The sequence below is a fragment of the uncultured Henriciella sp. genome (assembly GCF_964005855.1).
Classification (GTDB): domain Bacteria; phylum Pseudomonadota; class Alphaproteobacteria; order Caulobacterales; family Hyphomonadaceae; genus Henriciella.
Genome location: NZ_CAXFSW010000002.1, coordinates 1 through 108189, shown reverse-complemented (window position 1 = coordinate 108189; position 108189 = coordinate 1). Strand labels below are relative to the sequence as shown.

Genomic DNA, 108189 nt, shown 5'->3' with positions numbered 1-108189 from the left:
CGTCGAGCGCCTTCGATGTGAGACTGATCTGCCAGTGGGCGGCCATGCCGCCGAGAATGGCGCGCGGATTGGCGCGCGTGTCCTCATAATGGACGCGGTATATCCGGTCGCCAGCCTTTTCCAGGAGGTCGCCCCAACGGTTCCAGAAACGTGCGAGCCAGTAAACATCGCAGCGATAGGCTGAGCCGGAAGGATCGCCGCGCAGATAGTCCAGCCAGTCGACATTCAGCTCATGATTCCACTTGGCGTGGTGGCTGGCGAGGATGCTCATCGGGTGGCGCACGAAGAGGACATAGGGCGGCAGGCCGGCAAGGCCGCGCGCAAAGCTCCAGTCCGCAAGCTTGTGCGGAATGGTGTGGCTGAAGGCGAGGCGCGGCAGTTCCGGAAAGGTTGGCTTGTCCTTCGGCCAGCCGATATAGGGGCGCACCGCATCCTCTGAGAAATACTGCGGGCGCGGCACGCCATAGGTCTCCGCCAGCGCGACGGCAAACATGTACTTGACCCAGTGGGTGCCGGAATTCTTCGAGGTGACCAGAACCCCGTCAAAGGCCCGGTGACGCAGGATGGAGAAGTTTCCCCAATTATCCTTGCGGACCCGTTTTTCGTAAGCGTCGCTCATGATGTCGTTTCTATCTTGCCGGGGCAGGGGCTGCCAAGCGGTTCAGTTCAGACCGGCGCGATTGCGCCAGATCTGGATGAGGTCGCGTTCGGCGCTGGACACTTTTCCATCTGCCACGGCGACGTTTTCAAGCATGCTGGACAGGTCGTCATAATCCTTCATCGTCATATCCGGCGCCGCCAGGACGACGCGGCTCATCTGCTCGACGATTTTCCTTGAGGCGGGGGCCTGACGGGTCAGCCAGGCGGCATGTGCCAGGAGCTGCTCGGCCTGATCGGGCGTGAAGCCGAAATGATCGATCATCTCGGCGCGGATGGCGGCGTCGCGCTTGTCGCTGATGGTCCCGCCCGGCGTGCGGGCGACTTCGAGCATCATGATTGCTGCAGCCTCGCGTGGATCGTGGACCGCGGCGAGGCCGGTGCGGCGTCCATGGCTCGGCGCGGGGAGGCGGCGGCGCCCGGCCGCCTTTCTTGCGGCATTGTAGCCATGGCGGGCCGCGCCGGTAATCATCCGCAGGCGCCAGTACCAGACGGCAATGAAGGTGAGGACGCCGACAAGCGCGAGCAGGATATGCATGAAAAAACTCCCCGGCGGGTCCTGCCGGGGAGTTTAGGTTTTTCAGATCAGGAAATGAAGCGCGTAAACGCTGCGGCTATTGAGCCGGGTCAGGTGTTTCCATTTCCGGCTGGGCCTCCTGTCCGGGCTCGACCTCATCCATGCCGGGACCGATAGGTTCATCGGACGGCGCGGGCGGCTCGTCGCTGGCCCGGTTGAGGTGGGCCTGCGTGACGACATAGGCCCGGATCGCCTCAGCGTCCTCCGGTGTGATGACATCTTCGAAAGACACCATGCCATTTTCGGAAAGGGCGCCGCCGATCACCACATTATTCCACGCGTCGGCGTCTGCTGTGTAGGTGGACCAGCGAAGATCCGGCAGGACGCCGGAGCTGATGCCCAGCGTCCCGTGGCAGACCGCGCAGTTGCGCGAGAAGTGGATAAGGCCGGCCTGCAGCATCTCCTCGTCACCGAAGGGCTCTGCCTTGGGCGCCGGCTCGACGAGAAGGTCGGTGTTCAGAGGCGGGATTTCGGCGTCTCCGCCCAGTTTGAACGTGACGACCTTGCCGAGGGCCGGGGGCACAGCTTCACTGAACAGAAGGCCGGCCGCCAGGCCATAGGCATGGCCCCAGCCGGTCGTGATCGTGACATATTGCTCCCCGTCGACCTCATAGGTCATCGGACCGGAAAGCGCACCGGAATTGAGCTGATCGCTCCAGAGCTCCTCGCCGGTAGCTGCATCATAGGCGATGAGGTTGCCGTCGAGCTTGCCCTGGAAGACAAGTCCGCTGGCTGTCGACAGGATGCCACCATTCCAGCCGGCTTCATGCTCCACTTTCCACCGGGCTTCCTGCTTGACCGGATCCCAGGCCACGAGGGTGCCGCGGGCGGCCGCCCGCATGGCTTCAACTGTGCCTTCGGGATAGCGAAGCGGGATGCCGGCAGCGAAGTCCATGCCGGTATTCCACTTGGCAGGCTTGGACTTGAAGCGTGCGTCAGTGACGTAGGCCTGCCCAAGCTCCATTGCCGGGATATAGACCAGGCCAAGATCCGGATTCATCGCCATGGGGTGCCAGTTGTGCGCGCCATACGGGGCAGGCACCTGCACGAAGCCATTATAGGTCGCCGGGTCATTGTTGCGCGCTTCGGGATTCTCGATCGGACGGCCGTCCTCATCGAGGCCTTCAGCCCAGTTGATATTGGCGTAGGGATCACCGGAGATGAGCTCACCAGTCTTTGCGTCCACCACATAGAAGAAGCCGTTCTTGGGCGCCTGCATGGCTACATGGCGGGTCTCGCCATTCTCGCCAAGCGGGAGGTCGGCCAGCATGATGTGCTGGGTGGCGGTATAATCCCAATTGTCGCGCGGCGTGGTCTGGTAGTGCCAGTTATATTCACCCGTGTCGGCATCGACCGCGACGATGGAGGACACAAAGAGGTTGTCGCCATCGCTATTGGGGTCGCGGATGTCGGCATTCCAGGGCGAGCCATTGCCGACGCCGAAGATAACCTGGTCATTTTCGCGGTCATAGAGGATGGAGTCCCAGACCGTGCCGCCGCCGCCGTCGGTGACCCAGGCGCCATCATCGCCCCAGGTGTCGTTCGCAAGCTCTGCGAAGATGGCGTCGGAAGCGGCGCCGTCGGGCTCCTTGTTCGGGTTGGGAACAGTGTAGAAACGCCAGGCAAGGTCGCCGGTCTCTGCATCATAGGCCGAGAGATAGCCGCGCACGCCAAGTTCCGCGCCGCCATTGCCGATCAGGACATTGCCTTTGACGATGCGGGGCGCGCCGGTGATCGTATAGGGTTTGGACTGGTCGACCGTCGTTTCTTCCCAGACAAGGTCGCCCGTTTCGGCGTCGAGGGCCTGCAGGCGGCCATCAATGACGCCGACATAGACCTTGCCATCATAGACGGCGACGCCGCGATTGACGACGTCGCAGCAGGCTTTGACGCCGACGGATTTGTCTACTTCCGGGTCGTGCACCCAAAGCTCCTCGCCCGTTACGGGATCGAGCGCATAGACCACCGACCAGGAGGAGGTGAGGTACATGACCCCATCGACGACGATCGGTGTCGATTCAATGCCCCGGCCGGTCTTGAGGTCATAGGTCCAGGCTGGGGAAAGCTCGCTGATATTCTCCGGCGAGATGCCGGTGAGCGCCGAATGGCGCTGCTCGTCATAGGTGCCGTTATAGGTCAGCCACTCGGCAGGTGTCTCGCCGGCCTTGAGAAGGCGCTCCCCATCGACTGCTGCCGCGCCCATATCGGTCGCGCCGGTCGTATCGCTATCGGTTTCAGGTGGTTTGGGGGCTTCGACACGGGCGCCGTCGTCTGACGGTCCGCCACATGCCGCAAGCCAGAGTGCAGACAGCGCAGCTGCCCCGACAAGACGCACAGGTTTCATGATCCCTCCAGTGTTTCCTCAGAACTGGCCGATTATGTTTTTCTGGCCAGGATAGCCGCATGCTACGGCTTTCGACTGCCTTGTCGAGGCGGACGCAACGTCAGGTCAGACGCGTCAGGTCAGCTTCGTGGCGGCCGCCATGAGATCGGTCTGGGCCGCGTTGGTGGCGGCAATAATGGCCTGGCGCCAGTCCGCAAGGGAGCGGGCCTGTTGAGCCTCTGGCGGGAAGCTTACCGACCGCGAGGCGCTGACGACACCGCCGGCCAGTCTGCCGCCGCGAGGCACAAAGCCCGACAGGGCGTCGGCGGCGCTGGCGCCCTGCGCGCCATAGCCGGGGACGAGGAAAAGCGCATCGGGTGCAAGCGCGCGCAGGCGGCGGGCCTCGTCAGGACCGGTGGCGCCGGTCACCAGCATCAGACCGGACCAGCCGCTCTCGCCCTTCAGCCGTTCGATCATGGGGGCGAGAGCCTCGACCACACGCTCGAAGAGCGGGGCGCCTTCCAGTGATCTCGACTGGAAATCGGCTGAGCCGGGATTGGAGGTGCGGGCAAGCACGATGACGCCCTTGGCGTGCTCTTCAGCCGCGCGGACATGGGGCTCAAGCGTATCGAGACCCATATAGGGGTTCACGGTCAGGGCATCGCAGGGGAACGGCGCGTCGCTGGCGAGAAAGGCAGAGACATAGCCTTCTGCCGTTGAGCCGATATCGCCGCGTTTTGCGTCCATGAGCACGGTGAGCCCCGCCTCACGTGCGGCCTCGAGAATGGTGGCAAGCGCGCGCATGCCTTGCCAGCCATGACGCTCATAGAAGGCGGACTGGGGCTTGATGACACCGGCGCGGCCCTTGACCGCCTCAATCATGGCGAGGCCCCAGGCTTCAAGCCCTTCGGGGGTGTCGCCGCCGAAAAGGTCCGGTATGCGGCCCGCATGCGGGTCCAGACCGACACAGAGGGGACCGAATTCGTCGGTCGCGGCGATCAGACGGTCAGCAAAACTCATGACGCGCTTTCATTCCTTGCGGTGTCGTCCACCTGGCAAGCGACCTTCACAACTTGCAGGCTCTGGCGGACGCGGTCTGCCGAGCCGCCATAGGAATGAGGCTCGAAGGGAACGGGTCGTTCGCCCAGGGGAACCACATCCTGTTCGGCGAGGAAGGTGCGGATCGTTTCCGGCGAGGCGCTGTAGATGCGGCCGCGGCGGGGGCTTTCGGCAATGATGACGCCGCGCACCTTGCCGTCGGAATCATAAACCGGGCCGCCGCTAAGACCGCCCAGCGTGCCTTCAAGGTCAGATGTCCGGCCGGTTTCTGCCCAGGCCAGGACCGACTCCTCACCGGAATGCCGCCCGCGGGAAATGAGCCGTGAGCGCGAGATAAGCCGGCTGGCCGCTTCGCCGGGCCGCCCCTGCGGATAGCCGACATGATAGCCATAGGTGCCGACGCGCAGATCGTTGGAGATATCCAGCGCCACAGGAGTCATGCTGGGCGGCGCGTAGAGCAGGGCGAGATCATTGGTGTCCGAAATCGACACATCGCGAACGGGGAGATAGCGGTTAGGCGCTACAAGCAGGGAGACGTCGCTGCAGCCGTCCACGACATGGCGCGCCGTCATCCAGTAGCCATCTGCATTAATTGAAAAAGCTGTGCCGATGCCGTCGCGCGGCGCCTCCACGCGTACAAGCACCGCCTCATCGAAAGCCGATGGCGGCGGAAGGGTCGCACCTTCGCGTTCAACCGAGTCCGGGGTCGCGGGCGGCGCGTTCTGTTCGGGTGATATCGAGAACACACCGATGACGAGCGCTGCAAGCGCAAGCAGGTAAACCAGCCAGTCGGGGGTGTGTCTCAGCACGCGGTCAGGGCCTTCCTGTCGATCAGAAGCGTTGCAGGGCCGGGTCCCAGAGGCCGGCAGCGAGGAGCATGGCACTGGCGAGCTTTGTCCCGATGAGGACGATGGCCGCGCCAGCTTCGTCGGCCTGGATGCGCTTCGGCAGGTCCTTCAGCAGAAGATCGGTGAAGCGGTAGGCCAGCAATTGCAGGATCAGCGAGACGATACCCCAGAGCAGGAGGTCCGGCAATGAAACGCTGGAGGCCAGACAGGAGGCGAGCGGTATGGCGAGGCCGACGATTGCGCCCGAAAGCGCCAGGCCGGCTGTCCCGTTTCCGCCCCGGACGAGGGCCAGTTCCTTCCACGGGGTGAGGAGGATATATATCGCGACAGCGAGAATGAGCATGAGACCGGCGGTGCCGGTCCAGATCAGGAATGTCGGAAATCCTTCCTGGAAGGACTGAAAGACGGAACCCATGCGGGACCTCTACTATTTTGTTTCGACGGTCTGTCCTAAACAAGCGGGACAGGTCACTCAAGCAGAACGGATGCCACATGTTGCACACTGGAAAAACGGCCCTGGTCACTGGTTCAACCAGCGGTATCGGAAAGGCGGTCGCGCGGGGCTTTGCGCGCGAAGGCGCCAACGTCATCCTGAACGGGCTGGTCAAGCCCGGCGAAGATGAAAAGCTGATCGAGGAGTTCAGGTCCGAGTTCGATGTCGAGATCGGTTTTTCCGAGGCCGACCTCACCGATCCGCAGGCGATTGAAGGCCTGATCGGCTATGCGGTGCGCGATTTTGGCGGTGTCGACATCCTCGTCAACAATGCCGGCGTCCAGCATGTGGCGCCCATTGAGGCGTTTCCCGTCGATAAATGGGACCTCATCATCGGGCTCAATCTCAGTGCGGCCTTTCACACCACGCGCATGGTCATGGGGCCGATGAAAGAAAAGGGCTGGGGCCGGATCATCAATACGGCCAGCGCGCATGCACTTGTCGCATCTCCGTACAAGGCAGCCTATGTGGCGGCCAAGCATGGTATTGCGGGTCTTACCAAGGTAGTCGCCCTTGAGGGCGCCGAGCATGGGGTCCGCTGCAATGCGATCTGCCCGGGCTATGTCCATACCCCGCTGGTTGACGCGCAGATTGCTGATACGGCAAAGGCGCGCGGGATCAGTGAGGAGGAGGTCAAGCAGAACGTCCTGCTGGCGGCTCAGCCCACCAAGGAATTCGTGACGGTGGAACAGGTCGCCGACATGGCGGTCTTCCTGACCAGCCCGTCAGCCAATCAGATCAATGGCGCGCTGATGCAGATGGATGGTGGCTGGGTCGCGCAGTAGGCAGGCGAGCCGTCTCAGGGCAGCTATTCTTCGGCCGGCTCATCCGGGATCGGTGCGACGCGCAGGCCAGTGATCTGGTTACGGGTCTTGCGGATGATGTCGAAGCGGTGGCCGTGAAAGGCGAAGCGCTGGCCGGGTTCCGGAATGGTCTGGGCCTCGTGAATGACGAGGCCCGCGACGGTGACGGCTTCTTCGTCCGGCAGCTGCCAGCCCGTTGCGCGATTGAGGTCGCGGATGGTGACCCAGCCCTCGGTAATGACTGAGCCATCGGACTGCGGGCGGACGCCCTGAACCGGCACGTCATGCTCATCGCGGATGTCGCCCACAATCTCTTCAAGGATGTCTTCCAGCGTCAGCAGGCCCTGAAGCTCGCCATATTCATCGATGACGAGGGCGAAGTGATTGCGCTCTTTCAGAAAGAGGTCGAGCTGGTCCTGCAGCGGTGTCGTCTCCGGCACGAACCACGGCTCACGCAGGAGCTCCGTCATGTCGATGCCATCAATGTCGCCCTTCTGGGCAACGACGGCGCGCAGAAGATCCTTCACATGCAGGATGCCGGTAATCTCGTCATCGTCAGCATTGTAGAGGGGGATGCGCGTATGCGGGCTGTTCAGCGCCTGGCGGATGATCTCACCGGAGGGTGAATTGCTGTCGAGCATGGTGATGTTCTTGCGGTGGATCATCACCTCTTCGACCGTCATGTCCTTGAGATCGAGCGCGCCAACGAGGCGGTGGCGGTCGGTTTCGTCCATGCCGCCTTCTGAATGGTGATAGTCGATGGCGCCGCGAATTTCCTCTTCGGCGGTGAAGTCGGCGTCCGGGGCGCTCGCGCCCACCATGCGGAGGGTGAAGTTCACGATCGCCTGAATGATGATCACAATCCACGCAGCCGCGGCGACCAGCCAGGTGATCGGCTTGCTGACGGACATCGCCATACGATCGGCCCGCGTGATGGCATAGGTCTTCGGCAGGACCTCGGCAAAGACGAGGACGAGTATGGTCATCACCGCCGTCGCGACGGCAACGCCGGTCGCGCCAGGCAGGAGAGAGGCGAAAAGCGTCGTTGCCAGCGCCGAGGCGAGGATATTGACGAGATTGTTGCCAAGCAGGATCGCGCCGATCAGCCGCTCGCGGTCCGAAATAAGCGAATTCACAGCGGCCGCGCGCTTGTTTCCCTCACGCTCCAGCTGGTGCATGCGTGTGCGCGAGGCGGCGGTGAGGGCTGTTTCCGAGCCTGAAAAGAAAGCCGACATCCCGAGCAGGCAGAGGATGGCGATAAAGGTTCCGATGATCATGGCTTAGCTCCGCTGGAGCTCCTCTTCTAGAAACGCGCCTACATCGGCGAGATCGGCATCAGGCTGGATGAATGCCTTGCCGAGACCCCGGGCAAGGATGAGCGGCACGCGTCCGGCCCGGACTTTCTTGTCCTGCTTCATGGCTTCGGTCAGCGCGTGCGATGTGTAAGGTCCACCCGGCAAGCGGTTCAATTGTGTCACCAGACCTGACTTTTCAAGCAGGGCGGCGGCGCGCGCGGCATCGTCTGCGCTCATCAGGCCTTGCCGGGCCGAATAGCCAAGCGCAAGGGCCATGCCCGCGGCAACCGCCTCGCCATGGAGCAGTGAGGATCTGAAGCCGTTCACCGCCTCAAGCGCATGACCGAAGGTGTGACCGAGATTGAGAAGGGCACGCACGCCCGATTCGCGCTCATCCTCTGATACGATACGTGCCTTGGCGCGGCAGGAAATGGCGACCGCCTCTGCGAGGGCGGCTTTTTCGAGGCCGACCACATCGGATCCGTGGCTCTCCAGCCAGTCGAAAAACGCAGGATCGTCAATCAGGGCGTATTTCACCACCTCGGCATAGCCGGCGAGGCGTTCGCGCTCTGGCAGGGTGGAGAGGACGTCAGTATCTGCCAGCACCAGCGCGGGCTGGTAGAAGGCGCCGATCAGATTCTTTCCCTGTTCGGCATTCACGGCTGTCTTGCCGCCAACCGAACTGTCGACCTGGGCCAGCAGTGTGGTGGGAATCTGGACGAAGGTCATGCCGCGCTTCATCAGCGAGGCGGCCAGACCTGTGAGGTCCCCCACAATGCCACCGCCGAGAGCGACGAGCACATCGTCGCGGCCCGCCCCTTCGGATAGCAGCCAGTCCAGCACTTCACCGAGGACCGCCCAGCTCTTCGAGCCCTCGCCGCCGGAGACCGCCTTCAGCCGCATTTGCAGGCCTGCCTTGCTCAGGCTTTCCTCGAGTGGGCCGGCATAAATGCCTCCCACCGTGCCATCGGTCAGCACAAAGACCCGTGGCTGGCGCGTGAGCGGAGCGAGATAGCTGCCCGCTTGGCCAAGCAGGCCTGCGCCGATCTCGATATCATAGCTGCGCGTGCCGAGTTCGACGCGGACCTTGTGATGGGCTGCGATGGTTTCAGTCATGATGGGTCCTGCTCCACTCATCGAGCGCCTTGAGAATACTGTTCACCGTCGCGCGGTGCGGGCCTTCACGGCTCGTGACGACGATGTCGGCCTTCTCATAGATTGGGGCACGCTCATCGAGGAGACGGCTGAGAACGCCTTTTGGGTTGTCGGCTTTCAGCAGCGGCCTGTGCCCGCGCTTGGATACACGCCGCCACAGCGTTTCAAGGTCTGCATTCAGCCAGATCGTGATGGCGTGCTCACGCAGAAGGGTGCGCGTGTCGGGATTGAGATAGGCGCCGCCGCCTGTTGCCAGGACATGGGGCGGCTCGCTGAGAAGGCGCTCGAGCACACGTTGCTCGCCGCGGCGGAATTCGGCCTCGCCGTGCAGGGCGAAGATATCGGAGATGGAGAGACCTGCAGCTTTCTCGATCTCATCGTCGCTGTCATAGAACTGACGGCCAAGCGCATAGGCAAGCCGCCGGCCGACCGTCGACTTGCCCGCGCCCATCAGTCCAACGAGCGCAACAGTGCGGTTCGAAATGGTCTGCCCTATTCGTGCTGCGTTTGCGGTGTAACTACTCTTTGCGGTCATGGGCTTTTAAGCTCGCTCCTGACTGTCCTATACAGACTCAACGTCGACGAGCAACAAGTGCGGTGAAGCAGCCGCAAAAGAGGTCCTCCAAGAATGCGCAAATGGTTCATCCTGTTCGCTGTCCTGATCATCGGTGTCGTGGCTGCCCTCTGGTGGCTGGGAACCGAGGTCGATAATGCGCGCCCGGACGAGGGCGAAGTGCGGATGGAGATCGACAATGTCTTCTAGGCTCATCGCGCCGGTGCTGCTGGCAGGGGCGTTGAGCCTCACCGCGGGCGCGCAGATCCGTTCCAGCGGCATGGAGGATGTCAGCGGCTGGACCAGCAACCTGCTGGAGCGCGGCGAGACCGCGATCAGCGATCGGGTGTGGGCCTCGTCGGAAGCGGATTTCCTCCTTTCCCTCATGGAGGGTCTGAATATCGAGGAGATGACTGAGGCAGAACGTGAGCTTCTGAGCCGCCTGCTTCGTTCTCCATCGGCAAAACCGTCCGGCGAGGATGCAGATGCGCTTCAGGCAGAGCGTCTGCGGCTGCTGGAGGCGCTCGGCGAGCGCCGGGCCGTCGCCATGCTGGGCCGGCAGGTCGATGAGGTACCGGACGGCGTCGATGCCGATGCGATCATCGCGGATAACCGGCTCGCCGCCGGAGAGCTCGGCCTTGTCTGTGACCAGATGAACCCGGAAGCGGCGGAGAGGTTCTGGCTGGAGCTGCGCATTATCTGCGGGGTGGAGAGCGGCAATCTCGCCGAAGCAGAACTCGCGCTGGAGCTCGCGGCCGGTGAAGAAGGCGCGGACCCCTGGGTGACCGAGACGGCCATTGCGATCATTGCCGAGGCGGATGAGCGGCCCGAGGCCCGCTTCGGGTCCGGCCTGCAGGTCGCGCTTTCCCAGCTTGCCGAGCTGGAGGGAACAGCCGACGCGCTAGAGGCTGCGCGCCCTGACCTGGCCGCTGACTATGCCAATGACACGCGCAACCCGTTGGCGCTGCGCCTGGTGGCCGCGCGCAATGCGACCGGTGCTGGGCTGCTGGATTCGCCGCAATACCGTTCGCTCTATCTCGACTATGTAAATGTGCCGGCTTTTGAGCCCGAAACGCCAGCTGATGAAGCGCTCTACCTGCTGACGCAGGAGCCGCGCCCGATGAGCCAGCCGGCGCGTGACCTGCGCAATGAAGGCACGCTGGATATTGAGGACGAGGCTTTTGAACTCGGCCTGGATAGTCCGCAGGCATCGCTTGAGACGCGCCAGGCCGATGCGCTTGTCGCCGCGCTTGAGGCGGCGAGCGATAATGCAGTGGACTATCGCACCATGGCCGGGCTCTTCCAGGAGGACCTGAAATCATTCCCCGTGGATGCGGTCACGGCCTCGCAGGCGCTTGAATTTGCGAATGCCGCGCTGGCGCTGCAAAACGCGTCGCTGACAAATTTCTGGCTGGATGCCGCTGAAGACGCCGCGGGCGGCGCGAGCCGGCAGACGGCGCGTATGCGCGGGTACAGCATGGTGCTTTCGCGCGAACGCGACCGCGGCGCCGTAGAGGCTGTCGTTTCGCAGCTTGTCGGCGACGATGCCTCGCCGGAGGCTGAGGCAGACGCCCTCAAGCTGTTCTCGATCTGGGCGGGGTTCGATATCTCGCTGCCCGTGGCGGCGCGCAAGGCGCTGGTCGATGCCTCGGCTGATGAAGCCGGTACACCGGGCGGTGCGCTGGTCGCCATGGAGGCGGCTGCGCGCGGCGGCGCCCATGGCGAAGCGATCCTGCTTCTGCTGAATGCAACAGACGGCGCGCCGGGCGAGCTTTCGCCCATGACGCTGCAGGCGGTCATCTCGACCCTGAGGCGGTTCGGGGCAGAGGCCGACGCGCAGGCGCTCGCCCTGGAGGTTGCCGGCTTCCAGCCCTGAGCCTACCGGCCCTTGAAGTTCGCCTCGCGCTTTTCGAGGAAGGCGATCATGCCTTCGCGCGCATCCTCTGACCGCATCAACGGCAGAAGCTGCAGGAAGACATGATGGACATGCTCTGTGAACGGCTCTGACAGCCCCATCCGCATCAGGCGTTTGGAGGCCTGAACGGCCAGCGGGGCGTTCGAGGCGATCTCGGTGGCAAGCTCGCGGGCCTCATCCATCAGGCTGTCATGCGCGACCACCTTTGAACAGAGCCCCTCTTCAAGACACGTATCGGCCTTGAGGGTGCGGCCCGTGAAGATGAGCTCGCAGGCTTTCTCCCAGCCGAGCATGCGCGGCAGGAACCAGGTGCCGCCGCTTTCCGGCAGGATGCCGCGCTTGGTGAAGGCGGCGGCCATCTTGGCCTTGTCCGACATGATGCGGATATCGCAGCCAAGGGCAGTGTCCATGCCATAACCGGCCGCGCCGCCATTGATGGCGCAGATGGTCGGCGTGTCCATGTTGAAGAGGATGGTGGGCGGGGTATTACGCAGATCAAGATTGGCCGATGAGATGGCACCCGAGCCCATCTCCTCGCCCTTGGTGGCGCTTTCCAGGTTGAGCCCGGCACAGAACGCACGGCCCGCCCCCGTCAGGATCACGCAACGCACGTTCGGGTCGGCATCGGCTTTCAGAAGGGCATTTGAGAGCCCGTCCAGCATGGGGCCGGAAATGGTGTTCATCCGGTCCGGTGCATTCAGCGTGATGGTCGCGATATTGTCGGCGACCTCATAGAGGATTTCCTCGAACGTGGTGGCGGTGTCGGCCATGGCGTATCTCCCTTATTGATCCGGAGCCTACCATCCAGCGGCTCAAAGCCCAGCGGTGACGTTGCGGAGGGCTAGAGGCGTGCGGTCTCGAGCAGGGTCTCAAGCTCAATGACCCGTTCGGCCGTCATCTGAAGCATACAGTCCGCGCCCGTGATCCGCCCGAGCGTGCCACCGCGAAATTCGTCATAGGCGAACTTGCATTTAACATCGCGCCACTCGATCCAGCCGCGCTGGACCTCACTAAGGCGCGCGGTGAGGTCGTAGCCGTCTGCAAAGTCCTCATCCTGCTGGCGGTAAGCGGCCATGAGGTCCCGGTAGACGGCATTCAGGCGCGTATCCCAGAAGCCGGTTTCCTCGCTGACGCACGACACCATGGACAGAGTTGAGCCGGCATTGCCGGGGCAGGCGTCGACCATCGTGCCGATACAATCGTGGCGAGCACCGCTATCTGCCCCGGCTGCTGCGAGGCATGCTTTGAGGGCAGCCTCACCGGCGGCCCCCGCTAGCTCGCCATCCCCGTCCGGCGATTGCGCCGTGCCTGCAGGGGCGCTGATCGCAAAAACGGAAAGCGCGAGACATGCGCCAATGGCCTGTTTCATGGAAGTCCTCTTCACCTGATGACTTATATAGATCCTGCGCTTGGAGGCCAAGCTAGCTCGAGGCCGGTTCACGCCTCTTCCATCGTCGGGAAATCCGTATAGCCGCGGGCGCCGCCGCCATAATAGGCTTTCAGCGGGGCTTCATGCAGCTCGGCATTGGCTTTCAGGCGTTCGACCAGATCCGGGTTGCCGATGAATGGACGGCCGAAGGCGATAATGTCGCCGCTGTCTTTCTCGCGCGCCTCGATTGCCATCTCGCGTGTGTAGAGATTGTTGAGGATTGTGAGGCCCTTGAAGCGCTTGCGCAGTTTCAGGACGTCAAAATAGGGCTCCGGTGTGCGGGTGACACCAGTATCGCCTTCGACAAGGTCGAGCCAGCCAATGCCAAGATCATTCATCATGTCGACGACATGGTTGAAGAGCGGTTCGGGGTCGGTATCCCAGGTCCCGTAGGCGTGGCCGAGCGGAGCAAGGCGGATCATGATACGTTTGCCGTCCCACACCTTGAGGCCGGCTTCGAGAATCTCCTTCAGGAAGCGCGCGCGGTTCTCGATGGAGCCGCCATATTCATCATCGCGCCGGTTCGTCATGTCATTGAGAAAGGCGGAAATGAGATAGGAGTGGGCCGCATGCAGCTCGATCCCGTCAAAGCCGGCTTTCTTCGCGCGGGTTGCGGCGGCCTCATAGGCGCCGACCATGCCTTTGATCTCTGCCTTTGTCATGACATGGACCGGCTCATAGGGCTGGGGGCCCGTCTCGGTGAAGATCTCGCCGGGCTGGCTGTATTCCGACGGGGAGACCGGCGGGCTCTTGCCGTCGGCGCTGAGCGAGGAATGGCTGAGCCGGCCGGCGTGCCAGAGCTGGCTGAAGATCAGGCCGTCTTTCGCGTGGACGGCGTCTGTCACCTCTTTCCAGCCCTCGACCTGCGCGTCTTCCCAAAGGCCCGGCAGCATCGGGCCGCCGCGCCCGCCGGGAACGACTGCGGTGGCTTCGGTGATGAGGAGACCGGCGCTCGCGCGCTGCGAATAGTAATCCGCCTGAAGCTTGCCGGCCTTGCCGTCTGGCGTGGCGCGGGCGCGGGTCAGTGGGGACAGGGCGATGCGGTTCTTGAGCGTCAGGCCGTTAAAGGTCACGGGCTCGAAAAGATCGGTCTTGGTCATGGTGCGGGCCTCCCGGTTTTATCTTTTCCGGTAGCGTATCAGCGAAAACCTGCCTGCCTATCGGTGACGTGGGGGACAGGACAGTCGATTAATTCCCTGGCATACCTGTCGTTTTGGCCAGTTCGATCCGCATTACTTTATCTATGCAGTCGACAAGCCAGGTGCCGCTTTCGGCTCGAATGAGTTTGCCGCCGGATAGGGGGCCGGGCACGCCGAAGCTTTCTGGCACCTCAAGCGTCAGCCCTTTTATCGGAGTTGGGCAGTTCAGCCTTACCGATCTGACACCGCCAGCGTCGTCTAAATCAACGCCAATCGCATCGCGGGCCGCCCACCAGTCACCAAAATCGGATACGGTGCCGATCCATGAATAGGGTTTGACGTGATCGATGAAGCCCTCCGCAAACTCAAACTTGTGTCCAAGGATATCGGGATGGCTGAGGACAACCATGGTGGCGCCATAGGCCGCGAGTTTGTCAGCAATCGTCTTTGCTTCCTCCAGGCGTTCGCCCAAGAGCGGCGGCAATTCGTCCTCAATGGTGATCGGAAACTCAAAAATATCCGTATTGGTGTCGAATTGACGGCCGGCCGTCAGCCGAAAAGGGAAATGCGTGAGTGACTTGTTGGCTGTGACAGACGAGCTGTAGGAATAACCGGCCCATTGCAGAGCTTCGGGAAGCTGGGTCGGAATCCTCAGATAGCCAGGCCGGAACGAGGTAACCGGTTCGCTGATCAGGGATTCGAGGATGAATTTGCTGATCCGCAATTCGCCCATAATGCTGGCCTCGGTCGTTGCCTCCAGATCGCGGACGAACGGACGATAGGAGGGCAGCACCTCTCTGCCAGTGCCGAGGGCAAATGCGTTGAACTGGAGCGAGTGCGAGACGCTATGGCTGGCGATTTCGGCACCGAGTTCTTCCAGTTTGAGTATGTATCCGACCCCTTCTTCATCCAGAAAGCTCTGATCGTTGAAATCCTCAATGTATTTTGTCTGCACAAAATAGGTCGAGCGGACGCCGTTGAGTGCCTCCATTTCGGCGTACTTGACCGCATTGCGGACCGATTTCCTGTAATCGATATCATGGGTCATCATGACCGATAGTTTTTTGCCGTCAGGGACAGTCCCAAGGGTCACGCCGTCGGGCTCGCCTTCGCGATAGATGGCGGCGACCAGGCGCAGAAGCGTATCTAGTGTCGGCTGGTAGCGGTTGGCATAGGTCTCCGCCACGTCTGCTTCCTTGAAGTTATATCCCTTCAGGAGCAGCTGGCCGAGGTCGATCCCGAGCGCGTAGGCTGTGCCCTCTTCATAGTCGCGGCGCACGATGGCCGCCGAGCCGTCCTCATAGACAGCAACCGGGCGCTGGCGCGGCGAGAGGTATGCATTTGTTCCAGGATTCGTCGCCAGCTGCGTCTCGCTGCCAATCTTGATGGTCTTTTGCCCAAGCGCCTGAAAATCGGCGGTTATGGCATAGTCGTCATCGAAGGTGAGATGGGTGTGCGATCTGGATTCGGTGACGCCCTCAAACCCGAAAACAGGGGCGAGGCCGCCGCCAAGGACATTTGTCGCGATCAATGTTCCGCCATTCTGCGGGAATCTCGCAAGCGTACGAAGGGTTTCCTGATCCGTGTTGCGGCCTGAGATCACCGGGTAGACCAGGACGACATCGTGGCGCAGCGCCCGATCAGTCTCGCGCGTGATGACAAAGGGCACACCAATCGTCTTCAGGCCATGTGCGAGCCCAAGCCAGTTTGAGCCCTCATCCGTGAGGAGGACCGCCAGTCGCGACTCACTGCCCCGCTCATAGTCTGCCACGTCTGCGGCATGGGTTTCGCCAATATGGCTCGCCTCCAGCGGGCCTTCCAAGAGTGTCCACAACTCCACCGGGTCGGGCTGCGTAATCACGGCGAGTCCGAAGACGGCCCCTATGAGGGCGAGCAGAAAGAGTATGGCATAGACGAGGCGCATCCCCTGATCGTGTCATCAGAGGTTTAATGGACAATCAATCCAAAGCGCTGGTGTAAGCGTCACCGGCGCCGACGCCCGTCTAGTCGTCATCCATCCGCAGCGCCGCGACGAAGGCTTCCTGCGGGATTTCGACCTTGCCGAACTGGCGCATGCGCTTCTTGCCGGCGGCCTGCTTGTCGAGAAGCTTGCGTTTGCGGGTCGCGTCGCCGCCATAACATTTGGACGTCACGTCCTTGCGCAGGGCCGAGATCGTCTCGCGGGCGATGACCTTGGCGCCGATGGCGGCCTGGATCGGAATCTTGAACATCTGGCGGGGGATAAGGTCCTTCAGGCGCTCACACATCTGTCGGCCCCGGCCCTCGGCGCGGTCACGGTGAACCAGCATGGAGAGGGCGTCGACAGGCTCGTCATTCACGAGGATCGACATTTTTACCAGATTACCGGCGCGGTGGCCGATGATCTCGTAATCGAAGCTCGCATAGCCCTTCGAGATGGACTTCAGGCGGTCATAGAAGTCGAAGACGATTTCATTAAGCGGCAGCTCATACTTCACCATCGCCCGGCCCCCGACATAGGAGAGCTCTTTCTGGATGCCGCGGCGGTCCTGGCAGAGCTGAAGGATCGAACCGAGATAGTCGTCCGGCGTATAGATGGTCGCTGAGATCCAGGGCTCGCGGATTTCCTCGATCCTGACCACGTCGGGCATGTCTGCGGGGTTGTGCAGCTCCAGCTCCGTGCCGTCAGTCATGGTCATTTCATAGACCACCGAGGGGGCGGTCGCGATGAGGTCGAGGTCGAACTCACGGCTGAGGCGTTCCTGGATGATTTCGAGATGGAGAAGGCCGAGGAAGCCGCAGCGGAAACCCATGCCGAGCGCGGCAGAGGTTTCCATTTCCCAGGTAAAAGACGCATCGTTGAGGCGCAGCTTCGACATGGCGGCGCGCAGATCATCGAAGTCGCCTGCGTCGACCGGGAAGAGGCCGCAGAACACCATCGGCACGACTTCCTTATAGCCGGGGAGGGGCGTGTCCGTGGGGTTTTTCTCGTCCGTGATCGTGTCGCCAACAGCCGTGTCGGCAACTTCCTTGATCGAGGCGACGAAGAAGCCGACCTCGCCCGGGCCGAGCTCTTCGACATCGGTCGGCTTGGGGCCGAAGATGCCGACCTTGTCAACCTCATAGGTCGATTTGGCCCGCATCATGCGGATCTTCTGCTTCTTCTTCATCACCCCGTCGACAATGCGGACAATGACCACAACGCCGAGATAGGGGTCGTAATAGGCATCGATCAGGGAAGCCTTGAGCGGCTTGTCGGCGTCACCTTCGGGCGGGGCGGGCAGGCGGGTGACGATGGCTTCGAGGACATCCTCAATACCGATATTATTCTTGGCCGAGGTCATGATCGCGTCGGACGCGTCGAGGCCGATAATATCCTCGATCTGCTCTTTCACGCGCTCCGGCTCGGCCGCAGGCAGGTCGATCTTGTTGAGGACCGGGACGATCTCATGGTCCTGGTCGATGGCCTGATAGACATTGGCGAGGGTCTGCGCCTCGACGCCCTGCGAGGCGTCCACGACCAGGAGCGAGCCTTCACAGGCCGCGAGGCAGCGGCTGACCTCATAGGAGAAGTCGACGTGGCCCGGCGTGTCCATGAGGTTCAGGACATAGGTCTCGCCATCCTTGGCCGTGTAGTTCAACCGGACGGTCTGGGCCTTGATCGTGATGCCGCGCTCCTGCTCGATATCCATGGAATCGAGCACCTGTTCGCGCATCTCGCGGTCGGTAAGGCCGCCGGTGACCTGGATCAACCTGTCAGCGAGGGTGGACTTGCCGTGGTCGATATGCGCCACGATGGAAAAATTGCGGATCTTGTCGCGGGGTGTCATGGGCCGCCATATAGCGGGGCTGGGCCGCTGCGACTAGCGGCATTGTGTGTTGGGACTGATGGCTTGAAGCACTTTTTGATCTTCAGATTCGCGGGCCTGGCCCTGATTGGCTGCGCTTTAGGAATACTCTCTGGCTGTGGTGGTTCGACAGTTGATGAAACGCCTTCGCCAAACGGGAGTAGCGAATTGGAAACACGCAACCCGGCTGAGGCACCAGATCTGGACCACCAGTTGTCAGAGTTTTCAGAGCTCGGGATCGCGCTTAACGCGGGGATCACAAAAGACGATCTGCTATACTCGTTTGAAGCCGACGCTTATCGTGACGATCCATATTTCCTGCTTCTCTTCATGATGGGGACGGAAGTCGAGCGCGAACCCTGGGGCCGTCGTGTCAGTGACCGTGTATGGAACTTCGATCTCGAGGCCATCGAAGGTGACGGCGACTATGTCCGGATCATCGAGAATTTTGAGCGACTAACGGGGCGGAGAGATCTCTTCGAGGATGTTTCTGACAAACTCGACTATGGCGCGCGGATTGCCAGAGTGAGCTATGTCCTCGGTGGACGTGAGGTCCACAAGGAGCTGCGGTTTGAAGACGACTGGGCAGACCCTTTCTTCGTCGCGGAGTTAGCGGAAGACATTGAGAGTACTATCGGGGACGGGCGCCGGTTCTGGGCCGCCGACAACGGTCAGGCAAGCGTGCTGATCTTCTGCAATGAAGAGACAGCCAAAGCCTTGAACGCTCTGCGCCCCCGACTCGTTTTGCCCTATACGTAAAGCCGGCTGGCGATTGAGGGTTTCTGTTAGGAATGGAGGTGTATAAAAACCTCCCATGGCCGACACACAGACGCTTATCGACAAGACGACGGAGACCCAGCCCGGCATTACGCCGGAGGGCTGGCTGACCGACAGCTGGTATCTGGCGTGCCCGTCCAAGGCGCTGAAACCCGGCGGCCTGAAACATGTCATCATGCTCGATCAACCCATCGTGGTGGGGCGGACAGAATCTGGAGAGGCGTTCGCGCTGCGCGATATCTGTCCGCACAGGCTGGTGCCACTGTCGGCGGGCAAGATGAAGGATACGGACGGCGAGCCGACGGTGGAGTGTCCCTATCATGGCTGGCGCTTCGGGACCGATGGGGTCTGCCGGCACATGCCGAGCGTTCTGGAAGACCAGCCCTATGAGGCGGGCCGGTTCCGCGTGCGCCGCTATCCGGTGCATGAGAAGAACGGGATGATCTTCGTCTTCATCGCGGATGACCCGAAGTTTGAGGGGGAGCCCGATGTGCCGCCGCCGGATTTCGGTGAGCTGCCGGACACGCCGAAATTCGTCATCGAGGAAACATTCAACGCGCATATGGACGATGCCGTGGTCGGCCTGATGGACCCGGCCCATGTCGCCTTCGTGCATTCGCAATGGTGGTGGCGCCCGCCCAGTGCGGGGCTGAAACTAAAGGAAAAGCCATTTGTGCCGCGCGACCGCGGCTGGGCCATCGACCGCCATCAGCCATCATCGAACTCGCTTGCCTACAAGGCTGTGTTCGGCGGCAAGGTCACGACAGAGATCATCTTCCAGCTGCCCGGCTATCGCTGGGAAATCGTGGAGAATGACACCGCACGCCTGCTGACGCTGACCTGCCTGACGCCTGTCTACAAAAAGCAGACGCGGATCACGCAGGTGACATGGTTCTTCGGGGCGCCGCTGCTCAACCTCGCCATCCCGATCTTCAAGCCGGCGGCGCGCAAATTCCTGCGTCAGGACGGTGATATCGTCGATCTTCAGAATGAAGGCATGAAATATCAGAAGGCGATGATCTGGATCGACGATATCGATGTGCAGGCCAAATGGTACCGGACGCTGAAAAAGGAATGGACGGCGTCGAGGACCGAGAGCCGCCCGTTCGAAAACCCGATCAAACCGGTCACGCTGCGCTGGCGCAGCTAGTCAAACGGTGAGACCTGAAGACCTGCTCTCGCGGGCCTGAGTGCAACACATGGGCGTGAATGCGGGCGCAGTGCTTGTATTTGGCCGCGTCAGCGCGATCTGAAGCTCCATCAGGCATCCTGCCTGGCCCATTCCAGTTTGGCGAGGAAGATGACGCATAGTTTGCTTGAACAGTTCGTGCTGCTCTGGGTGGTCATCGACCCGATTGGTACGATCCCGGTCTTTATCGCGGTCGTCGCCGGCGTGGCGGCGGCGGATCGATGGAAGATCGCGGTGAAGGCAATCATCGCCGCCACCTTTGTACTGCTGCTCTTTCTGGTTGGCGGCCAGTTTCTCATCAATGCGCTGGGCATCAGCCTGCCGGCCTTTCAGATCGCCGGCGGTATCGTGCTTCTGCTTTTCGCGCTGACCATGATCTTTGGCGACTCGAAGCCTGAAAGCGAGGCAGAGAGCTGGTCGGCCGAAAGGGATGGCCACTCCTCCGTCGCAATCTTTCCGCTGGCCATGCCATCGCTGGCCTCGCCCGGCGCGATCCTCGCGGTCGTTGTCCTGACCGACAATAACCGCTTCTCCATTCAGGAGCAGGCGATGACGGCGGGGGTCATGCTGCTCGTCATGGCCTGCGCCCTCATCCTGATGCTGGCTGCGACGCCCATCCTTCGCGTCATCAGAATGGCCGGCGCGGCGCTGGTCAGCCGCATTATGGGGATGATCCTTGCCGCCGTGGCGGTCAATACAGTGATCCTCGCCGTGATCGAGCTGATTCGGACGGTCGAAATCTGAGGAGCCTTAAACGGCGCGCCGGTCTTATCTGGTGGGGACCGGGGCGTCGCCGCGATAGTCGTAGAAGCCGCGGCCGGCCTTGCGGCCAACCCAGCCGGCTTCGACATATTTCACCAGAAGCGGGCAGGGCCGGTATTTCGTGTCGGCGAGGCCATCATGCAGGACCTGCATGATGGAGAGGCAGGTATCGAGGCCGATAAAGTCTGCAAGCTGGAGCGGGCCCATGGGATGGTTCGCGCCAAGCTTCATGGCGGTGTCGATACTGTCGACCGTGCCCACACCTTCATAGAGCGCGTAGACCGCTTCATTGATCATCGGGACCAGGACACGGTTCACGATGAAAGCCGGGTAGTCTTCGGCGTTGGTCGTGGTCTTGTTCAGGCGCTCTGCAAAGCCAAGCGCCATCTCATAGGTTTCCTGATCTGTCGCGAGGCCGCGGATGACCTCCATCAGCTTCATCAGCGGGACCGGATTCATGAAGTGCAGGCCGATGAATTTTTCCGGCCGGTCCGTCGTCGCGGCGAGGCGTGTGATCGAGATGGAGGAGGTGTTCGTCGCGAGGTAGGTGCTAGCGGGAACGGCGTCGCAGAGCGTCTTGAAAATTGCTTCCTTGACTTCGCGCTTTTCAGTGGCCGCTTCGATGGCGAGGTCGACACTGTCAAAGCCGTCGAGTTTTGTGCTCGTCTTTATCCGGGAAAGCGCCTTGCTCATCTCGTCATGGGAAATCATGTCCCGCGAGACCTGCCGGGTCATATTGGCCTCGATGGTCTCCATGCCCTTGGCGAGGGCTTCGTCGGAGATGTCGTTGAGGTGCACATCATAGCCCGCCAGCGCACAGACATGGGCGATACCATTGCCCATCTGGCCTGCACCTACGACACCGACACGCCTGATCTCACTCATTTCCGCCCTCCAAAATGGCGAAGAAAATACAAACTCCTGCTTCTAGTCAGATTGTGCAGCGCGTCAAATATCAAGCCCTGTGCGCAGAAGGCTAAGGACGCCCGGCGGGGGAGCGGGGACTGGACGTGAGGCGTGCGCGTTACAATCTATTGAGTATGGACACGACAACACATCAAGAGGCGGAAGCTTCTCAACGATCTGCTCAGCAGCAAGGCCCCGCAGAGCGCAGCGGCCCCAACAAGGCTGTGCTCTACCGCATGGTCATGGACAAGCATATCTGTCCCTTCGGCCTGAAATCGCGCGACCTTCTGAAGCGCGAAGGCTTCGAGATTGAGGACAATTACCTCAAGACACGTGAAGAGACGGACGCCTTCAAGGAGACTTATGGCGTCGAGACGACGCCGCAGACCTGGATCAATGGCCAGCGGATTGGCGGGCATGACGATCTGCGCCGCTATTTTGGCAAGTCCACAGCAGCCGACAAGGAGGGCAAGACCAGCTATACGCCGGTGATTGCCATCTTTGCGACGGCCTTCCTCATGGCGCTGGGGGCGAGCTTTGCCGCCTTCGGGACGATCTTTACCGTCCGGGCGCTCGAGTGGTTCATTGCGATCTCCATGTGTATTCTGGCGATCCAGAAGCTTCAGGATCTCACCGCCTTCCAGAACCAGTTCCTTGGCTATGACCTCCTCGCCCAGCGGGATGTCCGGTACGCCTTTGTCTATCCCTTCGCGGAGGCGTTCGCCGGCATATTGATGATCGCCGGGGCGCTGATATGGCTCGCCTCTCCGGTCGCCATCTTTATCGGCACCGTGGGCGCGGTGTCTGTCTTCAAGGCGGTCTATATCGACAAGCGAGAGCTCAAATGCGCGTGCGTCGGAGGCAATTCCAACGTCCCGCTCGGCTTTGTGTCGCTGACAGAGAATCTCATGATGATCGCCATGGGCCTCTGGATGCTGTTCTAGCGCTGGGGTAAGGTTTCCACATGACAACAGCGACAGCGAAAACCCTGGCGGACATGATCCGCGCCGCCGACCGCGTTCTTGTGTTCACAGGCGCGGGCATCTCTACCGAAAGCGGTATTCCTGACTTCAGAAGCCCTGGCGGGGTCTGGTCCAAGATGAAGCCGATCTATTATCAGGATTTCGTCTCTGACCGCGACGCGCGCCGTGAGGGCTGGAAGCGGGTGTTCAACGGCACGGCCGGATGGGTCGGGGCCAGCCCCAATTCGGGCCATTTGGCGATTGCCGAACTGGTCAGGCAGGGCAAGGTCAGCGCGGTGGTGACGCAGAATGTCGATAATCTCCACCAGGATGCCGGCGTGCCCGATGAGAAGGTCATCGAGATCCATGGCAACGCGTCCTACGCCAAATGCCTTGAATGTGGCATGCGCCACGAATTCGAAGAGCTGCGGGCCCCGTGGGAAAATGACGAAGAGCTTGTCTGCGCCGCCTGTGCCGGCCTGTTGAAGACCGCCACAATTTCGTTCGGGCAGGCCATGCCGGAAGAGAAGATGGCGCGTGCCTCCGCTGAGGCGGAGTCGTGCGATCTCTGTATCGTGCTTGGCTCGTCGCTGGTGGTCTATCCGGCAGCCGGTATACCGGTCCTCGCGGCCCGCGCAGGGGCGCGCCTCGTGATCGTCAACCGCGAGCCGACCGACCTCGACCCCTATGCCAGCCTGGTGCTCAATACCGAGATCGGGGCTCTCATGGACGAGGTCATGCAGGAACTTGAAACGGTCTAAAAAAAGCCCCGGACGCCAAACGTCCGGGGCTTTTCCTTATGGATCGGGCTCAAAGCCTACAGCGCGTCGGTCAGTTCCGGCACGGCGTTGAAAAGGTCTGCCACGAGGCCGTAATCGGCAACCTGGAAGATCGGGGCTTCTTCGTCCTTGTTGATCGCAACGATGATCTTGGAGTCCTTCATGCCAGCAAGGTGCTGGATGGCGCCCGAGATGCCGATAGCGATGTAAAGCTCCGGCGCGACAATCTTGCCTGTCTGGCCGACCTGATAGTCGTTCGGGGCATAGCCAGCATCGACAGCGGCGCGCGATGCACCGATACCCGCACCGAGCTTGTCAGCAAGCGGCGTGATATATTTCTCGAAATCCTCTTTCGAGCCGAGCGCACGGCCACCGGAAACGATCCGCTTGGCGGAGGTGAGTTCCGGACGGTCGGACTGAACGATACGCTCCTCAACGAAGGCCGACTTGAACGGGCCTGCCGGGGCGTCGATCGTTTCGACAGAGGCAGAGCCGCCTTCGCCAGCCGCATCGAAGGAGGCGCCGCGTACGGTCACGACCTTCTTGGCGTCGGAAGATTTCACCGTCATCATGGCGTTACCGGCATAGATCGGACGCTCGAACGTGTCGGCATCAATCACATCGGAGATGTCGGAAAGCTGCATGACGTCCAGCTTGGCCGCGATGCGGGGCGCGCAGTTCTTGCCCATGGTGGTGGCTGGCGCGAAGACCGCGTCATAGCCATCCATCAGCGGAACGACGAGCGCTTCCATCGCCTCGGCGAGCTGCTTTTCATAAGGCTCGCCATCGGCGTGAAGCACCTTGCGGACACCGTCGATCTTGGCGGCAGCTTCAGCGACGCCAGATGCGTCCTTGCCAGCAACCAGCACGTCGATGTCGCCGCCGAAAGCCGCAGCGGCCGTGACGGTCTTGTGGGTCGCATCGAAGAGCGACTCATTGTCGTGATCAGCAATAACCAGAACAGCCATTAGATCGCTCCTTTCGTCTTGAGCTTGGAGACCAGTTCAGCGACGTCTTCAACCTTCTCGCCGGCTTCACGCTCTGGCGGCTCGGTGACCTTGACGACGCTGAGACGGGCGGCGGTGTCGACACCGTAGTCGCCCGGGGCCTTCTCATCGATCGGCTTCTTCTTCGCCTTCATGATGTTCGGAAGCGAGGCATAACGCGGCTCGTTCAGACGAAGGTCGGTCGTGATGATGGCCGGGGTTTCCAGCGCGAGCGTCTGGAGACCACCATCGATTTCGCGTGTGACGGTGATCTTGCCGTCCTCGACAACCACTTCCGAGGCAAAGGTGCCTTGCGGCCAGTCGAGCAGCGCGCCAAGCATCTGGCCGGTCTGGTTGGAGTCGTCATCGATGGCCTGCTTGCCAAGGATCACAAGGTCGGGGTTTTCTTCGCCGACAACCTTCTGGAGGATCTTGGCGACGGCGAGCGGTTCGACCGTCTCATCGGTCTTCACCAGGATGCCGCGATCGGCGCCCATGGCGAGAGCCGTGCGCAGCGTTTCCTGTGCCTGTTGCGGCCCGATGGAGACGACGACGACTTCCTCGACAACGCCTTTTTCCTTCAGCCGAACCGCTTCCTCGACCGAAATCTCGTCGAAGGGGTTCATGGACATTTTCACGTTGGCAAGGTCAACGCCGCTCTCGTCGGACTTCACGCGGACCTTAACATTGTAATCGATGACCCGTTTTACGGGTACGAGCACCTTCATCGGCGAGCTCCTGTCTTATCCCTGTTTAACTGGAGATGACCTAGAGAAGGCGGTTGCAACAATCAAGCGTGCTGCTCGCGTCAAGGTCATTTCGCCGCTATAATCAGCGGCTGTGCGGCGGGTGGCGGATCAGTCCTGCGGCTTCTCCACATCCTCAAACCAGACCTCGACCGGGCCCTTCAGCGTAAGGGTCAGCGGGTTGCCCTTGCGGTCCACCGATTTGCCTGCGGCCACTTTGATCCAGCCTTCGGAGAGGCAATATTCGACGACGTTGGTGCGCTCCTCTCCCTTGAAACGGACGCCGACGCCGCGCTGGATCAGCTCCGGGTCGTAGTAGCGGCTGCGAGGATTGAGGCTCAGGCGGTCTGGAGGTGTGTCTGTCATGGCTGTTTCAATGCCTTCGAAGTGGCTGAAGCTCAACCCGGAAAGTGCGATCTGGCGGCCTGCTTCTGTTTCAGCATCCATGGGCGCGACGGCAGTGACTGCTTTGAATCGGCCTCATTTTTCAAAACTTAATCCTCCAAAGGCCGCGGATGGCATTACCCGTTTCCAACTGGGAGAGGGAACGCAAAAAATGCCCGCAGACGATGATCACCTGGCCGGCGCCCACCTGGCTGCAAAACAGGCGGCAAATGCACTAAGCGAGGTCGCCAGGCTGGCGCATCTTGCCGACTGCGCCGTGGCAGCGCACCTGCCAAAACCCATGACGGTTGCCCAGTATTCGGTGCTGAAGCTGCTGGATGACGGCCCCGGCCCACAGACAATCACCAGGCTGGCCCGGATGCTGAACGTGTCCCAGCCGACCATGTCCTCGACCGTGAGCAGGCTGATGAAACGGGATCTGGTCTCCATGGCCACGCTGGCGCACGACAGGCGTGCGAAGCAGGTCGAGCTGACGGCGGCAGGGCAGGCGATGAAAAAACAGTGCGACCGGCACGCCGCGCCGGTTCTGGAAACCGTCGCGGCCCAGCTGCCGGCGCATTACTGGGACTCACTGAAGACGCTTACAGCCGATATTGCCGACCAATTTGTCACGGTGCTGGACAAGGACGGCCAGGAACCGGTGGGTGGGCCAAGCGGCCGCTAGCGGTTGGCGCCGGGCTTCCACTTGACGTCCGATTGCCCATTGTCATTGGCCACGCGTGAGGCCACGAACAGCCAGTCGGAGAGCCGGTTGATGAAGGCAAGGGCTTCCTTGCTGACGATTTCGCGCTCTTCGGAAGCCAGTCTCGCAATATCGCGCTCGGCGCGCCGGCAGATTGTGCGGCAGACATGCAGATGGGCCGCAAGGCCGCTGCCGCCGGGGAGAACAAAACTGTCCAGCGGTGCGATCGCCTTGTTCATATCGTCGATCTCTCGCTCCAGACGCTCTGTCTGGGCCGCGGCGATGCGAAGGGGCTCAAAGCCCAGCTTCTTGTCCCGCTCCGGCGTGGCAAGGTCGGCGCCAAGGTCGAACAGGTCGTTCTGAATCCGCCTGAGCCGGGCTGCCATGTCATCGGCGGCGTGCAGGACGGCAACGCCCAGCGCGGCATTGACTTCATCGACACTGCCATAGGCGATCACGCGCGGATTCCACTTCTCGACCGGCTCGCCGGTGGAGAGGCGCGTTTTTCCGGCATCGCCAGTACGGGTGTAGATCTTGTCCAGTTTTACCATTGGGCGCTCTCTTCCAGTTTGGGGCGCCCTAGTTGAAGGCGCCAACCGCGAGCGCTAGCGCGCAGAGAAGGGCGATGGCAATAGCCTGGACGAGAACGCGCAGGCGCATCAGCTTGTTGGAGCGGCTCGCCTGACCATCATCGCTGCGCGTCATATTGGCGATGCCCAGCACGAGAACCACGACGAGCACGGCGATGGCGATGTAAAAGCCAATTGTCAGTATGGTCGTCATCGGAAATTTCCTCTTCTTTACCCCATTTAGGATGGGCGCGCCGGAAAGTCATGCAGGCAGGGATGCGCTGCCTCGACGCAGGGCCTGCGTTTACTATGAATACTTGGTTTTGAGCCGTTTTGCCCTTCAACCGCCACGTTTGTATCCCATTTATGCAAGGGCGTGATAATGCAAATGCGCTTCAGGGGGAAAGACGCCGCCGCGAGTCGGGGCTACAAGCTTTCTCCAGAACCGATACGGAACTGATGCCGCCTGAATGGGTCAGTACCTGTAGACACGGAGAAAAGGCCGATGGCTTTGAAAACATCGATTGCGCTTAGCCCAGAGCAGGGCCTGAGCCGTTATCTGACCGAGATTCGCAAATTCCCGATGCTCGAGAAGCAGCAGGAGTTCATGCTCGCCAAACGCTGGCAGGAGCATGAGGACACCGACGCTGCCGAGCAGATGGTGACCTCCCACCTGCGCCTCGTGGCCAAGATTGCCATGGGGTATCGCGGCTATGGACTGCCCATGGCGGAGGTTATTTCCGAAGGCAATGTCGGCCTGATGCAGGCCGTCAAGAAGTTTGACCCCGACAAGGGGTTCCGTCTTGCGACCTATGCGATGTGGTGGATCCGCGCCGCGATCCAGGAATATATCCTGCGCAGCTGGAGCCTTGTGAAACTCGGCACCACGGCCGCCCAGAAAAAGCTCTTCTTCAATCTTCGCCGCATCAAGGGTGAGATCAATGCGCTGGAAAGCGGCGATCTCAACCCCGAACAGGTCAACGAGATTGCAACCCGCCTCAACGTCTCCGAAAAGGACGTTCTGAGCATGAATGGCCGCATGAGTGGCTCTGATGCCTCTCTGAATGCGCCCATGGGCCAGGAAGGCGACATGGAGTGGCAGGACTGGCTCACCGATGATGAGCCGGGCCAGGCCGACACCTATGCCAACCGTCAGGAATTCGACAGCCGGATGGAGCTGCTTCAGGAAGCCATGGCGGACCTTTCAGAGCGCGAACAGCACATCCTTCAGGAGCGCCGCCTGACCGACGAGCCAAAGACGCTGGAGCAGCTGTCAGAGGTATATAATGTCTCGCGTGAGCGCATCCGGCAGATTGAGGTGCGCGCCTTCGAGAAGATCCAGAAGGCCATGAAGCGTATGGCCAAGGAGCAGGGCCTGCCCGTCGGCGCCTGATCTGCAGTCAAATGAGAACAGATGGACACCCGGCCGGGAAGACTGGCCGGGTGTCCTGCTTTGTGCCACCAAGCCAGAGTTATGGCGCCCATTCCAATCACCGACCCTGCCGATCCGCGCATCGCGCCCTATGTCTCGATCCGTGAGCGGGACCTGACGGGCGGGTCCGATGGCCGGTTTATTGTGGAGGGGAAGGTCACACTCGGCATTCTCCTGTCGAAGTCGCGTTTTGCCGTCGATAGTGTCTTCCTTGCTGAGTCCCGGCTTGAGCCGCTGGCAGGCATGCTCGCGCAGGTGCCGGACGGTGTGCCGGTCTATGCCGCGCCGCAGGAGGTGTTGGATGCAGTGGCCGGCTTTCCCATGCATCGCGGCATACTGGCCTGCGCAAGGAAGGGGGCGCCCGTCTCTCGCGAGGCGTTGTTGGGGGCCCCAACGCTTCTGGTCCTGAACGGGCTCTCCAATCATGACAATGTGGGCGCGGCCTTCCGCAATGCGGCCGCCTTCGGGGCAGGCGGCGTGCTTCTGGATGAGCGTAGTTGTGATCCGCTCTATCGAAAATCGATCCGGGTCTCCGCGGGCGCTGCCCTCTGGCTGCCCTTTCTCCATGGCGGGTCCAGTGAAGACCATCTCTCCTGGCTTGAAGAGGCAGGATATGAGGTCTGGGCCATGACACCCCGCGCGGGCAGTGAATTACTTCACGAAAAGCGGCCGGCGCGGAAGACAGCGGTTCTGCTCGGCCCGGAGGGGCCGGGACTCGCGGACGGGCTGATCGCCCGGAGCACGCCGGTGCGGATCGCGATGGCAGGCGACTTCGACAGTATCAATGTATCGACCGCAGGGGCTGTTGCGCTGGCTCATATCCACGCAAGCCGGCAGAGCCGCTGAGCGGAGGGGGGGCGCCTCGCCCGCAGGACTTCTGTCCGCGCCCGGGAACCGCAGGATCGTGAGGGCCGTTCCTATTTTGAAACGGAGTAACCGATGTTAAAGATGACCCTGCTCGCAGCCGCCGCGCTCTTGCTGGCCCTAGAAGGCCAGGCGGGGCCACCTGCATCCTATGACAATCCTGACGCGGCCGAGGATTCCTCCGATGAGGGCGCCGTCAGCTTCGAACGTGGCGATTACCTTCCCGTGCAGTATCGCGGGGAAATCATAGACGACTGGAAGGGCGCCGGGCTGAAAAAGCCGAAGAAGGGCTATGAATGGGTCCGCGTCGGCGCAAGCGCCTATCTGATCAATCTGACGGGCGGTTTCATAAAGGATGCATCAAATCCGGAGGACTAGGCGTGCCTAGCCTCGTTCGAACGGGTCCCTCATCAGGATAACGTCTTCCCGTTCTGGCGATGTCGAGACCAGGGCGCAGGGTTTGCCGACGAGTTCTTCCAGCCTTCGAACATATTTCACCGCTTCGGCGGGAAGGTCTGCCCAGCTGCGCGCGCCTTTCGTGGAGTCTTTCCACCCTTCCATCGTTTCATAAATCGGCTCGACAGCGGCCTGATGTGTGAGGCCGGCGGGAAAGTAATCGATTTCCTTGCCATTCAGCCTGTAGCCGACGCAGACCTTGATCTCTTCAAAGCCATCGAGGACGTCCAGCTTGGTGAGAGCGAGCCCACTGACGCCGGACGTGGCGCAGGCCTGGCGGACCATGACGCTGTCGAACCAGCCACAGCGGCGGGCACGGCCGGTAACGGTCCCGAACTCATGACCAACTGTGCCGAGGCGCTGGCCGATTTCATTGTCCTGCTCTGTCGGGAAGGGGCCCGACCCGACGCGGGTCGTGTACGCCTTGGCAAGCCCCAGCACATAGGAAATCGCGCTCGGCCCGACCCCGGCGCCAGCTGCCGCATTGCCGGCGACGACGTTGGAGGAGGTCACAAAGGGGTAGGTGCCGTGATCGACATCCAGCATGACGCCCTGGGCGCCTTCAAACAGGATGCGGCGGTCAAGCTTGACCTGTTCGTCGAGCAGTTTCCAGACAGGCCGCGCGAATGGAAGGACCTTGGGCGCCAGCTCAAGAAGCTCGGCCTTCAGCGCGTCAGCATCGGGTTCAGGAAGATCCAGACCGGCGCGCAGCGGTCTATGGTGGGCCAGCAGCCGTTCCAGTTTGAGATCCAGCGCGGCAGGATCTTCGAGATCGGCAACACGGATGGCGCGCCGGCCGACACGGTCTTCATAGGCCGGGCCGATACCGCGTTTCGTCGTGCCGATCTTCGACTCGCCGAGGGCGGCTTCGCGGGCCGCATCGATATCCTTGTGCCATGGCAGGATGAGGCAGGCATTGTCGGCCAGGATCAGATCGTCGGGCCCCAGCTTGACGCCCTCCTTTCCCATGCCTTCGATTTCAGACAGCAGCTGCCAGGGATCGACCACGACACCATTGCCAATGACGGACAGCTTGCCACCGCGCACGACGCCGGACGGCAGAAGGTTCAGCTTGAAGGTCTTGTTGCCGATGACGAGCGTGTGGCCGGCATTGTGGCCGCCCTGGAAACGCACCACCGTATCGGCCCGGCTCGACAGCCAGTCGACGATCTTGCCTTTGCCTTCATCGCCCCATTGGGCCCCGACGACGACCACACCTGCCATGGATAGCTGCTCCTTGAAATCCAGTGCGCCACTGAAAGGGTTTAGGGGCGGATTTCAAGAGCGCAGATGCGGCTTTCGCGCCGATCAGGCGAGTTCGTAGTCCTCGACCTTCACCTCCTCGACTTCGCTGGCATAGTCCCGGGTATGCGATGACCAGTTCTGCGTAATGAGGCCGTCCTCGGTCTTGTACCAGGAATTGCAGGCCGGGTCGGCCCAGACGGTCTTCTTCAGGTCCGCCTATATCCGCTTGTTCCAGGCGTCCTGTGCCGACTTCTTTGGCATCATCGACTTCGCGGATTGCGCGTCCATCGCCTCGATTGCCTTCATCATATACTCGACCTGACGCTCCAGCATGAAGGTGATGGAGTTGTGCCCGAGATTGGTATTGGGGCCATAGAGGACGAAAAGGTTCGGAAAGCCCGAAACGGTAATGCCGGCATAAGCCGATGGGTGATCGGCCCAGACATCGTTCAAATGTCCACCGTCCACGCCTTTCACATTGACCGACCATTTCCACTCTGTCGTCTCGAAGCCGGTCGCGAAGACCAGAATGTCGAATTCGCGATGCGTGCCGTCCGGCGCAGTGATACCGGTCTCGTCGATCTTTTCCGGGCCGGACGTCACCAGCTCGACATTGTCGCGCTGGAGGGCCGGGAAATAATCGTCCGAGATCAGGATGCGGCGGCAGCCGACAGGATAGTCCGGGGTGAGCTTCTTGCGCAGCTCCGGATCGCGGACCTGATCGTTCAGATGGTTCGTGGCAATGGCGGTGTAGGCCTCGCGTCCGGCCTGCGTCCATTGAAAGACCTGCCAGAAGAAATGGTCGGCATTGTCGTACATGAGCTGGCGCGAACGCGCACCGATATCCATTGCCGTCTCAGGTTCTGTGAACATGAGCGCCTGTTCCTGCGGCGAGACCGGCACGTCCCGGCGCGGCACGACCCAGTTCGGTGTGCGCTGAAAGACAGTTAGCTGCGCGGCGGTCTTTGCGACTTCAGGGATGATCTGCACGGCGCTCGCGGCAGAGCCGATAACGGCGACGCGCTTTCCTTCCCATGAGACCGAATGATCCCAGCGGGCCGAATGCATTTTCGCGCCCTTGAACGTGTCCAGACCGTCAATTTTCGGCCAGTTCGGGCGGTTCAGCTGGCCGAGGGCCCCGACAAGGATGTCGCCTGTGAAGGTCTTGCCGCTTGCCGTCTGCACCGTCCACGACTTGGCGCTGTCATCCCATTCGGCGCTGATCGCCTCATCGCCAAGATGCATGTTGGGGGCAAGCTGATAGCGTTCGGCGATTTCTTCGGCATAGGCCTGAATCTCCGGGCCCTGCGGGTAGGTCCGCGTCCAGTTGATGCTTTGAGCGAAGGAGAGCTGATAAAGCGCGACCGGCACATCGCAGGCGCAGCCAGGGTAGGAGTTCTCATACCATGTGCCGCCGACCTTGGGATTGCGGTCGATGAGATCGAAACTGTGTCCGTCTTCCTGCAGCTTGATAGCGGCGGTCAGGCCGCCAAGGCCTGACCCGATAATGATGGCATGTTTCTTCGCCATGCAAACCTCCCTGGAATGTCTGCTTTCCAGGGAGGATTCGCCTTATCGGGACGGGTTGCAAGGCTGACGAAGCGTAAGGCGCGCGGGCCTTACTGCCCGAGCCGCCAGTAGGCGCGCACACCAACACTGTCGACGCCCTGATTGCGGCCATTGCCAAGAATCTGACCGTGGGACAGGTGCTCGTAAAGAACCTGCATGCCCCAATTGGGGCCGAAGTCGCGGTTCAGGGCGAGACCCGTGCGGAAGAGGTCCTTTGAGCCGAAATAGATGTTTTCCTGGGCAAAGGCATCACTGCGCGGATCGCCCTGCGGGAAGGGGCTTTCCAGCGCGCCATCATGGATGACATAGCCAAGGCTGGGCTCCAGCGACCATTTTGTTGCAAAGTCCCAGTTCCAGAGAAGGCCAAAGCCGCCGAAGCTGGTATCACCCGCTGTGTTCAGCGATCCCATGACATAGGGGCGCGGACTGGCGATGTAGCGGAAGATGTCCGGGCCAGCGAAGACCAGTTCGGCCTGCACGTTGGGGCCGTCTTCCTTGTCGGCATTCTTGCAGTCGATGACACAGATATTGTGCTGCATCACCCCGAGGCGTGCCTCCTCAACAAATTGGGCACTGGCCGGCGCCGCGAGCGCGGTTGTGCCAAGGGCAAGCGCGATCAGACGTTTCATGGGAAACCCCCTCTTGAATAATGGACGGTTCCAGAGAGTGCCGCGCGAGCCCGAGGTCAAGGATATAAACGCTGAAGGGCGCCGATCGGCCGGGCGCTATGACTTCCCTGCAACCCAGCGGCGCGTGATTTCGCCGATCCGCTTGCCGAAATCCTCAGAGGTTTCGAGATCTGCCTGGTCCGGGGTCTGGTCTGCTGGAAGATCCGTCAGGGCCTGCGTGCCAAGGCCGACCATGTGTCCGGCGCGGTTCCAGGCGCCCTCAAAGTCGCTCGTGCTGGTATTATAGCCGGGAAAGGCGCCGTAATTGGCCCAGATCATCCCGTGCTGGCCGGCCAGGATCATCAGTTCCTGCAGCGTGTTGAGCTTGTCGCCCGCCAGCGACCCGGAATTGGTGAAGCCTGCGGCGATCTTGTCGCGCCAGCCGCCATTCATCCAGATCTTCGAGGAGGCTTCCGAGAAGGCTTTAAAGACCGATGAGCTGGAGCCCATATAGGTGGGCGAGCCGAAGATGATACCGTCGGCGGCGGCCAGCGTGTCCCAGGGGCCTTCCTCGGCGCTGGCAAGATCATCGGCTTTCAGCACATCGACCTCGACACCGCTGACACTGCGGGCGCCCGTGGCGACGTGTTCGGCCACTTTTGCGGTGTGGCCATAGCCGGAATGGTAGACGATTGCGAGTTTGGTCATGTCTGTCGCTCCGTAAATTCGTTGACGTTGCGACAGATAGGAAACCTGCCCCGGAATCCACCTCCGGGGCAGGCATAGGACTTATGGCAATCGCGCAGGCCTAGAAGTGCAGGACTTTTGCGTAGCGCACGTGTGGCAGCGCATCGAGCTTCTCGGTCATCTCCTGCGGAGGCTCACTGTCGATGCCGATGAGGGCGATGGCCTCGCCGCCGCTTTCCTGACGTCCAAGGTGGAAGGTCGCGATATTGACGCCGGCAGAGCCAAGCATTTCGCCCAGGGCCCCGATGAAGCCCGGCTTGTCGAGATTGTTGACGTAGAGGGTGATCGGCGAGAAGGCGCCCTCCAGTGGCATTTCCTTCACCTCGACGACGCGCGGACGGCCCGCTGAGACCGTACCCGCAATCGAGCGCCATCCGGTCTCCTCGGAATTGGCCGTACGCGGCACCTTCACCCGGATGCGGATCAGGCTGTCATAGACGGGGCTGTCCTCGGTGGTGGACTCAGAATGATGGATGCCCGACTCGGCAAGGATGGCCGGAGCCGAGACCATGTTCACATCGCCGCGTGAGGCCCGGAGCAGGCCCGCAAGCGCAGCGGCCGTGATCGGCTTGCGGTTAAGTTCGCAAACCTCGCCTTCATATTCGATTTCGACATCGTCAAAGCCATGGTCGGAAATCTGGCCTGCAAACTGTCCGAGCTTTTCTGCCAGTTCGATGAAGGGTTTGAGGCGCGGGGCCTCATCGGCCGTCACCGAGGGCATGTTGAGTGCGTTCGTCACTGCGCCGGAGAGGAGATAGTCGCTCATCTGCTCGGCTACCTGCAGGGCTACATTTTCCTGGGCCTCGTTGGTCGCGGCGCCAAGATGAGGTGTGGCAATGAAGTTGGGCGCACCGAAGAGAACGTTTTCCTTGGCCGGTTCCTCGACGAAGACGTCAAAGGCGGCGGCGCCAAGGTGCCCGTTGTCCAGAAGCTCGCGCACCGCGTCTTCGTCCACCAGTCCGCCACGGGCGCAGTTGACGAGGATGAGACCTTTCTTCGTTTTCTCAAGCGCCTCCTTAGACAGGATGTTACGCGTCTGGTCGGTCAGGGGGGTGTGAAGCGTGATGACGTCTGCGCGGGTCAGAAGCGTATCTAGATCGACCTTTTCGACGCCGAGTTCGATGGCACGGTCTTCGGTCAGGAAGGGATCATAGGCGACGACCTTCATGGTCAGGCCCTTGGCCCGTTCCGCCACGCGGGCGCCGATATTGCCACAGCCGATCAGGCCGAGCGTCTTGTAGGAGAGCTCGACGCCCACGAAGTTCTTTTTCGGCCACTTGCCGGCCTGCGTGCCTTGATCTGCCGCCGGGATCTGGCGGGCGGCGGCGAACATCATGGCGATGGCATGCTCGGCAGTGGTGACGGCATTGCCGAAGGGCGTATTCATGACCACGACGCCTTTGGCGGTCGCGGCCTTGATATCGATATTGTCGACACCGATCCCGGCGCGGCCGATGACCTTAAGCCTGGTCGCCGCCGCAATTACGTCGGCGTCGGGCTTGCAGGCCGACCGCACGGCAAGGCCGTCATAGTCGGGGATGATCTTGATCAGCTCGTCTTTCGAGAGGCCAACCTTGATGTCTGTGTCGATGCCGCGATTGGTGAAGATATCGACGGCTGCCTGGCTGAGATCGTCAGCGATAAGGACTTTAGGCATGGGTTTGGTTTCCTGTGAAATACAGCCGATCGTCCCGGACTTGATCCGGGACCTCGTGCCGCAAGTGTCATCCTTTGCGGACCGAGATCCCGGCTTTCGCCGGGATGATCGGAAACTTTGAGATTATCAGGCGTCCTGAAGCTCTTCCGCGACGGTCGCGAAGGCCCAGTCTAGCCATGGCAGGAGCTTTTCGACATCGGAGGGCTCGACCGTGGAGCCGACCCATATGCGCAGGCCCGGAGGCGCCTTGTTGTAGGCGTTGAAGTCGAAGGCGACGCCTTCCTTCTCCAGAAGCGCAACGAGCTTCTTGACGAAGGCTTCCTGGCCTGCCGTGTCGAGCTTTGCGACGCGTGGATCGGCAATGCGGAAGGTCACGCCTGTATTGGAGCGCACTTTCGGGTCCGCGCAGAGGAACTCGATCCAGTCGGTCTTTTCGACCCAGTCTTCAAGGATTTTGAGACTCTTGTCGGAGCGTGCCTTGAGGCCGGGTAGCCCGCCCTCGTTCTCGGCCCAGTCAAGCGCTTTCAGATAGTCCTCAACCGCCAGCATGGAGGGGGTGTTGATCGTCGCGCCTTCGAAAAGCGCTTCGTTCAGCTTGCCGCCGCTGGTCATGCGGAAAACCTTCGGCAGGGGGCGATCCGGCGTGTAGGTCTCGAGGCGTTTGACCGCATTCGGGGACAGGATCAGCATGCCATGGGCCGCTTCGCCGCCGAGCACTTTCTGCCAGCTATAGGTGATGACATCGAGTTTCTCGAAGGGGATGTCCTGCGCGAACACGGCTGAGGTCGCATCGCAGATCACGACCCGGTCCGGATTCGGCTTGATCCAGCTATGGTCATCGACGCGGACGCCCGAGGTCGTGCCATTCCAGGTAAAGACGATGTCGGCATCGTCGCGCGCTTTTTTGAAGTCGGGCAGGACGCCATAATCGCCGACGTATATCTCGCAGTCATCCAGCTTCAGCTGTTTCTGCGCATCGGTTACCCAGTCCTTGCCGAAGCTCTCCCAGGCAAAGATGTCGACCGGGCGGGCGCCCAGCATGGACCACATACACATCTCGACGGCGCCAGTATCAGAGGCGGGCACGATCGCGACACGGTAATCCTCAGGCAGCTTCAGGATCGCCTTGGTACGATCAATCGCTTCCTTGAGCTTCGCCTTGGCATCCTTGGAGCGGTGTGAGCGTCCAAAGGCGGCCGTTTCAAGTTGTGAGAGGGAAAATCCGGGGCGTTTGGCAGTTGGCCCTGAAGAAAAGTGCGGGCATGCCGGACGCATCTCCGGCTTGGGGGTATTGGTCATCTGTTTTACTCCTATCCTTACAGATAGGCTGGCCCTCGTTGGGGAGGGCTGGCCCGCAGACCTTATGGCAGACTTGGGCGCCGCCGCATAGGGGAACAATTGTGACATTCCTATGAGAAGCGCCTTGCCCGGCCCGGCGAGGGATGCAAAGCCGCTTGTCACCACGTCAGACAGGAAACCCATTCAATATGTCCACTGAGCGGTCCGCCGCCGACTGGGGGCTTTTCCTCCTGCTTTCGGCCTGCTGGGCAAGCGCCTTCGCGATGACGAAAGTTGCCGTTGACGGGCTCCCGGCGAGCCTGATCATACCTGGGCGGCTGATCTCTGCGGCGGTCATCCTCTGGGTGGTGATGCTGGTGCGCGGGGAGCGCCTGCCGCCCTTCTCGGACCGGGCCTCGTGGCTGGCCATTCTCGGGATGGGCACGGTGGGCACGGCGGTGCCTTTCTATGTGATCACGCTGGGCCAGAAGTCCATCGACTCCTCGCTCGCGGCGCTTTTGATCTCTGCGGCGCCCCTCTTCACCGCTGTGCTCGCGCACCTTCGCTTTGAGGATGAGCGGATCACGCAGACCAAGGTGGTGGGTCTTGTGGTCGGCTTCGCCGGTGTTGCGCTTCTTCTGGGGCCGGATGCGTTGAGCGGCTTCGACGTTCAGCTTGGCGCCCAGCTTTTCGTTCTGGTGGGCGCGTTCTGCTATGCGGTGAACAGCATCATCGCGCGCGGCGCCCCGCGCTTGCCCCCCATTGTCCTGCCGGTCGGTTTTCTGAGCGTTGCGGCCATCTCCTCCTTGCCGATGATCGCAATCACCGACTGGAACGAGGTATCCGCCGGCACGCCGCAGCTTCTCTGTGTCCTGGGGCTTGGCGCGATATCGACGGCTTTTGCGGGCATCTTGCTGATGCATCTGGTCGCCCGCACCAGCGCCACCTTCATTGCGCTTACAGGCTATGTCATTCCGGTGATGTCGGCCGTGCTTGGCTATTTCCTCTTCAGGGAAACCCAGAGCTGGAATGCGCTGGCCGCCTTTCTCCTCATCCTTGCCGGGGTCTGGCTCTCGCAGCGGCGGGCAAGACGCGCACGCTAGTCCCGGTTGGCGAGCCGCGCGCTGTGGAAGCCGATGAGCCAGAGGACGAGACTGACGGCGGCGAACCGTTCCACGAGGCCTATAATCTGGTTGGAAACACCGAAGGTCGCTGCGCCCGCCGCAAGGAAGATGGCGGCAGCGATGCCAGTGCCCCACCGAAAAACCGGATGCGCATCGCCACGCGCCCATGCAAGCAGGCCGAGCGCAATGGAAATGGAAAGTCCAATGGCGCCGACAGCCCAGTAATGGATGACGGGGCTTTGCGGGCTGGTTTTCGAATAGGCTTCATAAAGCGAGATCAGGACAATCAAGGGCCCGGCAATCGCGAACAAGGCCGCCGCCATACCATCTGGCCAGTCGCCTGATCCGGAGCGCCAGATCGCCAATCCCGTGAGCGTAACGCCGATGGCGACCAGGATCAGGCCGAAATCCTGTGCGCTGGCATAGTCGCCTGCGGCAAGGTCGCTGATCGTTGTGGTCAAGAGGCTTTGCCGGTCCATTGAGAGTGCCATGGCAAGATCGATCGCCACCGCGACAAGGCAGACAGCGATGACATAGATATGGATATGGCGACTCTTGATCGGCATTGCTCCCCGCCCGGCGTGTCCTTCAGATCCAACGCCTGAGCGAGAGGTTATGTTGCGCCCGGCTTCTGGTTCAGAGCGAGAAACTGCCCTCAATGACGGTCACGGCGTCCCCTGTGAGTTTTGCGCGGTCGCCGACCAGATGGACACCAATCCTTGCGCCGCGCCCGGGATAGGCCTGGTAGCATTCGAAGGCCCGATTGAGGCGCGGCCCCATGATGGCGGCGACCATACAGTGCCAGCTGCCCGTGGCGGGGTCCTCCGGAATGCCGCTGCCAGGTGCAAAGAAGCGGCTGGTAACATCGACGCCGTCGCCGCCAGGCGCGAGACAGCCGAAACAGCCGGTATGCCCCTCCTGACCAATGGTCAGAGGTTTCAGGGCGGCCAGATCCGGATCAAGCGAGATAATCTGATCAGGTGTTTCAAAGATCGCCCCATAATAGATACCTGCCCAGGCTGCGACGGGGCGCGCGCCGAGAGCATTCACAACCTCTTCGGTGACCTCGATCTGGTGCACGGGCGGGACTGGAAAGTCCATTTCATAACCGCCAGTGCTTGCGCGCTTTACGCTCAGCCGGCCTGACTTGACGGTGTCGAAGGCGACCTCGTCACCGGTAAAGCCTTGATGGCTGAACAGGACATGTGCCGCCGCGAGCGTCGCATGTCCGCAAAGGGGGACTTCGATTTCAGGCGTGAACCAGCGCAGCGCCCAGACGCCGTCACCTTTCCCAACGATGAAGGCGGTTTCAGCGACGTTATTCTCGGCCGCGATGGCCTGAAGCGTTTCGTCCGGCAGGAAGTCGTCGAGTGGCATGACGCAGGCCTGATTGCCCTTGAAGGCTTCGCTGGCAAATGCGTCGATCTGGAAAAACGGTGTGGTCGGCATGCCCGGCTCCTCATAGAAAGCTGTCTTCTGCAATAGAGGCGGCATGCGGCCGCCGCAAACCAGACTTTCTAAGGTATCGTTGAGGATCGCTCTGGGGTTCGCTGGGGCCGTCCAGAAACCGATTGACGCATCATATGGGTGGTCACCCTGCGGGCATCGGACCATGTCGGGCGTGAAGACCAATCGGAAGGAGAGGATATGGGCTGGGGACAGATACTTGTCGGACTTGGGGTCGTCTGCGGCGCTCTGATGGCAGCCCAGGGCGCAATCAATGGACGTCTGGCATCTGGCATTGGCGGGCCCGTGCAGGCCGCGCTGATCTCGTTTTCGGTGGGCACGGCGGTTCTCCTCGCAGCCAATGTGGCAATGGGGAACAGGTTCGAGCTGCCGCAGGCGACCAGCAACATGCCCTGGTGGGTGTGGATCGGTGGGGTGCTGGGGGCCGTCGTTGTCGGAACGGCGGCGCTGGCTGTGCCGAGGATCGGCGTTGCCGCCTGGATTGCGGCCTTCATTGCCGGTCAGCTTGGCGCCGCTGTGCTCTATGACCAGTTCGGGGCCTTCGGTCAGGCGGTCAGACCTGCGACGCCTCTTCGTCTGCTCGGCGTCGGGTTCCTTTTACTGGGCGTCTATATGGTCCGCCGCTTCTAGCTTCTGGGCGGCAGTCCCAGCAGCGGCCGCGGGTCGGGGCAGAGCGTCAGCCAGAGATCGGCCTCGCTCTTGCGGCAGACACCGGGAAAGTCGCCGCTATGGCCCAGAAGGTCCAGCATTACCTGAAAGTGAAGATGCGGTGCCCAGCCGCCATTTACGTGGCTATCACCAAGTTCGCCCAGTTTCTGGCCTGCGTCGACCGCGTCACCCGGCGCCAGGGATGAGAGGACATCGGCGGCCAGATGCCCATAGAGGGTGAAGAGGTCGAAACCGGTCCCGGTCTCATGCTGCAGGATCAGGGTCGGGCCATAATCCTTCTCATTGTCATTGCGCTGCAGGCTGTGAACGCAGCCATCCAGCGGCGCGAAGACCTCTGTCCCGGCGCTCGCAAAGATGTCGAGACCGAGATGGAGGGTGCGCGGCTCGCCGGCGCCCCGGAAGGCTGGCGCATCATAGATGGCCCGGTCCTCTCCATAACCGCCATGCAGCACCTTGCCGTTTTCAGGCGTCCAGTGGAGGGGCAGGTCGTCCCAGCCGCGTTCGGCAAGGCCTGCCACATCGAGCGAGAGCGTGGCGTCAGGCTCAAGGCCCAGGACCGGCGGGGCAACAGCAGGCCCCGTTTCTTTCAGCCAGAGGTCATATCTGGCGCGCCGGGTGCGAAGGTCAGCTGGGAATGCGGCGCTAGCGCTCATCGGCCATGTCCAGCTTCCAGCCATGATGGACAGGGCCGTGTCCCTGCCCGAAGCCTTTGGCGGTCTCTATTGCCCTGAAAAGATAGTCACGGCCGGCTTCGACGGCCTCCTGCATGGCGTCGGCCTGCGCAATCCGCGCGGCGATGGCGCTTGCCAGTGTGCAGCCCGTGCCGTGGGTGGAACTGGTGTCGATCCGGCGGTTCTCGAAAAGCCATTCGCCATGTTCGGTCTGCAGCACATCCGTGATCGGACTTCCGGGCACGTGGCCGCCCTTGACCAGCGCCCCTTTCGCGCCCCGTTCCAGCAAGGCTTCTGCCGCCCGTCTCTGACCGTTGACGCCATCGACGGACTTGCCTGTCAGGATCTCCGCTTCCGGCGCATTGGGTGTGACCAGGGCGGCGTTGGGGATGAGGAGCGACGAGATACTCTCGACGGCGCGCCGGTCAATCAGCCGGTCCCCCGACGAGGCCACCATGACCGGGTCGATGATGCGCGGGACGGCCGGCGCCAGCGCGTCCAGCGTCTCGGCGGCCTCTTCGACAAGATCCGCGCGCCCCAGCATGCCGGTCTTGACGGCATCGGCGCCGATATCGCGCAGGCAGACCCTCATCTGGGCGATGACCGTCTCGACGGGGACGGCATGCACCGCGTGGACACCGGTCGTGTCCTGGACCGTGATGGCGGTTATGGCGGTCATGGCATAACCGCCCATCGCCATGATGGCCTTGATGTCGGCCTGTATACCGGCGCCGCCGCCTGAATCGGACCCGGCGATGACGAGGACACGGCCCCGGGACTCTGTCTGGTTTGAGGTCATGTCGAAGACATAAGGCGCGAACGAGGTTTGAAAAAGCGCGAAATATGCAGTCGGCTGCGCCGCAGACGCCCGCACCCGAAAGCACCGGCAGGGCCTGACCAAAAAAAGGGGCGCAGTCTAAACAGACTGCGCCCCATCACATCTGGATTCTATTTAGCGGTCAGGCCGGTTCCGGCTCTCCGCCCGTTTCGCCGCCGCCAAAGCCCTTGCGGCGTTTGCCGGTGACGGGAACGGCAGAGGTCGGCCCCTGCGGTTCGTCCGGCTCATCCGGGCGCGTCGGTGGCTTGCCGTTGAGGAGGTCCTTGATCTCCTCGCCGCTCAGCGTTTCGTATTCGAGCAGCCCTTCGGCCAGCGTGCTCCACTGGTCGCGGCATTCAGTCATGATGTGACGTGCGTCATCCATGCCCTTCTGGACCAGTTTGCGGACTTCCTCCTCGATCTTCTTGGAGGTGTCCTCGGAGACGTGCGACTTGTTCATCAGCTGCTGTCCGAGGAAGACGTCGCCCTGATCGTCGGCATAGTCGACCGGGCCAATCTCATCGGAAAGGCCCCAGCGGGTCACCATGGCGCGCGCGAGTTTCGTGGCCTGCTGGATGTCAGAGGCGGCGCCCGCCGTGACATTCTCCATGCCGAACTTCTCTTCCTCTGCCACGCGGCCACCCATCATGATGGCAAGGCGCGATGTCATCTCGATCTTGGACATCGACATCTTGTCGTCTTCGGGCAGCTGCATGACCATGCCAAGGGCGCGGCCACGTGGAATGATGGTCGCCTTGTGCACCGGGTCGGCTGCCGGCACCTTGAGGGCCACAATGGCGTGACCGGCTTCGTGCCAGGCTGTCAGCTCACGTTCCTTGTCGGACATGACCATGGAGCGCTTTTCAGGCCCCATGAGGACCTTGTCCTTGGCGTCCTCGAACTCGGCCATCGCCACAACGCGTTTACCGCGGCGGGCGGCGAGCAGGGCAGCCTCATTAACGAGGTTTGCAAGATCAGCGCCCGAAAAGCCCGGTGTGCCGCGTGCGATGACTTTCGGATTGACGTCCTTGGCCAGCGGCACATTGCGCATATGGACCTTGAGGATACGTTCGCGGCCCATGATGTCGGGGTTGTTCACCGTGACCTGGCGGTCGAAACGGCCAGGACGTAGCAGGGCCGGGTCCAGCACGTCGGGACGGTTGGTAGCCGCGATGATGATGATGCCATCATTGGCTTCAAAACCATCCATTTCGACCAGAAGCTGGTTCAGCGTCTGCTCGCGTTCGTCATTGCCGCCGCCAAGACCGGCACCGCGTGAGCGGCCGACCGCGTCGATCTCATCGATGAAGATGATGCAGGGGGCGTTGCGCTTGGCCTGCTCGAACATGTCGCGCACACGGCTTGCGCCGACGCCAACGAACATCTCGACGAAGTCCGAACCTGAAATCGTGAAGAAGGGCACGCCGGCCTCACCCGCGACAGCGCGCGCCAGGAGCGTCTTACCGGTACCTGGCGGGCCCACGAGAAGCGCGCCTTTCGGGATCTTGCCGCCAAGACGCTGGAAGCGGGCGGGATCACGCAGGAATTCAACGACTTCCTGAAGCTCTTCCTTGGCTTCGTCCACGCCGGCAACGTCATCGAACGTCACGCGGCCTGATTTCTCTGTCAGCATGCGGGCGCGCGACTTGCCAAAGCTCATCGCACCGCGGCCACCGCCGCCGCCCTGCATCTGGCGCATCAGGAAGAGGAAGAGGCCAAGGATCAGAACCAGCGGCAGAAGGTTCAGCAGAAGGCCGCCGAAGCTGAAGCCGCTTTCGGCGTCTTCATTCACCGTGATGCCCTGATCGGCAAACCATGTCGAAATCTCGATATTGGTCGGCAGTTTCTCTGCATAATAGGTGGTGCCGCCAGATGTCTGGGCGGTCACGCGGTCATTGGTGACTGTGACTTCGTCAAGCTGGCCGTCCGTGGCCATCTGACGAAGCTGGGAAATCGGTACTTTCTCTGCATTCGCAGCCACGGATGAGCCTTGCATGGCGATCATCATGGCCACGACCAGCGCAGCGATCAGTCCCCAGACAGCGAGATTACGCATGTTCATAGTTCGGTTCCGTCGGTTCTCTTCAGGTCTTTGGACACTAACATAGGCACGCTATCGACGGAAAACGACTCAATTAGGCGTGAGCCGTGTGCAATTTGTCGCCTCCGCCTGTGCCGCGGTCATGCCTGTCCCGCTTCAGTTTCGTCCGCTCTCGACCGCATTGGGGGACCGGTCTAGGGTCTGGCCGGATGTGGGGCTCAAATGGACAAGAGAATGAAAGACATCGCCAAGGTCTACGGCCCGGTTGCATTACTGGTCCTGCTCAGCATCTGGGTGGCGTTCGCGCTGATCGATCCGGCGCCGCCGTCCCGTGTCACATTCGCTTCGGGAAGTCAGGGCGGGGCGTATTACGATCTCGCCCGTCAATATGCCGACCACCTCGCCGAGAGCGATGTTGAGGTGGAGGTTCTGGAGACCAACGGCTCTCTGGAGAACCTGGCGCTTCTACGCGCGGAAAAGGCCGATATCGCCTTTGTGCAAGGCGGCCTGGCAACTGAGGCGGACCGCGCCGCCCTCCATTCCCTGGCCGGCATGTTCCATGAACCTTTCTGGGTTTTCGTTCGCGAAGAGACAGGGGCGGAGGCTTTTGGCGACCTGCGAAAGCTGCGCTTTGCCATCGGCCCGGAAGGGTCCGGCACGCGGGCTCTGGCCTTGCAGATGCAGGAGGTCTGGGGCGGTGACTGGCCGGCAGAGGCCCGGCGCGGGGAGAGCGGGCTCGCGGCGGCCAGCGCACTTGAGGCCGGTGAGCTCGATGCGGTCGCCTATTCCGCCTCGATGAGTGCGCCTTACGTCCAGCGGCTGCTCGACAGGCCGGGTATCAGGCTGATGCCGTTTGACCGGGCGCCGGCACTTGCCCGGCGGACACGCGCGCTTGACCCCGTTACGCTGTATCGCGGTATTGTTGACCTTGAGGCCGATCAGCCGGAGATGGACACACCCCTGATTGCCTCCGTAGCCCAGCTCGCCATAGCCGGTGACCTTCACCCGGCAATCCAGTCGCTTCTGCTGGAGGCGTCCGAAGACATACATTCTGGCAATAGCGCCTTTGCAAATGCCGGGGCGTTTCCCGCGCCGGAGCTTGTCGACATGCCGCTCTCGAACGAGGCAGAGCGTTACTGGAAGAACGGGCCATCCTTCCTGCGCAACTATTTCTCCTTTCAGGTCGCCAATTTTCTTGAGCGGGCCTGGGTTTTCCTGATCCCGCTCATCACGCTCCTCATACCGCTTATCCGTGTGGCGCCGCCCATCTATCGCTGGCGGGTCAGGCGCAAGATCTATGTCTGGTATTCGGATCTGCGCCATCTCGAAGCCCGCGGCCGCGAAGCGCACAGCGATGAAGTCCGCAACAAGGTGCTGAACGAGCTTTCGGACCTTCAACGCGAGGTGGGCGAGCTGGACGTGCCGCTCTCCTATACCGAGGAGGTCTTCCACCTTCGCAGCCATATCGCCTTCGTGCGCAATCTGGTCAAAGGTCTTTATGCCCGTGACGCCGGAGAGCACCCAGCCGATACGGCCTGATCAGCCGGCAAGCTGTACGCCCAGTTTGCCGGCCGCCGCCGCCATGCCGGACAGGAGGGTCCCCCAGGCGATATCCACCACTGTCAGCAAGGGCAGCCAGCCGCGCGTCGTCGCGAGATTGGTCAGCTCGTAGGTCATGTAAAAGAAGAAGCCAAAAGCGGCGCCCTTCTGGCGGTTTCCGGCCTAGTCCTGGGCGGCCATCGCTTCGCGGCGCTTTTCGGCGGCCGATTTTTTCACGCTTTCCGAGCGCAGCTGGCCGCAAGCGGCAAAGATGTCCCGGCCGCGCGGGGTGCGGATCGGGGAGGCATAACCTGCCCGGTTCACAATCTCTGCAAAGGTCTCAATCGTTTCCCAGTCGGAACACTCATAGGGAGAGCCCGGCCAAGGGTTGAACGGGATGAGATTGATCTTTGCTGGCACGCCCTTGAGCAGTTTGACGAGGTCGCGGGCTTCGGCAGGTGAGTCGTTGACCCCCTTCAGCATGACGTATTCGAAGGTCACGCGCTTGGAATTGCCAAGGTCTGGATAGGCGCGGATCGCCTCGAACAGCGTCTGGAGGTCATACTTCTTGTTGATGGGCACGATCTCATTGCGAAGATCGTCGCGCACCGCGTGGAGCGAAATCGCAAGCATCGCGCCGGTCCGCTCGCCAAGTTCGGGGATTTTCGGTGCCACGCCAGCTGTCGAGACGGTGATCCGGCGGCGCCCGAGGGCAATGCCGTCGCCATCTGAAATCGTGTCGATGGCCTCCGCCACATTGTCGAGATTATAGAGCGGCTCACCCATGCCCATGAACACGATATTGGTGAGCTTGCGGTTCTCGTTGGATGAGGGCCACTCTTCCAGTTCATCGCGCGCGATGAGGACCTGATTGACGATTTCCTGCGCAGTGAGATTGCGCACCAGCTTCTGGGTGCCGGTATGGCAGAAGGTGCAGTTCAGCGTGCAGCCGACCTGGCTGGAGACGCAGAGGGCGCCGGACCGGCCGACATCGGGAATATAGACGCTTTCGCCCTCAACGCCTTCCTGAAACTTCGTCAGCCATTTCTGGGTGCCGTCCACGGAGACCTTGTGCTCTGTAATCTCAGGCCGGGTCAGGACATATTTTTCGGCAAGGTCTGCGCGCAGCTCCTTGGCGATATCGGTCATGCCGCCGAAATCCTGTACGCCGAAATGATGAATCCAGCGGCGCAGCTGCTTGGCGCGCATACCAGCTTTCTTCGGGTCGAGTCCCAGTGTTTCCATCTCCGCCTTGAGGGCAGGAATGGACAGGCCAGCCAGCGACTTCACCGAAGAAGCGCTTGCATTGACGCCGCGTGAAAGGTCCAGAACATGTTTCATCGACGCCGCACATAGCACGTCCTGTCCAATAATCTAAGAATATGAGGACAGGTTTGCTGCGGCGCATCACAACAGAGGGCCACAAAGGCTCCGTGGGAGGAAAATATGGCTGACGGGACACCGGGAATCGATTTCGACCCCGATAAACTTCGCGAGCGTTATCGGGCTGAGCGCGACAAACGCCTGCGCGAGGATGCGAATGACCAGTATGTCGAAATCGCCGGCGAATATGCGGGCTATATCGAAGACCCCTATATCGATGAAAAGATAGACCGCGCGCCTGTGAACGATGAGGTGGATATTGTTGTGGTCGGCGGTGGTTTTGGCGGGCTGCTGGCTGGTGCGCGCCTTCGTGAAGCCGGGCTGAAGAATATCCGCATGATCGAGAAAGGCGGCGACTTTGGCGGCACCTGGTACTGGAACCGCTATCCCGGCGCGGCTTGCGACATCGAAAGCTATATCTACCTGCCGCTGCTGGAAGAAACCGGCTTCATGCCGAAGCAGAAATACACACCGGCGCGCGAAATCCTGGAGCACAGCGCGCGGATTGCCGAGCACTACAACCTCTATGAGGACGTGCTCTTCCAGACCGAAGTCACGGCCATGCACTGGGACGAAGACGCCAAACGCTGGACGGTAGAGACCAATCGCGGAGACGCCATGAAGGCGCGTTTCGTTATCATGTCGAACGGGCCACTGCACCGGCCGAAACTGCCCGGCATTCCCGGGATCGAGGATTTCAAGGGACATACCTTCCACACCAGCCGCTGGGACTATGACTATACGGGCGGCGGCCCGGAAGGCGGACTGGATGGCCTGAAGGACAAGCGGGTGGGTATCATCGGCACCGGCGCAACCGCCGTCCAGTGCGTGCCTCATCTTGGCGCGGGCGCGAAGGAACTCTTCGTCTTCCAGCGCACCCCAAGTTCAATCGATGTGCGCGATAACAAGCCGACCGATGAAGACTGGGCAAAGTCTCTGAAGCCGGGCTGGCAGAAAAAGCGGATGGACAATTTCAACATCCTCGTCTCTGGCGGCTATCAGGATGAGGACCTTGTTCAGGATGGCTGGACCGACATTATCCGCAACCTTCTCTTCCTCGCCAGTAACCAGGGCGGCAAGCAGCTTTCGGCCAGTGAGCTTGAGGAGATCGGTGAGCTCGCCGATTTCAAGAAAATGGAATCGATCCGCGCCCGGGTGGATGAGGTCATTGCCGACAGCAAAACGGCCGACGCACTGAAACCCTGGTATCGCCAGTTCTGCAAGCGCCCCTGTTTCCATGACGACTACCTGGCGACCTTCAACCGCGAGAGCGTCCATCTCATCGATACCGATGGCAAAGGCGTCGAGAAGATCACCGAGAAAGGCGTTGTCGTGGGCGGCGTCGAATATGAGCTCGATTGCCTCATCTATGCGACAGGCTTTGAGGTCGGGACCAGCTATACCCGCCGGTCAGGCTATGAGCTCCATGGCCGGGACGGGGTCTCCCTGTCGGATAGGTGGGCCGATGGCGTGGAAAGCCTGCATGGTATGTTCGTGCGCGATTTCCCGAACGTCTTCGTCATGGGCGGGGCGCAGGCGGCCTTCACCGCCAACTACCCGCACCAGCTCGATGAGCAGGCCACCCATTTTGGCTACATTCTCTCTCGCGCTTTCGATGAGGGAATCGTGCAGATCGAGCCGAGCGCCGAGGCGCAGGACAGATGGGTGAAGACCATCGTCTCGAAGGCGCAGATGCGGGAAAAATTCCTCGCCGAATGCACCCCTGGTTATTATAACAATGAAGGCCAGATCGCCGCGCGGGCCCGCCAGAATTCCTTCTATGGCGGCGGTTCCATGGAGTATTTCTCGATCCTGAAGGACTGGCGCGAGGCCGGCGGTCTTGAAGGGCTGGAGATCGAGCGCGATCCTCAGCCAGCCTGACCGGGCCCCGTCAGATCGCTATCGGCAAAGCGAGGCGGCCTTGTCGATGGCATCGGCCGAGCCGGATAGAGAGAAATGGTAGGAGACCTGCGTATTGCGCGACGAGACCGCTTCGACATGAAGCTCGCTCCCGCGCCGCAGGGCATCCACGATGTCCGAATCGTCACGGTCCTGCGCAAAGGCTTCGCGGCCGACGCCGTACATGGTCCACCCCGACCGCCCGACAGTCGCGCGGGCGGGCAGGTCGGCGCGCAGCTCATAGCCGACCTTCAGGCTGGGCTGGCTACGGGCCTGGCCTGAGCCCCAGTTCGATACAAAGAACCAGACATCGCCATGATTGGCCGCTTTCGGCGCCATGTCTGTCGCCTCGGTAGCCGCATAGCAGAGGGTTTCGCCCTCCACGGTTTCGGTGAAGACGGTCCAGTCGTCATAGCGCCCGATGGCAGAAGGCGCGCCAAAGGCGGCCGGAGCAACAAGGGCGGTGGCGAGGGTGGCAAATGTGGCAGAACGGATCATGGGTCGGGTCTGTCTGAATCTGTGAGGGTTGGCAGCCATGCTAGTTAATCGACACTGCTCAAACGTTAAGGCCAAATTTTGGCGAAACGCTGATCACAGAATCGCGAGCATCGCGATCAAAGGTTGCATGGAGCCCTGTAAACACAGACAATAGGTGTGCTGCCATATATGGATTGTCCATTGTCTGTTGCTCGCCTTGATCACATTGACGACCCGCGCTTGCTGCATGTGGACTGCATGCGCCGCATTTCGGAAAGTGGTGACCGCAGGGCGTTCGGCACGCTGTTTGAATTTTTTGGCCCGCGCCTGAAGACCTATCTGATGCGGATGGGCGCCAGCGATGCCCAGGCCGAAGAGATCGTTCAGGATGTCATGCTGACCGTCTGGCGCAAGGCTGGGCAGTTCGATTCCCGCCAGGCCTCCGTCTCCACATGGATTTTCCGGATTGCCCGCAACCGCCAGATTGACCTCTTCCGCCGTCATGCCAAGCCGGAGCTGTCGCCGGATGAGCCCATGCTGCAGCCGGCCCCGGAGCCGGCGCCGTTCGAGACGCTGTCGCAAAGCCAGCTTGAAGCGCAGGTGCGCGAGCAGCTCAACATTTTGCCGGCCGAACAGCTCGACCTGCTGAAAGCAGCCTTTTATGAGGGCCTTTCGCATTCTGAAATCGCAGAAGCGTTCGGTTTGCCGCTTGGGACGGTCAAGTCGCGTATCCGTCTTGCCTTCGACAAGCTTCGCGGCGTTATCAAGCGCGACTGACCCGCGTAACGCACCTCTCATGCCAGCAATTTCTTGACCTTGTCGATGCCTGCTCAATATCGAGTTCGGTAACACGAACGCGTTATGGAAATGCGAGAGAGAGGCGCAAGCGCTTTGCCGGAAATGTCGTCCCAGCTTTCAGAACTCTATTCGGCCTATGCAGCCGGCACACTCAGCCCGTCCTTTGCGCTGCTGGTCGAAACGCAGGCCGCGATCCGTCCTGACATCCGCGCGCACCTGACACAGGCAGAGACACTGTCGGGCATCTTTTTCGAGCGCGAGGCGCAGACGCGTCTTGCCCCGAATGCCTATGAAAAGACCCTGCATGCGATTGATGAGCTTGAGGAGGAGGCTGACAGCCGGCAGGCCGCCCAAATGGCAAGCGAGCGTCTGGACGAGATCATGACTCTTCCCGAACCGCTTCGCGAAAAGGCACTGGAATCCTGTGTACGCGGCGGCTGGAAGCGCCTTACAGGCGGGGTCAGCCGCCTGGATATTTCAAGGACGTCTGCCGGAAGCGCCCATCTGTACCGCATCAAACCCGGCGCATCGGTACCCAGCCATTCGCATTTCGGAAACGAGTTGACCCTGGTCGTTCGGGGCGGCTTCAGCGATGAGACCGGCAGCTACGGGCCCGGCGACCTCGCCTTCAACACACCCGACGACACGCACACGCCTGTGGGCGATGATGACGGGGTCTGTATGGCGCTCGCTGTCAGCGATGGCGGCATGCAGTTCAAGGGGATGCTGGGCATCCTTCAGAAGGTGTTTGGCGGGCGTCCGCTTTAGCCCTGGACCAGCCTAGCTGCGGCTGCTGCTGATGACTTCGAAGCGTCGGGTTTCGAAGACCTTGAGAACGGTCCGGATGTCGTGCCCGCGCTTTAGCACCTGATCCTGACTGCCATAGACAATGAAGGCGCCCTGCTGGTTTCGCAGGGCCGGCACTTTCTCGATCCGCCAGGTCGGCGCTTCTGCATGACGGCGAAAGATGGCGAAGACGGCGTGATCCTCAAACATGCCAATGGCATAATCCTTGGCCTCTCCTGCCATGACCATCTTTCCGTATACGTCGAGAATGGCCGACATTTCGGTGCGGTGAAACGCGGTTTTTGGCGACTTGGCTGCCTGGAGTCGTGTTACGCTACCCATGAAAGCTTGAACGTCTCCCTTCCTGTAGATGTTCATTCTGTCTCATTTGTAATGAGAAAGACAGGTTTTAGCCTCAATCTGGCCTTGCCGCAGACATCGATAGACGACAGTTTGCAATTGTCGGATGACGGTGTCCAGCAGGTTTCCCGGACCCATCAGCCCCCCCAGCCCCCCGGGGCACCTGTAACCGTTATCCGACACCTTCCCTTCACAATTCATCCGTAAGCGGCAAATTTTCGAGATTTGTCTGGGACCGTTGCTGCCTGCTCTGGTCAGAGCCTGCGGTGCCCGCTAGTCAGGCACGTAGCGAGTCGCTACGGATCCCGACATGCTCGAACTGAAGCAGCTTTCGAAATCCTTTGACGGCCGGTTTGCGGTCGATTCCGTCAGTTTCAGCCTGGAAAAGGGCGAGGTGCTTGGCTTTCTCGGCCAGAACGGTGCGGGCAAGTCGACGACAATGCGTATCGTCGCGGGCGTCATAGAGCCGGACTCAGGCGACGTCATGATTGCGGGCCACTCGATTGTGGCCGATCGCCGTGAGGCCCAGCGCCGGCTTGGTTTCCTGCCTGAAGGCGCGCCGCTCTATCCCGATATGACACCGCGCGATTTCCTGAACTTCCTCTGCGCCGCCCACCGCATCACGCGGCGGGACTGCCGCGCCGCAATTGAACGTGTGGTGGCCGATGCCCGCATCGGATCGGTTCTCAACAAACAGATATCCACCCTGTCGAAAGGCTATCGCCGCCGCGTCGGTCTTGCGGGTGCCCTGCTTCACGATCCCGACGTGCTCATCCTGGATGAGCCGACAGATGGCCTCGACCCGATCCAGAAACGCGCGGTCCGCGCCCTGATCTCGCGCATGGCAAAAGAGAAGGCCATCCTCATCTCGACCCACACGCTGGAGGAAGTGTCTGTCATGTGCACGCGCGCGGTGATCATCGATCATGGGCGGCTCGTCGCAGATGGCACGCCTGAGGAACTTGCCCAGCGGTCCAGTGGCGGACTTGAAGAAACCTTCATAGAGCTTGTGTCGCGCAAGGAGACCGAAACCGTATGAAGGTCTGGATTGCCGACATGCTGACAAGCCTCCGGGCGAGCTATATCCGCGAGGTGCGGGCATATTTTGCAACGCCGCTTGCCTATGTCTTCGTCGCGATTTTCCTGATGCTGCTTGGCGTTTTCACCTGGGAAGCCTCCCGCTTCTTCGATACCGGGCTCGCCGACCTGCAGCCTTTCTTCTACTGGCACCCCTGGCTCTACATGATCTTTCTGCCGGCCCTCTCCATGCGCCTATGGGCCGATGAGGCAGCCCTTGGCACAACCGAAATCCTGTTTTCCCTCCCCGTCAGCCTGTTCGGTCTGGCCGCAGGCAAATTGCTGGCGGCCTGGACTGTTGCGGCGCTCTCGCTTGTGCTGACCTTCCCGATGTGGATCACGGTGAACTATCTCGGCGCACCCGATAATGGCGCGATTGCCATCACCTATCTGACAAGCCTGCTGATGGCGGGTGCTTTCCTGTCCATCGGGGCGGCCATGTCATCGCTCTTTTCCAGCCAGGTCCTGGCTTATATCGCCGGGATCGTGGTGGCTTTCATGTTTACGGCGGCTGGCTGGCCCATGCTGCTCGGGGCGATTTCGGGCCTCATCGGGCCCGGCGCCGGTGAGCTTGTCGCCCAGTTCTCCTTCCTGACCTATTTCGAGACCGCCCAGCGCGGCGTGCTGGAGCTGCGGGCCCTCCTCTATTTCTGCGGGGTGATCGCTCTCTGGCTGTCGCTCAACACGGTCTGGGTTGCGCACAAGCGGGCGGTGGCCTGATGACGCCGCGCCGCTTCCTGCCTGCCGCAACGGCTCTTATCGTGGCACTTTTCGTCGCCGCGACGCTGATCGTCTATCCGCTGGCGCGGCCGGCACGAGTGGACTTCACAGAAAACCACCTCTTCACGCTGTCCGATGAGACCGCGGATGTGCTGCGAGGGCTCAGCGAGCCTGTTGAGATCACTTTCGTCTACACCCGCAGTGTCGGTCAGGATTATCCTGAAATCCGCGCCTATGCTTCCCGCGTGAGAGAGCTTCTCGATTCCTACAAGGCCGTGGCCGGCAGCCAGCTGCGGATCGAGGAAATCGACCCGCAGCCTTTCTCACAGGCAGAGGATGAAGCGCTCGCAGCCGGCATCCGGGCGGTCGATACCGAGGGGGATGACCCGCTTTATTTCGGCATTATCGGACGCAATTCAGTCGACGAACAACGCGTGCTGGACTTCCTGTCACCCGACCAGGAAGAGACGCTGGAATATGATCTGACCCGCCTTGTGGCGCGGTTGGACCGGCCGGAAGCTCCTCTGATCGGTGTGCTGACGACCCTGCCCGGCATGAAAGAGGAGGGCGGCTATTCTCTGCGGGGGGAAATGGAGCGCACATTCGACATCGTCCAGATCGAGGAAGATTTCTTCGAACTGCCGCAGGATATGGACGCGCTCATCATGATCCATCCGCCGGGACTGTCGGAGTGGCAGTCCTGGCTTGTCGATCAGTTCATCCTGCGAACCGGACGCGCGGCGATCCTTGTCGATCCCGCGGCAAAAACCTCGCCGAAACCACAGAGCCGGCTGGTGGAGCGTCACATACGCTCCGATCTGGGCCGGTTCGGCCCGGTCTGGGGTGTGAGCCTCGCGCCGGACGCGGTTGCCGATACAGAAACGGCACTGCCCATACAGGCCCCGACGGGCAGCGGGCGGACCGGCATCGTGCGCCATCCGCTCTATGTGTCGACGCCGCCCGCGATGATGTCCCAGGAAAGCATCCTGACCGCGCACCTCTCGCGTTCTGTCAATTTCGCGTCCCCGGGGGCGCTGGTGCTGGATGAAGACTCTCCCATCGACAAGGAGGTTCTGATCGAAACAGGGCCTGCGCCCTCGTGGATAGAGGCCGATGAGGCGGTCAAGGATCTCACCGTGGAAGAGTCGCTGGCGCTCTATGAGCCGCTTGAAGGGGCCAAAGCCCTTGCGGTTCGGGTCCATGGCACGCTGGTCTCTGCCTTTCCGGACGGGGCGCCCGATCCCGAACTGCCGGAAGACCCTGTCATGGCCGAATTCGCGGCCCGCGCCATTGCGAACGCAGAGCCGCATATCGCTTCCAGCGAACAGCCTGCCGAAGTGCTTGTCTTCTCGGATGCCGACCTCGTCGATGATGGTCTCTATATCGATCTACAGCGCCAGAGCGCCTTTGCCGACAATGGCGCGCTCCTCATGAATGTTCTCGACATGCTGTCAGGCGAGGCGAGCCTGCTTAGCCTCAGGGCGCGCGCCTCCAGCCGACGGACCATGACACGCGTTGAGCGTATGCGCGACGAGGCCCAGACCGAGTTTTTCGATGAGCAGGGCCAGCTGGAAACGCAGTTGGCGGAGACCGAGGCCCGCCTTGAAGAGCTGCTCCAGACCGGCGGTTCACAGGCGGTCAGCATCGATACAGCCACTGGGGCCAATCTGACCCCGGACCAACAGGAAGAGCTTTCACGCCTTCGTATGGAAGTGACCGAGACGCGCGAACGCCTGCGTGCCATCGAGCGCGACTTTCGCCGCGACATCGACGCGCTCGAAGCCTGGCTGAAATTCATCAACATCTTCGCGGGGCCGCTTCTGATCGGGGCGATCGGTCTCTTTGTCTGGTGGCGCCGGCGCCGGAGTCTCAGCGCATGAGCCGCCGCCTCGACCGCAAACGTGCCATCCTGGTCCAGCGCCTTTCCATCGCCGTGGCTGCGCTCTGGATTCTCTATGTCCTGATGGCGCTCTTTAATGCCTCCGGCAGCACGTCCAGTCCCCGGACCGGCAATCCGGTGCTGACGAATTTCTCTGCCATAAAGGGAGAGATTGCGCGTATCCGCGTAACGCAGGCGGATGGCGCCTACACGCTTGTTAAGGGTGACGAGGGCTGGGTACTGGCCGAGTCCGGCAACTATCCGGTCATACAGGACCAGATCGATACCCTGCTCGCAGGCCTGGAGACGCTGAGTTGGGGAGAGCGGCGGACCTCAACACCGGAGCGCATGTCGTTTCTCTCACTGGGCGACCCACGCGAGGATGGAAACGGGACTCTGGTGGAGGTCTTTGCAAGTGACGGCGCCAAGACCGCAGAAATGATTACGGGCCGGCGTAACCAGTATACCTATGCGCGGATGCCCGATGAGATGATTGCCTTCCGGGTGCGGGGCGAGCTGCCGCCCATGCGAACGCGCGAGGCCTGGTTGGACCTCGACATCGTCGATATCGAGCCCTCTGCCGTCTCGGCTGTCCGCCTCACTGACGGCTCCGGGCAGTCGGTCTATCTCACCCGCGAGCCAGGCAGCGATGCCCGAAGCTTCAGGCCGGCTCCGCCCTATCAGGATTATGTCGTGACCAACCCGCTTGCGGTCTCCACTACGGCCCTGGCGGTCACGCGGCTTGCGCCGCTGGACGTCAAGCCGGTCGAGGAGCTGACGGGCCGGGCGGTTTCGCGTCATATCAGCCAGACCTTTGACGGGCTGGAGATCGACCTTCGCGCCTGGCAGCAGGACGACGGGTTCTGGGTCACTTTCCGCGCCATTGAGGCCGGCGAGGGCGCACGCCGCGCGCGTACCATCAATGACCGCGCGGAACCCTATGCGTTTCGCCTGACCGAATATGACTGGCAGGAGTTCGCGCCCGACATCTCCCGTCTGGTGGAGCCGGCTGCCGAGGAGACCGCGCCCCTGCCGCCCTCCGACTTTCAGCCCTGACCAGGCGTGCGAAATGTAATTGCGAAGCGCAGGAGCGGCGCAAGCGCTGAAATGATCAGCCGTTCGAACGGGTTCGACGCGTATTTCCTGAAATAGAGAATGAGATTGTCGGCCTTGTTGCGGGCGACCCGCCGGGCAGGGGCCTCGGAGGTAGCACCATAATGCAATGCGCCGGCAAGCGGTGTGTAGATAACGGATCCGCCGGCCTCATGGGCGCGCCTGCAGATGTCGACATCTTCGACATGCAGGAAGAACTCCTCATCGAATCCGCCCAGCGTCCTGAAGTCTTCGGCCCGTGTAAACATCAGCGCGCCTGAGACCACATCCATAGGAACCGCCCCCTCCGGCGCCGGCGTCTTCTCCAGCGTCCAGGTGTTCCAGCCGGCAAAGCTCGTCAGCGCCCGCCACAAGGTGAGACGCCTTCGGCGCGGGCCGCGCGCCTCGATGCCGTGGGTATCGAAAATCCTGCCGCCAATGATGCACGGCGCAGGCGCGCCCGCCATGGCCTCTGCCATCGCCTCGACACTGCCGCGTTTGAGGACGGCGTCAGGATTGATGATGAGAAGGTGGCCGTCTGCGGCGCCTTCTGCCCCCAGATTAACACCCGCGCCGAAACCGATATTTTCGCCTGCGTCGATGAGTTTCACGCCCTGACGCGCGTCTGCAAACCCATGGAGCCAGCGCCGCATCGACTCGGGATTCCCATTGTCTACGATATGGATTGCGGTCACTGCCGGGTCGCTGGCGAGTGCATAGAGACACTCCTTGAGCCGCGGGCCGGTATAGTAACTCACGACGATGGCGGTCGTGACCGGAGGCGTCATGGCTCTGGCGTTTCCTCCGGTCGTGTGGCCCTGTCGAGCAGGATGACACCGGCCGCCGCAACCCCGATCGTGGCCCAGAAAGCCTCATTCCAGACGCTATAGGAGAGGCTGAACAGGGCGAAGGAGGCACCGATCAGGCTGGCAGCCGCGATCCGTGTTGGAATGGGCATGTCGCCCGGCGGGGGCAGACGCCAGCCGATGATCAGAAGCACTGCAATCGCGAGCGAAACACCGATCAGCCCTGTCTCGCCCCAGAGCTGCAGGCCCATATTGTGCGGGTGGCCCGGAAGAATGCGGTAGACCTCCCAGCGTCCATCATCGACGCCGGTGCTGTGGATCATCTGGCGAAGCAGTTCGGGCCGGTCGCCGAATGTGTCGCGCCATTCCTTGGAGGCTTCGATGCCGTGTCCGGTCAGCGGGCGGTCCGGAATCTTTTCCGCCGTAAGCTGCCAGGCCCAGACCCGCGACTGCACCGAAGAGGGCAGGGGCACATCCGTGCGAGAGAGCGCGGCCCCCCCGACGCCAAGCAGCACGGGTGAAACAAGGATGACGGTCGCAATGACGCACATCAGGATGCGAAAACCCAGCTGGACAAAGATCAGGACGAGGCCAATCGAGATGGAAATGGTGACGATCCCGAGCAGGGCCACGTCCGAGCCAAGCTGGAGGAAGGCCACGAAAGAGATGGCCAGCAGCGTCAGGCAGACAGCGACGCTGGAGCGTCCGGCAAAGGCACAGGCCAGGCCCAGCAGGATAGGAATACCGATCAGGAAGGCATTTGCACTGCGCAGGATATTCTGCGGGGCTTCAATGTGGGGGTCGCTGAACGGAGCGTAGATGCTCAACGTCGTGTCCGGCAGAAGTGCCATGGCCAGCGTGAGCAGTCCGTGAACGCCTAGCATGGCCCCGACAATAAAGAGCGACTTGCGTCCTCTTCCCGGCGGGATGCGAAGCGCCGCCGCCAGTGTCAGCGTGCCGGCAAGCGCCGTCAGCAGGATCCGAACGCCTGCCGCATCCACATTGAAATCGCCATCCGAAAGTGCGCCAGCCACCGCGCTGCCGGTCTCGGGCGACCACAGGCTGCTCAAGGCAGACCAGAGCACGAGCGCGGCCACCGCGATCACGATAAGGTTCGTCTTGCGCAGGGGGGCAAAGAAAGCTGCGGCTATACCGGTGAGGCCGATCAGACCGGAATAGCCCTGCGCGCCGAAGAGGGCGACGGGGACCCAGAGAACAAAAGCGGCCGCCAGAACGACCGCGTAACCGGACCCCCGTGCCTGTGACATATCAGACCGCTCCCTGCCGCTTGAGGTCGGGCGCCGTCGCTTCGTCCGCGAGCGTGGAGGCCGCTTCCTCCAGGCTGAGGATCGTCTGGCCCTTGGAGCCGAAACGGCGCAGCGCAAGCGTGCCTTCCTCGGCCTCACGGGCACCGACGACCGCGATCACTGGCACCTTCTGAAGCGAGTGCTCCCGGACCTTGTAGTTGATCTTCTCATTGCGCGTATCGACCTCGACACGAAGCCCCGCCTTGCGAAGCCGCGCAGCAGCCTTTTCGGCATACTCGTCCGCTTCAGACGTAATCGTCGCCACCACGACATGCGTCGGGGCGAGCCACATCGGGAAGGCCCCGGAATAGTTCTCGATCAGGATGCCCATGAAGCGTTCGAACGTGCCGTATACGGCACGGTGCAACATGACCGGGCGGTGCTTGTTGCCATCAGAGCCGGTATATTCGGCGTCCAGGCGCTCAGGCAGGACATAGTCGAGCTGGAAGGTGCCGCACTGCCAGGTCCGGCCGATGGCGTCCGTCAGATGGAATTCCAGTTTCGGGCCATAGAAGGCCCCTTCACCCTCGGCATAGTCGAAATCGAGACCTGCCGCCGTCAGCGCATCGGCCAGCGCCCCCTCGGCGCGGTCCCAGTTCTCGTCCGTGCCGCCGCGGACTTCCGGGCGCGTGGCGAGCTTGTAGGAAATCTCGGTCAGGCCGAAATCCTTGTAGACGCGTTCGAAGAGTTTCAGGAAACGCAGCGTCTCGTCTGCGATCTGGTCTTCGCGGCAGAAGATGTGCGCATCGTCCTGCGTCATCTGACGCACCCGCATCAGGCCGTGCAGGGCGCCATGCGCCTCGTTGCGGTGGCAGCAGCCAAATTCCGCCATGCGGATCGGCAGGTCCCGATAGGAGCGCTGATCGTGCTTGAAGATCTGCACGTGTGCCGGGCAGTTCATCGGCTTCAGCGCCATAAGGTCCGCATCGCCCGAGAGGATGGGCCCCTCATCGTCCGTGGACGGGATTTCGTCAGGCACGACAAACATGTTCTCGCGGAACTTGTCCCAGTGGCCGGACTGCTGCCAGAAGACCGAATTCAGCAATTGCGGCGTCTTCACTTCCAGATAGCCGTCCTCGTCCTGCTGGCGGCGGATATAAGCCTCCAGCTGGCGCCAGATCATATAGCCTTTCGGGTGCCAGAAGACCGAGCCTTGCGCCTCTGGCTGGAGATGGAAGAGGTCCAGCTGCTGGCCGAGCTTCCTGTGGTCGCGTTTTTCCGCTTCCTCGATACGTACCAGGTGGGCCTTGAGGTCCTTTTCATTCGCCCAGGCCGTCCCGTACATGCGCTGCAGCATCTCATTATTACTGTCGCCGCGCCAATAGGCCCCGGCAAGCTTCATCAGCTTGAACGCCTTGGGGAGTTTACCGGTCGAGGGCAGGTGCGGGCCGCGGCAGAGGTCGAACCAGTCGCCCTGCTTGTAGACCGTGATGGGGTCGCCCGGCGGGATGATGTCGTCGATGATCTGGGCCTTATAGTCTTCGCCGATCTTCTTGAACGTCTCGATGGCTTCATCCTTCGACCAGACTTCCCGCGTGATCGGGTAGTCCTTGTCGATGATCTCTTCCATCTTCTTCTCGATGCGCTCGAAATCCTCCGTGGAGAAAGGCGTTTCGCGGGCAAAGTCGTAATAGAAGCCGTCATCGATCACCGGGCCGATCGTAACCTGCGTGTCGGGATAGAGCTCCTGAACCGCCTGCGCGAGCACATGGGCGGCGTCGTGACGGATGAGGTCCAGCCCATCCTCATCCTTTGCGGTGACGATGGCGACCTCGGCGTCGCCTTCCAGCGGGCGGTTGAGGTCGTACATCTCGCCATTCACCTTGGCGGCCAGCGCCGCCTTGGCGAGCGATTTTGAAATGGATTCAGCAACATCTGCCGGGCTTGCGCCGTCTTCATACTGTCGCTGCGATCCATCGGGGAGCGTTACATTGATCATTGGTTTTGCTTTTCAGTTCATTCCGGGGCCGGCATCGGGGAAGGGCCGCTCTGTTCTGGCCCAGTCCCCGGCACGCCATGGTGCCCAGAAAGGTGTCGTGTCTGCTGTCTCTGGAACAGGGTCATAGCCCCTCGAGCCGCCGGGGCGGCAGCGCGAAAGCCTGGCCAGCGTCATCCATCCGCCGGTCCAGAAGCCATGACGGGAAACGCACTCAGCGCAGTATTCGCTGCAGGACGGCGCATGGCGGCACTGCGCCCCAAAGACCTGAAAGGCCGGGGACAGGGTCAGCTTGTACGTTTTCAGGGCCGCGTGGGCGGCCTTCCTGCGAAGTGCGGACATGGGCGCGGTTGCCGGTAATTGCCTGTTTCGTCGAAAGCGGTTCTAGACGCGTGTCGGGCCGCCCTCAACCCGCTAAGGCTGTGGCATGGTCAGCTTCTGGCGGCCTCTCGGCTACGGCGGTCACGCTTATGCCGCCGCAGCCCGCTTAGTTCGTGCCGTCTCGATGGCTTCGCAGGCGGCCTCAAAGGCCAGCATGGTGGAGGTGTGGCGCGGCGGGTAGTCGGCAACGCCTGCCAGATGGCGAAGCTCTGCGAACCTGCCAGCCGGCGGATCGGCCGCCTCTTTCAGCATGGCGCGCAGCGCGTCGCGCGCAGCCAGGACTTCATCGACCGGTGCGCCAACGATGTTTTCGGCCAGGACGGACGTCGCCGCCTGTCCGAGCGCGCAGGCTTTCGGATCGACGGCAATGGCCTCGACCGTCTCGCCATCCTCGCTGAGACGGATATCCACCCGGACGACTGACCCACAGACGCGCGAGACCTTCTCGACGGACGCGTCAGCGTCCTCCAGCGTCCCGACATTCGGGATATTGGCAGCCAGTTCCAGCACGCGGTTATGATAAAGCTCTGCGCTCATGGGCCCTAGATCGCCCTGAAAGGTCTCAAGATCAAGTCAAAGCGCGCGACCGGCTTCATATGCCGAGAAAATTCATCACACGCGGCAGAATGCGGATCAGCAGGACGGTGGCGCCGGCCAGGCTGCCCATTGCGAGCAGGATCACCACCCCGTCGCGGGCGGTCAGCGCCAGGCCAAAGAAGAGAATGGTGAGCCCTGGCAGGAGAGGGCCGAAGGGCACAAGACCGAGCGGGAAGGTGATCAGGGCCGCAGCGACGCAGACCAGCGCGGCAATATTGATGAAGGGGATCTGGGTCAGAAAGATCAGACGCGGTTTCAGGATCTGGTCCACCACATACACGTGCTTTTCCGCGCTGTTGATTCCAGTGAGCAGGTACTTCCTTGGAAAGCTGACCTTCAGCGCGCGTTTCGGCAGCCAGGGATATTTCAGGCCGAGCACGATCTGCATGGCAAAGATCAGCGTGACGAGCGCCACAAGCCAGTTGGCGCCGGGCACAAGGGTGAGCGGGCTTATCGCGATGAAACCAAGCAGGAGGAGAACCGGCCCATAGGATCGCCGGCCAACGGCATCCAGCAGATCGGCGATCGTGACCTCATCGCCGGTCGTGCGCGTTTCCAGCGAGTGCAGCAGCGAGCGAAGATTATGGACCTGCGTCATGTCTGGCGAACCCGCGATGCGTGCCTCATCTGAAGGTTCCTGACTAGGCCAGCGCGCGAATATAGGCAAACCGTACACGCAGGGCGCTATTCGTCTGCTGCGCCGGGAAGACTTTCCACGAAGTATTTGCGAATATTTATGGACGTCCATTGCCTCGCCGGGGTTGGACGCTACGGTCTGGTTCGGTGAGTAAATGAGGGGGACGTCATGAAAAACGTTTCTACTGTAGCCTTATCTCTGGGGGCCCTGGTATTCGCCGCTGGGGCGGCAGCCCAGGATTATACGCTGGAGCCGAGCTACGGCATGATCGAGCTCAGCGCAGGTTTTGAGCCGGATCCGCATGAGGTGGAGATGCAGGCGGGCGGCAGTCTCGATGCCAGCAGTGCGCTTGGCGGCGGGTGTACCGGTTATGTCGCCGAGGCACCTGATTATGATCTCATCTATGATAGCGGCTCAGGCTCGCTGCCGCTCATCATCACGGTGCGGTCGGCCTATGACACGACGCTGGTAGTCAATACGCCAGAGGGTAACTGGGTCTGCGATGACGATGGCGGTCCGAGCCATAACCCTTCCCTCCGGTTCGATCCGGGGCAGGACGGTCTCTACGACATCTGGGTCGGCACCTATGACGAAGGCTCGCTGCAGGATGCGACCCTGATCATATCAGAGCTGGAGTCCTCGCAGGATTAGGCGGCCAATCCGCAAAAGCGTCAGATGCGGCGCCAGGTGGAGCCGCCAGCACCGTCCATGACCTCAATGCCCTCGGCGGCAAGCTGGTCGCGGATACGGTCGGCTTCCGCCCAGTCCTTCGCCTTGCGGGCCTCGAGGCGGGCAGTGACCAGCGCGTCGATACGCGCCTTGTCATCATCGCTGCCGCCCTGTTCCCATTCGGCGGGTGTCAGGGTCAGCAGGCCAAGCTTCTCGCCCGCCGCCAGCAGGTCAGCCCGCGCCGCAGCCATGCGGGCCTCATCCTTCGCATCGGCGGCGAGATTGGCCTCCGACGCCAGCCGCGACAGTTCAGACAGGGCAACCGGCGTGTTGAGGTCATCGCTCAAAGCCTTGTCGATACTCGTGTCCCGGGGTTGCCCGCCTTCGGCCGCCCAGACGCGGCGCAAGGCGCCATAGACCCGGCCAAGCGTCGTCTTCGACTGCTCGAGCAGATCCCGTGTCCAGTCGAGAGGCGCGCGGTAGTGGCCCGAAAGAAGCGCAAAGCGCAGCACCTCGCCCGGCCAGTCTTCGATCAGGTCGTGCACCAGTTTCACATTGCCGAGTGATTTCGACATCTTCTCGCCCTCCATGTCGAGAAAGCCATTGTGCAGCCAGTAGCGCGCCATCGGCTCGCCATGGGCGCATTCGGACTGGGCGATCTCATTCTCATGGTGGGGGAATTGAAGGTCGATGCCGCCCGCATGAATGTCGATTGTCTTGCCAAGATGCGCGGCGATCATGGCCGAGCATTCGATATGCCAGCCGGGACGGCCCCGGCCCCACGGGCTGTCCCAGGTTGCCTCTTCAGGCTCGCCTTCCTTGGCGAATTTCCAGAGCGCGAAGTCGGCGGGGTTGCGTTTTTCCTCTGAGACAGCGACACGCGCGCCCGCCTCATTGTCCTCAATCTTCCGGCCCGACAGCTTGCCATAATCCTCCATCTGCGTAACGTCGAAGAAGACGCCGGATGGGGCCGCATAGGCATAGCCCTTGCTCACAAGCTGCTGGGTCAGGCGCACCATGCCGTCGATATTCCGGGTCGCCCAGGGCTCGATGGTCGGCGGCAGGACGTTCAGCGCGGCCATGTCCTGATTGTAGATCGCTGCATATTTCTGCGTGATCTCCGGGATCGGCCGCCCTTCCTCGCGCGAGCGGGCGATGATCTTGTCCTCGACATCGGTGATATTGCGCGCATAGACGACCGAGGCTTCGCCATAGGTCCGCCGCAGCAGGCGGAAGAGCACGTCGAACACGACAGGCGGACGCGCATTGCCGATATGGGCATAGTTATAGACCGTCGGCCCGCAGACGTAGAGCGTGACGCGCGCAGGGTCCTGCGGCTCGAAAACCTGTTTCTCACGCCCGAGCGTATTGTAGAGTTTGAGGGACATATCGGTTTTTCTTCTGCGGCGCGGCTTCATCTGGATGGCTGAGCCGCTGCTTGAACGCAAAACAGCTTTTACGTCAATCGACCGCGCCATGTCGCATCATGTCTGACTTGTTTGCGTGTGTTTCTTCAATGCGGTGCGCCAATACCAGCGCACTGGCCGCAATGGTCACCGGTCCAAATGGTGCAATGAATGTCAGTAAAGGGAGAAGGTAAAGCCCCGCCATTATCAACGTGAGCCTGTTGAGCCCGTGTCGACCACCTTCTGTTTCATGCGCCAACAGCAGGAAAAGCGCAGGAACCAGCGCCGTCATGTCATAATTGAAAGAGTAGGGCGAAAACATGAATACGCAGACGATGAGTAGCGCCTGTTCTGCTCCAGCGTCAGCAGATGGTCTGCGGAACGCCCAGACGACAAGGCCAAACGCAAGCAGCGAAAAGGGCGCCTGCAGCAGCATCGCGGCTGAGGCATCCCATCCCTGAAGGCGGCCTAGCGCAAATGCGGTCGGCATCATCTTCAGGAACAGGCCCGTGCCCTCTTCTGCAACAACGCGCTGATAGGGCAGGGCGTAATCGATATAGCCTTGCCACATCTCAATTCCGAAGATCAGCGCTGACAGGCCAATCATCACGATACTGGTGACGGCGGCTGAAGCTATGACCAGCCAGTGGCCGCGCAACACCAGAAACAGCGGGATGAGAAGGCCGAGCTGCGGTTTTACGGTCAGGGCGCCGAGGCAGGCACCGGCAAGAACAGGCCGTGTCGCGGCAAGTCTTACGCCCAGGTAAAGGAGGGTGCCGGTGATGAACCCATTCTGGCCGAAGGCGCAATTCGCAATGAAGGCTGGCGAAGCAAGCGCGATACTGCCGTAGCCAATCATGGTTTTGCGCCCCCTGTCGAGGCTAAGGCAGGTCAGCACTATGAAAAGCCCGCCGCCCAGTATCACCCAGACGGCATAGGCTGGCAGATAGCCAAGCAGAGCCAGCGGAAAGACAAAGAAGAGGTAGTGAGGCGGATACGACCAGTTCAGCCAGAGCGCGATGCCATACTGAGTTTCGAGATAGGTCCGGTACTCTGAAACTTTCAGCAAGGTCTCTTCATGGCCGTCAAGAACCAGCCTGCTGGCGGAATAGTAATTTACGAAGTCCCGGCCGATGAGGTCGCGCCCTGTCGGGTCCACCAGTCCAGTTGCTTGGCTGAGATAAAACGCGAAGAGGCCAACAAAGACGAAGAGAAAACCAATCGCATAATACCGGAAAATTCGTCGCATGCCGTTTGCCGCTAATAGGTGCCCGGGTCTTTTCAGTCCGCGGCATCAGAGGTGTTTAATCTTAACGTGAGCCTTACGTGAAAGCTTATGCCGCAGCGGCAACAGCCGCTCTTTCTGGAAATAGTGATCGAGTTGGACTATCTGGGAGTATGACGCCCTGAGGGAATAATCTGGGCGGGCGTTAAGTCCGGTATTGAGGTGCTAAGGGCGCACCTACAGAACATCTGGCTCGACCCCCGTCCCTCAGCAACAGGATTAGCAGGCGATGGATGCCATCACAAAAGATGAAAACCGGGATCACATGGACCCCGTGAAACGGCCGACACAGCAGGAAGCCGAAGAGGCTGTACGCGTTCTGCTCGCATGGGCTGGCGATGACCCGCGCCGCGAAGGCCTTCTCGACACGCCGAAGCGCGTCGTGAACGCCTATAAGGAGTGGTTCCAGGGCTATGAGGAAGACCCGGTCAAATACCTCTCGCGCACCTTTGACGATGTGCAGGGCTATGACGACATGGTCATGCTGCGCGAGATTGATGTGGTCAGCCATTGCGAACACCACATGGCGCCGTTCCTCGGCACCGCCTATGTCGCCTATATGCCGACCCAGGCCGTGGTCGGCATCTCCAAGATCGCCCGCGTGGTCGAGATTTTCGCCAAACGGCTGCAGACGCAGGAGACGATGACCGCGCAGATCTGCGACGCCATTACCGAAAGCCTCGCGCCTGCAGGCACAGCGGTCCTGATCGATGCGGTTCACCAGTGCATGACCACTCGCGGCGTGCACCATCCGAACGTCTCGACCATTACGACCCAGTTCACCGGCGTCTTCAAGACGGACAAGGACATGCGCGACCGCTTCCTGCGGCTGGCAGGCCGGTAGAGCGTCCAGACACCTGAATTCGAAAAAAGGCCGGACCGGAATGTCCGGCCTTTTTGTTTTCCGGTTGACGGAGCCTCCCTCATGCTTATTATCGATTTTCGATAATAACGAGAAGGAAGCCTCCCATGCGCGCAGAACTGGTCCGCGTCGGCCTGCATCAGGTCGATATCAAGATCGTCACCGATGACGAGCAGATGCACGTTCTTCAGTGGCGCCGTAACCTCTTGTGGGACGAGGTGCTGCTCGACGGAAAGCGTCAGGCCCATTCCGGCGGTCTCGCCCGTGAGAAATGCTATGGCCTCGTTTTCGACAAGCGCGCGGATGGCACGGGCGGTACGAAAGTCATGCTCCTGCTCGACCCGTCCACTGACTATTCCAACTGGACGGGCTCTGCGCAGAAGCTGAGCGGCGTTCGTCTTGAAACGGCTGAAGGCCCGATCGTGGCCTATGGCAGCCTTGACCCGAAAACGCTCGAAAAGCCGGCGACTTTCGCGGACTGGATGAAACGGTCGATGGGCATGGAATGGGGCGACGAGCGCCGCCCGAACTAAAACACACAGCCTCATGGTGAGCGAAGTCGAACCATGAGGCGGGAAATTTCGCGGATCGCCCTCATCATTCGACGTCGCTCAGGATGAGGGCGTTTCACTTCCGGCGTCAGCTCTGCGACCCTAGCCGCTTTTTCGTCATCCCGGCATGGGGTTTTGCGGACGCTGGATCGTCCGGCCAGTCATGTTTGGGGTATTGCGCCCGCATATCCTTGGCCATGTCGCGGTAGCCGCCCGACCAGAAGCCCGAAATATCCTTGGTGACCGCGATGGGCCGCCCGGCGGGTGAGATCAGCTGCAGCGTCACCGGCAGGCGCCCGTCAGCGATGGCAGGCTGGCGCCTCAGGCCATAAAGCTCCTGCGCTTTTGCTTCGACCAGAGGCGCATTGTCATCGAGATAGTCGACCGGCGCCTGGCGGCCCGAGGGCAGGACGACAGAAGCCGGCGCCAGCGTGTCGATCTCCTGGGCCTTTGGCCAGCCAAGCGATTGTTTGAGGCCGTTCAGCACCGTCCCCTCCGACGGGGGCTGGAAGCCGCCCCCGCCGAGCGCGGGTAAAAGCCAGTCATCAACGGTTTCCCTCAACTGGGCTTCACTAGGCTTCGGCCAGTCCTCGAAACCCCGCCTGATGAGGTTCAGCCGCGCCAGAAATGCGTGGACCGGCACGCCAAGACCTGCGGCATCAAATCCGTTCTCGCGGATAAAATCGAGGAAAGCGGCCCGCGCGGCGGCGCCGGAGGGTTTGGGCAAAGGCGTTTCAGACAGGACGATCTTGCCGATGGCTTTGACCCGGCGCCCCTTGAAGCCTTGCGTTGCCGGATCGAAACTTGCCCATTCTTCGGTGACGGGCGGGTAAAGCGCGAGCACCTCGGCTTCGCCGATCGGCGTGCCAAGCGTGATCCGCGCGCGCCCTGCTGCGCCCACCATGTCGGCCACAAGGATCCATTTTGACTGGTTGAGGCCACCGCCATCCGGCAGCTCGCCTGCGCGGCCATTGGCGAGAAGATAGCTCGTCTCGGAGCCGTCACGCCGCCGGGCAATCTGGTCGGGCCATGCCTTTGCCAGCAGGCGCGCGGCATCGCCTTGCGGCGCAGCGCCCCCGGCCCAGCGCTCAGCCTGCCGTTTCAGCGCCTTGGCACGCGGGCTGTTATCGCGCCTGAATCCCTCCAGCCTGTCTTTCAGATTGGGCGAATTGCCGCCAGTCCCCGCCTCGCTGGCCAGCGCCGCAATCTCCGCGGCCAAAGCCCGCTCGCCGTCCGTGTCCGCGCTTGCGACAAGGCTCGCATATTTCGGGCCCAGCGGCAGGGAGGCCATCCGTTTGCCGTGCTCGGTCAGCTTACCGGCCTCATCCAGTGCGCCATAGGCCATGAGGGCCTCCCGCGCGGCCGCCAGCCGTCCGCGCGGCGGGGCATCCAGCCAGGTCAGCCTGTAGGCATCATCCTCACCCCATTCAGCCAGCGAAAGAAGAAGGCCGGAAAGGTCCGCATTCAGGATTTCCGGGCTGGGCGCGGCAATAAGGCCTCGCGTCTCTTCCTCATCCCACAGCCGGTAGCAGACACCGGGCCCAAGCCGCCCGGCCCGGCCGCGGCGCTGGTCGACATTCGCCTTTGCCGCCCGGATGGTACGCAGGATTTGCGTTCCGCTCGCAGGCTCGAATTCCGGCACCCGCGCAAGGCCTGAATCGACCACCACATGGACGCCATCAATCGTCAGTGCGCTTTCGGCGATGTCGGTGGCGAGGACAACCTTGCGCTGGCCGGCCGGGGCGGGGCGCACAGCCTCATCCTGTTCGCGCGGGCTGAGCGCGCCGAACAGGGTGTGCACGCTGACATCGCCTGGAAGGTTGTTGAGACGTTCGGCCGTGCGCCGGATCTCCCCGGCGCCCGGAAGGAAGGCGAGGACCGAGCCTGTCTCCGCGCGGACCGCTTTTCCAATCGCCGCAGCCATCTGGTCTTCGATACGGTCCCGGTTGCGGCCAAGGTATTTCGTGTCCACCGGATATTGGCGCCCATCGCTCTCAATGACAGGTGCGTCCAGCGTGCCTGCAACCTTTTCGGTATCAAGCGTCGCCGACATGGCGAGGATATGCAGGTCCTCGCGAAACACGGATTGCGCTTCAAGCGCGAGTGCCAGACCGAGGTCGGCGTTCAGGCTGCGCTCATGGATTTCGTCAAAGATGACGGCGGCAACCCCCTCCAGCGACGGGTCTGCCAGAAGACGGCGTGTGAACAGGCCATCGGTAATCACCTCGACCACAGTCTCTCTGGAGACCTTGCGCTCGATCCGCGTCGACAGACCGATACGCCCACCGGTCTTTTCGCCAAGCGTCGCCGCCATCCTCTCGGCCGCCATGCGGGCCGCGAGGCGGCGGGGTTCCAGCATGACGACCCGGCCGGGCAGGGCCTCGAAGCCGTCAATCAGCCCGGCGAGCGCCAGCGGCACACGTGTCGTCTTGCCCGCGCCCGGCGGGGCGGCAAGCACGAGGCGCTTTCGGGCCTTGAGCCCGGTACAAATGTCGGCAAGCAGGCTTTCGATGGGCAGGGATGTGTGGTCCGTCATTCCTTGCCTCCTAGCGCAAAGCTCGTCGCTTGGCACGGCGCGCGGCAGTGCCAGCGGGCATCCATGGTTTCGCTCAGGCATCGAAGCGCTTAAAGAGAGCGCCCAGAGTTTCCTGAAAGGCGAAGGGCCATGGCCGAAACGCTTGAATTATCTGTCGTCGTGCCGATGCATAATGAGGCCGGTAATGCTGGCGCGCTGGTCGCTGAGATTGCAGCGGCGCTGGACGGGCGCGCTTATGAGATGATCATGGTCGACGATGCCTCGACCGATGACACGCGCGCTGTCCTGGCGGCCCTGAAAGCCGATTTCCCGGCGCTGCGCGTGGTCAGTCATCGACTCAATGCCGGGCAGAGCCGGGCCATCCGGACCGGCGTGCGCGCCGCCCGCGGCCGTGTCATTGGCACGCTGGATGGCGATGGTCAGAACGATCCGGCAGACCTCCCCGCGCTCTACCGCGCGCTGACGCGGGCCGATGCGCCGGCAGACCTTGCCATGGTGATGGGCCGGCGCGCGAGCCGCAAGGACACCGCCTGGAAGCGGTTCGGATCACGCTTTGCCAATTCAATCCGCAAGCGTCTGCTGCACGATGACTGCGATGATGCCGGCTGCGGCACAAAGGTGATCAAGCGCGATGCCTTTCTGTCGCTTCCCTATTTCGATCATATGCACCGCTATATGCCCGCTCTCGTCAAGGCGGAGGGGTTTGGCGTGGAGTTCATGGACGTCAATCACCGTGAGCGCATGACCGGGCGGTCGAAATATACCAATTTCGGCCGGCTATGGGCGGCGCTTTCGGACCTTCGCGGCGTCACATGGCTCATCCGCAGACGCCGCAAGCCGGGCGGGATAGACGAGATCTGAAGGCCGGCCAGGGCGCGGCAGGGTAAGCCCCTGTTCGCCTCTGCCGAGATTCCGCTTAACACCCGTCAATCAGCGCGCTAGGCCTTGGGACTTGCAGCCGCGAGTCCAGACCGTGGGCGCGGCAACCGACAGGAGGCACCCACCATGCGCACACTTTTCGGTATCGTTCCGTTACTCGTCATTCCGGTGGCGATCTACAATCTCATCGCCTTTACCTTTGTCGGGGACGCTGCCCAGGTCGGCTCGGTCGAGAATGCCTCGCCGCTGATCGAGCTGTTGTCCAACCCCCTCATCACCTTTCCGATGATCTCCGGCGTGAACTGGGCGATTACAAATGGTGAGATGCTGGTCTTCGTCGCGATCACCCTCCTCTTTGTGGAGATTGTGAAGTCCACCAGCACAGGCACGTCCTCCATTCTCAATCACGCTGTCTCGATGATCCTGTTCATCGTCTGCCTCGTCCAGTTTCTGCTTTTGCCGAATTTTGCGACATCGGCTTTCTTTATCATTACCAGCATGACGCTGCTCGATGTGCTGGCGGGCGTCATCGTGACAATTGTGTCGGCCCGGCGCGATTTCGGGGTGGGCGAAGGGTTTGCCTGATTTTCGCCAGAGACGACAATATTTACGCAATGACGGCGGGGCAGATGAAAAATCTGCCCCGTCTGCGCTTCACAGGGAAGAAAAGACGTCTAGTGTCGCGCCTGACTTGAAATGAGAGGGAGCCGGAGGGGTTTATGGAAGCGCTGGTCACACTGATTGAGAATGTCGCCGGATTTATCTGGGGCGGTACATGGGGCGACAGCGTCGTCATTCCAGGGGAGATAGGGCCGCTTGCCATCGTGCTTCTGGGCACGGGCCTCTTCGTGATGATCCGCCTCGGCGGCCGCCCTGTCCGCCGCTTCGTCCCCGCACTTGCCGAAGTCTGGCAGGGCCGCAAGGCGCAGGGCGATGACGGGGCGATCACGCCCTGGCAGGCGCTCTCGACGGCGCTTTCAGGTCAGGTCGGGACGGGCAATCTGGCCGGCGTGGCTACCGCCATCGCCATGGGCGGCCCCGGCGCCATCTTCTGGATGTGGATCACGGCCCTGCTCGGCATGGCGCTGGCCTTCGCCGAAAGCTCCCTCGCCGTGAAGTATCGCGAAACCGACGAATATGGCCGGATCAATGGCGGGCCGATGTATTACATCAAGAACGGCCTCGGCAAGAAATGGGGCTGGCTCGCCGTCATCTTCTGTCTCGGCACGCTCTTCTCGGCAGCCGCGACCGGGTCCATGATCCAGTCGAACTCCATCACCCAGACAGCCATTGAAACAGCTCGCGGGACCATGGGTTTCTCCCTGCCGAACTGGGGCATCGGCATTGTGATTGCCGGTCTCGTCTTCGCGGTCATCATTGGCGGCATCAAGTCCATCGGCAGCGTGGCGGGACGGATCGTTCCGCTTATGGCGGGCGCCTATGTTCTCTGCGCGCTCATTGTGCTGATCCTGAATGCGACCGAGATCCCGCATGCCTTTGCGGTGATCTTCAAGTCCGCCTTCGGCCTTCAGGAAGTGGTTGGCGGCGCGGCCGGCTATGGGATGATGCAGGCGGTGCGTTTCGGTATCGCGCGGGGTCTTTTCTCCAACGAGGCCGGCCAGGGCTCGGCGCCGATCGCGCACGCGGCGGCGAAGACGAAGAACCCTGTCCAGCAGGGCGAGATCGCGATGATCGGCGTTTTTATCGACACGATCGTGATCTGCACCATGACGGCGCTCGTCATCCTCACCGTCTCCGGCGACTTTACGCGCAGCCCGGCGCTTATCGCCGCGAACCAGTGTGTGGAGGAAGGCTACAACACCTTGCCGGACGAAACCGGTGTGGAGGAGCTCTTCCCGTCGGCCTATACAGAAGGACGCACAGAGATCATTGCCGCACGCGGCGACGAAGCCTCTGCCTTCCTGCAGCAATGCCGCACCAACGGTCTCAGCCTCGCCGCGGACCTGCCGCGCGGGTCTAGTGACGCGGACGAACAGGCCTATTTCGACAAGGCTCTGGCAGCGGCCACAGATGCGAGCGTCCTCAATGATGTCCGTTACGTCTATGAGACCGATGCGGAGTCTTCCGGCATCACCGCGCGGGCCTATGGCGCCGCACTTCCGGGGGGCGAGTGGATTGTAACCATTGCGCTTTTCTTCTTTGCTTTCACCACCATCATCGGCTGGTCCTATTATGGCGAACAGGCCGTCACCTATCTTGTGGGTGAGTGGGCGACGCATCCTTTCCGGTATGTCTGGGTGCTGATTGTGTTCGGTGGGGCGATTGTGACCAATACCGATGCGCTATGGCTGTTCGGGGATATTTCGAATGCCTCGATGGCCTTCCCGAACCTTATTGCAATCATTGCGCTTTCAGGGGTCGTGGTGGCGATGCACAAGATGAATGATGATCCCGATCATGGTCATCCGGTGGTCGACAAGACAGAGCCGCCGGCGGAGTAAAAACGGCCGTTTTCACGGTGCACCCATGGTGTCTGGACGGTGCACCGGCGGTGTTTTTGAAGTGTTTTTGACGGGCGCCGGAAAACCGGCGCCCGTTTTCACGTTTAAGCGCCCTGTTAAGCATCGCGCGCGCACACTCGCCCGATGAGTGACGCGGCCCGGATCGATGCCTTTCTTGAAATGATGAGCGCCGAGCGCGGTGCCTCTCCCAATACGCTGGATGCGTATGGAAGGGACCTTCGCGATGCCTCCGGCGTCTTGAAAGGCAGGCTGACACAGGCGGACGCAAAAGATGTTTCCCGCTATGTTTCCTCTCTTGCCGCGCAGGGCCTAGCCGCGAGGACGCAGGCGAGGAAGCTCTCCTCGCTCCGGCGGTTCTTCCGCTTCCTGTTCGAAGAGGGGGACCGCAAGGACGACCCGACCTCCAGGCTGGAAGGGCCGAAGGCGGGCCGCGACATTCCCGATGTCCTCAGCCGTGAGGAGGTCGAGCAGCTTATTGATGCCTGCGGCGAGGATGTGCGCCTTCGCTGCCTGCTGGAGCTGCTTTACGGGGCCGGGCTGCGTGTCAGTGAACTGGTCAGCCTGAAGCTTGGAAACCTGCCGCGCCGCAAGGCGGGGTCATGGGAAACGCGGGAGATCATTGTGCGCGGCAAGGGCGGCAAGGACAGGCTGTGCCCGCTTGGCGCGCCTGCTCTGGACGCGATCTCCGACTGGCTGGAGGTGCGCGAGGAGAGCCTGCCGAAGAAGACCGTGCAGGCGAAGGCAGCGGGCACCTATCTCTTCCCTTCGCGAGGCAAGGAAGGTCATCTGACGCGAAGGCGGCTGGGGCAGATGCTGGACGCGCTCAGCCTGAAAGCCGGTATCAAACCCTCGCGGGTCCATCCGCACGCGCTTCGTCATGCCTATGCGACCCATCTTCTCCAGGGCGGGGCAGACCTTCGCGCGGTGCAGACGCTTCTGGGTCATGCCGATATCTCGACCACGGAAATCTACACCCATGTGCTCACCGATGAGCTGTCCCGGCTGCTGGACACCGCGCATCCGCTGTCGCGCTAGGCTGCGTTACAAAATGGTCATGTTTCAAAAATTGACTATTCTAGAGCGAGCATTCTAAAGCGGGCCCAGGGCAAAATTGACGACAGGCTGCAGGGTCGCCTGTGCAACAACGCTGAAAGGCGTCTTGTATGGTTGCGATCTTCACGCCGCAGGCGGAGAAGGAATTCTTCACGCCGTTTGGTCCCCTCATGGGTTTTTGCCGGATGCCGGCCGGATTTGTCGACGAGATGAACCGGGCGATCGGACGCAATCTCGCAGACCATTCACAAGCGCTTGTGGGCAAGGTGCGTCAGGAGCTTCGTTTCGATCAGCCGCTGATCGATCTGGCCGCGGCGACGCTCGGCCAGACCCTCATCGAGTATCATATCAGGGCCAATCATCGCGGGGCCTTTGGCGATTATGACCACAAGAGCCGCCAGTATGAGCTGAATGTGATGGGCGGCTGGTTCGTGCGCCAGTATGCCGGTGACTATAACCCGCTTCACATCCACACAGGCGCTGCCATCTCATGCGTTGGCTATCTGGCGCTGCCTGAGGGGATCGATGCCGAATGGGAGGAGGATGACCGCGACCATCACCCCTCGCATGGCCATCTACAGTTCGCCCATGGCACGGACAGCCACTATTCGGTGTCCAATTTCATGATCCGGCCGAGGGTGGGAGATTTCTATATCTTCCCGTCAAACATGTTCCACTGTGTCTACCCGTTCAGGGCCGAAGGCGAACGCCGTTCGTTCAGCATGAATCTGTCGGTGGTCGAGAGAAAAGCCTGATCCGGCGGGCGGAATAAGGCCTTCGCGCCTTGCCCCACGTCAGAAATGACCCATGTCGAAGGGCAGTGCCGTTGTCATCCCAGAAGGACCCCGACATGATCAAAGCCCTCTCCCCCCGTTTTGCCGCCACCGCCGCCATCGGCCTTGCCCTGGCAGCGCCCGCCGCGCTCGCAGAGCCGGTCGCCTATGAATTCGACAAGGACCATACCAGCATCATCGCCAGCTGGAACCATATGGGTTTCTCGCGCCAGGGCATCGAGTTTACCGATTATGACGGCACGCTGATGCTGGACATGGAAACCCCGGAAAACTCCACGATCAAGGTGACCTTCAATCTCGCAGATGGCGGATACTGGGTCGGAACCCCGGGGGATGATCGCTTCGAGAACCATCTTGCCTCGGCCGACCTGTTTGATCTCGAGACCTATCCGACAGCGACTTTCGAGGCGACCTCGTTCGAGACAGAAGACGGCACGACCGGCACGATGACCGGCGACCTCACGCTGAAAGGCGAGACCCATCCGGTCACGCTCGACGTGACGCTCAACAAGGCTGGCGAGTCGCGCGGCACCACCAAGGCCGGCTTCTCTGCAACCGGCACGATGATGCGCTCTGACTGGGGTATGGACTATGCCGTCCCCGGCGTTTCCGATGAGCTGAAGCTGATGATCGAGACCGAACTTGTCGTCCCGTCCGAAGACGACAGTGAATAGGCTGCATTAAATTTCGGCCATAATCTTCCGATCTCGAAGGCATGCGATTATTATTGATCGCATGCCTTTATTTTTGGGGCGCGTATTTTCGGGAGTTTCCATGTCCGCAATGCTTCGTGCCGCTGTTGCCGGCGTCTTCATGTTCGAGATTTCCGCCGCCTTCTTCATGGGGCTTTCGGCACTGATCCTGTTCACGCTCCATGTCACCGGATCGATCTTCTGGGGCGTTGAAGCGATGACGGCCCTGGGTGCGCTTTATGTCAGCTCGCTCTTTTTCATGAGCGCCCTGAAATATGAGCGGCAGGCACAGACGGTCGACCTTCGCAGCAACTAGCGGCGTCTTGACCTTCCCGCCGGTCTGCGATTGCAGTGGCAATCTGCAAGACATGGGAAGCCTTTCAAATGAAACTGCATCATGGCCTCACCGGCCTTGTCATCCTGCTTGCAGGCTGCGGCAATGAAGAGGCCGCCCCGCCGCCGGCCCCGCCCGCGCCTGAGGAAAGTCCGGCCCGTATCGATGCCGTCCAGGACGCGCCAAGCGTCTCTGTAGAGGATTTTGAGCCGATCCTGGGCGATGGCTGGCAAGGCGAGCTCGTCTATGCCGACCCGGACGCCGAAGATGGACAGACGACCGCAGAGGCCGAACTTGCCGTGACCCGCGAGGGCCGCACGCTGACGCTGGACTTTTCCTTTCCGGGCGCGCCGCAAGGCGATGGCAGCGCCCCGCTGGAAATTTCCGAGGACGGCTACTGGATCAATGATGAACGCGTCCTGCGCCGCGAACGCAGCGACGATGGCACACTGACGCTTCTGACGCGGCAGGAATGTATCGAGGGGCGCTATATCGCCACCTGCGACTATCTCTATGATATTTCCGAGGATGCGTTCTCCATCGCCAAAGCTGTCACGCTGGCGGGCGAGGAAGAGCAGCGTTTCGGCCATCAGTACAGCTTCACGCGCGACAGCGGCCAATAGAATTCAGGGGCCGTTGGCCCGATCCAATCGACATTGAGAAGGGCAGGGCGATGCGACACGTTTTTGGCTTCGTCGCGGCGGCTGTTCTGGCCGCTTGCGTACAAACACCGGGCAAGGCAGCGGCGGACGATCAGCCGAGGGTCTATCTGTCTGACCTCACCATGCTGGAAGGCGCGTGGACAGGGGAACTCATCTATCGCGACTATGAGCCCCCGCATGAAGATGTGAGTTTGCCCGCGACCCTCAATGTCAGCCGGGAGGGAGAAGGCATCCTGCTCCGGCTCAGCTTTTCAGAGGAGCCGTCCGCCTATGGCGGCTCCATGCTTACCCCGTCCGAAGACGGGCGGATGCTGAACAGTGAAGAGGTAATTGCGCGCGACGAGGTGGACGGCAGGCTGATGCTGAAAACGCAATCTGCGTGCGAGGATGATGGCCAGCCGGCCTCATGTGAAATGACCTATACGCTGTCGCCGGACATCTTTCAGATGACGAAGCGGGTGCAGCTCGATAGCGGCGGGCCGCCTTTCCGGCGCAATACCTACGCTTTTGAAAGGCGGGGCGCTGGCAACTGATGCCCAGGCAGCAGGGCATGTAACCGGCCAGCTGAATTGACCTGCGGCCTGCCGGGGATATGTTGCGCCGCAACAGGAGGAAAGCATGAGCCAGAAAACACCGCGCAATTTCTTCAAGCCGCTTGCCATTGGCGCCCCGGACCCGATGCGGGAGCTGCCGATCCGGCTGGAGCGGATGATCCATTTCGTGCCGCCGCACCTTGAAAAGGTGCGCGCCAAGGTGCCGCAAATGGCCGATCAGGCCGATGTCGTGCTGGCCAATCTAGAGGATGCCATCCCGGCAGATGCCAAGGATGCGGCTCGCGACGGCGCCATCGAAATGGGCAAGATGGTCGACTGGCAGGCCAAGGGCACGGGCTTCTGGAGCCGGGTCAATCCGCTGAATTCGCCATGGTTCCAGGATGATGTTTCGCGCCTTGTGCTTGAGACGGGCGACCAGCTGGACGTGATCATGCTGCCCAAGGTCGAAGGCCCGTGGGACATCCATTTTGCCGATCAGTATGTCGCCCAGCTGGAGGCCAAGGCCGGCCTGAAGCGTCCGATCCTGTTTCATGCGATCCTCGAGACCGCGCAGGGCATGGCGCTGGTCGAGGAGATCGCGCTGGCCTCGCCGCGCATGCAGGGCATATCGCTGGGCCCGGCCGACCTTGCCGCGGACCGCAAGATGAAGACGACGCGCGTGGGCGGCGGCCATCCTTATTACCGTGTGGTCGATGACCCCAATGAGGACGGGTCCAAGCGCGAAAGCGCCCAGCAGGACCCGTGGCACTATACGATTGCCCGCATGGTCGATGCCTGCCGGATGGCCGGGATCAACGCCTTCTATGGCCCGTTCGGTGATATTGCCGACAGCGAGGCGTGTGAGCAGCAGTTCCGTAATGCCTTCCTGCTCGGCTGTTCGGGCACGTGGAGCCTGCACCCAAGCCAGATCGAGATTGCCAAGCGCGTGTTCAGCCCAGCGCCAGATGAGGTGAAGTTTGCGCGCCGCATTCTGGACGCCATGCCGGATGGGACGGGTGTCGCGATGCTGGACGGCAAGATGCAGGATGATGCCACCTGGAAACAGGCCAAGGTCATCTCCGATCTCGCCGATCTGGTCGCCGGAAAAGACCCGGAATTGGCAAAAGCCTACGCTTCGGGCTAGGTTGAGGGGTGTATCCAAGAGCAATCAAGGAGTGCACCCCATGACCCGACTTTCAAAAATCTTCGCAATGACAGCTGCCAGTGCGGCGCTCGCCGGCACGGCAGCAGCCCAGATGGACTATCATGGCTTTGACCAGGAAACGGTCGATGCCCTGAATGAGCGCCTCGAGAAACCGCTGACCAGCGAGCAGCTCGAAATTCTCGCGCCGCACCGTGACATCGAGGTCTGCGGCGGCCAGTCCGTGGTCGAGAAGCTTGTGCCCGAAGGCTGGGATGCGCGGGTCGAGATTTCCAATCCGGTGGGCGGCGATGTCGTGATGCCGGTGCCGACCGGGCCGCTCGCCCCAGAATATCCGGCGCTCTACAATGCGCTTGGGATTGAGGGCGCGTGCGACACCATCTTCAGCGTGAACGCATCGGGTGAGACCGAAGACGTTGTTGCGAGCTGCACGCTGCCGCAATTTGCGGCTTCGGCGGTGGAGGTCCTTGAGGCGCTGGAATTCGAGCCGGCCGAGGGACAGGACACTGCCGAGACGGCCGATATCCTGCTGCCGATGAATTTCTGCCTGGACGACACGCCGCCGGAAGAGGCTGGCTGATCAACGCCAACGGACGTAATGAGTGGAAGGCCTGCCGGAAACCGGCGGGCCTTCATGCGTTCGGGAGGGCAAGGAGACCAAGATGACGCGACTACATATTCTGGCGGGCACAGCCTGCCTTGCCACGCTGGCCGCCTGCGCGGTGGACCCGAACACATATGATCCGGCGCCGGCCCCGCCGCCCGTGATGGACGACCCTCAGGCCCCTGCGCCGCAGCCCGGGGAGATCGCCGCCTGCGGACATGCAGGCGCAACGGAGGTGTCTCTGCGCTATCCGGATGGCTGGCAGGCCCGTCTTGCAGAGGGCGCGCGGCAGACGGGCTCAGGCGGCGGTGGCGGCGAGTTGCTTGGCGGGCCATCGCAGCCCGATGAAGTGGTCGCGACGGACGCCCAGCCTGTGGCACCGCCCATGGTGGAGTATCCTCAGAGCGCGGCCAGTGCCCGCCAGGAAGGGCGCTGCGAAATCCTGATGGATGTGAGCCCCACCGGCACGCCGGAAGAGATCCTGACGGCGTGTTCGACGCCGCAGTTCAATGCGTCGGTCTATCGGGCGGCAACGAGCATGCGCTTTGATCCGCCCCGGCGCGGCGGGCAATCGGTGCGCCTGGTCAATGTCGTCTATCCGGTGATCTACTGCTTGGATGAATAGACGGGGGGGCTTGCGCCCGGCTGCATCTTCCGATGAATATCCCGCCTTTGCGCCCCGTCCGGGCGCGCCCGGTAATGGGGAGACGACATGGCCGAATACTCAGCAAACCTGCAGCGCTGGATGGATTATTTCCACGGGGATCACGACCCGGCGGCGCTAAGCGCGATCCTGCATGAGGATGTCGTGTTTCACAGCCCCATCGTGCATACGCCCCAGCGCGGCAAGAAAGTAACGATGATGTATCTCGGCGCGGCGGGAAAGACGCTGGGCGGAGACAGCTTCCGCTATCTTCGTATCTTCGATTGCGGCGACAAGGCCGTGCTGGAGTTCGAGACCGAGATGGAGGGCGTCCATGTCAACGGGATCGACATGATCGAATGGGATGGCGATGGCCTTATCACCGACTTCAAGGTGATGGTCCGCCCGCTCAAGGCGATCCAGACGGTGCATGGCTCCATGAAGGCGATGCTGGAGACGATGGGCGGGGCCAAGGGATGAGCGGAACGGCTGTACCTGTCCCGGTCATCCTGACCAAGCGGCTGAAGATGCGCGGCGTAGAGCCAGCCGATTTTGAGCGGCTGGTTGCCCATTGGAGCCACCCTGAGACGATCCGCTTTATCGGCGGTGAGGCGCGCCCCCCGCATCTGGTGTGGACCCGTAGTGTCCTCAATAGCCGGGGAATGTGGTCTTTGCTCGGCTATGGCTACTGGCTGGTCGAGGACAGGAAGACCGGGGAATTTGTCGGCGAGGTGGGTTTTGCGGATTTTCACCGCGACACTGAGCCGTCCTTCTGGGGCGTGCCGGAATGCGGCTGGGTCATCTCACCGGAAAAGTTCGGAGAGGGCTATGCCAGCGAGGCGGTGACGGCGGCGCATGACTGGCTGGACGAGGAAACCAGCGAGGCAAAATCCTGCTGCATCATCGACCATGACAATGGCGCCTCGATCAAGATTGCGCAGAAGATGGGCTATGTGCAGAAGGGCACTGTCCGCTTCAATGAGGAGGATGTGATGTATTTCAAGCGTGCCAAGGGCGGCCTCGCAGCCTAGGAATCGCCTCAAACCAGCACTAGGTTCTACGCTATGCCGATGACATATCTCGATTTTGAAAAGCCGATTGCCGAGCTTGAGACAAAGATCGCCGAGCTTGAGGCGGTCTCAAAGCAGGGCGAAGGTCCGTCCATTTCCGATGAGCTGAAGAAGCTCAAGGACAAGGCGGCCAAACAGCTGAAGGACACGTATTCCTCGCTGACCCCCTGGCGCAAGACGCAGGTCGCCCGCCACCCGGAGCGCCCGCATTTCAGCGATTATATCGAGCAGCTCTTCGACGATTTCCAGGAGCTTGCCGGCGACCGCATCTATGGCAATGACGAGGCCGTGATCGGCGGCCTCGCGACGTTCCGTGGACAGAGCGTTGTCATCATGGGGCATGAGAAGGGCACCACGACGGAAAGCCGCCTGCGCCACAATTTCGGCATGGCGCACCCGGAGGGCTACCGCAAGGCGGTGCGCCTCATGGATCTTGCCGACAAGTTCAAGCTGCCGGTTCTGACCTTCGTTGACACGGCCGGGGCCTTTCCGGGCAAGGCGGGCGAGGAACGTGGACAGGCCGAAGCCATCGCCCGCTCAACCGAGCGCTGCCTGACCCTGCAAGTGCCCAATGTCGCGCTGATCATCGGCGAGGGCGGCTCCGGCGGGGCGATTGCGCTTGCGGCGGCGAACAAGGTGCTGATGATGGAGCATTCCATCTATTCGGTGATTTCACCGGAAGGCTGCGCCTCCATTCTTTACCGCGATTCCGCCAAGGCGCGGGACGCGGCCGAGGCGATGAAGATCACCTCTGAGGATCTTCTGAAGCTCAAGGTCATCGATGCGGTGGTCAAGGAGCCCGTTGGCGGGGCGCACCGCGACCCGCAGCGCGCCATCAGCCAGGCCGGCAAGGCCATCGAGAAGGCGCTCGGTGAGCTGGAAGGCCTCTCTCCGACAGAGCTGAAACGCCAGCGCCGTGAGCGTTTCTATGCCATCGGCCGCGAGGGGCTGAACTAGGACGCTTCCAGACAATACGGAAAGGCCGGCCACGTCCGCGCCCACATGGGAGAGAAGTCCGGGACGGCCCGGCGCTTTTCCCATGAGGTCACGGTGTGGCGTGGATCATTCTCTTTATTGCCGGACTGCTGGAAGTGGTCTGGGCCTATTTCATGAAACAGTCGGCCGGTTTTACCCGGCTCTGGCCCAGCGTGATTACGCTGGCGGCGATGGGAGCCAGCTTTACGCTTCTGTCCTGGTCGATGCGGGTCCTGCCGCTGGGGACGGCCTATACGGTCTGGACCGGCATTGGCGCGGTGGGCGCATTCGTGCTTGGTATCGTCTTTCTGGGTGAAAGCATGACGCCGATGCGCATCGCGGCGGCCATGCTCATCCTGTCGGGGCTTGTGCTCATGCGCCTGTCTGCGGCGAGCTAGGACACCCTACCAGCGCGCCTCGTGGCCGATGGTGAAGCCCTCGCGGCGGAAGTCAAAAGCACCTTCGCCCGTCCAGTTCTTGCCATCCGGAAACTGTACGCAGAGGCAGTTTGCTGTCATGATTTTGGCCCGTTGATCATGAAGGTCCGGGCGAACCCGGCTCGTCTTCCTCGCATGTATCACAGCTCTCAACGGCCGGGTCACTTTTCAGCCGCCCAAGCCCGATCTGGTCGCCGCAATAGAGGCAGTGGCCGAAACGGCCATGATCGAGGCGTTTGAGAGCGGCTTCGACACGCTGGAGCTCATGTTCCTGGTCAAGGCGGGCCTGATCGAGGCCGGTGGAGCCAACGGATGTCTCGCCGCGCAAGCCTGATCCGGCGCTCTCAAGCGCCCCGGCAAGTTGCGATCCCTGACCTGGACGAGGCTTCATGAAAGAGAGCCTGCGCGCTGTTTTAAGTCTTGGCAAGGGGTAGCCAAGAAACGGCCACGTGCATTATCGATAGTCGAGAAGTTTTCCGCTTCTGGAGGGAATATGGCATCTGCCCCGCTCGAATTGAGCCATGTCACCAAGCGCTTTGGTGCCTTTACGGCAGTCCGCGACCTTTCCCTGACCGTCCCGCAAGGTTCCATTGTCGGCTTCCTTGGACCGAACGGCGCAGGCAAGTCGACCAGTCTGCGCATGGCGCTTGGCGTGCTTGGCCCAGATGAGGGGCAGGTCAATCTGTTCGGCGCGCCGCCCAACATAGATACCCTGCGCCATGTTGGCTTCCTTCCCGAAGAGCGCGGCCTCTACAAGAAGATGAGCCCGCGCGCCATCATCTCCTATTTCGCGCGCCTGAAAGGTATGAGTGCCGGTGAAAGCCGCAAGCGCGCCGATGAGCTTCTGGAGCGGATGGGGCTGTCCGAGTTTGCCCGGGTGCGCGTTTCGAAACTGTCGAAAGGCATGTCGCAAAAAGTCCAGATCCTGGCCTCGCTGGCCCACCAGCCCGACTTCCTGATCCTGGATGAGCCGTTTTCCGGGCTGGATCCGGTGAACCAGCAGGGCCTCGAAGACATGATCATAGAAGAGCACAGGCGCGGCGCGACCATACTCTTCTCGACCCATGTCATGGAGCATGCCGAGCGGCTTTGCGATTCCATCGTCATGATGGCGCGGGGGCGCAAAGTGTTCGATGGCACGCTGGACGAGGCCTTCGGCGCACTTGGCCGGGCTGTGCTGATCGGTGTGAGCGAAGGGTTCGACCTCGACGCCGCGCTTCGCCCACATGGGTTCGAGACCAATGAAAAGGCCGGCGATACCTGGCGGGTGAGGCTGCCCTCCGGGAAGGACGCACAGGATGCCCTGCGCGCCGCCATCGATGCAGGGGCGCCGATTACAAGTTTCCGGCCAGAGGACGCCAAGCTGCGCGATGTCTTCGTCTCGCTCGTCTCCGAAGCTGAAGCGGAAGATTTGCGTCAGACACTGGCCGGCTCAGCGGCGAGGAAAGCCGCATGATCCGCTCAATCTATCTTGTCGCCCGTCGTGACTATCTTGGCTATGTCCAGGCTTGGGGCTTCTGGCTGGGCCTCATGCTGACGCCGATCCTGCTGGCGGTCGGCATCATGGCGCCGACCTGGGCGGAGAATTCCCAGCCGACCCGCTATTATACCGTGATTGAAAGCGGGTCGGATTTCACAGAAGCCCTGCGGGCCGAAATCGATGAGACCCGTGTGGATGCGGCGCGTCTTGCGCTCGACCCGGCAAGCGTCATTGGCGGAAGCGACCCCAATGAGGCACTACAGACCTTTGATAATGCGCTTGCGGGGGGCGCCTCTGTGGAGGCCGCGCTGGACCAGGCGGGCGCGCCGGCAATTGAACTGCCGCAAGCCGGCCTGATCCATGTCGATCCTCCGGCCATAACGAAAGAGGGACTTACGCCCTATCTGCTTGGCCAGAAACTGGTCGATACGCCGGAGGGCCCGCAGCCGCTTTTCGCCGCAATTCTGGTGCCCGACGGCGATGGTGATATCCAGTACTGGAGCGAGAATGTCACGGCAGACTCTCTTCTGCGCCAAGTGCAGGCGGCAGAGCAGCTACTGGCAGAACGGCGTGTTTTCGAGGCGGCAGGCGTCAGCCCGGGTCTCTTGCGTCAGGCGGCCGAGGATGCCCGCCCGGTCACCGAACGGCGGGCGCGCCCGGCTTCGGTGGAGGCCGGCTCCCAGGTGACGATGGCGGACAGGGCGCCCTTCTATGCCTCCATCCTGATGGCCTTCATGCTCTGGTTCCTGATCTTTTCGGTGGTGAACTATCTCCTGATGGGCACCATCGAGGAGCGGTCCAACAAGATTTTCGACAGCCTGCTGACTTCGGTGAAGCTGACGCACATGCTGGCGGGCAAGCTGCTGGCCGTTCTGGCTGTCGCGCTGACGCTGATGGGCGTCTGGGCCATTGGCACAACCATCATGGCGACCGCCTTTGCCGATATGGTCGATCCGGGGATCCGCGGGCCGATCTTTACCGTCCTCGGCTCGGTTGGCGAGCTGCAGCTTCTGATTCCGGCGCTTCTAAGCTTCGTGCTTGGTTATCTCATGTATGGCGCGATCTTTCTGGCACTGGGCTCGCTCTGCGATACGATCCAGGAAGCGCAGACCCTGATGACGCCGCTGATCGTCCTGCTGATGGTGCCGATGTTCATGATCACGGTCGCGATCTCCGATCCGCAATCACCGCTGATCGCGGTGATGAGCTGGGTGCCGGTCTTCACGCCCTTCCTGCTCATCCTTCGTATTCCGACGGTTCTCCCGCTCTGGGAAATCACAGGCCTGCTGGTCCTGATGATTGCCTCTTCCCTGCTGGTGCTGTGGCTGGCAGCCCGTGTTTATCGCGCAGGCGCTGTGCATGGCGCAGGTGTCGGTGATGTCGGGAAGATGTTCGCCAAGATGCTGCCGGGGAAGAAGGCGAAGGCTTAGCCTAAGCCTCTCCGGGCAGGCGCTTGACTTCCTTATCCGGGCGCGGCACATCCCCTCGCCAAGGCTACGGGCACCGGCCGCCTGCGACATCTGTCACGGTAAAGACCCGTCTCACCACCTCTCTCACCCTCGATGCATTTCGGCGGTGGGCAATGCAGGCCCCCATCCATTTCGAAATGCGGTCGCTTGAGGAGTGAGTGATGCGTATGGGGCATACTCAACAGAACGGGTTTCTGACCCGGCCGCCCGCGCGGCTATTCGCGGAAAACGCAATCCCGATGGTCTTCATCATGATGATGAACGGGTTGCTGAACGTGGTCGATGCGATCTTTCTCGGCCATTTCGTTGGCGCTGAGGCCATGGCGGCGGTCAGCATCGCCTTTCCCTTCATCATGGCGACCATTGCCGTCTCGACCCTGGTTAGCGGCGGAATGGCGAGCCTTCTGGCGCGATATCTGGGTGCGGGCGATGTAGAAGCCGCCTCCCGTCTTTTTGCGCGCACGCACGGACTTGCCTTCACCGCCGCGCTGCTCGCTATCGCCGCCTATCTCGCTTCCGGGCGGATGGTGGTTGGCCTGGCGAGTGGCGGGGAGGCGGCGATTGCGCGGATGGCGCATGTCTATCTGCTGATCACTGTGCTCGGATTGCCGGTCCAGTTCATGCTGGGCGTGCATGGCGATGCCTGCCGCAATGAGGGGCGGGCCGGTCTGATGGCATTGATGTCGGTCGGTGTGACGCTTGGCAATGCGGGGCTCAACTTCGTCCTGATCGTTATGATGGGCTTGGGCGTTGCGGGCTCTGCTATCGGGACGGTCGCGGCGCAAATGCTGGCTGTCGTCCTGCTCATTGGCATTCGTGTGCGGGCTGGCGGTCCCGTGCCGCTTGCCGCGCTGTGGCGCTATCGCTGGGTGGGGGGTGGAAACCCATCCTCGTGCTTGGCGCGCCGGTCAGCCTGAGCTTTATCGGCATGGCGCTCGTCTCAGCGGTCGTCATCGCGGCATTGCGGCTGACCGCGGGGGAAAGTTATCCGACTCTGCTAGCCGCCTATGGCATTGTGACGCGCATTTTCGGCTTCGCCTATCTGCCATTGATGGCGATCGGTCTCGCGACGCAGGCGATTGCCGGAAACAATGTCGGCGCCGGGCTGGTGCACCGATCAAACGAGACGCTGTTGATCGCGGTCGGGACGGCTTTTGCCTATTGCCTCGCCGTGGAGAGTGTCCTGCTGACGGGCGGTCACTGGCTGGCAGCCGGGTTTGTCGGGGACGCGGCGGTGATCGGCGCCGTTGCCTCGATCCTGCAGCCGATGGCAGCGGTCTACGTCTTTGCGGGGCCAGTTCTGGTCGTCGCGCTCTACTTTCAGGCCGTCGGCCAGCCCGGGCGTGCGGCCCTGCTGACGCTGGTGAAGCCCTTCCTGCTGTTGCCGCTCCTTATCGTTGGAGGCTCAGCTGTGTTCGGCGGCGATGCAATCTGGTTCGCCTATCCGGTGGGTGATCTCATCATGACGGGCCTTGCCGCAGCGGTCGTCATCGGGGCGCTGAAGGCGCGTCCGGTCGGCGGCGGCTTCGGGCTTGCCGCGCAGGCCAGCTGAGTGCCAGACATGAAAAAGCCCCTCCGGCATGCACCGAAGGGGCTGATTTCACGCCAGATTGGCGGGCTGGTGTCTAGGCCAGACCCTCGCGCTGGGCGCGCTTACGAGCAAGTTTGCGAGCGCGGCGCACAGCTTCTGCTTTCTGACGGGCCTTCTTTTCGGAAGGCTTTTCGAAATGCGTGCGGGATTTCATTTCCCGGAAGAGGCCTTCACGCTGCATTTTCTTCTTCAGCGCGCGAAGGGCTTGTTCGACATTGTTGTCGCGAACAACGATCTGTACGATGGTTCAATCTCCATTTGTTGACCCGGTTCGATCATGCCAACCGGGCGATAGTCTGGCGTGTCAGATACTTGTGAAGGCGCGCCTATAACACCAAATTTAAAGCTTGCCTACTCCCGGAGCCAGCAATGACAGCAGAACGCCCGTCCATACGACTACAGGATAAATGGCTCGATGCGCTCCTGCCGCATGTCCCTGACATGGGGTGGACGGACCGCGCCCTTACAGTATCAGCGCGCGAGGCGGACATAAGTTCCGACGAAACTGCACTTGCGGCCCCGAACGGTGTGAAAGACCTCATCGCGCGGTTCTTCGACCGGGCCGAAGAAGAGATGATCGAGGCGCTGGAGACGCGCGACCTCTCCGGCTTGCGCATGCATGAGAAGGTGGCTGCCGGCATCAAGGCCTGGCTCGGCGCTCTGGAGCCGCATCGCGAAGCGGTCCGCCGGGCTTCGGCGCGCGGGCTTCTGCCGTGGAATGCGCCGGGGGCCGCGCAGCGGACCTGGAAGACGGCCGACGCCATCTGGACGGCGGCCGGCGATACAGCCACCGATTATAATCGAGAGACCAAACGCGGCCTTCTCTCGGCTGTCCTGCCGCCCATCATGCTCTACTGGCAGGATGAACCGGCGGAGGCCGACCTCGACATCTTCATCGAAAAGCGGCTCCAGAATGCGATGACACTCGGCAAATGGGGCTCAAAGGTCGCAAAGCCCGGCCTTGAGCTGCTGGACCGGTTGCGCGGGCGGGGCGACGCCGGATAAGAGGGGCATCAACCCGAACCAGATATCCGGACCAAAGGCATGTTTGACCTTTTTCTCGCGCCCGCTCTCGCTGCTGGCGGGGCGCCTGTAATTACAAGTCCCGAGAATGAAGACCTGCCGCGCGCGGTAGAGCGCATGCTCTCAGTGTCCATGCACAGGAAAGATGCCGCAGAGCTGGACGCAGTCATCGCGGCAGCGAAGGCGGCCTATCCAGAGCATGCCGCCCGGATCGATGCCGTCGTCGCTGAGCTGAGAGAGCCGGTCGAGCCGTTGCGGATCGCGCCCCTCATTGTGCCTGCGCCCAAGCCCGCCAAGCTGGAAAAGCCCGGCTTCTGGGAAGACCTGCACGGGGAATTTGCGCTGAGCGCGGCCGAGACGCGGGGGAATACCGATACGCTGTTTCTCGGGCTGCGCGGCAAGCTCAATCTGAAGCGGCGCGCGCAGATCCACCGGCTGGAGACCCATGCCGACATGGCAAAGGCGAATGGTGTGCAGAGCCAGAACAGCTGGGGCGGCTCCTATCAGCTCGATACGCTCTGGACGGACGCCTATTTCGGCTATGTGCGCGGCTCATTCGCGCGCGACGACTTTGCCGGCTTCCGGACGGATGCCTTTGCGGGCGTTGGTGCCGGGGCGTATCTCATCCAGGACAGGACGATGACGCTGCGCAGCGAACTGGGCCCCGGCTACCGGTTTCTGGATGTCGCCGGGGAGGATGACACGATTGGCGCGCTCGGCCTTTATGGTGCTGCAGAGTTCGACTGGCTGCTCGATGAGGACTGGACGCTGGAGCTGGACACGAAGGTGAATTTCTCCGGCCCGACCTCGACCATACATCCGACGCTGAGTATGAATGCCGACGTGTCGGACCATGTGGAGACGGGGGTCTCCTATGACCTTCGCTACGAGTCCAACCCGCCGCTGATGAGCGAGAAACTGGACCGTGTGCTGCGCTTCAATGTGAAGTATTCGTATTAGGCGGCTTTGCCGGGCTCGTCATGGCGCGCTCAGCTGGCTCACTCCGGCTTCTGGCAGACGGCCTCGACATTGACCCCGTCCGGATCGATCACGAAGGCCGCATAATAGGCGGGATGATAATGTGGCCTGATTCCGGGCGCGCCGTTGTCGCTGCCGCCTTGGGCAAGCGCGGCCTGGTAAAAGGCGTCGACCGCGGCCCTGCTTCCGGCTTCAAAGGCGATGTGGATGCCTGCCCCGCGCGGACCTTCAAGAGCGGCTTGGCGGCGATCGCTGGAGAGCCAGAAGAAGGGCTTGGGGCCGGCGCCGTATCCGATGCCGTGATAACCGCCTGTCTCGTCGGGCGTCACTTCCATGACGTTCGCGATCCCGAGCGGTTTAAGCGCCGCATCGTAAAACTGCCGTGCCCGTTCGATATCAGCAGGTCTGATACCCATGTGATCGATCATGTCTGCGCCTTTGTGAGTTCTGCGACCGAAAGCTTTCAATAGGTTCGGCTTAAGTCTGAAATATGGCTTACAAGCGGGGCAGGCAGAAGCTTTTGCGTGCTCTGGTCTCAGGCCGCGCCGGTGCGGCGCACGGTGTGGCCCATCTTGCGGCCAGGCTTGGCGTCGCGCTTGCCATAGAGGGTGAGGACGGTGCCCTCCGGGTAGGCGGTTGGCGGCGCGAGCGCTTCCTCGCCGAGAAGGTTTTCCATCTCAGCGTCGAAATGCCGGGTTACTGGACCGAGCGGCCAGCCGGCGACGGCGCGGATATGCTGCTCGAACTGGCCGGTGGCGCAGGCTTCGGGCGTCCAGTGGCCGGAATTGTGGACGCGCGGCGCCATTTCATTGGCGCGCAGCGTGCCGTCCTTCAGGACGAAAAGCTCCAGCGCGAGAACGCCAACATGGCCGGTCTCATGCGCCAGGGTTTCGGCGAGGCGCCGCGCCCGGGCGATGACGTCCTGGCTGAGGCCGCAGGGCGCGGTGGATCGCTTCAGGATGCCGTTTTCGTGTTCATTATGGCTGGGGTCGAAAGCGGTCGTCTCGCCATCGGCGCCGCGTGCGATGACAACGGAGATTTCCCGTTCGAACGGGACGAGCGCTTCGAGAATGGCGGGAACGCCGCCGATCTCCTTATAGGCAGCATCAAGGTCATCGCCTGACCTCACGCGCACCTGACCCTTGCCGTCATAGCCGTCCCGGCGCGTCTTGAGCAGGCCCTCGCCGCCGAGCGCCTGAAGGGCGGTCTCTAGCTGGCCGACACTTTCGACAGGTTCGAAGCGGCCGGTCTCGATGCCGATGGCGTTGAGGAACTGCTTCTCTGCGAGGCGGTCCTGCGAGACTTCGAGGGATTTGGCGCCGGGCCGGACGGTGGCACTGCAGGAGACAAGGTGTGCGACCGAGGCGACGGGGATGTTTTCGAACTCATAGGTGATGACGTCGCAATTGGCCGCGAAGTCTTCCAGCGCCGTGTGGTCGTCATAGTCGGCGTCCCAGTGACCGGCCGCGACGCGGGCAGCAGGCGGGCTGTCGCCGGGGCAGAAGATGTTGACGTCGAAGCCGAGCTGCGCCGCCGCGCTTGCAAGCATGCGTCCGAGCTGGCCGCCGCCGAGGATGCCTATGGTCGATCCAGCGGGAAGCGGGCTCATCCTTCAGGCGCCTCGCCGACACTGTCGGTCTGCGCCTTGCGGTAGGCGTCGAGTTTGCCGGCCACTGCCTCGTCACCCAGCGCGATGATCGAGGCCGCAAGCAGGGCGGCATTGATGGCGCCGGATTCGCCAATGGCGAGCGTGCCCACGGGGACGCCCTTCGGCATCTGGACGATGGAGAGAAGGCTATCCATACCCTTCAGCGCGCGTGATTTTATCGGCACGCCGAGCACGGGAAGCGGGGTCATGGCGGCGGTCATGCCTGGCAGGTGGGCCGCGCCGCCTGCACCAGCAATGATGACCTTGAGGCCGCGCTCGCGGGCAGACTTGGCATAGTCTGAAAGCCGGTCGGGTGTGCGGTGTGCGGAGACGATGCGGGCCTCGTGCGCAATGCCGAGGCTTTCGAGTGTCTCGCAGGCAAGTTTCATGACAGGCCAGTCCGACTGGCTGCCCATGATGACACCTATAACTGGCAGGGATGCGCCCATGTCCTGGCCCCCTCTTGATGGAAGCGGCTGAACATAGGCATGGGCCCTTTTGCGTCAAGCCGCCCGGTTCTTCTGGCACATCGCCGCAGTCCGGCCTATAGTTCCAGCCATGGTTGAATCCTCCAGCCCCCCGGCCAACAAGTCCGGCCTGCCCCCGCGGCCCAGCCCGGCCGACCGACTGCTGGAAGCCCTGGCTGTCGATCCGAGGGCCTGCGATCCGGCGATCGCTGCGGCGCTTCGCGCGCTGGCAGAAGAGGTCCTGTTTCTGCGGGGCCGGGAAGCCAGGCTGGCCCGGGAGCTTGGCAGGGCGGAAATGCTTGCGGACCGCGATGCGCTCTGCCCGGTCTTCAACAGGCGCGCTTTCGTGCGCGAGCTTTCGCGCGAAATGGCCCTGTCACGCCGCCACGGCGCCGCGCTTTGCCTGGTCTATATCGATCTTGACCGGTTCAAGCTGATCAATGACCGGTTCGGGCATACGGCGGGGGACAAGGCGCTCAAATCTGTCTGCGCCCTTATTGAAGGCAATGTGCGCGAATCGGACATTGTCGGCCGGCTCGGCGGCGACGAGTTTGGCCTGATCCTGTCGCATGCGGACAAGCAGGATGCCGATCAGAAAATGGCCAGCCTGGCCGGCATGATCGCGGATCTGGTTATCGCGCCGCAGGAGGGCGAGACAGGTGAGCCGCTCTCTCTCGGCGCGTCCTTTGGCGTGGTCCAGTGGGACGGGCATATGGGGCCGGACGCGCTCATCGCGGCCGCCGATGAGGCCATGTTCAGGGCAAAGCCTGCCCGCAAATTCGGCGCTAGATGAAATCGTCTTCATACGGGTGGAATTTTGGCCCCGATCTAGTGACGCGTTTCCTGAGCTGTGATTTACTGTTGCCGTGAAAGCACAGTTTTCTCATCAGCAAGAAAGGAGCATGGTACAATGTCACTTCAAGGACGTATCGCAGAACTCTCTAACCGCCATCAGCGTCTTGATGAGGAAATTCATCAGGAGCAGAAACGCCCTGCGGCCGATGAAGCCCGCCTGTATGATCTCAAGCGCCGCAAGCTCAAGATCAAGGAAGAGCTGACGACCCTTAAACCGAACTAGACCGGCTTTCTGGCGTTACCTGATCCGGTGGAACGCAGACTGCCGGATCAGGAGCCCAAATGGACCAGCCAGTTACCCTAATTCTCGGTCTCGGCCAGATGACCGGCGAAGCCGTTGCGCGGCGTTTTGCCGATGAAGGCCATGCCGTTATCGCCTGCGACCCGAGCCTGAAGCGCGTCGAGAAATTCTCAGACAGCCTGCGGGACCGCGCAATCGTCCATCAGGAAGACCTTGATACCCGGATCGGCGTCAAGAATGCCCTGGCCGCCGCACTGGAGGCTTATGGCCAGGTCGATCATATTGTTGCCGTCCCGCCCATTCCGCCCAAGACCCCTTTTGTCGACCTCGATCTGGCCGAATTCGAGAAGGTGCATTCCAAGGCGCTCCGCACCTCCATCCTCATCCTCCAGATGTTCGAAAAACACGTTGCAAAACGCGTGGAAGAAGCCGGTGAAACCATGGGCCGGCGCAAGCAGCTGGGGTCTGTCACCTTCGTTCTCTCGCTCTCTGCCCAGCAGGTGAATGAGGGGGACTTTGCCGATGCCGTTGTCCAGCATTCCATTCTCGGGGTTATGCGCTCCGGCGCGGTCGATCTCGCGTCCAAGGGCATTCGGGTGAACGCGATCTGTGCGCTGCGCCCGCGTGCCGAGAGCGAGGATCCATGGCTGAGGAAACGCACGCCGCTTGGCCGCGCCAGCCTCGCCGACGAGATCGCGGAAGCTTCGCTTTATCTCTCTCTCCCGAAATCGGCCATCATTACCGGTGAAACCCTCGTCATGGATGGCGGGCGCTCGCGCCTCAGCGGCGTGATCGACGATTTTGACGACTGATGGAGAGAGGGCGGCGGCTGAAACGAGGCGCAACGCCGATCTCCCTTCGATCCGCAGCTCGCTGATCTATGAAGCCTTTGGGGACCCGCTCTCCACACTGAAGGTCGCGGAGGCGTCATTGCCGACCCTGGCGGCAGGGTGGCTTCGTGTTGCCATGACCTATGCCCCGGTCAATCCGTCTGACCTTATCCCCGTGACCGGCGCCTATGCGCACCGGATCGATCTACCGGCGACCGCTGGCTATGAAGGGGTGGGACATGTGATCGAGGCCGCAGACGGGCTCTCGCACTGGCTGGGCCGGCGCGTGCTGCCGCTGCGCGGCGAAGGGACCTGGCAGTTTATCGTCGATTGCCCTGCCAGTCATGCGGTGTGTGTTCCTGAAACGGTTGAAGATCAGATAGCGGCGCGGGCCTATATCAATCCGCTCGCGGCGTGGACAATGCTGCGGCGCTGGCCCGTGCGCAACAAGACCGTATTGTTGAGCGGGGCTGGCTCCAACTGCGCTGACTATCTGGGACATTGGGCGTACCTTCAGGGGGCTGCGCATGTATTCGGAATTTACCGCTCGCAAAGCCGGCTCACCCGAATGCGGGAGCTCGGTATCGAACCTGTCTCTATCGGCGATGAGTCCCATATCGAACTCGCCGCGCGGCGCGCCGACATCACCTTTGACGCCCTTGGTGGGGGCGTTGCTTCGCATGTCATCGCCTCCATGCCGGAAGCGTCTGTCTTTGTTGGATATGGCCTGCTGTCCGGACTGCCGATCCGGATGCCTGGCAAGAGGTCTGCGTCCTATGCGCGGTTTCACCTGCGAGAGCACCTGCCCGGCGCCGGGGACGGCGGGATGGACGAGGCTTTTGCGCAAATATGGCCGCGGCTCAAGGATTTCGACATGGCGCCGGCCCAGATCTTTCCGGCTCGGCGCTGGCGAGAGGCGATAGAGTATCAGGCCTCTCCCGGCGCCGTTAAACCGGTTCTGGATCTTACGGATTTTTAGTCGCTCTGCGTGCCAGATGCGGTGTCAAAAAAGAGCCCCGCCGGATAGGTCCGGCGGGGCTCGCAAGGTCTGGGAGGTATTTTTCGCTTATTTCTTGGGGTGCAGGATGACCGGCATCCAGGTGTAGCCCTTCACGAAGGAGTGGGCGTTGCGTTCTGGTTCATCAAGAACTTCGATATGTTCGAACCGCTCCAGAAGCTCTTCCCAGAGGATGCGCAGCTGAAGCTCTGCAAGCCGGTTGCCGACGCAGCGATGGATGCCGAAGCCGAAGGAGATGTGGTTGCGGGCCTGTTTGCGGTCGATGATAAGGCGGTAGGGATCTTCATCCCAGAAGGTCTCGTCGCGATTGGCCGAAACATACCACATGGCGACCTGCTCACCCTTTTTGATGGTCTTGCCGTGAAGCTCGACATCTTCAAGAGCGGTGCGGCGCATATAGGCAAGCGGCGTCTGCCAGCGGATCACCTCTGATACCATGTTCGGGATGAGAGAGGGGTCTGCCTTCAGTTTCTCGAACTCTTCCGGCCACTTGTTGAGGCTGTAGACCGAGGCGGTCATCGAGTTGCGGGTCGTGTCATTGCCGCCAACGATGAGCAGGATCACGTTCCCGAGAAGCTCCATCGGGGTCATGTTCTTGGTCTTTTCGCCGTGGGCGAGAAGGCTCACCAGATCATTCTTGAGCGGCTTGGACTGACGGTCCTGGTAGATGCCCATGAAGGTGGTCAGGCATTCCATGAGCTCCTGTTTCCACTGGTCGAGACCGCCCGGGCAGATGTCCGGATTGTGCGGGTTGGTGGCGACATCCGACCAGCGGGTCAGCTTGCGGCGATCCTCGAAGGGGAAGTCGAACAGGGTGGCGAGCATCATGGTGGTGAGCTCGATCGACACCGTGTCGACCCAGTCGAAGGGCTCACTGACCGGAAGGGAGTCGAGCAGACCCTGGGTACGTGAGCGGATCAGCGGCTCGAATTCCTTGAGCATGTTCGGTGCGACAGCCGGCTGGACGGTCTTGCGCTGTTCGGAATGGCGCGGCTCGTCCATGGCGATGAACATGGGCAGTTCAAAGTCATCGAACGGCTCGCCCAGTGTAATGCCGCCATACTCCCAGGATGAGGAGAAGCGCTTGTGGTCGATATCGACGTCGCGAACATCCTCATAGCGCGTGATCGACCAGTAGGGGCCGGCGAAGCTGTCGGGCGTATAGTGGACCGGATCGTTTTCGCGCATCCACTTGAAGAAATCCCAGTGGGCGTCGCGGCGCCAGAGTTCCGGGTCCAGGATGTCGAAAGTCTTCATGTCGACATCTTCAGGCGACGGGATCTGCGCGCCTTTGTCGAGGTGAAACTCCATGAGTTTCTCACGTCCGACCGATTGCGGGCGCTCGAGATTGTGGGCGATCTTGGTTGCTGTATCAGCCATGTGCGTGCCTCCTTCTCTTCCGGTTTTCCGGTAAGATTTCTGCTGTGCCTTACTCAATGTAACACACAGCAAATAAAAAAACTATGACGCATGCGTCATTTTTTTATGCAAATCGTTCGGCACGCGCCCTGCGAATGGCATCCTGTAGAGCGTCATGAAGGGATTTTCGCTCTCTCGGGGTGAGGAAACGCCCGATGATATAGGCTTGCTGGCCATGCGCGATCTTCAGCTCGCTTGGCCGCCGGTCGGGAAAGTCGAGGCTGAGGCGGGTGAAGCTGGTCGGCAGGCTGACGGTCTTCGGTTCGCTGCCCGGTCGCGAATGCGAGAGGCAGATGGTCTCTGCCGTGATCGCGATATGGGTCGCCTGTCTGAGGTTCTGGAAGTTCTTGCGGAAGGCAAACCAGATGGCGAGGGCATCGAGTCCGAACCAGCCGATGACGGGAAAGGCGCCAAGCTGCAGGAACATCATGCCGCCCACAAAGCTGAAGAGGCCAACCAGGCCCATGACCACGAGAAAGGCGCGCGGGCTGAGCGCTGTATTGGGCGTCAGCGTGGCGTCAAAATAGACGGGGGAGGAGGCGCCAGTCATCGTAGCCTGAAAATAAGCCCGCGCGAGCGAGAGGCAAGTTGACGCTTGATCGCGCGGGCGCGGCATTTACACCCCTTTCCATGGCAAAGACCCCGACAAAGACCCGCAGGAAGCGCCGCTCCCCCACACTCGGCCCCGAAAAGACCGCGCAGCTCTATGCTGCGCTGGCAGAAGACCGGCCGGCGCCGCAAACCGAACTCGACTACCATAACCCCTTCACGCTGGTCGTGGCCGTCGCCCTGTCGGCGCAGGCGACCGATGTCGGTGTGAACAAGGCGACGAAGAAACTGTTCGAGATCGCAGACACGCCGAAGAAGATGCTGGCGCTTGGCGAAGAGGGGGTCGCCGGGCACATCAAGACAATCGGCCTCTGGCGCAACAAGGCCAAGAATGTGATCGCGCTGTCGCAGATGCTGATTGATGAGTTTGACGGTGAGGTGCCCCAGACGCGCGAGGAACTGACCCGTCTGCCTGGGGTTGGGCGCAAGACAGCCAATGTGGTGCTGAACGAGGCGTTCGGTCATGAGACGATTGCTGTCGACACCCATATTTTCCGTGTGTCGAACCGCACCGGCCTTGCCCCCGGAAAGACGCCCGATGAGGTTGAGGAGCAGCTTGAGAGGGTCACGCCGCCGGAGTTCAAGAAAGGCGCCCATCACTGGCTGATCCTGCACGGGCGCTATGTCTGCGTGGCGCGCAAGCCGAAATGCTGGCGCTGTGTGATTTCCGACATCTGCAGGTTCAAGGACAAGACACCGGATCCGGCGCGCAAGGAATCCGATCTCGGGCCAAAGGGCTAGAGTCCTCGGTCGCGAGCTTTTGGGGTGGCCCTAACGGGGGGCGCGCTTTGCCAGGATACGCTGCAGGGTGCGCCGGTGCATGTTGAGGCGGCGTGCCGTCTCCGAAACATTGTGATTGCAGAGCTCATAGACGCGCTGGATATGCTCCCAGCGCACGCGGTCTGCCGACATCGGATTTTCCGGCGGCTCGGGCAGGGTGTCGCCCTTGCTGACGAGGGCGCGGATGATGTCCTCGACCTCTGCGGGCTTGGCGAGATAATCGACGGCGCCGGCTTTCACGGCGGCCACGGCGGTGGCGATGGCGCCATAGCCCGTGAGGATGACGGCGCGCGCCTCCGGGCGGTACTGGTGCAGGGTCTCGACCACATCGAGGCCGGAGCCGTCCTCAAGGCGAAGATCCAGAACGGCGAAGGCAGGCGGGTTCATCCGCGCGATGTCCTTGGCCTCGGCGGCCGAAGACACGGCTGAAACGAGGAAGCCGCGCTGGGTCAGCGCGCGCGCCAGCCTTTGCAGAAACGGGCCGTCATCGTCGAGTAGCAGGCAGGTCCTGTCCTCGACATCTTTCAGCGCGTCATGAAGTTTGACGGTAACGTTATAGTCCATTTTCAAGTCTCCAACGCTGAACTATTTATCTATATCCGGTCCGATTCCAAGGTTTCGAGTGCCGCTCGCGGCCAGACGGCCTGCACAATTGCACCATGTCTTGGAGGTATACGGTTGCGGGTCGCGATCCGACCACCTGTGCGTTCAATGAGTGTCTTTGCGATGAAGAAGCCAAGACCCATGTCGCCGCCATGCAGATGCGCCTCGCCGCGCTGGGAGACGTAGGGTTCACCGAGTTTGGGCATCACATCGGGGGCAAAGCCTGGTCCGTCATCGCTGATTGTCACCATGAACTGCCTGTCGGTCCAGCTGGCCACTGCCTTCACCTGGCTGTCGGCAAAGCTGACGGCATTTTCTATGAAGGCGCCGAGCGCGTGCAGCACTTCCGGGCTGCGGCGGATCAGGGGGGTACGCGCTTCGCCCCTTTCGCCGGCCGACCAGGTCACATTGAGGGTGACGCCAAGGCCCTTGAAGGGCGCCGCAGCTTCCTCCACCAGGCTGGAAAGCGGCATGTTGGCATGAACGATGTCTTCAGCCTCCCGTGAGCGGCTGAGCTGGCCGAGAATGTCCCGGCAACGGTCGGCCTGTTCGGCGATGAGACGGACATCGTCATGGCGCGGATCGTTCTCATCGAATTCGGAGACCAGCTCCTTGGCGACAAGATGGATGGTGGCGAGCGGGGTGCCGAGTTCATGCGCGGTCATGGCGGCCATGGCGCCGAGGGCGGAGAGTTTCTGTTCTCGCGCCATGACGACGGAGGCGGCATCCATGGCCCGCACAAGCCGGGCCTCGTCCTCGCTGAGTCGGACCGAGGAAATCGCAAAGAAAAGAATGCCCAGAAGCAGGGCAGCGAAATGGCCCCACTCGAACAGCGGCGGCAAGTCGAGGCTGAGGCCCGGACGCCAGGGCAGGTCGAATGACAACATGGGCATCAGCGCCGCCAGCAGGATGGCCACGAGCGCGATGAGCGCCGAATAGCGCGGACGCAGGCTGGTCGCAGCGACCGTGACGGGGGCTAGAAGGAAGAGAAGGAACGGGTTGGAGAGCCCGCCCGTGAGGCCGATGAGCAGGGAGAGCTGGACCGTGTCGAAACAGAGCTGAAGCGCGGCTTCCCAGCCCTTCAGCAGCACCTGATCGCGCATGGCGAAGGAGAGAAAGACGTTGAGCCAGGCCGAGGCGGCAATGACGGTCAGGCAAAGGCCGAGCGGCAGATTAAAGCCGAGGCCGAACTGGACAAAGAGAACCGCGGCGGTCTGACCGGCCACGGCGAGCCAGCGCAGGGTCACCAGTGTGCGCAGTCTGGCCCGTCCGCGAGCGGCCTCGACGCCGGCAAGGCCCGTCGGCAACAGGCTGTACAGGGCCTGCTCTATCCCCTCGCGTGTGGCGTGTGTCTCTTCCATCTCGGCCCCGATCCCGCACCCTGCATGCGACACTGTAGCTGTGCGCGCGCATCTTGATGCAAATCTCTCCTCATCACATACCTAGGCCCATGCGTATAAGACACACAATCGTATTTGGCGCTGCAATGCTGCTTACGGCCTGCGGCGGAGCTGGCGAGAGCGGCGAGACCGCGGACGCAGGTCAGGAGCTGAGTGCTGGCGGGCCGGTCGCAGGCTGTACCTCGCGCGCCTATGACGAGATTGGCGGGCCCTTCGAGCTCACCATGCATACGGGCGAGCGGGTGACCCAGGAAGATTTCAAGGGCAAGCCATCCCTGGTCTACTTTGGCTTCACCTATTGCCCGGACGTCTGCCCCGGTACGCTGGTTGCCATCAACAATGCCTATGAGCGCCTTCCCGAAGACATGGAGCGTCCGCAGACCCTGCTCATCAGTGTCGATCCTGAGCGCGATACGCCTGAAGTCCTGGCCGACTATGTCTCCAGCAATGCCTTTCCCGACGGGTTGGTGGGTCTGACAGGCACGCCTGAGGAGATCGAGGCTGTGGCGAACGAGTTCAGCGCCGCCTTCACGCGTGTCGAAACACCCGAAAGCGTCGCCGAATATACGATGGACCACACATCGCTGATCTATGTGATGGATGAGGACTGGAAACTGGCGACCTTCTTCTCCGAGACGATCAACAACCCCGACGAGATCGCGGGCTGCCTCTCCTCAATCCTCGACTAGGCTTAAATCGTTGCAATCGGCGGTGTGCCCGCATATGTTGCGCTGCAACATAAGGATTGGACACTCGTGCTCTATTCGCTGGTAGAAATGAACCGGGCGGCCATGGCGCCGCTTCGCCTGCAGGCAAAGGCCGCCACCGCATTCTGGACCTCATCGGCCAATCCGGCGCGTGAGACGCAGGTGGGCCGGTCCATTGCCGCTGCCGCCAGCGTGTTCGAGCGGGCCACCCGCTTCTATGGCAAACCGGAATGGCAGATCGAGGCGACGGAGATTGAGGGCAGGACCCACGCCGTGACGCCCGTGACCGCTTGGTCTTCGCCCTGGTGCCAGCTTGTCCATTTCGAGACGGCGGGCGCCCCGGAAGGCCGTCCCGACCTGATCATCGTGGCGCCGCTTTCCGGTCATTATGCGACGCTCCTGCGCGGCACGGTCGAGGCCTTCCTGCCGACCCACAATGTCTACATCACAGACTGGACCGATGCGCGCATGGCACCGGTCTGGTTCGGGCGTTTCGATCTGGACGATTATATCGACCATGTTCGCGACATGCTGGGCTTTCTGGGTGCCGGGGCGCATGTTCTCGCCGTCTGCCAGCCCGGTCCGCCGGTGCTCGCGGCCATCTCCATGATGGCAGAGGACGGCGACGAGGCGCTGCCGGCAACGATGACATTCATGGGCTCGCCCATCGATGCGCGCCGCTCGCCCACCGTGCCGAACCAGCTGGCCGAAGAGCGCAGCCTGGACTGGTTCCGCTCCAAGATGATCCATACCGTGCCTCTGCCATGGGCCGGTGCGGGGCGGCGGGTCTATCCTGGCTTTATCCAGCTCAGCTCATTCATGCATATGAACTGGGACCGGCATGTGGATGCGCAGCACCGCTTCTTCGAACATCTGATCGAAGGCGACGAAGATGGCGCGGAAAAGCATCAGACGTTCTATGACGAATACCTGTCCGTGCTGGACCTCACCGAAGAATTCTACATCCAGACGATTGAGCGGGTCTTCCAGAAGGCGCTGCTGGCCAGGGGCGAATACCGTTACCGCGATGCGCGGCGGGTCCGCCCGCAGGCGATCAGGGATGTCGGGCTGATGACGGTGGAAGGCGAGCTGGATGATATTTCAGGCATCGGCCAGACGCAGGCCGCCCATGACCTCTGCACCAATATCCCGGCCAGGCTGAAGGAAGACTATGTCCAGCCCGGCGTCGGTCATTATGGCGTCTTCAATGGCTCGAAATTCCGCGCTGAGATCGTGCCGCGCGTGATCAAGTTCCAGAAACACGTCACCAAGAGCTAGGGGCAGGGCTTTCCGGGCCGGTCGGGCGCCGGGTCTATTCGCCCTGCGCGCGGACCTCGGCTTCGGCTTCCAGCGTCAGGGGCTCGCCCTCTTCGGTTTCGAAGGTGAAGGAGATATTGGCCATCTCCCCGGCAGCGAGGTCTTCAACGAGACCGAAGAACATGAGGTGATTGCCACCGCGCTCCAGCGTCAGCGTCTCGCCATCGGCAATTGTAAGACTGTCGACCGGGCGCATCTTCATGGTGCCGTCATTCATCTCCATCGTGTGGATCTCGACTGTCCGCGCGACATCGGAAATGGCGCAGGTCAGCGTGACATCGCCGCCTTTGACCGAAATCTCTATTCCGCCCATGGCGACGTCACGTCCGGCGATCGGCGCCATAATGAAGGCGTCCTCATAGGAGAGAACCGGGCCATCGCTGGCCGAAGGCCCGCAAGCAGCCAGCAGGGCCGGGGCGAGGAGAAGGGCAGACAGGCGTTTCATGGGCGTGGGTCTCCTGAAGGAAGTGTGAGGGGCCCGGTCAGGGGCGCCAGAAGCCGAGGATCTGGCGAACCTCTTCCATGACCGGTTCGGCAATGGCACTGGCCCGCTCAGCCCCACTGCGCAGCGCTGTGTCGATCTCAGCCGGATTGTCGATCAGCTCGCGCATGCAAGCAGTGATCGGGGCCAGATGATCGACGGCAAGATCGGCGAGGGCCGGTTTGAAGGTCCCGAATCCCTTCCCGCCATATTCGGCCAGCACCTCTTCATCGCTCATATCGGCAAGCGCGCCATAGATGCCGACAAGGTTTGCGACTTCCGGGCGGCCTTCAAGTCCAGCCACTTCGCTCGGCATATCGCCCAGCGTGTCGGTTTTGGACTTCTTGATCTTGCGCGAGATCGTATCGGCATCGTCGATGAGGTTGATGCGGGAATTTTCTGCCGGATCGGACTTCGACATCTTCTTGGTGCCGTCCTTGAGGCTCATGATCCGCGCGCCCGGCCCTTCGGTCAGGGCTTCCGGCAGCGGGAAGAAATCAGGCGCGCCATATTCGCGGTTGAAGCGGTCGGCAATGTCGCGCGAAAGCTCCAGGTGCTGGCGCTGGTCTTCGCCGACGGGGACGTGGGTCGCCTTGTAGGCAAGGATGTCGGCCGCCTGCAGGACAGGATAGTTGAACAGACCAACGGAGGAGCGTTCGGCGTCCTTGCCCGACTTTTCCTTGAACTGGATCATCTTTTCCAGCCAGCCCATGCGGGCCACGCTGTCGAAGACCCAGGCCAGCTCTGTGTGTGCTGGCACAGAAGATTGCGCGAAGAGGACCGATTTCTGAGGATCGATACCGCTCGCCATCATGGCCGCTGCAATCTGACGGGTCTGGTTGGCAAGCTGAGACTGGTCAAATGGCATGGTGATGGCATGCAGATCGACCACGCAGAACACGCAGTCCCAGCCGTCATCCTGGAGATTGGCGAATTTCTTCAGGGCGCCGAGGTAATTGCCGAGGTGCAGATTGCCTGTCGGCTGGATGCCGGAAAAGACCCGTTGGGGGCCCTTATAGTTCGATGTGACTTGCTCGCTCATGGCCGGGCAGATAGCCCAAGGTATCAGCGGCGCATAGCCCCCTTCATGTCACTGAGACGAATTGCACCAAAGATAAGGGCAAAGACGACATAGGCGATAGCGCCCGCCAGGGCGATCAGGAGGGCGGCGATGAATTTGGAGTCGAGCGTGACAGCGGCAATCTGGTCGCTGATACTGGCAAGATACCAGAGAAGTCCCGCCAGTGCCGCCGAGGCGACCGAGACCGAGACGAGGCGTTTCAGAAGGTCCGGACCCGGATTGTACCAGTCGCGTTTTTTGAGCGTGAGGAAAAGAAGGGCGGCATTGACCCAGGCGGCACTGCTGGTCGCGATGGCGAGGCCCGGAAACCCGTAGACGCCCTGCGATTTGAGGTAAAAGAAAAGACCGGCGCCGACGATGGTGTTCACCGCCACGGAAATGAGTGAGAAATTCATCGGCGTCTTCGTGTCTTCGCGCGCAAAGAAGCCGGGCGCCAGCACCTTGATCAGAACAAAGGCTGGCACGCCCCAGCCGAAATGGAAGAGGGCCTGCGCGGTCAGCTGGGCGTCCTCTGTCGTGAAATCGCCGCGGGTGAAGAAGCTGTCGATGAAGAGGAAAGGCGCGGCCATGAGCGCGGCCGCGGCCGGCACCGTCAGCGCCATGGCAAGGCCGACCCCATTGTCCATGATGTCCCGGCTGGCGCCATCATCGGCTGATCGTGCGGCGCGGGCAAGCCGGGGGAGAATGGCAAGACCCACGGCGACGCCGACAAGGCCGAGGGGAAGCTGATAGAGCCGGTCTGCGGAATAGAGCCAGGATTTCGCGCCCCGCTCAAAACTCGCAAGCGCCTGGCTGACGACGATATTGATCTGCATGCCTGAGGCGGCAATCGTGCCCGGTATGGCGAGGGCGGCGACGCGTTTTACGCCGGGGGTGAGCTTCGGCAGGCCGATCCGAAGCCGGATCTTCTGACGGGAGACGCCGTACCAGAGGAGCGCAACCTGGAGCGCGCCGGCCACGGTAACCGCGATGGAAAGCGAGCGGGCGACCGCGTAATTGTCGCCGCCAATGAAAGCTGCGGCAAGCAGGCAGAAATTGAGCAGGGTCGGCGCTCCGGCGGACATGGCAAAACGCCCCGCCGAGTTCAGGACGCCTGAGAGCAATGCCGCCAGCGCCATGAAGGCGAGATAGGGCATGGTGATCTGGGTGAGCGTGATCGCCAGCGGAAAATGCACTGGATCATTGCGATAGCCGCCATGCAGCAGAAGCATGATCCACGGCATGGCGATCTGGGCAAGGATGACGAGTCCCGCGGTTACAGCCAGCAGACCGCGCAGCGTTTCCTCGGCGAGTTTGCGGGCCGCTTCCTCGCCCTCCGCTTCCATCGTGCGGGCATAGGCGGGCACGAAAGCCTGCGCGAAGGCGCCTTCGGCAAAGACACGCCGGAAGAGGTTCGGGAACATCAGCGCGGTGAAAAAGGCGTCGGCGACCGGCCCTGCGCCCAGCTTTGCCAGGATGACGAGGTCGCGCACGAAACCGAGGGCGCGGCTGCCGAGCGTCCAGCCCGACTGGGTCAGCGTGTTACGAAGGACGCTCATGAGATGCCGGGTACAGCCTTTAGGTTAACGATCAGAAGCTGTCGGCTGCATTCGCCTGTTTCAGGCTGCGGGCCGGGGTGCGCGGGGCGTCCGGTTCCTCGCGCAGCAGGACTTCGAAGAGCTGTTCCTTCAGTGTGGCGAGCTTCTCATCCGTATAATTGTCTGGAAGCTGGACATAGAAGGCATCGAAGACGCGCTCGCCATAGCTGCCGACATGGGCCGAGTGGATGGAGATATTCTCATCGGCAAGAAGGCTGGCAACATCATGGAGGAGGCCCGGCCGGTCGCGGCCAGCCACGTCGATCACGGTATAGCCTTCCGACAGGGTGTCATCGATCATCACCTGGGGGATGACCTTGAAGGCCGCTTCCCTGCGATAGGATTTGGCGGGGATATTGGCCACAGGCTCATTGCTCGCGAAGGCGCGGCGCACCTCGTCCTCGAGCCGCCGCAACCGGCCTTCGTCCCCGGCTGCAAACACCCCGCCTTTGCCGTCCTGAAGGATGAAGACATCAACGATGAAACCAGATGGCGCGGTGAAGACCTGCGCGGAGACGACATTGGCGCTCTGGGCCGCAATGGTCCCGGCGAGCCTTGAGAAGAGGCCGAGGCGGTCCTGTCCCGCCACCAGAAGCGAGACACCGCCGCCATCTTCGCGCACCTGCGCCGAGACGATGGGCGGCTCTCCCCCACTGATGGTGCGGGCATGGCTTTCGAGCGCGTCGAGATCGAAGCCGGTCCAGTAGGCCGGGTCCATATCCTCCATGACATCCGGGATCTGGCCGACGCGGTCGGCAAGTTCCTGGCGGTTGAGGCTGGCGCGGCCTTCCAGTTCGCGTGAGACGCTGACAGCATCGGTGCGCCCGCCGCGCAGCGCTGCCTCGGTGTTCTGGTAGAGATCTTCCAGAAGCTGCCCTTTCCAGGCATTCCAGATGCCGGGCCCGACGGCGCGAATATCGGCAATCGTCAGGATATAAAGCAGCCGGAGGCGCTCGATCGAGCCGACCAGAGAGGCAAAGCGGACAATGGTCTGCGGGTCGGCAATGTCCCGCTTCTGCGCGGTTTCGCTCATTTCCAGATGGTGGCCGACGAGCCAGGCGACGAGGTCTGTTTCTGCCGCAGTGAGGCCGAGGCGCTTGCCGGCCTGCGCAGCCGTCTTCATGCCCTCGATCTGCTGGTCGCCATGACCCTTGCCGGTGTCGTGCAGCAGCATGGCGAGATAGAGAATGTGCTTGTTGTCGATCTTCTGGAAGAGACGGTGGGCCAGTTCGAAGCCTTCTCCGCCTTCCCGGTCCATCTGCGCCATATAGTCGACCGCGCGGATCGTATGCTCATCCACGGTGAAGTGGTGGTACATGTTGAACTGGGTCTGGGCGACGATACCGCCAAATTCCGGCAGGAAGCGGCCGAGGACATCGGCTTCATTCATGCGGTGGAGCGCAAGGCCGGGATCCTTGCCATTGACCAGAAGGTCGATGAAGATGGAGCTCATCTCCGGCTTGGACCGGGTGCGTGGATTGATGAGCCGGGCATTGCGGGCGGCAAGTGTCATCGCGTCCGGATGGATGTCATGCTCAGTCTCATCGGCCAGCGCGAAGAGGCGGATGAGGTTTTCCGGCTTTTTCTTGAAGACATCCTCGCCCGTGACGCTGACGCGTTCGCCATCCAGCACAAAGCCGTCTTCCGCCATCGGTTTGGGCGAGCCGGCTGGGATGAAACGGCGCCAGCCTTCGGGCTTCTTGATCTGGTCGGCTTCGAGTTTGGCCGCGAGAATGCGTGTCAGGCTGCCGACATCCTTTGCGACCAGGAAATAGTGCTTCATGAACCGCTCGACGCCGAGCTGGCCGGACCGGTCGCGATAGCCCATGCGCGAGGCGATTTCCGGTTGCAGGTCGAAACTGATACGCTCCTCGGCGCGGCCTGTCAGGAAGTGAAGGTGGCAGCGCACGGTCCAGAAGAAGCGCGCCGCCCGGATGAAGACGCTATATTCATGCTTGGTGAAGGGGCCGGACTTCATCACGTCTTCCAGCGAGTCTCCACCATAGAGGTGTTTGGTGATCCAGTAGAGCGTCTGCAGGTCACGCAGGCCGCCCTTGCCATCTTTTACATTCGGCTCGACCACATAACGGGTGTTGCCCTGTTTGGCGTGGCGGGAATCGCGTTCGGCCAGCTTGTCGGCGATGAATTCGGCGTCATAGCCATCAATGGCGTTCTTGCGGTATTTTTCCTGCGTCTCTGCAGCAAGCCCCTCATCGCCGAACAGAAAGCGCGCATCCAGCAGCGAGGTCTTGATGGTGACGTCCTGCTTTGAAAGACGGATACATTCTTCCGGCGTCCTGAAGGCGTGTCCGACCTTGATGCCGACGTCCCAGAGGGCATACAGCATGTACTCGATCACGCTCTCTGCGTGGGCGGACGCCTTGTACGGGCGAATAAAAAGAAGATCGACGTCGCTGGAAGGTGCGAGCACATTGCGGCCATAGCCACCGGTCGCAAAGACGGCGAGACGCTCACCCTCTGTGGGGTTGCGGGCGCGATGCACATGGACGGTGATATAGTCATAAAGGGCGTGCAGGACCTCATCCATGACCGCCGAAAGAAGGCGGGCCGTGTCCAGTCCGCCAGCCCCCTGCTGCAGGCGTTCCTGCGCGATCATCCGGCCGCGAAAGAGCGCCCCGTGGAGATGGTCGAGGACCTGTTTGCGCGCCTTTGCCTCATCCGACAGATTGTCGAGGAAGTCCGAGGTGAGCTTCACCCGGAGCGCCCGCCCATCGATAATGTTGGAGATGTTCCACTTGCTCGGCCAGCGGCGGGTGGGAAGCTTGCGGTGGACGAGGGATTGGCTCTGTTCGCTCATGGATGACAACCTAGCGCGATTGGGCCGGGTGTGACCAGCTTTCCTGCATTCGCCTAGTCTGCGGCTGAGCGGCGAAGCGAAATGAACGCCTGTTCGAAGACGGCTTCGGACGCCGCACAGACAATCTGGGGCCCCAGTTTCGCCTCACGCCCGCGCCAGTCACGTGCGATTCCGCCCGCGCCCCGCACGATAGGCACAAGCGCCGCCACATCATGGGGCTGCAGGCCGGTCTCGCAGACAAGGTCGATACTGCCGGCCGCCAGCCGTCCATAGGCATAGGCGTCGAGACCGTACCGGCTGATGCGGGCGGTGTGCCTCAGATGGGTCCATGCCCCCTGTTCGGCGGGGGTCATGATGAATGGATCGGTGGTGGCAATGATGGCCTGGCGAAGGTCCGGGCAGCCCGAGACCTGAAGCGGCGTGCGGCCTTCAGATGTCTCCAGGAAGGCCCCGCCGGGGGCGCCGACATAGCGCTCTCCGAGAACAGGCTGATCGATAATGCCGATCACGGGATTGCCGTCCGGGTCCGCGAGGGCAATGAGCGTCGTCCATACGGGGAGACCGGCGAGAAAGGCGCGGGTCCCGTCTATGGGGTCCAGCAACCAGGTCCAGCCAGAGGGGCCTTCATGATGGCCGAACTCCTCGCCGTCGATACCATCATCGGGACGCTCACTGGCGAGAATGGCCCGTATCGCTTCTTCCCCGGCGCGATCTGCAATGGTGACGGGATCGAAGGCCGCGCCGCCGGCCTTGTTTTCTGCGTCTATTCCAGTTCGGAAATAAGGGCCGATGGCCTGCCAGGCGGCGTCTGCGAGACGGCCGGCAAGGGCGATGAGGTCAGGCTGCGGGGCGGGAAGGGTCATGCCTCGCGCTTATGGCGCGCGGCGCGCCAAGGTCAAGCGGCACCTGTTCCGCTCTGATCGACTTCAAGCGCCTTGGCCAGCTCCAGCAGGCGCCGGCGCGGACGCTCGCCGAGACGGTAATAGGCGCGGACAAGTTCCAGCGTCTCTTTCTGGCTCAGAATATCACCGTCCATCGTTTCTGCGTCATTGGCGGCAAGCAGGTCGTCCTGCTCGATGCCGTCGAAGAAATACTGGACCGAGACGTTAAGCGCCTTTGAGAGGTCGAACAGGCGGGACGACGTCATGCGATTGGCGCCGCACTCATATTTCTGGATCTGCTGAAATCTCACGCCGACCTGCGAGGCCAGTTCCTGCTGGGTCAAGCCGAGCAGTCGGCGGCGGCGGCGCAGGCGCTTGCCCACGTGAAGGTCGGTTGAATCTGTCATGCCCGGCTCCCCTTAGGTCTTCCTTTTGCCCGGGACCGTCCCGGATTGAGCGTCGCTGAAAAGGAGAGCAAACTTCATGCCGACCGGATGTCTCAGTCTGATTTCATGCAAAAACGCATTGTTTCCGAATTTTGACCTTGCATTTTGTGCGCCGCACAATAAATTGGGATCAGCACTGCGGTGCTAACGCCTTCTGGCGTTTCCTCCCTTTACCTTTTCGGCCGTGCCTTATCAGGCACGGCCCTTTTTTTATGGCCGCAGCCGTTCGCTGAATTCGGCGATAGTCTCCACCAGTGCAGACAGCTGATCGGTCAATGCCTCCATCGCGTCAATGGGTGTGACCGTGGCTTCGTTCAGGTAGAGACGGCGGTTAATCTCTATCTGAAGCGCATGAACGTCCCGTTTTGGCCGCCCATATTTGCGGGTGGTATATCCGCCGGCATAGGGGGCGTTGCGCGTCACGCTGAAGCCGGCCGCGCGCAGGAAACGCTCCACGAGGCTGGTCAGCTGGCCTGTGCAGCTTGAGCCGAACCTGTCCCCAAGCACGAAATCCGGCAGGTCGGGACGGCCGGGCTGCCTGGATGGCATGGAGTGGCAGTCGATCAGAATTGCGCAGCCGAAAGTGTGACGCAGTGCAGCAATCTCGCGGGAAAGTGCGGCATGATAGGGGGTGTAAACGTGATCGAGCCGCGCGCGTCCCTCCGCCGTGCTCAGCTTTTTTGCATAAATGCTCTCTCCGCGTGCACCGATGCGCGGAAAGCATCCAAGCCCCGCTTCGACACGCACAGTCGGTGCCGCGACAGGGCCAGGGGGCGCGCCTATGAACATTGCAGGATCGAGCTCGCGCGCGTCCCTGTTCAGATCGACATAGGAGCGCGCATACGTCGCCTTTATGAGCTGCGCGCCGTGCGTGGGGGCAGATGAAAACAGCTGATCGACAAAGGCGTCCTCGGTCTGTCGAAGATCGAGCAGCGGAACACGAAGCTTGTCGCAAAACCACTGCGGATATTCGCGGCCACTGTGAGGTGAGGCGAACAGGGCAGGACACAGGCCGATCTGCGGGCGCAGGATCGAATAGGCCGGCAGCGCGTGGCGATCTGCCCGGTCCGGGCCTTCAGTATCTGTGTCGGCGATGCTCATCGTATGCAAGGTCGGTCATAAGGGATTAGCGTCAAGCAATGCAACGGCGTTCACCCTCGATTTACCCGATGCATGCTTTGTGGCATCAACTCACAGCCAGCTGCGGACCCAAAGCCTATCATGAGCAAGATACTTCTCGCCGAAGACGATAATATGATGCGTACGTTTCTGGCCGCGTCTCTGAAACGTGCCGGTCATGATGTGCAGGATTACGAAGATGGCGAGACGGCGCTCATGGCGCTGGAGCGCGAAGTGTTCGACCTGCTTTTGACCGACATTGTAATGCCGGGCATCGATGGCATCGAACTCGCCCGTCGCGGCGCCGAACTCGACCCGGCCATGAAGATCGTCTTCATTACCGGCTTTGCGGCCGTTGCCCTGTCTTCGGGCACGCCGACGCCGGCCGGCGCAAAGATCCTCTCAAAGCCCTTCCACCTGCGTGAGCTGGTCGATGAGGTTGACCGCGTCATGGCGGCCTGACATTCACCGCCTTTACAGGCTTGACTTAAAAAGCCTGAGGCCCGATTAGGGCCGCTTCGAAACGGATGGGCGGTTAGCTCAGCGGTAGAGCACTACGTTGACAT

At 61.7% G+C, this 108189-nt stretch carries 114 protein-coding genes and 1 pseudogene (1 of these 115 only partly in view); 55 read left to right on the top strand and 60 right to left on the bottom strand.

All coding sequences use genetic code 11. The features are described 5' to 3' along the window. The 6 genes from ABNU55_RS03575 to ABNU55_RS03550 form a co-directional block, all read right to left on the bottom strand. Nucleotides 1-619, bottom strand: the 5' portion of a protein-coding gene (locus ABNU55_RS03575) for a sulfotransferase family protein (RefSeq protein ID WP_290754762.1). 197 nt of this gene lie to the left of the window's left edge; 619 of the gene's 816 nt are visible here — the first part of the coding sequence; it begins with the start codon at nt 617-619; its stop codon lies beyond the left edge, outside the window. 42 nt (nt 620-661) lie between these two features. After that, nucleotides 662-1195, bottom strand: coding sequence for a TerB family tellurite resistance protein (locus tag ABNU55_RS03570; RefSeq protein ID WP_290754761.1), 534 nt, complete (start codon nt 1193-1195; stop codon nt 662-664). Between the two features lie 76 nt (nt 1196-1271). Then, nucleotides 1272-3578 carry a PQQ-dependent dehydrogenase, methanol/ethanol family gene (locus tag ABNU55_RS03565; protein WP_290754760.1) on the bottom strand — a complete coding sequence of 769 codons (2307 nt, stop codon included), beginning with the start codon at nt 3576-3578 and terminating at the stop codon, nt 1272-1274. 114 nt (nt 3579-3692) lie between these two features. Continuing rightward, nucleotides 3693-4577, bottom strand: coding sequence for an orotidine-5'-phosphate decarboxylase (gene pyrF, locus ABNU55_RS03560; RefSeq protein WP_290758038.1), 885 nt, complete (start codon nt 4575-4577; stop codon nt 3693-3695). Next, nucleotides 4574-5425: a S1C family serine protease gene (locus tag ABNU55_RS03555; protein ID WP_290751039.1), complete on the bottom strand. Its 852-nt coding sequence runs from the start codon at nt 5423-5425 to the stop codon at nt 4574-4576. Before ABNU55_RS03555 ends, pyrF begins: the two co-directional genes overlap by 4 nt. A gap of 22 nt (nt 5426-5447) precedes the next feature. Beyond that, nucleotides 5448-5879, bottom strand: coding sequence for a DUF350 domain-containing protein (locus ABNU55_RS03550; protein WP_290751037.1), 432 nt, complete (start codon nt 5877-5879; stop codon nt 5448-5450). Nucleotides 5880-5956: 77 nt separating this feature from the next. Here ABNU55_RS03550 and ABNU55_RS03545 point away from each other — a divergent pair, with 77 nt between their 5' ends. After that, a complete protein-coding gene (locus tag ABNU55_RS03545; RefSeq protein ID WP_290751035.1) occupies nt 5957-6742 on the top strand; it encodes a 3-hydroxybutyrate dehydrogenase in 786 nt (261 codons plus the stop codon). Between the two features lie 23 nt (nt 6743-6765). Here ABNU55_RS03545 and ABNU55_RS03540 read toward each other — a convergent pair whose 3' ends face one another. The 3 genes from ABNU55_RS03540 to ABNU55_RS03530 are packed head-to-tail and all read right to left on the bottom strand — an operon-like array spanning nt 6766 to nt 9745. Next, complete coding sequence (locus ABNU55_RS03540; RefSeq protein ID WP_290751033.1) at nt 6766-8037, bottom strand: HlyC/CorC family transporter; 1272 nt, start codon at nt 8035-8037, stop codon at nt 6766-6768. Between the two features lie 3 nt (nt 8038-8040). Further along, a complete protein-coding gene (gene aroB, locus ABNU55_RS03535; RefSeq protein ID WP_290751031.1) occupies nt 8041-9171 on the bottom strand; it encodes a 3-dehydroquinate synthase in 1131 nt (376 codons plus the stop codon). Then, complete coding sequence (locus tag ABNU55_RS03530) at nt 9164-9745, bottom strand: shikimate kinase (RefSeq protein WP_290751030.1); 582 nt, start codon at nt 9743-9745, stop codon at nt 9164-9166. Before ABNU55_RS03530 ends, aroB begins: the two co-directional genes overlap by 8 nt. A 93-nt stretch (nt 9746-9838) precedes the next feature. Between ABNU55_RS03530 and ABNU55_RS03525 the strand changes: the two genes are divergently transcribed. Continuing rightward, the gene (locus ABNU55_RS03525) at nt 9839-9973 is read left to right on the top strand and encodes a hypothetical protein (RefSeq protein WP_290751028.1); all 135 of its coding nucleotides are present in this window, start codon (nt 9839-9841) and stop codon (nt 9971-9973) included. After that, complete coding sequence (locus tag ABNU55_RS03520; protein WP_290751026.1) at nt 9963-11639, top strand: hypothetical protein; 1677 nt, start codon at nt 9963-9965, stop codon at nt 11637-11639. The genes ABNU55_RS03525 and ABNU55_RS03520 overlap by 11 nt, the downstream gene beginning before the upstream one ends. 2 nt (nt 11640-11641) lie before the next feature. On the opposite strand, the gene ABNU55_RS03515 is transcribed toward ABNU55_RS03520, so the two are convergent. From ABNU55_RS03515 to lepA, 5 genes are all read right to left on the bottom strand, one after another. Next, complete coding sequence (locus ABNU55_RS03515; RefSeq protein ID WP_290751023.1) at nt 11642-12448, bottom strand: enoyl-CoA hydratase-related protein; 807 nt, start codon at nt 12446-12448, stop codon at nt 11642-11644. Between the two features lie 71 nt (nt 12449-12519). Continuing rightward, nucleotides 12520-13047: a lysozyme inhibitor LprI family protein gene (locus ABNU55_RS03510; RefSeq protein WP_290751021.1), complete on the bottom strand. Its 528-nt coding sequence runs from the start codon at nt 13045-13047 to the stop codon at nt 12520-12522. Between the two features lie 68 nt (nt 13048-13115). Continuing rightward, entirely contained in the window at nt 13116-14207 is a 1092-nt protein-coding gene (locus tag ABNU55_RS03505; protein WP_290751019.1) for an alkene reductase, read from the bottom strand. An 88-nt stretch (nt 14208-14295) separates the two neighbouring features. After that, nucleotides 14296-16170: a polysaccharide deacetylase family protein gene (locus ABNU55_RS03500; RefSeq protein ID WP_348764232.1), complete on the bottom strand. Its 1875-nt coding sequence runs from the start codon at nt 16168-16170 to the stop codon at nt 14296-14298. 79 nt (nt 16171-16249) lie between these two features. Then, nucleotides 16250-18055 carry a translation elongation factor 4 gene (gene lepA / locus ABNU55_RS03495; protein WP_290751015.1) on the bottom strand — a complete coding sequence of 602 codons (1806 nt, stop codon included), beginning with the start codon at nt 18053-18055 and terminating at the stop codon, nt 16250-16252. Nucleotides 18056-18241: 186 nt separating this feature from the next. Here lepA and ABNU55_RS03490 point away from each other — a divergent pair, with 186 nt between their 5' ends. The 3 genes from ABNU55_RS03490 to ABNU55_RS03480 all read left to right on the top strand — a co-directional run bounded on the left by ABNU55_RS03490 (nt 18242) and on the right by ABNU55_RS03480 (nt 20783). Further along, nucleotides 18242-18832, top strand: a complete 591-nt coding sequence (locus tag ABNU55_RS03490; protein WP_290751012.1) for a hypothetical protein — start codon at nt 18242-18244, stop codon at nt 18830-18832. Between the two features lie 55 nt (nt 18833-18887). Continuing rightward, nucleotides 18888-20000, top strand: coding sequence for an aromatic ring-hydroxylating dioxygenase subunit alpha (locus tag ABNU55_RS03485; RefSeq protein WP_290751010.1), 1113 nt, complete (start codon nt 18888-18890; stop codon nt 19998-20000). A 150-nt stretch (nt 20001-20150) separates the two neighbouring features. Continuing rightward, nucleotides 20151-20783: a MarC family protein gene (locus tag ABNU55_RS03480; RefSeq protein WP_290751008.1), complete on the top strand. Its 633-nt coding sequence runs from the start codon at nt 20151-20153 to the stop codon at nt 20781-20783. A 24-nt stretch (nt 20784-20807) separates the two neighbouring features. Here the strand turns inward: ABNU55_RS03480 and ABNU55_RS03475 are convergent, their stop codons facing one another. Next, a complete protein-coding gene (locus tag ABNU55_RS03475; protein WP_290751005.1) occupies nt 20808-21686 on the bottom strand; it encodes a 3-hydroxybutyryl-CoA dehydrogenase in 879 nt (292 codons plus the stop codon). Nucleotides 21687-21943: 257 nt separating this feature from the next. Between ABNU55_RS03475 and ABNU55_RS03470 the strand changes: the two genes are divergently transcribed. Both ABNU55_RS03470 and ABNU55_RS03465 read left to right on the top strand, forming a co-directional pair. Then, a complete protein-coding gene (locus ABNU55_RS03470; RefSeq protein WP_348764259.1) occupies nt 21944-22651 on the top strand; it encodes a MauE/DoxX family redox-associated membrane protein in 708 nt (235 codons plus the stop codon). A gap of 20 nt (nt 22652-22671) precedes the next feature. After that, a complete protein-coding gene (locus ABNU55_RS03465) occupies nt 22672-23430 on the top strand; it encodes a Sir2 family NAD-dependent protein deacetylase (protein ID WP_290750999.1) in 759 nt (252 codons plus the stop codon). A gap of 56 nt (nt 23431-23486) precedes the next feature. Here ABNU55_RS03465 and ABNU55_RS03460 read toward each other — a convergent pair whose 3' ends face one another. The 3 genes from ABNU55_RS03460 to ABNU55_RS03450 all read right to left on the bottom strand — a co-directional run bounded on the left by ABNU55_RS03460 (nt 23487) and on the right by ABNU55_RS03450 (nt 25546). After that, nucleotides 23487-24416 (bottom strand): electron transfer flavoprotein subunit alpha/FixB family protein, encoded by a 930-nt coding sequence (locus ABNU55_RS03460; RefSeq protein ID WP_290750996.1) that lies wholly within the window; start codon nt 24414-24416, stop codon nt 23487-23489. Continuing rightward, on the bottom strand, nt 24416-25162 hold the full coding sequence (locus tag ABNU55_RS03455; protein ID WP_290750993.1) for an electron transfer flavoprotein subunit beta/FixA family protein: 747 nt from the start codon (nt 25160-25162) through the stop codon (nt 24416-24418). Before ABNU55_RS03455 ends, ABNU55_RS03460 begins: the two co-directional genes overlap by 1 nt. A 129-nt stretch (nt 25163-25291) precedes the next feature. Further along, the gene (locus ABNU55_RS03450) at nt 25292-25546 is read right to left on the bottom strand and encodes a DUF3297 family protein (protein ID WP_290750990.1); all 255 of its coding nucleotides are present in this window, start codon (nt 25544-25546) and stop codon (nt 25292-25294) included. Here ABNU55_RS03450 and ABNU55_RS03445 point away from each other — a divergent pair. Beyond that, on the top strand, nt 25545-26249 hold the full coding sequence (locus ABNU55_RS03445; protein ID WP_290750987.1) for a MarR family winged helix-turn-helix transcriptional regulator: 705 nt from the start codon (nt 25545-25547) through the stop codon (nt 26247-26249). The two genes, ABNU55_RS03450 and ABNU55_RS03445, sit on opposite strands and share 2 nt — an antisense overlap. Here ABNU55_RS03445 and ABNU55_RS03440 read toward each other — a convergent pair. Next, nucleotides 26246-26818 (bottom strand): cob(I)yrinic acid a,c-diamide adenosyltransferase, encoded by a 573-nt coding sequence (locus ABNU55_RS03440; RefSeq protein ID WP_290750984.1) that lies wholly within the window; start codon nt 26816-26818, stop codon nt 26246-26248. The two genes, ABNU55_RS03445 and ABNU55_RS03440, sit on opposite strands and share 4 nt — an antisense overlap. Nucleotides 26819-26846: 28 nt before the next feature. Further along, nucleotides 26847-27050, bottom strand: coding sequence for a twin transmembrane helix small protein (locus ABNU55_RS03435; protein WP_290750980.1), 204 nt, complete (start codon nt 27048-27050; stop codon nt 26847-26849). Nucleotides 27051-27341: 291 nt separating this feature from the next. Here ABNU55_RS03435 and rpoH point away from each other — a divergent pair, with 291 nt between their 5' ends. From rpoH to ABNU55_RS03420, 3 genes are all read left to right on the top strand, one after another. Further along, entirely contained in the window at nt 27342-28229 is an 888-nt protein-coding gene (rpoH, locus tag ABNU55_RS03430; RefSeq protein WP_290750977.1) for an RNA polymerase sigma factor RpoH, read from the top strand. Nucleotides 28230-28310: 81 nt separating this feature from the next. After that, on the top strand, nt 28311-29114 hold the full coding sequence (locus tag ABNU55_RS03425) for an RNA methyltransferase (protein WP_290750974.1): 804 nt from the start codon (nt 28311-28313) through the stop codon (nt 29112-29114). 93 nt (nt 29115-29207) lie between these two features. Next, complete coding sequence (locus tag ABNU55_RS03420; protein ID WP_290750971.1) at nt 29208-29510, top strand: RcnB family protein; 303 nt, start codon at nt 29208-29210, stop codon at nt 29508-29510. Nucleotides 29511-29516: 6 nt separating this feature from the next. Here ABNU55_RS03420 and ABNU55_RS03415 read toward each other — a convergent pair whose 3' ends face one another. The 6 genes from ABNU55_RS03415 to ABNU55_RS03390 all read right to left on the bottom strand — a co-directional run bounded on the left by ABNU55_RS03415 (nt 29517) and on the right by ABNU55_RS03390 (nt 36713). Further along, nucleotides 29517-30812 (bottom strand): adenylosuccinate synthase, encoded by a 1296-nt coding sequence (locus tag ABNU55_RS03415; protein WP_290750969.1) that lies wholly within the window; start codon nt 30810-30812, stop codon nt 29517-29519. A 237-nt stretch (nt 30813-31049) separates the two neighbouring features. Then, nucleotides 31050-32363: an NAD(P)/FAD-dependent oxidoreductase gene (locus ABNU55_RS03410; RefSeq protein WP_290750966.1), complete on the bottom strand. Its 1314-nt coding sequence runs from the start codon at nt 32361-32363 to the stop codon at nt 31050-31052. Nucleotides 32364-32452: 89 nt separating this feature from the next. Beyond that, nucleotides 32453-33031: an acyloxyacyl hydrolase gene (locus ABNU55_RS03405; RefSeq protein WP_290750964.1), complete on the bottom strand. Its 579-nt coding sequence runs from the start codon at nt 33029-33031 to the stop codon at nt 32453-32455. A gap of 96 nt (nt 33032-33127) precedes the next feature. Then, the gene (locus ABNU55_RS03400) at nt 33128-33718 is read right to left on the bottom strand and encodes a flavodoxin family protein (RefSeq protein ID WP_290750962.1); all 591 of its coding nucleotides are present in this window, start codon (nt 33716-33718) and stop codon (nt 33128-33130) included. A 100-nt stretch (nt 33719-33818) separates the two neighbouring features. After that, entirely contained in the window at nt 33819-35414 is a 1596-nt protein-coding gene (serA, locus tag ABNU55_RS03395) for a phosphoglycerate dehydrogenase (protein ID WP_290750959.1), read from the bottom strand. Between the two features lie 126 nt (nt 35415-35540). Next, nucleotides 35541-36713: a phosphoserine transaminase gene (locus ABNU55_RS03390; protein ID WP_290750956.1), complete on the bottom strand. Its 1173-nt coding sequence runs from the start codon at nt 36711-36713 to the stop codon at nt 35541-35543. 188 nt (nt 36714-36901) lie between these two features. On the opposite strand from ABNU55_RS03390, the gene ABNU55_RS03385 reads away from it, so the two are divergent. Further along, a complete protein-coding gene (locus ABNU55_RS03385) occupies nt 36902-37795 on the top strand; it encodes a DMT family transporter (RefSeq protein WP_290750953.1) in 894 nt (297 codons plus the stop codon). Here ABNU55_RS03385 and ABNU55_RS03380 read toward each other — a convergent pair. After that, nucleotides 37792-38382: a DUF998 domain-containing protein gene (locus ABNU55_RS03380; protein ID WP_290750950.1), complete on the bottom strand. Its 591-nt coding sequence runs from the start codon at nt 38380-38382 to the stop codon at nt 37792-37794. The genes ABNU55_RS03385 and ABNU55_RS03380 overlap by 4 nt on opposite strands. Before the next feature lie 70 nt (nt 38383-38452). Beyond that, nucleotides 38453-39265 carry a PhzF family phenazine biosynthesis protein gene (locus ABNU55_RS03375; RefSeq protein ID WP_290750948.1) on the bottom strand — a complete coding sequence of 271 codons (813 nt, stop codon included), beginning with the start codon at nt 39263-39265 and terminating at the stop codon, nt 38453-38455. A gap of 198 nt (nt 39266-39463) precedes the next feature. On the opposite strand from ABNU55_RS03375, the gene ABNU55_RS03370 reads away from it, so the two are divergent. Next, nucleotides 39464-39913, top strand: coding sequence for a DMT family transporter (locus ABNU55_RS03370; RefSeq protein ID WP_290750946.1), 450 nt, complete (start codon nt 39464-39466; stop codon nt 39911-39913). On the opposite strand, the gene ABNU55_RS03365 is transcribed toward ABNU55_RS03370, so the two are convergent. From ABNU55_RS03365 to ftsH, 3 genes are all read right to left on the bottom strand, one after another. Next, nucleotides 39910-40605 (bottom strand): peptidoglycan DD-metalloendopeptidase family protein, encoded by a 696-nt coding sequence (locus tag ABNU55_RS03365; protein WP_290750943.1) that lies wholly within the window; start codon nt 40603-40605, stop codon nt 39910-39912. The genes ABNU55_RS03370 and ABNU55_RS03365 overlap by 4 nt on opposite strands. Continuing rightward, on the bottom strand, nt 40595-41422 hold the full coding sequence (gene thiD, locus ABNU55_RS03360) for a bifunctional hydroxymethylpyrimidine kinase/phosphomethylpyrimidine kinase (RefSeq protein WP_290750940.1): 828 nt from the start codon (nt 41420-41422) through the stop codon (nt 40595-40597). The genes ABNU55_RS03365 and thiD overlap by 11 nt, the downstream gene beginning before the upstream one ends. Nucleotides 41423-41582: 160 nt before the next feature. Further along, nucleotides 41583-43502 carry an ATP-dependent zinc metalloprotease FtsH gene (ftsH, locus tag ABNU55_RS03355; protein ID WP_290750937.1) on the bottom strand — a complete coding sequence of 640 codons (1920 nt, stop codon included), beginning with the start codon at nt 43500-43502 and terminating at the stop codon, nt 41583-41585. A 213-nt stretch (nt 43503-43715) separates the two neighbouring features. Between ftsH and ABNU55_RS03350 the strand changes: the two genes are divergently transcribed. Next, a complete protein-coding gene (locus tag ABNU55_RS03350) occupies nt 43716-45020 on the top strand; it encodes a TAXI family TRAP transporter solute-binding subunit (protein ID WP_290750933.1) in 1305 nt (434 codons plus the stop codon). Here ABNU55_RS03350 and ABNU55_RS03345 read toward each other — a convergent pair. Beyond that, nucleotides 45021-45176, bottom strand: a pseudogene (locus ABNU55_RS03345) (DUF2177 family protein); the annotation flags it as partial. A gap of 27 nt (nt 45177-45203) precedes the next feature. Next, nucleotides 45204-46361 (bottom strand): 23S rRNA (adenine(2503)-C(2))-methyltransferase RlmN, encoded by a 1158-nt coding sequence (gene rlmN / locus ABNU55_RS03340; RefSeq protein WP_290750930.1) that lies wholly within the window; start codon nt 46359-46361, stop codon nt 45204-45206. Between the two features lie 105 nt (nt 46362-46466). On the opposite strand from rlmN, the gene ABNU55_RS03335 reads away from it, so the two are divergent. Beyond that, complete coding sequence (locus ABNU55_RS03335; protein ID WP_290750927.1) at nt 46467-48284, top strand: NAD(P)/FAD-dependent oxidoreductase; 1818 nt, start codon at nt 46467-46469, stop codon at nt 48282-48284. An 18-nt stretch (nt 48285-48302) separates the two neighbouring features. On the opposite strand, the gene ABNU55_RS03330 is transcribed toward ABNU55_RS03335, so the two are convergent. Further along, a complete protein-coding gene (locus ABNU55_RS03330; RefSeq protein ID WP_290750926.1) occupies nt 48303-48800 on the bottom strand; it encodes an invasion associated locus B family protein in 498 nt (165 codons plus the stop codon). 237 nt (nt 48801-49037) lie between these two features. Between ABNU55_RS03330 and ABNU55_RS03325 the strand changes: the two genes are divergently transcribed. After that, entirely contained in the window at nt 49038-49556 is a 519-nt protein-coding gene (locus tag ABNU55_RS03325; RefSeq protein ID WP_290750924.1) for a sigma-70 family RNA polymerase sigma factor, read from the top strand. A gap of 123 nt (nt 49557-49679) precedes the next feature. Further along, a complete protein-coding gene (locus tag ABNU55_RS03320) occupies nt 49680-50345 on the top strand; it encodes a ChrR family anti-sigma-E factor (RefSeq protein ID WP_290750922.1) in 666 nt (221 codons plus the stop codon). A 12-nt stretch (nt 50346-50357) separates the two neighbouring features. Here the strand turns inward: ABNU55_RS03320 and ABNU55_RS03315 are convergent, their stop codons facing one another. Then, nucleotides 50358-50705: a DUF2794 domain-containing protein gene (locus ABNU55_RS03315; RefSeq protein WP_290750919.1), complete on the bottom strand. Its 348-nt coding sequence runs from the start codon at nt 50703-50705 to the stop codon at nt 50358-50360. A gap of 328 nt (nt 50706-51033) precedes the next feature. Here ABNU55_RS03315 and ABNU55_RS03310 point away from each other — a divergent pair, with 328 nt between their 5' ends. The 4 genes from ABNU55_RS03310 to ABNU55_RS03295 are packed head-to-tail and all read left to right on the top strand — an operon-like array spanning nt 51034 to nt 55455. Further along, nucleotides 51034-51762: an ABC transporter ATP-binding protein gene (locus ABNU55_RS03310; protein WP_290750918.1), complete on the top strand. Its 729-nt coding sequence runs from the start codon at nt 51034-51036 to the stop codon at nt 51760-51762. Further along, nucleotides 51759-52520, top strand: a complete 762-nt coding sequence (locus ABNU55_RS03305) for an ABC transporter permease subunit (protein WP_290750916.1) — start codon at nt 51759-51761, stop codon at nt 52518-52520. Before ABNU55_RS03310 ends, ABNU55_RS03305 begins: the two co-directional genes overlap by 4 nt. Continuing rightward, nucleotides 52520-54400 (top strand): Gldg family protein, encoded by a 1881-nt coding sequence (locus tag ABNU55_RS03300; protein WP_290750913.1) that lies wholly within the window; start codon nt 52520-52522, stop codon nt 54398-54400. Before ABNU55_RS03305 ends, ABNU55_RS03300 begins: the two co-directional genes overlap by 1 nt. Next, nucleotides 54397-55455 (top strand): DUF4340 domain-containing protein, encoded by a 1059-nt coding sequence (locus ABNU55_RS03295; protein ID WP_290750910.1) that lies wholly within the window; start codon nt 54397-54399, stop codon nt 55453-55455. Before ABNU55_RS03300 ends, ABNU55_RS03295 begins: the two co-directional genes overlap by 4 nt. On the opposite strand, the gene ABNU55_RS03290 is transcribed toward ABNU55_RS03295, so the two are convergent. The 6 genes from ABNU55_RS03290 to ABNU55_RS03265 form a co-directional block, all read right to left on the bottom strand. Next, nucleotides 55446-56279 (bottom strand): glycosyltransferase family 2 protein, encoded by an 834-nt coding sequence (locus tag ABNU55_RS03290; protein WP_290757970.1) that lies wholly within the window; start codon nt 56277-56279, stop codon nt 55446-55448. The two genes, ABNU55_RS03295 and ABNU55_RS03290, sit on opposite strands and share 10 nt — an antisense overlap. Continuing rightward, complete coding sequence (locus ABNU55_RS03285; protein WP_290750904.1) at nt 56276-57565, bottom strand: O-antigen ligase family protein; 1290 nt, start codon at nt 57563-57565, stop codon at nt 56276-56278. The genes ABNU55_RS03290 and ABNU55_RS03285 overlap by 4 nt, the downstream gene beginning before the upstream one ends. Before the next feature lies 1 nt (nt 57566). Then, nucleotides 57567-59543 carry a threonine--tRNA ligase gene (gene thrS, locus ABNU55_RS03280; RefSeq protein ID WP_290750902.1) on the bottom strand — a complete coding sequence of 659 codons (1977 nt, stop codon included), beginning with the start codon at nt 59541-59543 and terminating at the stop codon, nt 57567-57569. 12 nt (nt 59544-59555) lie between these two features. Then, nucleotides 59556-59882, bottom strand: a complete 327-nt coding sequence (yidD, locus tag ABNU55_RS03275; protein WP_290750899.1) for a membrane protein insertion efficiency factor YidD — start codon at nt 59880-59882, stop codon at nt 59556-59558. A 126-nt stretch (nt 59883-60008) separates the two neighbouring features. Continuing rightward, nucleotides 60009-60458, bottom strand: a complete 450-nt coding sequence (locus ABNU55_RS03270; RefSeq protein ID WP_290750897.1) for an iron-sulfur cluster assembly scaffold protein — start codon at nt 60456-60458, stop codon at nt 60009-60011. Nucleotides 60459-60513: 55 nt separating this feature from the next. Continuing rightward, nucleotides 60514-61116, bottom strand: coding sequence for an exopolysaccharide biosynthesis protein (locus ABNU55_RS03265; RefSeq protein WP_290750894.1), 603 nt, complete (start codon nt 61114-61116; stop codon nt 60514-60516). A gap of 207 nt (nt 61117-61323) precedes the next feature. On the opposite strand from ABNU55_RS03265, the gene ABNU55_RS03260 reads away from it, so the two are divergent. Continuing rightward, complete coding sequence (locus ABNU55_RS03260; RefSeq protein ID WP_290750892.1) at nt 61324-61806, top strand: peptidase S1; 483 nt, start codon at nt 61324-61326, stop codon at nt 61804-61806. Nucleotides 61807-61826: 20 nt separating this feature from the next. On the opposite strand, the gene cysS is transcribed toward ABNU55_RS03260, so the two are convergent. Beyond that, entirely contained in the window at nt 61827-63212 is a 1386-nt protein-coding gene (gene cysS, locus ABNU55_RS03255) for a cysteine--tRNA ligase (protein ID WP_290750890.1), read from the bottom strand. 73 nt (nt 63213-63285) lie between these two features. Next, the gene (locus ABNU55_RS03250) at nt 63286-64479 is read right to left on the bottom strand and encodes a glycosyltransferase family 87 protein (protein WP_290750887.1); all 1194 of its coding nucleotides are present in this window, start codon (nt 64477-64479) and stop codon (nt 63286-63288) included. Nucleotides 64480-64744: 265 nt separating this feature from the next. Between ABNU55_RS03250 and folE the strand changes: the two genes are divergently transcribed. Both folE and ABNU55_RS03240 read left to right on the top strand, forming a co-directional pair. Further along, entirely contained in the window at nt 64745-65359 is a 615-nt protein-coding gene (gene folE / locus ABNU55_RS03245; protein ID WP_348764231.1) for a GTP cyclohydrolase I, read from the top strand. A 125-nt stretch (nt 65360-65484) separates the two neighbouring features. Continuing rightward, complete coding sequence (locus ABNU55_RS03240; RefSeq protein ID WP_290750884.1) at nt 65485-65910, top strand: hypothetical protein; 426 nt, start codon at nt 65485-65487, stop codon at nt 65908-65910. 106 nt (nt 65911-66016) lie between these two features. On the opposite strand, the gene hrpB is transcribed toward ABNU55_RS03240, so the two are convergent. Further along, a complete protein-coding gene (gene hrpB, locus ABNU55_RS03235; protein ID WP_290750881.1) occupies nt 66017-68464 on the bottom strand; it encodes an ATP-dependent helicase HrpB in 2448 nt (815 codons plus the stop codon). Between the two features lie 129 nt (nt 68465-68593). On the opposite strand from hrpB, the gene ABNU55_RS03230 reads away from it, so the two are divergent. From ABNU55_RS03230 to sugE, 16 genes are all read left to right on the top strand, one after another. Continuing rightward, the gene (locus ABNU55_RS03230) at nt 68594-69325 is read left to right on the top strand and encodes a glycosyltransferase family 2 protein (RefSeq protein ID WP_290757949.1); all 732 of its coding nucleotides are present in this window, start codon (nt 68594-68596) and stop codon (nt 69323-69325) included. Between the two features lie 144 nt (nt 69326-69469). Then, nucleotides 69470-69928, top strand: coding sequence for a hypothetical protein (locus ABNU55_RS03225; protein ID WP_348764230.1), 459 nt, complete (start codon nt 69470-69472; stop codon nt 69926-69928). A gap of 134 nt (nt 69929-70062) precedes the next feature. Continuing rightward, nucleotides 70063-71805, top strand: a complete 1743-nt coding sequence (locus ABNU55_RS03220; RefSeq protein WP_348764229.1) for a sodium:alanine symporter family protein — start codon at nt 70063-70065, stop codon at nt 71803-71805. Nucleotides 71806-71949: 144 nt separating this feature from the next. Beyond that, nucleotides 71950-72861: a tyrosine recombinase gene (locus tag ABNU55_RS03215; RefSeq protein ID WP_348764228.1), complete on the top strand. Its 912-nt coding sequence runs from the start codon at nt 71950-71952 to the stop codon at nt 72859-72861. Nucleotides 72862-72989: 128 nt separating this feature from the next. Next, nucleotides 72990-73634 carry a putative 2OG-Fe(II) oxygenase gene (locus ABNU55_RS03210; RefSeq protein ID WP_290757938.1) on the top strand — a complete coding sequence of 215 codons (645 nt, stop codon included), beginning with the start codon at nt 72990-72992 and terminating at the stop codon, nt 73632-73634. Nucleotides 73635-73729: 95 nt separating this feature from the next. Beyond that, nucleotides 73730-74347 carry a YceI family protein gene (locus ABNU55_RS03205; RefSeq protein ID WP_290757935.1) on the top strand — a complete coding sequence of 206 codons (618 nt, stop codon included), beginning with the start codon at nt 73730-73732 and terminating at the stop codon, nt 74345-74347. Between the two features lie 100 nt (nt 74348-74447). Next, nucleotides 74448-74681 carry a hypothetical protein gene (locus tag ABNU55_RS03200; RefSeq protein WP_290757932.1) on the top strand — a complete coding sequence of 78 codons (234 nt, stop codon included), beginning with the start codon at nt 74448-74450 and terminating at the stop codon, nt 74679-74681. Nucleotides 74682-74749: 68 nt separating this feature from the next. Continuing rightward, nucleotides 74750-75322, top strand: coding sequence for a hypothetical protein (locus ABNU55_RS03195; protein ID WP_290757929.1), 573 nt, complete (start codon nt 74750-74752; stop codon nt 75320-75322). Nucleotides 75323-75372: 50 nt separating this feature from the next. Next, on the top strand, nt 75373-75894 hold the full coding sequence (locus ABNU55_RS03190) for a hypothetical protein (RefSeq protein ID WP_290757927.1): 522 nt from the start codon (nt 75373-75375) through the stop codon (nt 75892-75894). Nucleotides 75895-75979: 85 nt separating this feature from the next. Continuing rightward, a complete protein-coding gene (locus tag ABNU55_RS03185; protein ID WP_290757924.1) occupies nt 75980-77038 on the top strand; it encodes a CoA ester lyase in 1059 nt (352 codons plus the stop codon). A 40-nt stretch (nt 77039-77078) separates the two neighbouring features. Continuing rightward, the gene (locus tag ABNU55_RS03180) at nt 77079-77636 is read left to right on the top strand and encodes an energy transducer TonB (RefSeq protein WP_290757921.1); all 558 of its coding nucleotides are present in this window, start codon (nt 77079-77081) and stop codon (nt 77634-77636) included. An 82-nt stretch (nt 77637-77718) separates the two neighbouring features. Continuing rightward, nucleotides 77719-78285, top strand: coding sequence for a TonB family protein (locus tag ABNU55_RS03175; RefSeq protein ID WP_348764227.1), 567 nt, complete (start codon nt 77719-77721; stop codon nt 78283-78285). 87 nt (nt 78286-78372) lie between these two features. Then, the gene (locus ABNU55_RS03170; RefSeq protein WP_290757915.1) at nt 78373-78783 is read left to right on the top strand and encodes a nuclear transport factor 2 family protein; all 411 of its coding nucleotides are present in this window, start codon (nt 78373-78375) and stop codon (nt 78781-78783) included. Next, complete coding sequence (locus ABNU55_RS03165) at nt 78780-79334, top strand: GNAT family N-acetyltransferase (RefSeq protein WP_290757912.1); 555 nt, start codon at nt 78780-78782, stop codon at nt 79332-79334. The genes ABNU55_RS03170 and ABNU55_RS03165 overlap by 4 nt, the downstream gene beginning before the upstream one ends. A 33-nt stretch (nt 79335-79367) precedes the next feature. After that, nucleotides 79368-80330 carry an acetyl-CoA carboxylase carboxyltransferase subunit alpha gene (locus ABNU55_RS03160; RefSeq protein ID WP_348764226.1) on the top strand — a complete coding sequence of 321 codons (963 nt, stop codon included), beginning with the start codon at nt 79368-79370 and terminating at the stop codon, nt 80328-80330. A 95-nt stretch (nt 80331-80425) separates the two neighbouring features. Then, nucleotides 80426-80746 (top strand): quaternary ammonium compound efflux SMR transporter SugE, encoded by a 321-nt coding sequence (gene sugE / locus ABNU55_RS03155; RefSeq protein WP_290751348.1) that lies wholly within the window; start codon nt 80426-80428, stop codon nt 80744-80746. A gap of 136 nt (nt 80747-80882) precedes the next feature. Here the strand turns inward: sugE and ABNU55_RS03150 are convergent, their stop codons facing one another. Next, nucleotides 80883-81176 (bottom strand): hypothetical protein, encoded by a 294-nt coding sequence (locus tag ABNU55_RS03150; RefSeq protein WP_290751346.1) that lies wholly within the window; start codon nt 81174-81176, stop codon nt 80883-80885. A gap of 102 nt (nt 81177-81278) precedes the next feature. On the opposite strand from ABNU55_RS03150, the gene ABNU55_RS03145 reads away from it, so the two are divergent. From ABNU55_RS03145 to ABNU55_RS03130, 4 genes are all read left to right on the top strand, one after another. Further along, nucleotides 81279-82241, top strand: a complete 963-nt coding sequence (locus ABNU55_RS03145; protein ID WP_290751344.1) for an ATP-binding cassette domain-containing protein — start codon at nt 81279-81281, stop codon at nt 82239-82241. Beyond that, nucleotides 82238-83695: an ABC transporter permease gene (locus tag ABNU55_RS03140; protein WP_290751342.1), complete on the top strand. Its 1458-nt coding sequence runs from the start codon at nt 82238-82240 to the stop codon at nt 83693-83695. Before ABNU55_RS03145 ends, ABNU55_RS03140 begins: the two co-directional genes overlap by 4 nt. 206 nt (nt 83696-83901) lie before the next feature. Continuing rightward, nucleotides 83902-84651: an MATE family efflux transporter gene (locus tag ABNU55_RS03135; protein ID WP_290751341.1), complete on the top strand. Its 750-nt coding sequence runs from the start codon at nt 83902-83904 to the stop codon at nt 84649-84651. Beyond that, nucleotides 84627-85286 (top strand): MATE family efflux transporter, encoded by a 660-nt coding sequence (locus ABNU55_RS03130; protein WP_290751339.1) that lies wholly within the window; start codon nt 84627-84629, stop codon nt 85284-85286. Before ABNU55_RS03135 ends, ABNU55_RS03130 begins: the two co-directional genes overlap by 25 nt. 73 nt (nt 85287-85359) lie before the next feature. On the opposite strand, the gene rpsU is transcribed toward ABNU55_RS03130, so the two are convergent. After that, the gene (rpsU, locus tag ABNU55_RS03125; protein WP_026180774.1) at nt 85360-85569 is read right to left on the bottom strand and encodes a 30S ribosomal protein S21; all 210 of its coding nucleotides are present in this window, start codon (nt 85567-85569) and stop codon (nt 85360-85362) included. Between the two features lie 125 nt (nt 85570-85694). Here rpsU and ABNU55_RS03120 point away from each other — a divergent pair, with 125 nt between their 5' ends. Next, nucleotides 85695-86330: a COQ9 family protein gene (locus tag ABNU55_RS03120; RefSeq protein ID WP_290751337.1), complete on the top strand. Its 636-nt coding sequence runs from the start codon at nt 85695-85697 to the stop codon at nt 86328-86330. A gap of 39 nt (nt 86331-86369) precedes the next feature. Then, complete coding sequence (locus ABNU55_RS03115; RefSeq protein ID WP_290751336.1) at nt 86370-87308, top strand: DUF481 domain-containing protein; 939 nt, start codon at nt 86370-86372, stop codon at nt 87306-87308. 38 nt (nt 87309-87346) lie between these two features. Here ABNU55_RS03115 and ABNU55_RS03110 read toward each other — a convergent pair whose 3' ends face one another. The 3 genes from ABNU55_RS03110 to purE all read right to left on the bottom strand — a co-directional run bounded on the left by ABNU55_RS03110 (nt 87347) and on the right by purE (nt 89423). Continuing rightward, on the bottom strand, nt 87347-87754 hold the full coding sequence (locus tag ABNU55_RS03110) for a VOC family protein (RefSeq protein ID WP_290751334.1): 408 nt from the start codon (nt 87752-87754) through the stop codon (nt 87347-87349). A gap of 107 nt (nt 87755-87861) precedes the next feature. Further along, nucleotides 87862-88935: a 5-(carboxyamino)imidazole ribonucleotide synthase gene (locus tag ABNU55_RS03105; protein ID WP_290751332.1), complete on the bottom strand. Its 1074-nt coding sequence runs from the start codon at nt 88933-88935 to the stop codon at nt 87862-87864. Beyond that, nucleotides 88932-89423, bottom strand: a complete 492-nt coding sequence (gene purE / locus ABNU55_RS03100; protein ID WP_290751330.1) for a 5-(carboxyamino)imidazole ribonucleotide mutase — start codon at nt 89421-89423, stop codon at nt 88932-88934. The genes ABNU55_RS03105 and purE overlap by 4 nt, the downstream gene beginning before the upstream one ends. A 109-nt stretch (nt 89424-89532) precedes the next feature. Here purE and ABNU55_RS03095 point away from each other — a divergent pair, with 109 nt between their 5' ends. From ABNU55_RS03095 to ABNU55_RS03080, 4 genes are all read left to right on the top strand, one after another. Then, complete coding sequence (locus ABNU55_RS03095; protein ID WP_290751328.1) at nt 89533-90234, top strand: GGDEF domain-containing protein; 702 nt, start codon at nt 89533-89535, stop codon at nt 90232-90234. Nucleotides 90235-90351: 117 nt separating this feature from the next. Further along, the gene (locus tag ABNU55_RS03090; protein WP_290751326.1) at nt 90352-90519 is read left to right on the top strand and encodes a DUF465 domain-containing protein; all 168 of its coding nucleotides are present in this window, start codon (nt 90352-90354) and stop codon (nt 90517-90519) included. Nucleotides 90520-90578: 59 nt separating this feature from the next. Further along, nucleotides 90579-91349 (top strand): SDR family oxidoreductase, encoded by a 771-nt coding sequence (locus ABNU55_RS03085; protein ID WP_290751324.1) that lies wholly within the window; start codon nt 90579-90581, stop codon nt 91347-91349. Beyond that, a complete protein-coding gene (locus ABNU55_RS03080; RefSeq protein ID WP_290751321.1) occupies nt 91339-92346 on the top strand; it encodes a zinc-dependent alcohol dehydrogenase family protein in 1008 nt (335 codons plus the stop codon). Before ABNU55_RS03085 ends, ABNU55_RS03080 begins: the two co-directional genes overlap by 11 nt. A gap of 87 nt (nt 92347-92433) precedes the next feature. On the opposite strand, the gene ABNU55_RS03075 is transcribed toward ABNU55_RS03080, so the two are convergent. Then, complete coding sequence (locus ABNU55_RS03075) at nt 92434-93765, bottom strand: cytochrome P450 (protein ID WP_290751319.1); 1332 nt, start codon at nt 93763-93765, stop codon at nt 92434-92436. 103 nt (nt 93766-93868) lie between these two features. Continuing rightward, complete coding sequence (locus ABNU55_RS03070; RefSeq protein WP_290751317.1) at nt 93869-94354, bottom strand: DUF2244 domain-containing protein; 486 nt, start codon at nt 94352-94354, stop codon at nt 93869-93871. An 80-nt stretch (nt 94355-94434) separates the two neighbouring features. Here ABNU55_RS03070 and nth point away from each other — a divergent pair, with 80 nt between their 5' ends. Continuing rightward, nucleotides 94435-95154: an endonuclease III gene (nth, locus tag ABNU55_RS03065; RefSeq protein ID WP_348764225.1), complete on the top strand. Its 720-nt coding sequence runs from the start codon at nt 94435-94437 to the stop codon at nt 95152-95154. Nucleotides 95155-95184: 30 nt separating this feature from the next. On the opposite strand, the gene ABNU55_RS03060 is transcribed toward nth, so the two are convergent. Together ABNU55_RS03060 and ABNU55_RS03055 are read right to left on the bottom strand one after the other, a co-directional pair. Further along, nucleotides 95185-95757 carry an ActR/PrrA/RegA family redox response regulator transcription factor gene (locus ABNU55_RS03060; RefSeq protein ID WP_290751310.1) on the bottom strand — a complete coding sequence of 191 codons (573 nt, stop codon included), beginning with the start codon at nt 95755-95757 and terminating at the stop codon, nt 95185-95187. A gap of 29 nt (nt 95758-95786) precedes the next feature. Next, nucleotides 95787-97157 (bottom strand): ActS/PrrB/RegB family redox-sensitive histidine kinase, encoded by a 1371-nt coding sequence (locus ABNU55_RS03055; protein WP_290751308.1) that lies wholly within the window; start codon nt 97155-97157, stop codon nt 95787-95789. A gap of 125 nt (nt 97158-97282) precedes the next feature. Here ABNU55_RS03055 and ABNU55_RS03050 point away from each other — a divergent pair, with 125 nt between their 5' ends. Next, nucleotides 97283-97885, top strand: coding sequence for an SCO family protein (locus ABNU55_RS03050; protein ID WP_290751305.1), 603 nt, complete (start codon nt 97283-97285; stop codon nt 97883-97885). A gap of 66 nt (nt 97886-97951) precedes the next feature. Next, a complete protein-coding gene (gene phaZ / locus ABNU55_RS03045) occupies nt 97952-99181 on the top strand; it encodes a polyhydroxyalkanoate depolymerase (protein ID WP_290751303.1) in 1230 nt (409 codons plus the stop codon). A gap of 34 nt (nt 99182-99215) precedes the next feature. Here the strand turns inward: phaZ and ABNU55_RS03040 are convergent, their stop codons facing one another. The 7 genes from ABNU55_RS03040 to ABNU55_RS03010 all read right to left on the bottom strand — a co-directional run bounded on the left by ABNU55_RS03040 (nt 99216) and on the right by ABNU55_RS03010 (nt 107605). Continuing rightward, a complete protein-coding gene (locus tag ABNU55_RS03040; RefSeq protein WP_290751300.1) occupies nt 99216-99665 on the bottom strand; it encodes a copper chaperone PCu(A)C in 450 nt (149 codons plus the stop codon). 37 nt (nt 99666-99702) lie between these two features. Beyond that, nucleotides 99703-100743, bottom strand: coding sequence for a tryptophan--tRNA ligase (trpS, locus tag ABNU55_RS03035; RefSeq protein ID WP_290751298.1), 1041 nt, complete (start codon nt 100741-100743; stop codon nt 99703-99705). Nucleotides 100744-100766: 23 nt separating this feature from the next. Next, nucleotides 100767-102320, bottom strand: a complete 1554-nt coding sequence (gene murJ, locus ABNU55_RS03030) for a murein biosynthesis integral membrane protein MurJ (protein ID WP_290751296.1) — start codon at nt 102318-102320, stop codon at nt 100767-100769. A 31-nt stretch (nt 102321-102351) separates the two neighbouring features. Further along, a complete protein-coding gene (locus tag ABNU55_RS03025; protein ID WP_290751294.1) occupies nt 102352-105177 on the bottom strand; it encodes a [protein-PII] uridylyltransferase in 2826 nt (941 codons plus the stop codon). A 53-nt stretch (nt 105178-105230) separates the two neighbouring features. Beyond that, complete coding sequence (locus tag ABNU55_RS03020) at nt 105231-106040, bottom strand: inositol monophosphatase family protein (protein ID WP_290751292.1); 810 nt, start codon at nt 106038-106040, stop codon at nt 105231-105233. A gap of 32 nt (nt 106041-106072) precedes the next feature. Next, nucleotides 106073-106465, bottom strand: coding sequence for a helix-turn-helix transcriptional regulator (locus tag ABNU55_RS03015; protein ID WP_290751290.1), 393 nt, complete (start codon nt 106463-106465; stop codon nt 106073-106075). Nucleotides 106466-106714: 249 nt separating this feature from the next. Continuing rightward, nucleotides 106715-107605, bottom strand: coding sequence for an N-formylglutamate amidohydrolase (locus ABNU55_RS03010; RefSeq protein WP_290751289.1), 891 nt, complete (start codon nt 107603-107605; stop codon nt 106715-106717). Between the two features lie 120 nt (nt 107606-107725). On the opposite strand from ABNU55_RS03010, the gene ABNU55_RS03005 reads away from it, so the two are divergent. Further along, the gene (locus tag ABNU55_RS03005; protein ID WP_290751286.1) at nt 107726-108085 is read left to right on the top strand and encodes a response regulator; all 360 of its coding nucleotides are present in this window, start codon (nt 107726-107728) and stop codon (nt 108083-108085) included. Nucleotides 108086-108189: the final 104 nt, after the last annotated feature.

Excerpts from the sequence above, each read along its gene's own strand:
- ABNU55_RS03570 (WP_290754761.1), bottom strand. The coding sequence starts at position 1,195 with ATGCATATCCTGCTCGCGCTTGTCGGCGTCCTCACCTTCATTGCCGTC.
- ABNU55_RS03565 (WP_290754760.1), bottom strand. The coding sequence starts at position 3,578 with ATGAAACCTGTGCGTCTTGTCGGGGCAGCTGCGCTGTCTGCACTCTGG.
- pyrF (WP_290758038.1), bottom strand. The coding sequence starts at position 4,577 with ATGAGTTTTGCTGACCGTCTGATCGCCGCGACCGACGAATTCGGTCCC.
- ABNU55_RS03550 (WP_290751037.1), bottom strand. The coding sequence starts at position 5,879 with ATGGGTTCCGTCTTTCAGTCCTTCCAGGAAGGATTTCCGACATTCCTG.
- ABNU55_RS03545 (WP_290751035.1), top strand. The coding sequence starts at position 5,957 with ATGTTGCACACTGGAAAAACGGCCCTGGTCACTGGTTCAACCAGCGGT.
- ABNU55_RS03540 (WP_290751033.1), bottom strand. The coding sequence starts at position 8,037 with ATGATCATCGGAACCTTTATCGCCATCCTCTGCCTGCTCGGGATGTCG.
- aroB (WP_290751031.1), bottom strand. The coding sequence starts at position 9,171 with ATGACTGAAACCATCGCAGCCCATCACAAGGTCCGCGTCGAACTCGGC.
- ABNU55_RS03530 (WP_290751030.1), bottom strand. The coding sequence starts at position 9,745 with ATGACCGCAAAGAGTAGTTACACCGCAAACGCAGCACGAATAGGGCAG.
- ABNU55_RS03525 (WP_290751028.1), top strand. The coding sequence starts at position 9,839 with ATGCGCAAATGGTTCATCCTGTTCGCTGTCCTGATCATCGGTGTCGTG.
- ABNU55_RS03520 (WP_290751026.1), top strand. The coding sequence starts at position 9,963 with ATGTCTTCTAGGCTCATCGCGCCGGTGCTGCTGGCAGGGGCGTTGAGC.
- ABNU55_RS03515 (WP_290751023.1), bottom strand. The coding sequence starts at position 12,448 with ATGGCCGACACCGCCACCACGTTCGAGGAAATCCTCTATGAGGTCGCC.
- ABNU55_RS03510 (WP_290751021.1), bottom strand. The coding sequence starts at position 13,047 with ATGAAACAGGCCATTGGCGCATGTCTCGCGCTTTCCGTTTTTGCGATC.
- ABNU55_RS03505 (WP_290751019.1), bottom strand. The coding sequence starts at position 14,207 with ATGACCAAGACCGATCTTTTCGAGCCCGTGACCTTTAACGGCCTGACG.
- ABNU55_RS03500 (WP_348764232.1), bottom strand. The coding sequence starts at position 16,170 with ATGCGCCTCGTCTATGCCATACTCTTTCTGCTCGCCCTCATAGGGGCC.
- lepA (WP_290751015.1), bottom strand. The coding sequence starts at position 18,055 with ATGACACCCCGCGACAAGATCCGCAATTTTTCCATCGTGGCGCATATC.
- ABNU55_RS03485 (WP_290751010.1), top strand. The coding sequence starts at position 18,888 with ATGGCCGACACACAGACGCTTATCGACAAGACGACGGAGACCCAGCCC.
- ABNU55_RS03480 (WP_290751008.1), top strand. The coding sequence starts at position 20,151 with ATGACGCATAGTTTGCTTGAACAGTTCGTGCTGCTCTGGGTGGTCATC.
- ABNU55_RS03475 (WP_290751005.1), bottom strand. The coding sequence starts at position 21,686 with ATGAGTGAGATCAGGCGTGTCGGTGTCGTAGGTGCAGGCCAGATGGGC.
- ABNU55_RS03470 (WP_348764259.1), top strand. The coding sequence starts at position 21,944 with ATGGTCATGGACAAGCATATCTGTCCCTTCGGCCTGAAATCGCGCGAC.
- ABNU55_RS03465 (WP_290750999.1), top strand. The coding sequence starts at position 22,672 with ATGACAACAGCGACAGCGAAAACCCTGGCGGACATGATCCGCGCCGCC.
- ABNU55_RS03460 (WP_290750996.1), bottom strand. The coding sequence starts at position 24,416 with ATGGCTGTTCTGGTTATTGCTGATCACGACAATGAGTCGCTCTTCGAT.
- ABNU55_RS03455 (WP_290750993.1), bottom strand. The coding sequence starts at position 25,162 with ATGAAGGTGCTCGTACCCGTAAAACGGGTCATCGATTACAATGTTAAG.
- ABNU55_RS03445 (WP_290750987.1), top strand. The coding sequence starts at position 25,545 with ATGGCTGTTTCAATGCCTTCGAAGTGGCTGAAGCTCAACCCGGAAAGT.
- ABNU55_RS03450 (WP_290750990.1), bottom strand. The coding sequence starts at position 25,546 with ATGACAGACACACCTCCAGACCGCCTGAGCCTCAATCCTCGCAGCCGC.
- ABNU55_RS03440 (WP_290750984.1), bottom strand. The coding sequence starts at position 26,818 with ATGGTAAAACTGGACAAGATCTACACCCGTACTGGCGATGCCGGAAAA.
- ABNU55_RS03435 (WP_290750980.1), bottom strand. The coding sequence starts at position 27,050 with ATGACGACCATACTGACAATTGGCTTTTACATCGCCATCGCCGTGCTC.
- rpoH (WP_290750977.1), top strand. The coding sequence starts at position 27,342 with ATGGCTTTGAAAACATCGATTGCGCTTAGCCCAGAGCAGGGCCTGAGC.
- ABNU55_RS03425 (WP_290750974.1), top strand. The coding sequence starts at position 28,311 with ATGGCGCCCATTCCAATCACCGACCCTGCCGATCCGCGCATCGCGCCC.
- ABNU55_RS03420 (WP_290750971.1), top strand. The coding sequence starts at position 29,208 with ATGTTAAAGATGACCCTGCTCGCAGCCGCCGCGCTCTTGCTGGCCCTA.
- ABNU55_RS03415 (WP_290750969.1), bottom strand. The coding sequence starts at position 30,812 with ATGGCAGGTGTGGTCGTCGTCGGGGCCCAATGGGGCGATGAAGGCAAA.
- ABNU55_RS03410 (WP_290750966.1), bottom strand. The coding sequence starts at position 32,363 with ATGGCGAAGAAACATGCCATCATTATCGGGTCAGGCCTTGGCGGCCTG.
- ABNU55_RS03405 (WP_290750964.1), bottom strand. The coding sequence starts at position 33,031 with ATGAAACGTCTGATCGCGCTTGCCCTTGGCACAACCGCGCTCGCGGCG.
- ABNU55_RS03400 (WP_290750962.1), bottom strand. The coding sequence starts at position 33,718 with ATGACCAAACTCGCAATCGTCTACCATTCCGGCTATGGCCACACCGCA.
- serA (WP_290750959.1), bottom strand. The coding sequence starts at position 35,414 with ATGCCTAAAGTCCTTATCGCTGACGATCTCAGCCAGGCAGCCGTCGAT.
- ABNU55_RS03390 (WP_290750956.1), bottom strand. The coding sequence starts at position 36,713 with ATGACCAATACCCCCAAGCCGGAGATGCGTCCGGCATGCCCGCACTTT.
- ABNU55_RS03385 (WP_290750953.1), top strand. The coding sequence starts at position 36,902 with ATGTCCACTGAGCGGTCCGCCGCCGACTGGGGGCTTTTCCTCCTGCTT.
- ABNU55_RS03380 (WP_290750950.1), bottom strand. The coding sequence starts at position 38,382 with ATGCCGATCAAGAGTCGCCATATCCATATCTATGTCATCGCTGTCTGC.
- ABNU55_RS03375 (WP_290750948.1), bottom strand. The coding sequence starts at position 39,265 with ATGCCGACCACACCGTTTTTCCAGATCGACGCATTTGCCAGCGAAGCC.
- ABNU55_RS03370 (WP_290750946.1), top strand. The coding sequence starts at position 39,464 with ATGGGCTGGGGACAGATACTTGTCGGACTTGGGGTCGTCTGCGGCGCT.
- ABNU55_RS03365 (WP_290750943.1), bottom strand. The coding sequence starts at position 40,605 with ATGAGCGCTAGCGCCGCATTCCCAGCTGACCTTCGCACCCGGCGCGCC.
- thiD (WP_290750940.1), bottom strand. The coding sequence starts at position 41,422 with ATGACCTCAAACCAGACAGAGTCCCGGGGCCGTGTCCTCGTCATCGCC.
- ftsH (WP_290750937.1), bottom strand. The coding sequence starts at position 43,502 with ATGAACATGCGTAATCTCGCTGTCTGGGGACTGATCGCTGCGCTGGTC.
- ABNU55_RS03350 (WP_290750933.1), top strand. The coding sequence starts at position 43,716 with ATGAAAGACATCGCCAAGGTCTACGGCCCGGTTGCATTACTGGTCCTG.
- rlmN (WP_290750930.1), bottom strand. The coding sequence starts at position 46,361 with ATGAAACATGTTCTGGACCTTTCACGCGGCGTCAATGCAAGCGCTTCT.
- ABNU55_RS03335 (WP_290750927.1), top strand. The coding sequence starts at position 46,467 with ATGGCTGACGGGACACCGGGAATCGATTTCGACCCCGATAAACTTCGC.
- ABNU55_RS03330 (WP_290750926.1), bottom strand. The coding sequence starts at position 48,800 with ATGATCCGTTCTGCCACATTTGCCACCCTCGCCACCGCCCTTGTTGCT.
- ABNU55_RS03325 (WP_290750924.1), top strand. The coding sequence starts at position 49,038 with ATGCGCCGCATTTCGGAAAGTGGTGACCGCAGGGCGTTCGGCACGCTG.
- ABNU55_RS03320 (WP_290750922.1), top strand. The coding sequence starts at position 49,680 with ATGTCGTCCCAGCTTTCAGAACTCTATTCGGCCTATGCAGCCGGCACA.
- ABNU55_RS03315 (WP_290750919.1), bottom strand. The coding sequence starts at position 50,705 with ATGGGTAGCGTAACACGACTCCAGGCAGCCAAGTCGCCAAAAACCGCG.
- ABNU55_RS03310 (WP_290750918.1), top strand. The coding sequence starts at position 51,034 with ATGCTCGAACTGAAGCAGCTTTCGAAATCCTTTGACGGCCGGTTTGCG.
- ABNU55_RS03305 (WP_290750916.1), top strand. The coding sequence starts at position 51,759 with ATGAAGGTCTGGATTGCCGACATGCTGACAAGCCTCCGGGCGAGCTAT.
- ABNU55_RS03300 (WP_290750913.1), top strand. The coding sequence starts at position 52,520 with ATGACGCCGCGCCGCTTCCTGCCTGCCGCAACGGCTCTTATCGTGGCA.
- ABNU55_RS03295 (WP_290750910.1), top strand. The coding sequence starts at position 54,397 with ATGAGCCGCCGCCTCGACCGCAAACGTGCCATCCTGGTCCAGCGCCTT.
- ABNU55_RS03290 (WP_290757970.1), bottom strand. The coding sequence starts at position 56,279 with ATGACGCCTCCGGTCACGACCGCCATCGTCGTGAGTTACTATACCGGC.
- ABNU55_RS03285 (WP_290750904.1), bottom strand. The coding sequence starts at position 57,565 with ATGTCACAGGCACGGGGGTCCGGTTACGCGGTCGTTCTGGCGGCCGCT.
- thrS (WP_290750902.1), bottom strand. The coding sequence starts at position 59,543 with ATGATCAATGTAACGCTCCCCGATGGATCGCAGCGACAGTATGAAGAC.
- yidD (WP_290750899.1), bottom strand. The coding sequence starts at position 59,882 with ATGTCCGCACTTCGCAGGAAGGCCGCCCACGCGGCCCTGAAAACGTAC.
- ABNU55_RS03270 (WP_290750897.1), bottom strand. The coding sequence starts at position 60,458 with ATGAGCGCAGAGCTTTATCATAACCGCGTGCTGGAACTGGCTGCCAAT.
- ABNU55_RS03265 (WP_290750894.1), bottom strand. The coding sequence starts at position 61,116 with ATGACGCAGGTCCATAATCTTCGCTCGCTGCTGCACTCGCTGGAAACG.
- ABNU55_RS03260 (WP_290750892.1), top strand. The coding sequence starts at position 61,324 with ATGAAAAACGTTTCTACTGTAGCCTTATCTCTGGGGGCCCTGGTATTC.
- cysS (WP_290750890.1), bottom strand. The coding sequence starts at position 63,212 with ATGTCCCTCAAACTCTACAATACGCTCGGGCGTGAGAAACAGGTTTTC.
- ABNU55_RS03250 (WP_290750887.1), bottom strand. The coding sequence starts at position 64,479 with ATGCGACGAATTTTCCGGTATTATGCGATTGGTTTTCTCTTCGTCTTT.
- folE (WP_348764231.1), top strand. The coding sequence starts at position 64,745 with ATGGATGCCATCACAAAAGATGAAAACCGGGATCACATGGACCCCGTG.
- ABNU55_RS03240 (WP_290750884.1), top strand. The coding sequence starts at position 65,485 with ATGCGCGCAGAACTGGTCCGCGTCGGCCTGCATCAGGTCGATATCAAG.
- hrpB (WP_290750881.1), bottom strand. The coding sequence starts at position 68,464 with ATGACGGACCACACATCCCTGCCCATCGAAAGCCTGCTTGCCGACATT.
- ABNU55_RS03230 (WP_290757949.1), top strand. The coding sequence starts at position 68,594 with ATGGCCGAAACGCTTGAATTATCTGTCGTCGTGCCGATGCATAATGAG.
- ABNU55_RS03225 (WP_348764230.1), top strand. The coding sequence starts at position 69,470 with ATGCGCACACTTTTCGGTATCGTTCCGTTACTCGTCATTCCGGTGGCG.
- ABNU55_RS03220 (WP_348764229.1), top strand. The coding sequence starts at position 70,063 with ATGGAAGCGCTGGTCACACTGATTGAGAATGTCGCCGGATTTATCTGG.
- ABNU55_RS03215 (WP_348764228.1), top strand. The coding sequence starts at position 71,950 with ATGAGTGACGCGGCCCGGATCGATGCCTTTCTTGAAATGATGAGCGCC.
- ABNU55_RS03210 (WP_290757938.1), top strand. The coding sequence starts at position 72,990 with ATGGTTGCGATCTTCACGCCGCAGGCGGAGAAGGAATTCTTCACGCCG.
- ABNU55_RS03205 (WP_290757935.1), top strand. The coding sequence starts at position 73,730 with ATGATCAAAGCCCTCTCCCCCCGTTTTGCCGCCACCGCCGCCATCGGC.
- ABNU55_RS03200 (WP_290757932.1), top strand. The coding sequence starts at position 74,448 with ATGTCCGCAATGCTTCGTGCCGCTGTTGCCGGCGTCTTCATGTTCGAG.
- ABNU55_RS03195 (WP_290757929.1), top strand. The coding sequence starts at position 74,750 with ATGAAACTGCATCATGGCCTCACCGGCCTTGTCATCCTGCTTGCAGGC.
- ABNU55_RS03190 (WP_290757927.1), top strand. The coding sequence starts at position 75,373 with ATGCGACACGTTTTTGGCTTCGTCGCGGCGGCTGTTCTGGCCGCTTGC.
- ABNU55_RS03185 (WP_290757924.1), top strand. The coding sequence starts at position 75,980 with ATGAGCCAGAAAACACCGCGCAATTTCTTCAAGCCGCTTGCCATTGGC.
- ABNU55_RS03180 (WP_290757921.1), top strand. The coding sequence starts at position 77,079 with ATGACCCGACTTTCAAAAATCTTCGCAATGACAGCTGCCAGTGCGGCG.
- ABNU55_RS03175 (WP_348764227.1), top strand. The coding sequence starts at position 77,719 with ATGACGCGACTACATATTCTGGCGGGCACAGCCTGCCTTGCCACGCTG.
- ABNU55_RS03170 (WP_290757915.1), top strand. The coding sequence starts at position 78,373 with ATGGCCGAATACTCAGCAAACCTGCAGCGCTGGATGGATTATTTCCAC.
- ABNU55_RS03165 (WP_290757912.1), top strand. The coding sequence starts at position 78,780 with ATGAGCGGAACGGCTGTACCTGTCCCGGTCATCCTGACCAAGCGGCTG.
- ABNU55_RS03160 (WP_348764226.1), top strand. The coding sequence starts at position 79,368 with ATGCCGATGACATATCTCGATTTTGAAAAGCCGATTGCCGAGCTTGAG.
- ABNU55_RS03150 (WP_290751346.1), bottom strand. The coding sequence starts at position 81,176 with ATGAAGCCTCGTCCAGGTCAGGGATCGCAACTTGCCGGGGCGCTTGAG.
- ABNU55_RS03145 (WP_290751344.1), top strand. The coding sequence starts at position 81,279 with ATGGCATCTGCCCCGCTCGAATTGAGCCATGTCACCAAGCGCTTTGGT.
- ABNU55_RS03140 (WP_290751342.1), top strand. The coding sequence starts at position 82,238 with ATGATCCGCTCAATCTATCTTGTCGCCCGTCGTGACTATCTTGGCTAT.
- ABNU55_RS03135 (WP_290751341.1), top strand. The coding sequence starts at position 83,902 with ATGGGGCATACTCAACAGAACGGGTTTCTGACCCGGCCGCCCGCGCGG.
- ABNU55_RS03120 (WP_290751337.1), top strand. The coding sequence starts at position 85,695 with ATGACAGCAGAACGCCCGTCCATACGACTACAGGATAAATGGCTCGAT.
- ABNU55_RS03115 (WP_290751336.1), top strand. The coding sequence starts at position 86,370 with ATGTTTGACCTTTTTCTCGCGCCCGCTCTCGCTGCTGGCGGGGCGCCT.
- ABNU55_RS03110 (WP_290751334.1), bottom strand. The coding sequence starts at position 87,754 with ATGATCGATCACATGGGTATCAGACCTGCTGATATCGAACGGGCACGG.
- ABNU55_RS03105 (WP_290751332.1), bottom strand. The coding sequence starts at position 88,935 with ATGAGCCCGCTTCCCGCTGGATCGACCATAGGCATCCTCGGCGGCGGC.
- purE (WP_290751330.1), bottom strand. The coding sequence starts at position 89,423 with ATGGGCGCATCCCTGCCAGTTATAGGTGTCATCATGGGCAGCCAGTCG.
- ABNU55_RS03095 (WP_290751328.1), top strand. The coding sequence starts at position 89,533 with ATGGTTGAATCCTCCAGCCCCCCGGCCAACAAGTCCGGCCTGCCCCCG.
- ABNU55_RS03090 (WP_290751326.1), top strand. The coding sequence starts at position 90,352 with ATGTCACTTCAAGGACGTATCGCAGAACTCTCTAACCGCCATCAGCGT.
- ABNU55_RS03085 (WP_290751324.1), top strand. The coding sequence starts at position 90,579 with ATGGACCAGCCAGTTACCCTAATTCTCGGTCTCGGCCAGATGACCGGC.
- ABNU55_RS03075 (WP_290751319.1), bottom strand. The coding sequence starts at position 93,765 with ATGGCTGATACAGCAACCAAGATCGCCCACAATCTCGAGCGCCCGCAA.
- ABNU55_RS03070 (WP_290751317.1), bottom strand. The coding sequence starts at position 94,354 with ATGACTGGCGCCTCCTCCCCCGTCTATTTTGACGCCACGCTGACGCCC.
- nth (WP_348764225.1), top strand. The coding sequence starts at position 94,435 with ATGGCAAAGACCCCGACAAAGACCCGCAGGAAGCGCCGCTCCCCCACA.
- ABNU55_RS03060 (WP_290751310.1), bottom strand. The coding sequence starts at position 95,757 with ATGGACTATAACGTTACCGTCAAACTTCATGACGCGCTGAAAGATGTC.
- ABNU55_RS03055 (WP_290751308.1), bottom strand. The coding sequence starts at position 97,157 with ATGGAAGAGACACACGCCACACGCGAGGGGATAGAGCAGGCCCTGTAC.
- ABNU55_RS03050 (WP_290751305.1), top strand. The coding sequence starts at position 97,283 with ATGCTGCTTACGGCCTGCGGCGGAGCTGGCGAGAGCGGCGAGACCGCG.
- ABNU55_RS03040 (WP_290751300.1), bottom strand. The coding sequence starts at position 99,665 with ATGAAACGCCTGTCTGCCCTTCTCCTCGCCCCGGCCCTGCTGGCTGCT.
- trpS (WP_290751298.1), bottom strand. The coding sequence starts at position 100,743 with ATGAGCGAGCAAGTCACATCGAACTATAAGGGCCCCCAACGGGTCTTT.
- murJ (WP_290751296.1), bottom strand. The coding sequence starts at position 102,320 with ATGAGCGTCCTTCGTAACACGCTGACCCAGTCGGGCTGGACGCTCGGC.
- ABNU55_RS03025 (WP_290751294.1), bottom strand. The coding sequence starts at position 105,177 with ATGAGCGAACAGAGCCAATCCCTCGTCCACCGCAAGCTTCCCACCCGC.
- ABNU55_RS03020 (WP_290751292.1), bottom strand. The coding sequence starts at position 106,040 with ATGACCCTTCCCGCCCCGCAGCCTGACCTCATCGCCCTTGCCGGCCGT.
- ABNU55_RS03015 (WP_290751290.1), bottom strand. The coding sequence starts at position 106,465 with ATGACAGATTCAACCGACCTTCACGTGGGCAAGCGCCTGCGCCGCCGC.
- ABNU55_RS03010 (WP_290751289.1), bottom strand. The coding sequence starts at position 107,605 with ATGAGCATCGCCGACACAGATACTGAAGGCCCGGACCGGGCAGATCGC.
- ABNU55_RS03005 (WP_290751286.1), top strand. The coding sequence starts at position 107,726 with ATGAGCAAGATACTTCTCGCCGAAGACGATAATATGATGCGTACGTTT.